Here is a 113,222-nt window from a genome sequence, read left to right as displayed (position 1 = left end):
CTCCTGAATCTCCTTCAACTTCGGCAGCTCGTTAAGCCGTTGGTGGGCGCTGATCGCGGACATGAGGTAGTGATCCCCACGACCTAGGGAGCGCCGTAGCTTAGCGAGGACGATGTCAATGTCCTCATCACCATTGGGGAGGACTGATTGCCAGAGTTTGTGGTCTTCTTGGCGTATCTGTGTTCCCCGCCGGGCTACTGGGTCATGAGGTGAGCTGACCGCGAAGTAGTGCTGGGGGCCGGCGGCTGCCTCTTTCAGGTGCGCCTCCACCATGGAAAAGCCAATCTCAAGCGTGAGTGGTAGCGCTTTGCCTGGGTAGAAAATGTCACTGCTCATGTTCGTTCACCCCCTTGCCCCTTCGATTAGGTGTTCTAACTCCAATAGTAGAACACAGAATCGAAGTACGCAAGGGGTAGGGCAATGTTTTTGTCCAGGTGGCGCATGTTCAGTGCTGGCAGACTGGCCGCGTTGGCGCTAGTCAGAGGGCTGTGGTGTGTGCAGCTGCGCACAGCACCCCTCTGGGGGCTAGGACTTTGTTTTAGTTCGCTTGTTCGTTAGGCCGCGCCATCCGATGAGTAGGAGGCCGGACATGATGGAGGCGACGATGATGAAGGACCAGTGGGGTGTTTCCCCGTGTCGTAGTGCCCAGATGCCTAGTCCGGTGATGGCGGTGGAGAGCCAGATGATGAGGCCGCCGGGAGCGATGGGGAGTGTGGGCTTTTTCGTTGCGTAGCAGATCGCGTGTCCGGTGATCCCGCCGAGGAGGAATGGCCAGAAGGTCCCCAGGACGTTGAGTGTGGTGAAGGGGGCGTCTGGGGTGTTGTGGGCCAGGCGGGCGAGGATGGCGATGGCATCCGCGAGGATGATGCGAGAGGGGGACACGGGGTTCTCCGGTTTCACGGTTGAGTCCAAGTTGTCCAGCTACCCGACCGGCTGCACCTTGCGCGGTGGTCGGGTTGGATTGGGAGTGGATGACGAGTTCGATGGCGCGTGCTTTGAGCTCGTCGGGGCACCTCTTAGGTTTTGGTGGATTCGGTGGGGATGTGCAGGTTTGCATTCTCCATTTGGCACGGGACATGACAAGGTCCTGTGCTTCCAACTCCTAGCGCGCGCACGCGCCACTCTCATGCGAGGCTGAGGAAAAGCTTCTCGAGCTCGTCCTGACTAGCGCTGTCTTGCCCATCGGGATGTGCAAGGCATTCTTTCAATGCGCTCGAAATAACGAGGAAGCCCGCGCGATCAAGTGCTTTGGATACAGCTGAAAGCTGTTGCACGACGTCTCGGCAGTGCGCATCTGTTTCCACCGCGGTGATGACTGCGGCGAGTTGTCCGTGGGCGCGGCGTAGGCGATTTACCACCTTGCGTTTAGCTTCCGGGTCGTATGTGGTCTGGGCTTCGTCAATCTTCTCGGTCATTGCTAGCTTCCGCTTTCAGTTTATGGAGGCAGGGGTCTTGACAGGAAGCATACCCCCATGGGTATAGTCTGGATACTAGAAGATACCCCCCGGGGTATGGATAGATGTAGAGACCAAGAGGAGTACAACATGTGCCGAGCAGTGAAGTGTCGCACCTGTGGGAAGACGACCTGGGCGGGCTGTGGGCAGCACGTGGAAACGGTGAAGAAGAGCGTGCCGGCCTCAGACTGGTGCAACGGCAAGCACTCACAGGCGCAGATCGACGCGGCGAAAGCTGGACGAGGAGGATTCTTTACCCGGTTCTTCGGCGGCTAAATCACGAAATCCGACTCGCCGACTTCGACGGGCAACTCACACACTGACCCCAGCTAGGCCATGACCATCCCCACAAATCACTAGAAAGGCCTCCATCATGTGCGCAAGAATCACCTGCTCTACCTGCGGTAAACCCACTTGGGCTGGCTGCGGACAACACATCGAGGATGCCCTCCACGGGGTTCCTGAAGCTGATCGCTGCACCTGCCCTTAACGATCTGCACTCGCTTAAGACACGAAAGGAACCAATCATGTTGCTGGAGCGTATCTATGACGAGGATCTCGCGCAGGCGAGCTACTTCATCGGCTGTCAGGCTAAGGGAGAAGCGATCGTTATCGACCCGCGTAGGGATCTCGACGACTACCTCAGCCTTGCGGAGAAGCATGGAATGAGAATCGTCGCGGCCACCGAAACCCACATTCACGCCGACTACCTTTCCGGTACCAGGGAACTAGCGGCGAAGACTGGGGCGCAGATGTACCTCTCTGATGAGGGGGGTCCCGACTGGACGTACGGTCCTGACATGGATGAAGCAGTGCGGATGAAGCACGGGCACCGCATTGAGCTCGGCAACATCACGATCGAAGCAGTTCACACACCCGGGCACACCCCAGAACACTTGTCCTTTCTGGTCACTGACGGCGCCCAGTCAAGCGAGCCTGGATTCATGCTCACCGGCGACTTCGTGTTTGTCGGAGATCTCGGTCGCCCTGATCTTCTCGACGAGGCGGCAGGATTTGTCGACACGCGTTTCCAAGGCGCGAAGGACCTCTTTGCCAGTCTCCGCGATCGCTTTCTGACGCTCCCTGACTATGTGCAGGTGCTACCAGCACATGGTTCTGGAAGTGCTTGTGGCAAGGCATTAGGTGCAATCCCGGCGTCGACCGTCGGCTATGAGCGCAATTTCTCATGGTGGAGCCGGTATCTCGAGAGCAATGACGAGCAAGGATTCGTTGATGAACTGCTCAGTGGACAGCCTGACGCGCACGCCTACTTCGGGCGCATGAAAATGGAAAACAAGATCGGTCCTGCAGTCATGGGGGAGGTGCCGGCGCTCGTCGAGTACACGGCGGAACAATTGACGGCAGAGCTCACTGCTGACGAGGTCATCTTTGTTGATACCCGCAACAACGTTGAGGTGCATGGCGGCACGGTGGCCCGTTCGTTGAACATCCCTGGCATAGATAAAGCTGCCAGCTATGGCGCATGGGTTTACGACCCACTGATCGAGCAGCGCCCACTAGTGCTTTTCGCCGCCGACCGGACCGAAGCAGAAGCGATGCGCGATCACCTCTTCCGCGTCGGTATCGACAGCGCACACGGATTCTTAACCACGCTAGATGGACTCGAATTGGTGAAGCCTCAACTGGTGCAGCCTGACGAGCTTGACAGCTTCGATCGGGTCTTGCTGCTTGATGTACGCAACCGGACTGAATTCTCGGAGGGGCATGTGCCGGGGGCTCGACAAATCTCCGGCGGGCGGGTGCTGTGGAAACTGGACTTGCTACCCGCCAAGGATGCGGGCACGATCGTCACTTACTGCCAAAGCGGTGTCCGCAATAGCGTAGCCGCGAGTGCGCTGCGCCGTGCAGGCTATGACATTGCGGAACTTGACGGCAGCTACGCGCGCTGGGCTGAGATGGGTAACCCGACTGAAGTCGGCGACTCTGTGTCCGTGTAACTGATGCCGCCTTCTATTTGTTCAGGAGTCCGAACATGGAACTGACACTCGTCATCGCGCTGGTTCTTGCGGTGCTCGTCGGAATTTCGCTCGGGCTCCTGGGCGGAGGCGGTTCAATCCTCGCTACACCCATCCTCACCTATGTCCTCGGGATGGAGCCACGACTTGCTATCGCATCGTCGATGTTCATCGTCGGTGTTACCAGTGCCGTCGGCCTGATTGCCCATGCGCGTGCTGGCCGTGTGCGCTGGAAAACTGGATTTGTCTTCGGGGTGGCGGGCATGGCTGGCGCGTTCGCAGGCGGATTGCTTGGCGACGCAATCCCAGGTCCGGTACTGATGATCATGTTCGCAACGATGATGATTGCGACTTCGACAGCGATGATCCGGGGCCGCAAAAAGCGCCCTGACGGCGCTCTCCCAAACAGTGGCGATGCGGCACGGCCGATCGCTCGCATACTGCTAACTGGACTGTTCGTTGGCCTAGCAACCGGACTGGTGGGGGCAGGCGGGGGATTTCTCATCGTGCCAGCCTTGAACCTTCTGGGTGGACTGCCGATGGCGGTCGCAGCCGCGACTTCGCTCTTTGTGATCGTTATGAACACCGCCTCTGGGCTCAGCGGGGCCCTGTTGACGGTGCCGATCGACTGGCCAATCGTGCTCGCCTTCACCGGAATCGCTGTCGCTGGTTCTCTCCTTGGTGCCAGGCTCGCCGGACGAATCCCTGAACGGGCGCTTCGACGAGGATTTGGGTTCTTTGTCTTGGCGATGGGTGCACTCGTTATGGCCCAAGAGATTCCAAACGCCTTGGCAAGTCTCGCGTGAACGAACTATCGAATCCTTGTGATCCCACTGGGCTGCTTTTCTTTTTTGACAAGACCCACGTTCTTCAAGCACTGCGGAGTCTCCTCGCCTGCTGGCTAGGTACTCCGCAGCTTTGCACAACCTGTTTTCATACCGACGAAAGGTCTGCATATGCGTCTTACTCTCACCTCGATCGTCTTCCCTTTGCAATCAAGTGCAGGTAGCGTAGAGGCTTCTGCCGTCGCCGTCATTCTCGACGTGAGAACTTCGGAGGAATATTCGCAAGGCCACCTCGAAGGTGCGAAGCTCCTTGACTTCAATGGTGGAGAGGTGGCCGCCGCCATCTCCAATCTGGATCCAAGCGCTGAATACCTGGTGTACTGCCGGTCTGGAAATCGATCCGGCCAAGCTATTGCACTCATGGAGCAGGCGGGGTTCACCGATCTCACGAATCTGGGTTCCATCGAGCAAGCTGCCGAGGCTACCGGGTTGGAAATCCTGCGCTGAACAGCATGAGCATCGGTTTAGCCGTTGAAGAATTTTGTCTCCTGTGCCTTGCAAACAATCCGGGACTTTCCGGTAGCACTCCTTCGGCATGGTCACTCGGTGCGAAGACGGCGACGGCGACTTCATTATGGGACTGTCCTGACTTAGGCCATTTTGGTGTGGCGCAGACCATCTTGACGTCTGGAACTGGGCATTTTGGCGGTGTGAGGGGCTGTTTGTCAGACTAAGCGGGTAGCAGTGGGGGTGGCAGTAGGCTGTGAATCATGCCACCGAAGATCCGCACCGTACCGACTGCGTCCGGTGCCACGGCTGTGCAGGTCATCTGGGGGTATCGGAATCGAAAACCCGTCCTTGATCACCTTGGCTCCGCCCACACTGATGAGGAACTTAGCCTCCTTCTCGCCCGCGCCCAACGCATGATCGACGGCGATCAAATAGGCCTCGACCTAGGACTAAACGACGAGGTCACCATGCCAGCCGGGACAGGCGCGGTGGATAATCCCGTACCCATTACCAGCGAACGCGCCAACCACCTCATCAACGCCATCCACGGCGCCTACCACCAGCTGGGACTACACGAGGCCACCGATCATGACCCAGTCTTCTACGACCTAGTCACCGCACGGATCATCCACCCCGGTTCGAAGTTCGAATCCATCGAAACCCTCGCCGAAATCGGTGTCGCCTCTGCCTCCTACCGCACCATCCAACGACGCCTACCCGTCTACGCCACCACCGCCTTCCGCGACCAGGTCACAAAGGCACTTGCCACCCATGCTGGGATCGGCCCAGGCGTGATGGTCCTCTACGATGTCACGACCTTGTACTTCGAAACAGACAAAGACGACGACCTTCGGAAACCAGGGTTTTCCAAGGAGCGTCGCCTGGAACCCCAAATCACCGTCGGGTTGTTGTCTGATGCCGCTGGGTTCCCCGTAGCGATCGGGGCGTTCGAGGGGAACAAAGCCGAAACCCAGACGATGTTGCCGATGATTGATCGGCTCAAGGATGCTTATCAGCTTGATGACATCACCATCGTCGCCGACGCCGGGATGTTCTCCGCCGGTAATAAACAAGCCGTCGTGGATGCCGGACTGCACTACATCCTCGGTACTCGGGAGCGTGACATTCCCTATCCGATCCAGGTGTGGAGGCAGGCCAATCCCGGGGCGTCCTACACCGACGGGCAAGTATGGAGGTTTGCTGACCGCACGGGCCGTGGACCCGATGGTATCCCGCATTCGGTGACCTACTACCAGTATTCCTGGGATCGGGCACGCCGGACCTTGAAAGGGATCGATGAGCAGGTAGCGAAAGCGCAGCGAGCTGTCGCAGGTCAAGTGCCGGTCAAACGCAACCGCTATGTGGACTTGAAAGCCCCGAATAAGCAGGTCAACCACACCTTAGCGGATAAACACCGCGCACTAGCTGGGGTCAAAGGCTATGAGACCTCACGGGTAGATCTGAATCCTGAGCAGGTCATCGGGGCGTATCGGCAGTTGTTCAAGATTGAGAAGGCGTTTCGGATGGCGAAGTCGGATCTGAAGGCCCGGCCGATCTTCCATCGGAAGAAGGATTCCATTGATGCGCACTTGACGATTGTGATGGCGGCGATGGCTGTGGGTCATGTGTTGGAGCAGCGCTCGGGGTTGTCGTTGAAGCGGCTGGTGAGAACGTTGAAGAAGTACCGATCGTTCACTATTGAGGTCGCCGGTCAGACTGTTTATGCGCAGTCCCCGGTTCCTGCTGAGGTTGAGGAGATCTTGGCTAAGCTTCCTCGTCTGTCTGACTAATTTGGCCTAAGTCAGGGAAGACGGCGACGGCGACTTCATTATGGGACTGTGCATTTTCTGGCGACGCTGTTTCCGAAGTGGGAAGTCCGCGCACCATTTTTGATGGTCGGGACTACCCCAAGTGCTAATTGAAACGACCTCCGTGGAAGCTCACTCTTTCAGCAAAGTCCTTGTTTCCCGTGCCTTTGCCGAAGGAGAAGGAAGCCGAACGCTGGGGCACTGGAGGAAATGCTCCGAAAGCCCCCACCGGCTTTGAACACGGAATGCCCGTGGTGTGCGAGCATTTCCGGGTTCCGTAGGGGCGTGCTTGGGGGCGCGGAGCGGCTGCAAGGCGAATGAACCGATGGCACATCCACGGGACTTTGCCTAGACGGCGTACCCGACTGCTGGTCCTTCGGTGTTTGGCCGCCAACCGAGGGACGGGGCGACGTGCTCGGCGAAGTTGCTCAGGATGGAGAGGTTGAGGTCGACACCCATCTGGTTGGGGATGGTGAGCATGAGGGTGTCGGCGGCTTGGACGGCTTCGTCGGCAAGCAGTTGTTCGATGAGTTTGTCGGGTTCATCGGCGTAGGTGCGGCCGAAGGTGGACTTGAGGCCGTCGATGATGCCGACGGAGTCGGAGTCTTCGGTGCGGCCGAACATCTGGCGTTCGCGGTCGTTGGTGATCGGGAAGATTGACCGGGAGACGGAGACGCGCGGGGTCCAGTCGTGGCCCGCATCTCTCCAGGCGTCGCGGTAGAGCTGGATTTGCTCGGCTTGGATTTCCGATAGTGATTGTCCGGTGGCTTCGGTGAGCAGCGTGGAGCTCATGAGGTTGACGCCGTCGCGGGCGGCTTGCTCGGCGGTGGGACGAGAGCCAGCGCCCCACCAGATGTGTTCACGCAGGCCAGGGGAGTGGGGGAACACGGGCAGGGGTGTTCCGGCCTGGAACATGCGGGGGTATTGGTCCTCGGCGGAGGCGGCGCGGGCCATGCCGTGGCCGTCGATGGCGGCGAGGAATTTCTCGAACTTCTCGCGTGCCATGTCGGCGCCCTTGGGGTCTTTGGCTCCGGTGTAGCCGAAGGATTCCCAGCCGCGGGCGGCGGGCTCGGGTGACCCACGGGAAACGCCGATGGCGAGGCGACCGTCGGAAAGCAAGTCCAGGGCGGCGGTTTCTTCGGCGAGGTAGAGGGGGTTTTCGTAACGCATGTCGATGACACCGGTGCCCACCTCGATGTGTTTGGTGGAACCGGCGATCGCGCCAAGCAGCGGCATGGGCGAGGCGCCCTGCGGGGCGAAGTGGTGGACGCGGAAGTAGGCGCCGTTGACGCCGATCTCATCGGCGGCCTGCGACAGCTCCAAGGCTTGTTTCAGCATGTCACCGGCACCGGGGCCAGCTTGGTTGCCGATGGCGTAGTGCCCGAAGCTCAAAAATCCGAACGATTTCATGATTGTCCTTAAACTAGTTGGGTGAGATGGTGAGCAGCCCGGCGGCCGGCGAGTCTGCCGGCGCGGGTTGCCCCGACGGTCGAGGCGTTGGAGCCGTATCCGACGAGCAGCACTCGGGGATCACGCGCTGGCGTGACCTCGTCTTTGAGCAGGATTCCTCCGCCGCGTTCCCGCAGCCTCAGTGGGGCGAGATGTCGCAGCGTGGGGCGGAAACCGGTGTTCCAGAAGATGGTGTCCACCTTCAACTGCGTCCCCGCCGGGAAGGGGTCCCATGATTCGGGTACCGCCAACTCTGTGCTTTGCGACGGCCCGAGGCCCTCCGCCTCGCCACTTTCCACCGGACCGAACACCACCCCTGTCGGGGTGATGTGGTCGAACATGCCGCGGGAGACCAGCGTGCCGGCGGCGACGCCGTCGAGGTAGTCCGGGATCTGGGGGATGCCGGTGGTGCGGACGACTGATGCTGGTGTGTGCCCGGCGAAGGTGCGCTCTCGCACTGCATTTTCTATGGCGAGGCCCCAGCCAGCGTCGAACTCCCGGGTGGTGAAGTTCGGCGGGCGACGGGTCGCCCACGTGGTAGTGGCGACGTCGGCAAGCTCAAGGAGGAATTGCACTGCTGAGAGGCCCCCGCCGACGACGAGGACGTGCTGGCCGGCGAAGTCTTCCTTCGCGCGGAAGTTCTGCGTGTGCAGCTGGGTTCCTTGGAATGTCGCGATGCCGGGAATGGTGGGGATGTAGGGACTGTCCCAGGTGCCGGTGGCGTTGAGGAGGATGTCGGTAGTGAAGCTTCCTTCTGGGAGGTGGACCTGCAAGGGCCCTTCGGTGGAGTTGGCAGTGACTGATTGGACTGGTGCGGGTCGCACGACGGCCAGTTCAAAGGCTTCTTCGTAGGTGCCGTAGTACTCGGCGACGAGCTGGGAGGCGGGAGTCTGCGGGTCTGGACGCCGCATGGGTAGCCCCGGGAGGTCGGCGATGCCGTGCGCTTTACCGAGGGTCAGTGAGTCCCACCGATGACGCCAGGCGCCACCGGGGCCCTCGTTTCCGTCGAGCACGATGAAGTCGGACCCCGGGTGCAGGCCGCGGCGCCGCAGTTCATGGGCTGCAGCCAGGCCAGCTTGCCCCGCGCCCACGACGGTGGCCGGGAAGTGGCGGTGGAACAGGTCCTTGGGGCTCATGAGCGCCATAATACTCGTTATTGATGATGTGTCAACAACCTTGGATGTGGCAGGCCCCGAGTGATGAAAAGCATGACCGATAAGAAAAGTGTCCCCCATCACACCAGAGTTCTTGTACGGTTGGGTTTATCGCCAAGGACTGCCAACGACAGAGGAGAATCCCACATGACTGAACAGACCTTCCGCGCCGCCGTCGTCGATGACTTCGGCCCTGAACTCGCTTTCCATGACCTGGACATGCCCAAGCCGGGACGTCACCAGGCGCTGGTAAAACTCCACGCTTCCGGCATCTGCCACACCGACCTCCACGCTGCCGAAGGCGACTGGCCGGTGAAGCCGCAACCGCCTTTTGTACCCGGCCATGAGGGTGTGGGCGAAGTCGTAGAACTGGGCGAGGGTGTGCACCCCGTCAAGGTTGGTGACATGGTTGGCAATGTCTGGCTCTGGTCAGCTTGTGGTCACTGTGAGCACTGTCGTACCGGCTGGGAAACCCTTTGCAACGAGGCCGAGTACGGCGGCTACACCGTCAACGGCTCCTTTGGTACCTACATGCTTGTGGATACCCGCTACTGCGCGATCATTCCCGAAGGCGCCGATCCGGTCGAGGTCGCCCCGATCCTCTGTGCTGGCGTTACCGTCTACAAGGGCCTGAAGATGACGGAGACCAAGCCCGGACAGTTCGTCGTCATTTCCGGCGTCGGCGGCCTGGGTCACATTGCGGTGCAATACGCCGTGGCCATGGGAATGCGCGTCATCGCGGTCGATATCGCCGATGACAAGCTAGAGCTGGCTAAACACCACGGTGCAGAGTTCACCGTCAACGCCAAGCATGCCGACCCGGCCGACGCAGTCCAGGAGTACACCGACGGCGGTGCGCAGGGCGTCCTCGTTACCGCCGTCCACCCGCAAGCCTTCGGTCAGGCCATCGGAATGGCGCGCAAGGGTGGCACCATCGTCTTCAACGGTCTGCCCCCGGGAGATTTCCCCGCGCCGATCTTTGAGATCGTGTTCAAGGCGCTCACCATCCGCGGTTCCCTCGTGGGTACTCGCCAGGATCTGGCGGAGGCGCTGGACTTCTACGCCCGTGGCTACATCAAGCCGACCGTCCATGAGTGCAAGCTCGAAGACGTCAACAGTGTTTTCGAGGACCTGCGCCACGGCAAGGTCGACGGACGCATGTCCATTCGCTACTAGTTGTTCCCGCTTCTCACGTCCAACCCCGCCGAGATCCTGCGCACCGCGCCAGGGCCGGCGGGGTTTTGCCCGCTAAACTTAAGCCGAGATTCTTATACGTTGCCGGAAGGAAGACCGTGGAATATACCCCTTACAGCCTGCTCGTTGACGTGGGTTGGATCTCCCTGCTGATGATCGTGGGCAACGTGCTACGCCGAAAGATCGGTCTCTTCCAGCGCCTGCTCATGCCAGCTTCCATCACTGCCGGACTGTTGGGTCTGGTCCTGGGGCCGCAGGTACTCGGATGGATCGGCTTTTCCTCGCAGATCGGCACCTATACCTCTATTCTCATCGCTTTCGTCTTCGCTTCGATGGCCTACTCCATGGATCTGACCGGCTCCGTGCGCAGTGGCGCAAAGAATATGTGGTCCTTCTCCACGGGCATGTTCATGGGCCAATGGGGCCTGTTCATTCTCTTGGGTGTCTACCTCTTCCAGCCATTCTTCAATACCGACGAGTGGTTCGGCATGATGCTGCCCGTCGGTTTCGTGGGCGGCTTCGGCACCGCTGCGGCGGTCGGCTCTTCCCTGGAAGAGGCCGGGGCGATGGTGGCCAGCTCGCTCGGCTTCATGTCGGCGACGGTGGGTACGCTATCCGCGATCGTCGGCGGGCTCATCTTCGCTAACTGGGGCATCCGGACCGGGCGGGCCTCGACCATGCCGAAGAAGCTGCCCTGGGACCTGCGTTCCGGTTATATCGACGACATCAAGGCGCGCCCCTCCATCGGCAAGGCGACAACGAACCCTTCAGCCATTGAGCCCTTGGCCCTGCACCTGGGTTTCATCTTGCTGACCGTCCTCATTGCATACCTGGTCAACGGTGGAATCACCAGCCTCTTCCCGAACGTCTCCATTCCGCTGTTCGCGATGTCCTTCGTTATCGGGCTGATCGGGCGGACCTTCCTCGGGGCTGTGGGGAGAAAGGACTACCTGGACAAAGAAACCGTCAGTTCCATGTCGGGAGCGGCCACTGACTACCTCATCGCTTTTGGCGTCGCCTCGATCGTGCCCGCCGCGATTGCCGATTACTGGGTTCCCCTCCTCATCCTCTTCCTGCTCGGCATCGCCTACTGTGCGTTCCTCTTCTTTGTCCTCTCGCCGGAATTTTTTGGCGAGAACTGGCTCGAACGCGGCATCTTTTCCTGGGGTTGGTCTACCGCGGCCGTCGCCACGGGTATCGCCTTGCTTAAGATCGTCGATCCGAAGCTGAAGTCCGGCACCCTCAATGAATACGGCGTGGCCTACGTTGGGTTCGCGCCCTTCGAAATCGGGATGACCATCCTTGCCCCAATCGCGGTTCTGGCGGGACTGACCGCCGGGTTTGGCTGGGCGTCGCTGCTGGTAGCGCTCGTGGTGCTGCTCGTTCCCATCGCTCGGAAGCAGACGCCGGGGAGGCAGCGGAAGGCGGCGGCAAAGGAAAACTGATCTCACCTTTGGCGCAGGACGTAGCGGGATGTGGGCCGCGAACCTAAAATTGAGCCTGCTGGACTCAAAAAAGTTGTCCTTGAGTGGAACAGACTCAACTCTTGAAGCGTTACTCATAGTAGAAACTGACTAAAGAGAAAGGAAACGCAGCATATGAGCTCGTTTAACCCCACAACTAAGACGCAAGAGGCCCTGCAAACCGCTCTGCAAGAAGCCTCTGCGAACGGCAACCCGGACATCCGTCCGGCTCACCTGCTGTCCGCTATTTTGGATCAACCGGATGGAATAGCCGCCCCGGTCCTCAAAGCCACCGGCGTGGATCCGGAGACGATTGCCCGCGAGGCACATGCCCTCGTCGGCTCCTACCCCAAAGCCCAGGGAAGTAACCTGGCCAACCCGAACTTCAACCGAGATGCCCTCAACGTCCTGACCGCTGCCCAGGAGTTGGCCGGCGAACTCGGCGATGAGTACGTCTCCACCGAGGTGTTGCTGGCAGCCATTGCCCGCGGTGATTCCGACGCCGCGAAACTGCTGACCAATCGCGGCGCCACCTACGACGCCATCAAGGAAGCCATCGCCACCGTGCGTGGTGGATCCAAGGTGACCAGCCAGGATCCGGAAGGGCAGTTCCAAGCGCTGGAGAAGTATTCCACCGATCTCACCGCCCGGGCTCGCGAGGGAAAGATCGATCCCGTGATCGGCCGTGACTCCGAGATCCGTCGCGTGGTGCAGGTTCTTAGCCGTCGTACCAAGAACAACCCGGTCCTCATCGGTGAGCCCGGCGTGGGCAAGACCGCCATCGTGGAAGGCCTCGCTCGACGCATCGTCACCGGAGATGTCCCGGAGTCGCTCAAGGGCAAGACGCTCATCTCGCTTGACCTGGGATCGCTGGTCGCCGGTGCCAAGTACCGCGGTGAGTTCGAGGAGCGCCTTAAGGCTGTCCTCGACGAGATTAAGAACTCCAATGGGCAGATCGTCACGTTCATCGATGAGCTCCACACCATCGTCGGCGCCGGTGCCAGCGGCGAGTCCGCCATGGATGCCGGAAACATGATTAAGCCGATGCTGGCTCGCGGCGAGCTCCGCCTCGTCGGTGCCACGACTCTCGATGAGTACCGCAAGTACATCGAGAAGGATGCCGCCCTGGAGCGCCGTTTCCAGCAGGTCTTCGTTGGTGAGCCTTCGGTGGAGGACACCATTGGCATCCTGCGCGGACTCAAGGAGCGTTATGAGGTCCACCACGGCGTCCGCATTCAGGATTCCGCACTGGTGGCCGCCGCCTCTCTCTCGGACCGTTACATCACCAACCGCTTCCTACCCGACAAGGCCATCGACCTCGTCGACGAGGCTGCTTCTCGCCTGCGCATGGAAATTGACTCCTCGCCGCAGGAGATCGACGAGCTCGAGCGCGTCGTCCGTCGCCTCGAGATTGAGGAGGTGGCTCTGGGCAAGGAGTCCGATGATGCCTCCAAGGATCGCCTGGAGAAGCTCCGTCAAGAGCTTGCCGACGAACGCGAGACTCTCGGCGAGCTCAAAGCTCGCTGGATGAACGAAAAGGGTTCCATCGACAAGGTTCGCGGGGCCAAGGAGGAACTGGAGAAGTTGCGCCAGGAATCCGAGATCGCCGAGCGCGACGGCGACTACGGCACCGTCGCGGAACTGCGCTACGGCCGCATCCCCGAGTTGGAGAAGGAAGTAGCGGAGGCCGAGGCCAACGTCGCCGAGGGCTCCAACAACGCCATGCTGTCCGAGGAGGTCACCCCCGACACCATCGCCGAGGTCGTCTCCGCCTGGACGGGAATCCCCGCCGGCAAGATGCTCCAAGGTGAGACTGAAAAGCTCCTCGCCATGGAGATGGTGCTGGGCAACCGCGTCGTCGGCCAGCAAGAGGCAGTGGAGGCCGTGTCCGATGCAGTCCGCCGTGCCCGCGCCGGTGTCGCCGACCCGAACCGACCAACCGGTTCCTTCCTCTTCCTCGGCCCCACTGGTGTGGGTAAGACGGAGCTGGCCAAGGCCCTCGCGGAGTTCCTTTTCGACGACGAGCGCGCTATGGTTCGCATCGACATGTCCGAGTACGGCGAGAAGCACGCCGTCGCCCGCCTCGTGGGAGCTCCCCCCGGATACGTCGGCTACGACGCCGGTGGACAGCTCACCGAGGCCGTCCGACGCCGCCCCTACACCGTCGTGCTTTTCGACGAAGTGGAGAAAGCACACCCGGACGTCTTCGACATCCTGCTGCAGGTGCTCGACGAAGGCCGCCTCACCGATGGCCAAGGCCGCACGGTGGACTTCCGCAACACGATCCTCATCCTCACCTCCAACCTGGGCGCAGGTGGAACCCGTGAGCAGATGATGGAAGCCGTGAAGCGTGCCTTCAAGCCGGAGTTCATCAACCGTCTTGATGATGTCGTAATCTTCGAGTCTCTGTCTCAGGAGCAGCTGACCCACATCGTGGATATTCAGATCCGTCAGCTGGCCGCTCGTCTGGCCAGCCGCCGCCTGACCCTCGATGTGTCCGACGCCGCCAAGCACTGGCTCGGCGACCGCGGCTACGACCCGGCCTACGGTGCTCGTCCGCTGCGCCGCCTCATCCAGCAGGCCATTGGCGACAAGCTGGCCAAGGAACTACTGGCCGGAGACATCCGCGACGGCGACACCGTCCACGTGGATGTTGCCGATGGTGGCGAACACCTGGACATCTCCAGCCGCTAGCAAACCGGTAGCTCCCCGCTCCTGCCCATCACCGGGCGGAGGTGGGGAGCTTTGGTGATTTCACGGCATTTTCAATCTGTGGCCAAATCCTGGCTGGTGGAGGCGTAGTAGTCACTAAGTTTGCGGTAGGGACGGGAGGCGAAGGCTAGGAGCACAACGACGAGCATGATGGCACCCGAGATGACAAACATCAGGGCCATGCCGCGGGTGCTGCCCTCGCCGAGGAGCCACCCAAAAACTTCTGAGCCGGGGCCGGCCATCCACGGGATGATGTAGGCCTGCGCGATGATGGCGACGACGATCGTCGATAAGGGGTTGGCTGCCATCTCAACGGCCATGGCGAGGCCGAACACTCGTCCTTGTTGGCGGAAGGGGACGACTCGTTGGAGGATCGTTTGTTCGGCGGCTTCGGCAGCAGGAATGGTGAGCATGAAGAGGAAGATGCCGCCTGCGTAGAGCCACCACCATTCGCGGAGGCCGAAGACCATTCCCAGGAGGGCGACGCCGACGTTGACTAGGAGCAGGGTGCGAACGGGGTTCTTGCCCAGGCCTACTCGGGAGACGATGGCGCCGCCGAAGATGAAGCCGAGGCTGGTGAGGCCGAGGACCAGGCCCCAAATTTGGGGGCTAAACATCTCGAGGCCGTAGGGGTCCATGAGGGCGGTGTAGACCCCGCCGACGAGGTTGTTGAAGCTAGAGAACAGGATCAGGGCGAGGAGGCCAGGAACGGCGAGGATGATTCTCCAGGATCCGCGGAGGTCGATCCCGGCGCTGACGGTAGTCTCGCTCGGACCGTCGGAAGTCGCTGCGGTTGAGGTGATGATGGCGTGTTCGGGGATCTTCACCGGGATGAGGTGAATGAGCGCAACCACGGTAAGGGCGAGCGCGATCCACATGGTGGTTTCCATGCCGAGGAATCCGATGGAGACGCCGGAGAGAATGGAGGTGGCGAAAAAGGCGGCTCCTTGCACGGCGCCGACGAGGCCGTTGGCTTTGTCGCGCTCGTCTTCCGGAACCATGAGGGTGACGGTGGTGGACAGGGCAATATTGCGCATGTGCTCGACGACGGCGCCGAACAAGACGAAGGCAGCAAAAAGGAGAAGTGCAGGGTCGCGGGCGTCGACCTGGCCCGGGGTGACGCCAGCAACCCACACCGCGGCAGCCGCAGCGAAGCAGACCAACGTGGCGACGGCGGCGAACATCATGACGCTCTTCTTGCGATTGTGGTCGACGATGGATCCGAAAAAGATGGAGCCGACCGCGATCAATCCCATGTACAGGCCGTTGAGCACGCCCGTGAGGCCGACATTCCCGGTTTCCAAGTACACCCAGAACGTCAAGGCGAACCAGAGGTAGCTGGTGGTGACGTTGGCGATAAGGGTGTTCACCAGGACGTGATGGAAGTTACTCACCTGAGGGAGGATACGGGAAGTACCGCACAAACTTCACCCAGAGACTTCCTGCCCGCGTTGAGTACTCGGCGTTTGAGCTAGCTCACACATACACTGATCTTCATGAGCATCATCGTCTCCACGACCGAACTGAACGACAACATCTATCACGGCCGCAAGCAGACAGTGCTCGCCGTCCTCTGGGGGCCGGACGAGGGGGAGGGCTACCGGCTGTACCGAAAGGGCCATTTGCCGACCGCACTGTTCTGTGACCCGACGGCCGCGCTCGCTGGCTTGCCGGGATCGGGTAGCGGGCGCAACCCTCTGCCGGATCCGCATCAGCTCCAGGCCTGGTTTACCAAATGGGGTTTGCAGGAGCACTCCCAAGTGGTGGTGTACGACGACGGTCGCGGCCCCTTGGCCGGACGAGCGTGGTGGACTCTGCGTTGGGCGGGAATGAAGAACGTACAAATCCTCGACGGTGGCCTGGCGGCGTGGGATGAGAAAACCTTCGATCTCGTGGGTGGCCCGGGTAACTTCGCCGCCAACGCTACTGCTGTGGTCAAACCCAATTCGATGCCGGTATCCACTCTTGAAGATGTGGTCAACCGGGAGGGCATTCTGGTGGACAATCGTGATCCGCTTCGCTTTGCTGGTCAGCGGGAGGTCCTGGATCTCAAGGCTGGGCACATCCCCGGTGCGGTGAATGTTCCGGTGCGTGACCTGCTCAACGAGGATCGCACGTTCCGTACTCCGGAGGAGATTCGTGAGCGTTTCGCGCTAGCCGGGGTAACCAGCGGGGAGGGAGTGATTGTGTACTCGGGTTCGGGGAACCACTCGGCGCTGGCGCTCGCAGCGATGGAATATGCGGGAATCGGCGGGGCTTCGCACTACGTCGGTGGTTGGTCGCAGTGGTCGGCGAACCCTCGTAACCCAGTTGAGCGCGGGGAATAGCGGGGAGCACATCTTCCCAGCATGTCGCACGTATTCAGGGTTGGGTGACAGCTAAGGTCAATGTCAATGGCCACCTACGCTTTCCTCTTCGCTGCAGTCGCGCTTCTCGCGGCTGCTGCGCTGTGGTATCTCGATTCGCTGCAGCGCCGCCGCCTTGAGCCGCCCGAAGAGTTCGCCGCGCCCGCGGAACCGGAGCAACTGCGCACTAATCTCAGTCTGCCGGGGGCTCTGCGCCGCGAGCGTAAGGCTTGGGCGGAGGAAAAGGGATTCGATTTCGCGCGGAGCGATGAGTATCTCAACGATGAGTGGTCGCGTGGGGTGGCATCGGCGGGAGCGGTGGCGAAGGACATCGTCAGTGGGCACGCCTACGGGCACGAACTGCTACTGATGGATCTCGGCGGGGTCAACGTCATGGCGATGCGTCGCGGATCGGCGTCGGACGTGGTGGTGGATATTCGCCGAGGCGAGGTGGATAGCGATTCAGAGGACCTCTTCGAAGCGATTCAAGTGGGGGATTTTCGGATCTTCGCTACGGATACCGGAGTAGCTCAGCGTCTCATCGATCAGCGGATCACCACGGCACTGGAGGTTATGCCGGGCACGGTGACGGCGGTGTGGATGGAAGCAGATTGGGTCCTAGCGCAGACCGACCGGGGCACTCATGCTGCGGACTGGGATGACATGCTCGCCCCGCTCGCCTTGCTTGCCGACGCCGCGCATGCCCTCCCGCCACGCGCCACCGCCACCCAGGTGCTCAACCTGGATGGGTTGGATCCCACGCGGCAGATGCCTGTCGCGGACGCGCCAGGGTTTACCCTCGTGGAGCAGTCGCGGCTGGTAGCTGAAGTGGAACCGGTCGTGCAACGACCGGAGGAACCGCTGACCTTGCCGACTCGGATGCAGCCGGTTGCGCGGGGCGTCGTCAAGCACAGTGATGTGGGGACGGACACGGTGAACCCGATTGGCGACGGGTCCGCGCCCACGCAGCGGGGGACGAGCATGCCGCGCGATCTGAGCCGGGGTTCGTCGATCTTTGATGATGGGGCCAACTAGTCTTAGACGCATGAGTCGACTCGAAGTTAATCCCATCGCCCTGGCAGAGCTCGCGGAACTGGTCAAGGAACTCGCCATCGTGCACGGAAAAGTCACGTTGTCCTCGGGCAAAGAGGCTGACTACTACGTGGATTTACGGCGGGCGACGCTGCATTATCGAGCTTCGGCGCTCATCGGACGGTTGTTGCGTGAGCTCACGGAGGATTGGGATTACGTGGCAGTCGGTGGGCTGACGCTGGGCGCTGACCCGGTGGCGACTGCGGTAATGCATTCCCCTGGCCGCGACATTAACGCGTTCGTTGTCCGCAAGGAGGCGAAGAAGCACGGCATGCAGCGGCGCGTCGAGGGGCCCGATGTGGTGAGGAAGAAGGTGCTGGTGGTGGAGGATACGACCACGACGGGCAATTCACCGCTCACCGCTGTCGCGGCGCTGCGGGAGATCGGCGCAGAGGTTGTCGGCGTCGCTACTGTCGTGGATCGGGCGACGGGCGCCGGTGACGTGATCAAGGCCGAGGGCCTGGAATACCGCTACCTTCTAGGCCTGGATGACCTTGGACTCGCCTAAAGGCCCCACCGAGTGGGGCGAGGGCCGTCACGGCGTCGGCCCCTGGGAGGGTGAGCTGCCGGACAGTCCGCTTTACGACGCCGCCCTCCTGGCGGAAGGCGACACCCGCAATGTCGTTGATGCGTACCGGTACTGGACGCGTGAGGCGATCGTGGCGGACATCGACGCCCGCCGGCACCCGCTGCACGTGGCGATCGAGAACTTCGAAAACGACGCCAACATCGGCACGGTCGTCCGCACCGCCAACGCCTTCGCGGTAGATACCGTCCATATCGTGGGTAGGCGACGGTGGAACCGCCGCGGCGCAATGGTCACCGACCGCTATCAACATCTCATGCACCACCCCGATGTGAGCTCGCTGTTGGAGTGGGCGGCTGGCGAGGGCATCACCGTCGTCGCGATCGATAACACCCCAGGTTCGGTGCCGCTGGAGACTGCGGAATTGCCCCGAAAATGTCTGCTCCTTTTTGGCCAGGAAGGGCCGGGAATCACTCCGGAGGCTGCCGAGGGCGCGCTGATGACCTGCTCCATTGCCCAATTCGGTTCGACGCGCTCCATCAACGCCGGGGTGGCCGCCGGCATCGCGATGCACAGCTGGATTCGGCAACACGCCGACCTTGGTGCGGCATGGTGACGCCGTGCGCCACAAGTGAATAGCATGGGGTAACGAGTCACCCTCAGGCCACGACAGGAGAGATGTGCAGGAACAATGGGCGCACCGCGCCGACCTAGCGGAATCCGCGATCAGTGAGAGGCACGCCTCCCGACTTTGGGGACTGCCCCGCACGAATCTCGCGGTGGTGAGCTGGCCTCCCACGACCAAGGAGCGCCTGTTCATCCGCTGGCACTACTGGTGGCAGGCCCACTACCTGGACTGCCTGGTCGATGCCGCACTCCGGCGACCCACCCGCGCCCGCCGCACCGAGATTCGCGACACCATCACCGGTGTGCGAGTGCGCAACCTGTCTAAGCTGACCAAAAACAACTTCTACGACGACAAAGCCTGGTTGGCGCTGGCCATGGAACGGGCCGGAAAAATCAAAGACGTCTCGCCCACTCGCGCCCTGCCCCCGCTGGAACACAACATCATCGCCGGAATAGATTCACTCACTGGTGTCCTCCCCTGGCGGACCGGAGAAACCTTCTACAACGTCCCCTCCAACGGCCCGGCCGCGATCATGATGGCACGCACCGGTCGGCTCGACCAAGCGCGCGAGATCACCGACTGGATGTTTGACAACCTCATTAACGAAGACGGACTCATGATGGACGGCCTACGCATGCGAATGCACGGCCCCGAAATCGTTTCCAACATTCACCCATATTGCCAGGGCGTGGCACTGGGAGCGTGCTTGGAAATTGCTCTTAAGCTGCGCGAGCGCGCCGGGTTTGAGCTCCACGAGGAAATCGGCGGCGTGCAGGATGCCGAACGAGCCGATGAAGCGATGATCTACCTCACCCGCATCCGGGGCCTCGTGCAAGCTGTAGCCGTCCATATGGCCACCCCGGCGGGTGTCATCGACTGGCCGACAGGCGATGGTGACGGGGGACTGTTCAAGGGCATCCTCATCCGCTACCTGGCCGATATCGCCGTCCGTCTGCCTTCCGACAGCCCCGCCAACCGGGCCGTGAAAAAGATCGCCACGCGCCTCGTGCTGGCTTCCGCCGAATCAGTATGGAACCGCCGCCTCGAAGTCGACGGGTTACCTGTCTTCGCCACCGACTGGACCGCCGACGCTCGCTTGCCTCACAATTACGGCCTTTCACCCGCCTCGATCCCCGAAGCCATGGGTGTCATTCGAATCGACGAGCGCGACCTCTCCGTCCAGCTCTCCGGTTGGATGCTGCTGGAGGCTGCCGCCCGCATCACTGGGGAGACTGAACCGCAGTAGGTTGAGGGGTTTAGCAGAGGCATAGTTTAGGATGACTAATGGAAGTCTTCTCTATTGCTCAGCTAGCACTTAGATTTCTGGTGATTGCTGTGAGGGTGCGGAAGGACATTGATTCGTGGTTTGGGTCCTCTGGGGGGCTCCCGGGCTGGTAGCGGTAGCTCTGGGGTACATAATTTTTTCGACGATCAACCTCTTTCGCCGCGCCGACAATCAGTCGGACGCCCCTTGGTGGTGTTTCCCCTTTTGGGCCTACATTTGTGCGGTCCCAGCCTACACACTTGCACCGTCTCCTGTACCTGCAGGAATGGACTGTAGCCAGCCCCCTGCGATTCAGTACTTTCCAGGTGAATCGCTCATCCACGCCTGGACTTTGGCACAGGTAGGGACTGGGATATCCCGGCTGGTCAATGTGTACACCGTGCAGTACCTACTTAACGCGGTTCTTTTTGCCCCTTTAGGGGCTTTTTTGGCACTTATGACTACGTGGAGTTTGAAACGAATTGGAGCGTCGGCCGCGCTAGTATCACTCAGCATCGAAGTCATCCAAGCAACAGAGTGGTTTGGGCTCGTTGAGTGCATGTTCCGCACTGCGCAACTAGACGATGTCATCCTCAATACAGCTGGTGCAGTGGGCGGAGCGGCAACGGTCCTTTGGTGGCTATCCCTGCGTGGGAAGCGGCGACCCATTTTGTAAGGCTGCGAAATAGGCGTCAGCGGAGGGGGCCAAGCGGAGGCTGGCGCCATCCTCGGCTGGCATTATCGGAATGGTCTGAGTGGAACCAAGGTCGGAGGAAGCTATCGTGCGTGCCATTCGCGTGACCTCTCGAGCCTCGGTGAGACTCAAGCTAGTCTCAGTCATCGAGTTCACTGTCCCCGCCAGGCGCATAAAGAGTGGCAGTTCCCAGAATGGATCTATTGTGCGGGCTTTGTTAGTGACGGCCTCCAGCACTACGTGCTGCCGATCTATTCGACTGAGGTCCGAGCTGTCGTCAACATATTTGCGTGCTCGTGCGTACTCCATTGCTTGAGTGCCATTTACATGATGACAGCCAGTCTCGGTAATGCTTGGGACAACCCTTTCTTCGATTTCCGTAGGTGACAGGCACAGGTCGATGCCGTCTAATTGGTCAACGAGGGTTACAACTGATTCCATGTTCATTACGACGTAGTCGTCGACGGGAATCTCTGTCATCTCCTCGATTTTGCCAGCCAAGCATCGCGCACCAGCGTCGATACCGTTCTCTGATGACGCTAAGGCGAATATTCCGTTGATCTTTTGCTCGCCGGACTCGTCGGTGCAGGGAGGCATAGATACCAATAAGTCGCGAGGGAAAGAAAGTAGATCCGCCCGGCCATCAATTATTCGGGCAAGCAGGATGGAATCGGTGCGCTGTCCCTCGATGGTGTTGCCGTCGCCATCTACGCCCAAAATGAGCAGCGTTTGTTGCTTGTCGACGTCGATGCTTCCTGCGTTCGCGGGCCCCTCGCTAGTACGCTGCGGAGCGGTACCGACGAAGACCCAAGATCCAAGACCGGCGAGGAACAAGATTGAAACCAAAAGCAGTCCGCCACAGCCAAGAGCGGCGCGACGTATGGCAGGGCGAGACGACATGTGGGGAACCTTCCCGAGAAACGTAGCTACAGTGTGAGGGTATCACTAGGGAATCAACGGGAAGTAGGCCACAATGACGATGGTTTCAGTCGTAGGTGCAGGTGGTCACGGGCGTGAGGTCTGGGGAGTTCTTCGCGCGATCGAAAGGGCAGGTGCGTCGGAGATTCAACCCCACGGTTTCTATGATGACCAAGCGCCAGACGCTCGCTTGCTTGACAGAATTAGTGGGACTTGGCTCGGAGAAGTGCGGGAGGTCGATAGTCCTTTCCTTATCGGCATCGGGGACTCGAGGGTCCGACGGACTGTAGCCCAAAAGGTCTCGGTGGAACCCGCGATTGCAGTCCACCCGGGTGCCTTCCTCGACGATGACGTACGCATCCAGCCTGGTGTAGTAATCTTCGCAGGCGCAACCGTAACCACTAATATCGACCTGGGCCTCCACACCCACATTGGGCGTGGTGCTGCGGTCGGGCACGATACCGTTGTGGAGGACTTCGTGACGGTGATGCCCTTAGCTTCAGTATCTGGCAATGTGCGTTTGGGGGCCGGGTGCACGATAGGCGCCGGAGCAGTCATACGGCAAGGAATCTCCGTTGGTGCTGAGGCGTTCGTGGGAGCAGGAGCGATCGTGGTCAAGGACGTGCCACCGGGAGTCACCGTGGTGGGGAATCCGGCGAGGCTACTCAACCGTTAGATCCGCGGAACTCCGGCATTGTCACGTGCCCTTCGGCGGAAATCCCGTCCCGGCGAAGCACTGTGGTTATAGTGCGCAGCAAGATTTGGAGATCACCGCCAAACGACAATCTGTCGACATAGTTAACGTCGAGATCGAACCTATCTTCCCAGTTCACCGCGTTGCGTCCAGAGACTTGGGCAAGACCGGTAATCCCGGGACGGACATGATGTCGTCGAGCCTGCTTCGCGGTATACAAAGGTACGTAGTGGCTGTAGAGCGGGCGGGGACCCACCAAAGACATGTCCCCCCGCACCACATTGAACAAACTAGGGAGCTCATCCAAGCTGGTGGACCGCATGAAAGCCCCGAGCTTGGTCAAGCGCTGCTCATCCGTGATCAATCCTCTTGCCGGATCGGGGTTCTTCATGCTGCGGAACTTCAACAGAGTAAAGGGATGATGATTGAGGCCGGGGCGCTCCTGAGCAAAAAGCACTGGTGATCCGAGGCTGAAACGAATAGTGGTGGCCAGTGCAATTTGGATTGGAAGGCTGATGACGAGTAGCGGGGTGGCGACCGCGAGGTCAAAAGCGCGTTTGCCACGGCGACGATAGAAACTCATGCTTATGCCATGACCTCGTTGATAGCCGCGATGACGCGATTCACATCGTCATCCGTCAGACCGGAACCGCTGGGAATGGTTACGCATTGCCTGAACAAACGCTCAGACTCGCCATTGAGAGTCGCCTCTAATCCGTGGAATACGGGTTGAAGATGCATTGGCTTCCACAAGTGACGGGCTTCGATCCTTTGGCTGGCGAGTTTTGCAATGAATGACTCGGGGGTTGCCGGGTGTTCGGCTGGTAGCTCGATGGTTGTCAGCCAGCAGTTCTCTACCTGGAAACCTTCGGTTCCAGACTCTCCTAGAAGTCGAACTCCTAGGGGCAACAATGACTCTTCATAGGTCCTGCGGATCTCTCTGCGGCGAGCAATCATGTCGTCTAGGCGAGACAACTGCGCACGGCCGAGGGCAGCGAGGATGTTGGATAGCCGATAGTTGTAACCCACATCGGTATGCTCATACCAAGGTACGGGCTGTCGGGCTTGAGTAGCCAGATAGCGAGCCCGATCGGCAACCTCGTCGCTGTTGGTGACGAGCATGCCACCGCCTGACGTCGTCATGATTTTGTTGCCATTGAAGCTGATGGCGGACCCCATGCCGAAAGAACCTGCCATCCGGCCGTCACACGAGGCGCCCATTGACTCCGCCGCATCAGCAATAAGCAAGACCCCACGACTGTTCAGCTCTTCTTCGAAATCCGGATAATCGCAGCAGCGACCCATGATGTCGACGGCTACCACGGCCGGAACCACGTGGCCGTCGGCCTGGAGGGAATCGACAGCCTCGATGAGCAAACCTGGGTCAATGTTGCCATCCGGCTTGGCGTCGACGAAGTGCGGTGTTGCGCCGGTATAGGCGATTGCGTTGGCTGTGGCGGCGAAAGTTAGAGTCGAGGTCGGCACGGTGGTGCCTTTCGTGGCGCCAGCCTGGATGAGCAGAAGGTGCAAGGCGGCTGTGCCGGAAGAAAGAGCAACGGCACGGCGGGCTCCGACGTAGGCGGCGACCTCTTCCTCGAATGCGTCGACTTCGGGGCCTAATGGCGCTATCCAATCAGATGAGACAGCCCGGGTAACGGCGTCGATTTCCACTTGACCGACATCGGCCTTCGAGAGAAAAATCTGGCGAAGACCTGAGGATTCGGATGAAGTCATTGGAATGCGGCCTCGTCTCTTGAGATGAACAATGGAGCCAGCTACGGCTTCAGCTAAGTCTAGTATCCTCACATTAGTAATCTCTAAGCGCAAAGATCCTCTTAATGCTCGACAGATAGTTTCTTAGGAAACTTGGAAGGGTAAGTAGTTGAACAGTGGGCCAAGGCAGCAGCCTCATGTGGTGATCGTTCTGAAGACCAACTCGGGGGGCTTCTGGATCCGCGTGCAGGTGGTTGAACTCTTGCGGAGGGGAGCAAAGGTCACTCTCATTATCCCGGCTGGTCCTGGTCGTCTCCGGAAGCGACTAGATGACCTAGATATTGCAGTGCTTGACTCACCCTTTGACTTCACTTTCCGACCGTCCAGGAGAACTGTGAGAGGGTTGTGGCAGCTACGTCGTCTCATTAGCTCGCTAAAGCCGACGGTAATCTTCTATCACCTATATGCCAGCGCTTTGGCAGCTCGAATCTCCTCGGTATTCACGGGAGTCCCCCGAGTTCACATGGTGGCGGGCCCACTGTATTTGGAGTCCCCAATTATTTCCAAAGTGGAGGGTGTGCTCCGGCGGATGGATAGTGTTCTGATTTCAGGAAGCAAGTTCACCTTCCAAGAGTATGAAAAACTCTGTGGACCACGCCCCTCCAGACATCTCACCATCCCCTATGGGGTTGACACTTCCGTGTTCCTTCCCAGTGCCTTGCCCAAGATAGACGTGCGTCGATCTTTGGGAATTGCACCAGAGGAGTTTGTTGCCATCATGGTGGCCTATACCTATGCGCCAAAAGACATCCTGGGCCAGGAGGTTGGCGTGAAGGGCCACGAGATCCTGCTTGAAGCATGGTCTCAATTCACCTCGGAGAATCCAGGACCTGCGAGATTGGTGATAGTGGGCTCCGGCTTCGACGAAACCGAAGAACTTCACCGACAGAAGCTCATAGCAAAAGGGGCGGAAAAGGTGGAATGGATCGACACTGTCGAAGATGTGCAGCCGTACTACCACGCCGCTGATGTGTCTGTAAGTTCGTCAATCTCCGAAAATCATGGCGCCGCTTTAGAGGCAGGCGCTTGTGGGTGCCCGCAGATCGTCTCCAACGCTGGCGGGTTGCCCGAAACCGTGCAGGTGACGTCAGGTTGGGTATACCCCATGACAGACGTGAATTTGTTGGTCGAATGCCTTAAGAGTGCTCTGGAGGAAAAGCGAAATGGGAAGCTGGAAAAGCGATCTCTAGCTGCCCGCGAGTTCATCGTGTCACGCTTCGACGCGCGTGAGTGTGCAGAAAGAGTGGCTGATGCCATTCTTCAACACTAATTAGTGGTCAACCCTGCTTCACCTTGGCTGTCGGAGACCATAGGGGACCTGGCTGAAGCATCGTCGCCCAAAAAAGCCGCTGTAGGCTTCCGCGAGGTGAGTACCGCCCCAACTCCGATGATGACCGCCACTAGCATCGTTGTAGATAAGGTCGCGACTTCGCCGCGCACTGCGTACATCATGGCTGACGTGAATGACACCGATAGCATGAGGGCTAGGGGGTACCTCTCGGCGGCGCGGAAGAGCGACATTGAAATTAGACCGATGGCCAGGGATAGGGCTATCACGGCGGCGAGTCCGCCATTCATATATGCCTCGCCAATGATAGAGAAGCCATAGCCCGCACCTTCGGCACCTCCGGCCCACGCGTAGACAATCCAGTTTGTGAGATTGCCATACTCGGTGGGGGGCTGACGGAATAGGGCTGCCCAGTATGACTCTATAGGGTAGAAGTTTCCCGCCGTCAGACCTTCAAGGATAAACGTATCAATGAAGAGATTTCCTGACTTAGGCCAAATTAGTCAGACAGACGAGGAAGCTTAGCCAAGATCTCCTCAACCTCAGCAGGAACCGGGGACTGCGCATAAACAGTCTGACCGGCGACCTCAATAGTGAACGATCGGTACTTCTTCAACGTTCTCACCAGCCGCTTCAACGACAACCCCGAGCGCTGCTCCAACACATGACCCACAGCCATCGCCGCCATCACAATCGTCAAGTGCGCATCAATGGAATCCTTCTTCCGATGGAAGATCGGCCGGGCCTTCAGATCCGACTTCGCCATCCGAAACGCCTTCTCAATCTTGAACAACTGCCGATACGCCCCGATGACCTGCTCAGGATTCAGATCTACCCGTGAGGTCTCATAGCCTTTGACCCCAGCTAGTGCGCGGTGTTTATCCGCTAAGGTGTGGTTGACCTGCTTATTCGGGGCTTTCAAGTCCACATAGCGGTTGCGTTTGACCGGCACTTGACCTGCGACAGCTCGCTGCGCTTTCGCTACCTGCTCATCGATCCCTTTCAAGGTCCGGCGTGCCCGATCCCAGGAATACTGGTAGTAGGTCACCGAATGCGGGATACCATCGGGTCCACGGCCCGTGCGGTCAGCAAACCTCCATACTTGCCCGTCGGTGTAGGACGCCCCGGGATTGGCCTGCCTCCACACCTGGATCGGATAGGGAATGTCACGCTCCCGAGTACCGAGGATGTAGTGCAGTCCGGCATCCACGACGGCTTGTTTATTACCGGCGGAGAACATCCCGGCGTCGGCGACGATGGTGATGTCATCAAGCTGATAAGCATCCTTGAGCCGATCAATCATCGGCAACATCGTCTGGGTTTCGGCTTTGTTCCCCTCGAACGCCCCGATCGCTACGGGGAACCCAGCGGCATCAGACAACAACCCGACGGTGATTTGGGGTTCCAGGCGACGCTCCTTGGAAAACCCTGGTTTCCGAAGGTCGTCGTCTTTGTCTGTTTCGAAGTACAAGGTCGTGACATCGTAGAGGACCATCACGCCTGGGCCGATCCCAGCATGGGTGGCAAGTGCCTTTGTGACCTGGTCGCGGAAGGCGGTGGTGGCGTAGACGGGTAGGCGTCGTTGGATGGTGCGGTAGGAGGCAGAGGCGACACCGATTTCGGCGAGGGTTTCGATGGATTCGAACTTCGAACCGGGGTGGATGATCCGTGCGGTGACTAGGTCGTAGAAGACTGGGTCATGATCGGTGGCCTCGTGTAGTCCCAGCTGGTGGTAGGCGCCGTGGATGGCGTTGATGAGGTGGTTGGCGCGTTCGCTGGTAATGGGTACGGGATTATCCACCGCGCCTGTCCCGGCTGGCATGGTGACCTCGTCGTTTAGTCCTAGGTCGAGGCCTATTTGATCGCCGTCGATCATGCGTTGGGCGCGGGCGAGAAGGAGGCTAAGTTCCTCATCAGTGTGGGCGGAGCCAAGGTGATCAAGGACGGGTTTTCGATTCCGATACCCCCAGATGACCTGCACAGCCGTGGCACCGGACGCAGTCGGTACGGTGCGGATCTTCGGTGGCATGATTCACAGCCTACTGCCACCCCCACTGCTACCCGCTTAGTCTGACAAACAGCCCCTCACACCGCCAAAATGCCCAGTTCCAGACGTCAAGATGGTCTGCGCCACACCAAAATGGCCTAAGTCAGGTGTCACGCTTCGACGCGCGTGAGTGTGCAGAAAGAGTGGCTGATGCCATTCTTCAACACTAATTAGTGGTCAACCCTGCTTCACCTTGGCTGTCGGAGACCATAGGGGACCTGGCTGAAGCATCGTCGCCCAAAAAAGCCGCTGTAGGCTTCCGCGAGGTGAGTACCGCCCCAACTCCGATGATGACCGCCACTAGCATCGTTGTAGATAAGGTCGCGACTTCGCCGCGCACTGCGTACATCATGGCTGACGTGAATGACACCGATAGCATGAGGGCTAGGGGGTACCTCTCGGCGGCGCGGAAGAGCGACATTGAAATTAGACCGATGGCCAGGGATAGGGCTATCACGGCGGCGAGTCCGCCATTCATATATGCCTCGCCAATGATAGAGAAGCCATAGCCCGCACCTTCGGCACCTCCGGCCCACGCGTAGACAATCCAGTTTGTGAGATTGCCATACTCGGTGGGGGGCTGACGGAATAGGGCTGCCCAGTATGACTCTATAGGGTAGAAGTTTCCCGCCGTCAGACCTTCAAGGATAAACGTATCAATGAAGAGATTTGAACCTTGTCCGAGGATAGTTGAAATTCCAAATTCTTCTTGCTCTGAGCGGAACACAAAGATTGCGGTGGCGCCAATCACTCCAACAATGCCAACGAAGGGGATCCAAAGACGGAAGCGGGAAGATTTTGCCGCCGTGATATGTATTAGAAGAGCAAAAATGACGAAGATGAAGTCACGCTCAAACGTTACTAGGCAATACATAGAGTATGTAAGTAGGTTTATCCATGTCGCAGGAGAGAAGCCTCGATCCTTCCAGGTCAAGATCGCGGCACTCCCCAAGGCCACTTGAATGAGCAGGTAATCGTAGTGGAACGCGCCGGCGGCCTCAATTGTGAGCAATTTGTCGGTAGCACCAGTAGAAAGAATCTGGAATGTCTTGAACGCTGCCCAAACCGAGACCAGGATATTAAGGGTGTCCAAGCCCCAATAAGTCCGTTCAACTCCTGAGTTTTTGGCCGTGGCCAATTTCGTTGGTAGGTGACGTGCCGGCAGCAGCCAACGCCAGAAGAGATACATTACGGCCCACGTAGTGAGGGCGGCGGCATACCACCAAGTAACTGTAGGGATGCGATCGACTACCGTTCCGACGTAAACATCGGCGTTCATCGTCCAGTTCAAAACCGGGCCCAGAGTGAAATAGGCAAAGAAGACTGCGATATAAGGCAAAGGATAACCACTGCGATTTCGCAAACTAATGGCAAGGAGGGCTAGCGCACAAATTGCTAGTTGTGGTGCGACCAACTGGAAGTTGGACAAGGTGCTAAGGAAGTATTCCACGAGCTAAGTCCTGTCTGGCTGGTGCTGCTGAGCTGGCTGGCCAGGGGGTCGACGGTGACGGGCGGTGGGTGGTGGGTTGTAGAAGAAGATGGCTCGCATAAGCAAGTGGATGACAGAACCGATCAAAGCCGCTAACCCGGCGCCTTCTAGATTGAATTTTGCTATCAAGATGAAGCTCGCGATCGTGACGGCAGTCAAAGCTACAAGGGAGCTGATCAACTGCATCCTGAATTGTCGACGAGTGGAAAGCCCTAAGTCAATCATCCAACTTACGGCTCCGGCCGCCCAGGCGGCTAAGAGGATGGTGAAAGTGAAGGGTTCGTTGTATTCATTACCGTATAACCAGCTCAGTAGCGGGCTTGCTATAAAGAACCCAGCCACGACGATGAAAGAACTTGCTAGGCTAGTCAGAGCCACCAGCTTGGTAATATCGGAACGAAGTGCTGGGTATCTGCAAGTCCGGTTTGTGGCAACGAGGCGGGGAAGCAGTAGCTGGGCCAGAGCTGCCACGACCGCCGTGCCAATGACAGTGAGATACGCGACCGCGCTGAAGATACCTACGGCGCCGACATCTACATAGCCGTTAAGCACGTAACGAGGCACATTGGCCATGAGAGATACAACCATTGCTGAGATTCCCAAGGGCCATGCGGTCTGGGCGATCTGCAGGATGGCGGGAAATGAGGCTCGGAAGGTGTCCACTCGGGGCGCTGGAAGAGAGACTAATAGGGCAGCGATTGAACCGAGCAGGGAAGACAGGATTGCCACATCGACGGAAGCATCGAGGAAGACCAGAAAGAAGGCCACCGATGCTGCACTGACCACGCCGTTGAGTCCGCTCTGAAATCCAATTCGGAGGAGACGACCGTTCTCCTGGAGTGGAGCGCAGAAAATGTCTGTGACCGAGTCGATCGACTTACAAAACACCACCGCCACGAAGATCGTTCCGATTGTGCCAGTGGCGAGGGCGTAGAAGAGGCAGACGACGATGGTGAGCGTCGAACCTGCCAGGCGGAGGACGAGAAAGTCTCCGAAGCTGCGTTCCGGGTCAACATCGGTGACGTAGACGGTGCGCAGGGCCATGCCGGTGAGCAAGCTGAAGGGGGCGCTAATTGCAAGCGCCAAAGAAAAGAGGCCGACCTCAATGATTCCGGCATATTGGGTTAACAATATGAGAATCAACCACTGCCCTAAGTTGTATAGGAGGGTGCCAGCGGCTGCCCCTGCTACTGGAAATAGCCCGCTTTTAGCACGGCTACTCATGTCTCACCAGCCCGTGCTCCTGCATAGAGGCGAGAGCAGCCTCTAGTTGCGCAATGCCATCGTGTGGGAGGTCGGCAAATTTGGCGGCCACATGTTGAACTGGGTCCGTGATTCTAGGATTGTTGGTGGCCAACCACAGAAGCCTGCTTGGCCCGCTTACAACGATGAGCTCACCAGCTGGCAGGGCCAGAGCCGCAATGGATTCATTACTGAGGGCGACCGCAGCGAAGGGTAGACCGCTCAGGTCAGGAATAGCAGCTTCTAATCCTTCAAGTGCGCTCGATCGCCTACGGCTTGTTCGCGGTTCATTGTTCGCGGGAGCGATATTGGTGACCTCACCTTCAATGGCAGGTTTTAGGATTTCCTTGCCTAAGGAAGCTTGCTCACGTCTCCATTCTCGGGAAAGGGAGCTGGTGCCCAAATGGAGGACCTGTTTCAAACCTCGTCCCCAGCGGCGGACGATGACTCTGGGCGTTTGAATCTCACGAGCCGACTCACCAAAGGCTGGCTGAGGAAGCAAAGCAGCCCGGGCGAGCCGCAGCTTTCTGCTGAGGGAAGACGCGTCGTTTATACGAGCCCACCACATTGTCAAACCACCGGGAGAGCTAACTCGCAATTGCCAAGCGCGTGCCACGGCATCAGACCTGGTGGGACTGTCGATGACACTGGATAGGGCGCCGGTTGCTCCGAGCTCCTGAGCAATTGACCACATTTCTACCAGGTGTGCAGGGTGAATGTCAGATAAGACGCCCTCCCGCTTGAGATGGTTTAGTCCTGGGTTTTCTGCCATGTTCCGCGCAGATTCGAGCAATAGAATGAGAGCATGTGCAGGCTTGTCCAAAGTAAAAAGACGGTGGCCGGCCAGCATCAGCCTTGTGCGATGCTTCCACAAGATCTCAAATGCATCTTGGTCCCCCAAGGTAATACCTGGATAGCGGACGTGTAAGTCAAAGGTGCACCTAAAACAAGCGGAGTCGGAGATGGTGAGTGCGTGAGTGAGCTCTGGATAGAGCGGTTCCTCGTTGGCTTGCCAGCCTTCACTCTTTAGTGCCTCGACCAATTCTAAAAGGCGCGCAGGATCGACCAGAATATCGACGTCGCCCATGCCACTTGGGCGACTAGGAAAGGCGAGTGCTGCTAGCGGGCCTTTGAAGTGAATCAACCGAATTTCCAACTGATTGGCAAGATATTCTACTGAAGCGTGTGCGAGCCTGATTCGATCAGCCAGAGGCACGATCACATTCTGCATTGGTCAGTCCCGACCGTGTGAGGCTTCTCTGTCCACGTCTACCTCTGGGGAGTCGCTGAACTCAGCGATGACTTTATTCGTAGAGACCACTGGCGAACGCTTCAACGGACGGGAGATGGTGTTGGTGACGGAAGAGTTGGCCTGGCGGCTGCGACGTTCCCGCTTATCTTCAGCCGCTTCGGTAGGAACTTCAGTGCTCATGAATGGAACGTCTTCGACGGCAGGTTGCTTGGCTTCACTGGTGGAGACGACGCTTTCGTAGCGGCTGGAATAACCGTAGCCGTATCCGTAGTAATGGTCCGAGCCATTAAGGATCTTGGCCATACGCTTGGTGTTCACCTGGTTAAGCACTGTACCCAGGATAGGAGCTCCGACGCTTTCAAGATGTCGAACGGCAGCATCGAGTTCGGACTTGCGAGTGTTACCGGAACGGACAACGACAATAGCGCCATCGGCGGAGGCGGCGAGGAGAGCGCCGTCGGTGACTTGCAACAGTGGCGGGGCGTCGATAATGACATATTGGTAGTCGTCCTTGAGGACGGCGAGGAGATCGCGCATGCGCTGTGACCCCAGCAGTTCTGAAGGGTTCGGGGGGATTTGACCGGCAGCAACGACGTGGAGGTGCTTGTCGGACGTGGATTGGACAGCTTCGTCGAGGAAGACATCGCCAGTGAGGATTCCAGAGAGGCCGACGGTCTCATCCAGCCCCAGGGAGGATGCAATTGTGGGGCGACGTAGGTCGGCGTCGACAAGCAGTACTTCGGTGCCACTGGCGGCGATGACCTGTGCCAGGCGAACAGCGACAGTTGACTTACCGTCCTTAGGTTGCGAACTGGTGATGACAATCGCACGAGGAGGATTGTCAATGCTGACAAATCGCAAGTTGGTGCGGAGTTTTCTAAGGGCCTCGCGGCTCATGAAGCTGCTCTTCTCGCCTTCTTTGGCCTCCTTGGAGTCACGTCCGACTAACTTATCGGCGGGCAGCGTCCCAAGTACGACCGAAGCCTGTGTGTCCTCAATATCGACGACAGTGCGGATGCGGGTGTCCATGCGGAAGCGCACGAAAGCGATCGTGTAGCCAATGATCAGACCTGCAAGAAAGCCCATAAGCAGGAATCGGCTGAGAATTGGGGACGCCGGGCTAGTGGGCAGGGCTGCTGAGGCCATGGGGACGACGCGGACCCCAGCAGTTGGGCCACCCTCCAATTGCTCAATTTCTATAGAGGCGGCGGACACGATGGCATCAGCCAAAGCGCGCGCTGATTCCGGAGTACCCCCCTCGGCGCGAACGTTGATTGCGACTGAGTCGGTTGGTGCGGTAACAGCGATTCGCTGAACCACCTCGTCGGGGCGACTGCGTAGGCCCAGATCTCTGATGGCGCGCTCTGCCGTTGTGCGAGAGGTAAAGACGGGGATAAATGAGCGAACCTTCTGTTTGGCCAACAAGGTGCCGGTGTAGGTCGAGTCGGTTCCGCCTTCCATGTTGATCGCAGTCACGTAGGCAGTGGCGTCCGCCACGTAAGTGGGCTTCTGGAGCAAGTAAATGCCATAAGCTCCTGCCGTGCCGATCAGGACGGAAAGGACGATGGTCAAAATATTCCGCAGCGTGATCTTGGCGAAATCGGAGGGGCTCATTCCGTGCTCCTGGGTAGAGATGATGGAAAATAAATGGGAATCATTGCCAACAATTTGGCAAGCTTGTGCCCCAGAGGGCTTGGCATCAAGTTTGCGGTCAAGCGTGGCGGAAGGGGCGTCGAGGCGTGTCGCGAGGAAAAACCTGATTGCTCCGTGTGTCCGAGCCGCCTAATGGAATAGATGTCGTAAGGACGATGAAAACAATATCATTACTATACTGGTCATATGCTATTCTCACCTACTCGCAGGCTGGGTTGAATTTAGTTTTTACCGCAAGGAAATTGAGGTGATAATCAATGGCTGGTCGGCATCGCCGGGCTCCGGTCAGTCATGAGGGGCGGAGGCCTAGGCGCGCCAAGGCTTCGAGTGTCGAAGAAATTGCCAATCAAGGTCCTGTCATTTTTGTTTGCACTGGAAACATTGCTCGCTCAGCTTTTGCGGAGCATCAGGCAGCGCGGCTTATGAATGCTCCGGAAAACTTTAGTTCTTTAGGTACCGCAGCGGCCTTAGGTAGGGGCATGCACCCCGCAATGAGTTCATTTCTCTCACCCGAGCCCCGACACGAGGCTCGGCAGGCAACAGCCAAGAGACTTCGGGAGGCCTCACTTATCCTTGGAATGGCCCAGCATCATGTGGATTGGATCCGTGAGGAAGTGCCGGACCTAACAGGCCGTACACTGCTGTTTTCCCGATGTGTCAAAGTCTTGGAGCTGGAGGCCCCGCAAGGGCCCCTGACTCCCGAAGGTATCGCCCACTATGTGACTGCGATCCCCCTTTTGCCCGTGTACTTGCGGGACATTAAGGATCCCATCAAGGGTGGGTACGAGGAATTCTCTAGCTGTGCCATCGAGATTGATCGCGGCCTAAGGACGATCTTGCCTTGGTTGTCGATCCCCTAAGTTTCCTTGAGTCGGAGAGGGGAGATTTGGGCAGTATTTCCCAAGTAAAGCAATTGAAAATTACTTATAAGGACAGGTAGCGGCGATGGTCAATTGGGAAAGTAAATACGATTACCGTTGACTTGGGTTGGCGAGTATACATTTACCTAATTCCATTTTTGAGATGCCGTTACGTTCGAAGCATGACCGTAGGAGGCGCCATGTGGTGTGGTGGCCGTTGAGGACGTGTCGGTCTCTCCCTGTGTGTTAGGTGTTTGTAGCTTGAGTGTTTTTGGAAAAGGTGCGGCGCTGACCCCCTCCCGTCCCCTGATTCTGCTGTGGGACGTCTTGAGCTGGGTGGGGGCTATATTCCTTTTGGCTCTGCTTCGGTATGACTTTGAGATCAGCAGTGAGCGCCTGCGGGCGATCGGCCTCTACGGTGCGGTTTCCATCGTCGCTTACCTCGCCTTTGGTGCACAGACTAAGGTGTTGCGCAGCCGATACCGAGTAGCCTCTTTTGAGGAGGCGTTGGCACTCGGCTTACTCACTTTCGCAGCGTCCACTGTGGGCTGGAGCGTGGCCGCACTGGTCTTTGGTCCCCTTAAAGCGCCACCGGTCATGGTTCTGGCGGTTCCGCCGATAGTAGTTGTACTCATTGTCGCCGGACGTGGCTTCTCTCGAGCACTTCGTGCGTTCGCGCGAGAATCCGATGATGGCAAGGAGCCGGTCATCATCATCGGTGCGGGAGATGCTGGTAACGAACTGGCCCGGGCCATGGCTATCAATGACCAAAGTCCCTACCGTGTGGTGGGTTTTCTTGACGATGACCCCACCAAGCGTCACCTTCGTCTCATGGGTCGGCCCGTATTGGGCCAGATCGTTGATCTGGAGAACGTTGCCGCACGGTATGAGGTAGACACCGCCATCTTGGCGATCTCTGTTCCGGGCAAGGAGCTCGTCTCTCGGCTTAGCCGGTATGCAAAAAGTGCGGAAGTTGAATTGCTCACTCTCCCACCGGTGGCAATTCGAAACTCTGGCAAGCGCGACCTCGTCGATAAGATCCGACGTTTGGAGGTCTCGGACTTTCTTGGACGTGCTCCAATTGACACCGATCTAGAGTCCGTAAAGGGCTATGTGCAGGGCAAGCGTGTGCTCATCACTGGAGCCGGTGGCTCCATTGGGTCAGAAATTGCGCGTCAAGTACACTCGCTCGGCCCTTCTCAGCTCTACCTCCTGGATCGCGACGAATCAGCTCTCTGTGCCGTGCAGCTCGACATCTACGGAAATGGTCTACTGGACACGGATGACATGGTTCTTTGCGACATCCGCGACATTGAGGCAGTTAATCAAGTCTTCGAGAAGTCGGATCCCGATGTCGTATTTCATGCGGCCGCGCTCAAGCACTTGCCGATGCTGCAGCGCTTTCCGGAGGAGGGTTGGAAAACCAACGTCTTGGGTACTCGCAACGTTCTTGACGCAGCCCTGAGGCAAAGAGTGGAGACATTCGTAAATATTTCCACTGATAAGGCTGCAGAACCTACTTCTGTCCTTGGTCGGACGAAGCAGATCGCCGAGCATCTTACGGCAGCCGCCGCGCAAAAGAGTGAAGATGGCCGGTATGTGTCCGTTCGATTTGGCAATGTCCTTGGCTCGCGCGGGTCTGTGCTGCACTCCTTTTCGAGTCAGATCGAACGTGGGGGACCAATTACGGTGACAGATCCTTCCGTCGAACGCTATTTCATGACGATCCCAGAGGCTTGTGCTTTGGTGATCCAGGCCGGATCTTTTGGGGCCCCAGGAGAAGTTCTCGTCCTTGACATGGGTGAGCCGGTCAAGATTGTGGATGTTGCCCAGCGCATGGTGGAGATGTCCGGTGAAGATATTGAGATTGTCTTCACTGGGTTACGTCCAGGAGAGAAGATGTCGGAAATACTTCTCAACTCAGATGAACTTAGTCGACGACCATTTCATCCATTGGTCAGCCATGTTTCTGTGCCCCCATGTGAGCCGGGCAGAGTGGGGGAACTTTTTGATGGTGTCATTTGGATCTCTGACCTGGGAAAAGTCGCGTGAGAGTAATTAATTCTCATACTTGCTGGCGCTAAGTGCTTTCCTTGTCAATTAGCTCTTCCGAAATTGTTTCGGCATTCAAGGAGGGGGCGGAACGGCTTCCCCCCAATAAGATGAAATATTTTGAACTATCTACTAACATACGCTGGGATGAACGACAAGCTCTCAGGCTTTTATGCGCGGACCCCAAGCAAAGCCTGGCAACGTCGCCCGTGGGCGTAAAGAATGGAAAACTTATGAGCAACGACAATCAGATCTCTCGCCGGACCCTCGTCAAGGGTGCGGCTTGGTCTGTTCCTGCTGTGATGGTCGCTACTGCCGCCCCTGCTGTGGCAGCTTCGCCCACCGTGCCGGAAATCGCGGGCACTGCTTGCCGGATCTACTTCGGAGATGGAAACATCAACGGCCAGCGCACTCAGATTTACCTCAACCCAGTGACCTCGGACGGTGCCATGAAGGCTGGCGATGTGATCACCTATAACTTCACTACGTCGCGCCCGATTAAGGTCCCTACAGGGACTACCAGTGCTAGCTGCAGCATTGCGCTGTCTCCACCTTCTGGAACTTCTACAACTTCTTTCACCGTCACGTTGACTGCACTCGCTGACAATGCGACGTCGTTAAGCACCTGTGGAATCGCCACCCCATCGATCAACTGGGATGACAGTATCGCTTCTACTTCGAACCCAATGATCCCGAAGACAGTCGTTTCCTTCACTTCAACCGGTACCCGTGATGGGAAACCCACTGGCGGCTCCGGGTCCCTGTCCTTCACCGTGCCGCAACGCTACCCGACCAGCGTTAACCAAAATGGCCGAACTCCTGTTTACTACAACTCACGCGGTGGCTTGCAGGAGACTTTCCCGGAAACCCGCTTCTCGGTCCGTGGAAATGTAGACAGGCTCAGGAACTGTGGTGTCAACGGAAGCGGCTCCTCGGTTGTTTACCCCGATGGCGCGTGTGTTGCTCTGCCGACTACTACTCCAAACGGAGTAGGGGCACTTCCGCCGCGCGCTTAGTAGTAGTTTCCTGTTATGTCCGTGGAACGCCCGGGCCCTCGCTATCTCGACTGTGCGGGACGAGTATTCCCAATTCTCCTCCCCTGGGGTTGGGGTCGGGCGGAAGTCGAACAATTCGAGGCTCTTTGGCGCTCTTGCCTGAGAGAGCCTGACGACACTCGGATGGCGTTGGAGTGCGCCTCTCGGGATGACGTTGGCCGGTATTCTTATGACATAAGCCGAAGCTTGGCCCTGCGTACGATCGAAAGCTACTGGGGTGAGCTTCTTTTGTTGCATGGCTGCGCTTTGGCGGACGAGGCTGGATCGGTCGTGGCATTTGTCGCACCGAGCGGCACAGGGAAGAGCACCCTCGTGAGGAGTTTAGGTGCACGGTATCGTTACGTCACTGACGAATTGGTCGCGATTGAACAAGACGGGACAATTCATCCCTTCCCTAAACCGATAAGCAAGGTAGTAGGCAGGGACCCCCTGGTGAAGGCTGATCTGCCACTAGAACGATTTGGTCTAACCCCCGCAGTGGGTGCGCTCTCGTTGAAAACGGTGGTGGTTTTGAATCGCGATCCTGATTGTGGTGAGCCACAGCTGCGAAAGTTGACCATCCCCGATGCACTTCGCTCAGTGGTGGGGCAGAGTTCCTCACTGTGGTCATCTCGATGGCAGGTTGATGCACTGGTCTCCGCTATAACATCCTTGGGTGAGCCACTCGAGTTGGTTTATTCCGAAGCGTCTTCCGTAGGGCCGTTGGTTGACGAACTATTTTCTGCAGATTGCCTACCAACTGAGGATCCAGCTTTGGCAACAATCTCCCCTGGTAGAGCGCCAAAACCAGGCGAGACAGGTCAGGCGAGTGGAGTGGTGGGTGTCGACGCGGGAGGGGAACTTTTGCTCCTGGTGAATGGAAGCCTCCTTACTCTGAGCCCAGAAGGTGCATGGGCGTGGAATCAATTTCATTCTCCGCGCAGAGAATCAGATCTTGTAGCAGAGTTGGTCAATTCTGGTCGGCTGAGCACGGAGGAGAGCCGTGGCTTCCAGGATCTCGTCGATGAACTGGTTCACACTGGAGTTCTTGATAGATGCCATGCCTGAACCCGAGTTAGCCTAAAAGTCGGGTCCGCTCTTTGGCGGCTTGGGAGATGTACATCCAGTGAAGGTATCTCCTCACGCAGGTTGGTTCGGCTGGTCGTTCAACTCCCTGGCGATGTCTTCGACGAACCTGTTGATGGCCTCTCGTCCAAAAACTGGGCCGCCAGCCAAGAGGCCATCGGCCCCGAGCAAGATTGCTGTTGGTACAGCAGGATCGATGTGAAATCCATCAAATACCTGACCCTGGCTATCGAAAAGATAGCCGCGGTGCCAGGCATCTGATCCTGTCTCATCCTTCCACTCAGCATCGGCTCTGCGCACCGCCGCAAGGACTCGAACGGTAGGGATCTTATTCCGCCAGGCAGGAATCCTGCGGAGTGTAGCCCCGCCAATCTCGGAACGGTGTTCTGCAACCACCAGCAGGATTGGTCCCTCGAATGAAAGCTGGCGCAATCCCACCGAGCGTCCGTTTTGCCATACCGGAAAATCGGGAGTGGGAAGGCGTAGGTAGTCAGCCTCCGGCGGAGCTTCGACACTTTCAGCGCGTTGAATGAGCACCAATGTAGCCAGGGCGAGGGCGACGACGAGTACTACTGGCCAAGCGGAAAGCAGGACGCTGACAGGTGCGTCGCCGACATGCATTGCTCCCATCAGAGACATAAACCCTAATCCGAGGAATAGGGAGTTTCTTAAGATAGTAACCTTGGTGACCTTCCGTGGAGGTCCGAAGCAAGGACAAACACCTGGAAGGCGACCAAGATACTGCCTCAGGATTGTCAGTAGATAGAACGCCAGCAAAATTATCACGATCACGGAAGCGGCTATTCCAAAGGAACCGGAAGCGAAGAGGAGTGCTGCTGCGAGGCCGATCTCGCCAAACGGATGCAATGCGGCTAGGACAGCTGTCAGGCGGGTTTCTGGGTATGCCATTGCGTGCATGTGGCGAGCACGTTCGCGGGCGCTGAACCTCAGCTTTCCAATGCCAGAGTAGAAAAGAACAGCGGACAGGATGATCGTTGCTGAAGTCAACACCAAGGACATACCCATGACTGCTCATTATTCCTCATCGACTGTCTTCGGCATCAAAGTGATGTACCGCTCAGGCACGATCGGACAAAAAGGGGCATACTGGTAGACGGAACACCGATCTCCGGGGACTCCCGGAAACGGTGATGTATTCGACAACCTGGAGGATCATCTATATGCCTATCGCAACCCCTGAGGTCTACAACGAGATGCTTGATCGGGCTAAGGCAGGCGGCTACGCCTTCCCGGCCATCAACTGCACCTCCTCCGAAACGATCAACGCCGCACTCAAGGGCTTCGCTGACGCCGAGTCTGACGGCATCATTCAGTTCTCTACTGGTGGCGCAGAGTTCGGTTCTGGTCTTAACGTCAAGAACAAGGTCGCCGGAGCTGTTGCCCTCGCCGCATTCGCACACGAGGCAGCCAAGCACTACGGGATCAACGTTGCACTGCACACCGACCACTGCCAGAAGGAAGTACTCGACGAGTACGTCCGCCCGTTGATCGCCATCTCGCAGGAGCGAGTCGATCGTGGCGAGCTTCCCCTGTTCCAGTCTCACATGTGGGATGGCTCCGCTGTCCCGATCGATGAGAACCTTGAGATTGCTCAGGAGCTGCTGGCTAAGGCAAAGGCTGCCAACATCATCCTTGAGGTCGAAATCGGCGTCGTCGGCGGCGAAGAGGATGGCGTCGAGGCTAAAGCCGGCGCTAACCTTTACACCTCCGCTGAGGACTTTGAGAAGACCATCGACGCCATCGGTACCGGCGACAAGGGCCGCTACCTCCTCGCCGCAACCTTCGGAAACGTCCACGGCGTGTACAAGCCGGGCAACGTGAAGCTGCGCCCCGAGGTCCTCCTCGAAGGCCAGCAGGTCGCTCGCAAGAAGCTCGGCGTGGGCGATGACGCGCTGCCGTTCGACTTCGTCTTCCACGGTGGCTCCGGCTCCGAGAAGGAAAAGATCGAAGAGGCCCTGCGGTACGGCGTCATCAAGATGAACGTGGACACTGACACCCAGTATGCGTTCACCCGTCCGATCGTGGGCCACATGTTTGACAATTACGACGGCGTGCTCAAGGTCGACGGCGAAGTAGGCAACAAGAAGGCCTACGACCCGCGCTCCTACATGAAGAAGGCTGAGCAGGGCATGGCCGATCGCATCATCGAGGCCTGCCAGGATCTGCACTCGGTGGGTAAGACCATCAGCAAGTAGGAGATCTCTATTTGCTTAACTGTGCCCGGTCATCGTCCCTTAGGGATGGTGGCCGGGTTCTACTGTTTTCAAACAGAGACTGCGATTCGAGCTTGCTGAAGAGTCAAGGACGCTGCCGTCAGATCTCGGATGACAACAAATTGACGTGCTATTTGGCCGCTTCGAGCGGCCCATCAAGTCCGCAGCGGTTTCTGGGTAAGTTGTGACTCATGGCCAAAGTTAGAATCAGCACGCTGGAACGCCTGCGTGTCCTAGAGACGTCGCTGGAGTCGCGGTTTTCGCGTGTTCGCAAGCGTTCTCTGAGTATTGTGCAGGCGGCGCTGGCGTCTGGGCTGGCCTTTTGGGTAGCCCGAGAGGTTTTTGGGCATCACAGTCCCTTCTTTGCTCCGATTACGGTCGTGATCATTTTGGGAATGGCCGGCGGGGAGCGGATCAAGAAGGCGATTGAGCTATCAATCGGCTGCACCATTGGAGTCGGTCTCGGAGATCTCCTGGTGCATTTCGTTGGCCCCGGGGTGTGGCAAATTTCAATTATCGTGGCGTTGTCGCTGCTCCTAGCGGCATTTCTCAGCGAGTCGCAGTTGCTGTCTAACCAGGTCGCGATTGGCGCAATTTTGATCAGTACGATTATGCCCCCGGGCACATCGGGTGGTGGGCCTGATCGTATGGTGGATGCGTTTATCGGATCGGTCATCGGGCTTGCCGCGGTCGCATTTTTGCCTTCGTCGCCCTTGAACTCGGGACGCAGGGAGGTTTCCAAGCTGCTGGCGATTGCATCTTCGGTATTCGATGATGTGGCCCAGGCATTGGACGAGGGTGATTCCGAGAGGCTGGATCAAGCGATTGAAGCAATCCAGAACACTCAAGACAGCATCAACAACATGTTGGAGGCTGCCAGGGGTGGTCGCGAAGTGTCCAACTTGTCGCCATTGATGTGGGGTAAGAGGCGCCGAGTGAGATCGCTAGAGCGAATTCTGCCAGCGGTGGAGCAAACGATGCGTAATGCGGGGGTATTGGCTCGGAGGGCTCGAGTGCTGTGCAGCGATGGGGACTCGGTCAGTATCCGGCTCATCAACGTCGTCGACGAGTTGGCGGATATTACTGCCTCACTGTCTGATGTGTTTGATGATCGGACTGAGGCGACTGAGGCGATTGAAGTGCCGGGTCTCGTGCGTCGTCTGCAGGTTCTGGCGGCGGGTGAAGATATGGGGGCTATCACCGTGAAGGGCGTGCTCTCTGAGTACGTCATCTTGGCTCAGGCCAGGTCGATCACTGTCGATTTGCTGGTGGTCTGTGGCTGGTCGCGGGAGTCAGCTTTGGCAGCTTTGGCAACCACATCGGCGACCCCGGCGTACCCTCACGAGCGCTGGCCCGGCATCTATGACGACTAAAGTCAGCGACTGTGGCTTGTTGTCTCAACAAGCTCTAGCTTGACCCATGCCATTACTTGTGGGGCGAGGGATTTCAGCAGCGTTGATTGCCCTGGGCACCATCAAAGTAGCGGGACTGTGGGGGACCGTCTAGCACTGAGCTTGGCTGCTTGACACCCCTTTCTGGGTGTCTTGGATGCAATTTTCCTGTGATCCATGACCCGCTTTTGTGTATATGTTGTGAGCTCTCTAAAAAGAAGGTTTGTCAAGCCCCGGGTTTTGTGGAGGGTCTGGAAATTGGAGAACTCAACCAGCAGCGGCCATAACCGCTAACTGTGAGTGAGCTTCATCAGGCGTGCGATACCCAATCTGGGAGTGAAGCCGAGCAGAGTTGTACCACCCGACCCACTGCGCTGTAGCAGCCATGACATCGATGAGGCCGTCCCAGTGGTGGCGGTCAATCAACTCGGCCTTGTACACCGAGTTCAATGCTTCGGCCATCGCATTGTCGTAGGAGTCGCCCCTGGATCCGACAGAGGCGACAACCTCACTATCGGCCAGGGTGTCGGTGTAGTGCACCGCCCGGTATTGCACGCCTCTATCGCTGTGGTGGACCAGCCCGGCGACCGACTCGCCCGCACGCCGACGGGCAGCTAACGCCATGGTCACCGCATCAGTAGCTAATGATTGCCGCAGGTGATTGGTGACCTGCCAGCCGACGATCTGTCGGGAGTAGACATCTAAGACAAACGCGGTATACACCCAGCCCAACGCAGTGGGAATGTAGGTGATGTCCGCGACCCACAACTGATTCGGTGCCAGTACCCCGAATACCCGGTCAACCAGATCTGTAGGACAGTCAGCAGCGTCAGCCGAGCGTGTGGATGGTTTCTTCCGCTTGCGACGCACACCATCGAGGCTGGCCTCACGCATGAGCCGTTCCACGGTGCAGCGGGCGACACGCCCGCAGCTGCCGTCACGGTTGATCGCGTGCCACATCTTCCGCACCCCGTAACAGGAGTAGTTCTCGGCGTGGATTCGACGAAGAGCAGCCACGATCTTCACATCACGGATGGCCCTGGCCGAGGTAGGTCGGGACTTGAAGGCGTAATAGGAGCTCGTCGCGATACGCGCGGGAGTACTAGCTAGTACCCGTACGATCGGCTCGACACCAAACTCCTTACGGTTGTCGTCAATGAAGGCGACGATTACCGGTGTGGGCGGTCGAGCTCCGCCGCGATAGACAAGCCGAAGCCCTCTTCAAGATCTCGTTGGCACGCCGGGATTCGGCGAGTTCGGCACGTAGCCGCCGGTTTTCTGCCTCTAGATCGAGGGACTCATCGACGGTGGTGGCACCAGATTTCTTGTGGGCGCTGACCCAGCTACGCAGGGTTTCACGGTTGAGTCCGAGTTGTTCAGCTACCCGACCGGCTGCACCGCGTGCGGTGACTGAGTCGGATTGGGCGTGGATGACGAGTTCGATGGCGCGTGCTTTGAGCTCGTCGGGGTACTTCTTAGGCATTGATAGATTCCTTGAGGATGTGCAGGTTTGCACCCTCCATTAAACACGGGACACAACACATTGTGGCTTATCTCCTTGTGTGGGTTGGGAACCTACACACAAACCATCTGACACCCTCCGCAGACGCAGCCGTCTCCGTTGACGATGGCTCGCATCGCCTTTGCTACCGACAAGGCGATTAATAATGCAAAGCTGGTCGTGACCTTGCAGGATGTTGATGGTAAGGAATGGTCTTTGTCAGGCGTGGAGTACCGGCTCTTCGGCCCTGACGAGGATCCATACCCGAACAACCACGTGGCTGTTTCTAGCGGTATCGCTGGCAACGTCGCAACTTATGATCTCGGTGATGTGCCGGCAGGTTCGAAGTTCACACCCTCGCAGAAGATTCCACTTTCGGAGGCGGAACTGAGTGAGCTGACCAAGCCGGCCGCCGATGGCACCTGGAGCAACGCCTTCAAGGTGAATGCTCGCTTAACCGGTGATCTTGCTCCGGAAGATTGCGAGAGTGGTGGTACCCCGCCGATTTCTACCTGTGTTGCTGCTGGTTTGACCGTTGGTCTGCCGCTTCTGCTGTTGATTCCGGTGGGTATGGCTGGTCAGCTTAATATTCCGGGCTTGGATCAGCTCAATGCTGATCTGCAGGCTCAGCTGCGTAATGCTAATACGCAGTTGCAGCAGCAGTTTGGTGTGTTTGATCCTAGCCAGGCTCAGTACATTAGCCAGATCAACGCTGAGATTGCTCGCTTTACGGCGGATAATCGCACGATCATTAATGGTGCTGCGATGGTTGCCCTTGGTTTGCTGGCTGCTGCGTACCTCTACGACAGCTGTGTTGGTGAGGATGGGACGTCGTCAACTTCTTCGCTGTCGTCGGGTTCTTCCGAGTAGTAACAGCTGAATAGCCGATGCCCGGTTCCCTTTAAGGGAACCGGGCATCACACTTTTCACACACCCTAGAGCGGTCGCACAATCTGCAGGTCACGCAAGTGGCGGTAGAAGGTAACGCGCTCGAGGGGGCGCTTGTGGCGGATGCCATCGACGGTGACGGCGAGGTCCGGGCCACCGGCCTGGACGGCTCGTCCGGTGGTGAGGGAGGGGGCGTCGAAAAGCTCTTGGGGGGTCCGGCGGAAGAGTCGGCGCGAGGCGGTGATGATGCGGACGGCGGCGATGCCGGGGGCGTCGGTCATGGGCACGAGGCGGGCGCCAATGTGGCCGTGGGCGCCGGATTCGTGGCGGACGAGGACGTGGTCGTCGACGATGATTTCGCCGGTGATCTCTCGTTCGTTCCAGTCGGTGATGGTGGCGGAGCCGGCGACGGCGATGCCGGCGTCGGTGCGGATGAGGGGAACGGGGTGGACGTCGCCAAGCAAAGCCATATCGAGCGAGGTAGACAGGCCCCAGTTCTGTGCGGCCGTCGAAGGGGCAACCGGCACGAAGCCCACTTCCGCCCAGAGGTAGTCGGCTCGCATCATGCGGGTGAGGACGGCGGAGAGGGCGGCGTCGGTGCCGGCGACGACCACCCGCAGACGCTGCGACAAAAACTCAGCCTGGGGCGCGATGGCCGGGGTGGTCAGGTGCTCCACATCGGGCTGTGCGGCGATCTCATCCAGCGAGGGGGTGGGGTCGACGGGGAGGGTCGCGGCGGCTGCTTCGTCGAGGAATCGCAGGTCCTGGCGGGAGGGGACGGCTGGGAGGTCATGGACGGTGACCCCGGGTGGAACGCTCAGGGGGATGTCGCCGCAGCGCAGGAGAAGCACTCGCATGAGCCAAAATACTACGCCAGGATGGGTGCCTTCTGGGGATAGGAGTAGAATTAACTACCGTCTGTGGCCAGTTATGGCCACCAATTCCCGAGAACCGAGCGGAAGTGACCCAAACTAATGGCTGCAATCGTGATTGTCGGTGCCCAATGGGGCGATGAAGGCAAGGGTAAAGCCACCGATATTCTGGGCGGGCTGGTTGACTACGTGGTCAAGCCCAATGGCGGAAACAACGCGGGTCACACCGTCGTTGTGGGCGGCGAGAAGTATGAGCTCAAGCTACTGCCGGCCGGTGTGCTCTCGGAGAATGCAGTTCCCATTTTGGGCAATGGTGTGGTGATTAACCTGGAGGCGTTGTTCCAGGAGATCGATGGTTTGGAGGCGCGCGGGGCGGATGCGTCCCGTCTGCGGATCTCGGCTAATGCCCACCTGGTTGCTCCCTATCATCAGGTGTTGGATCGGGTGCAGGAGCGTTTCTTGGGCAAGCGCGCGATCGGTACGACGGGCCGTGGCATTGGCCCGGCCTATGCCGACAAGGTGTCCCGGGTGGGCATCCGCGTGCAGGATATTTTCGATGAGTCGATCCTGCGCCAAAAGATCACGTCCGCGCTGGAGGTGAAGAATCAGACCCTGGTGAAGATGTATAACCGCAAGGCCATCGACGTCGAGGAGACGGTGCAGTACTTCCTGGGCTACGCGGAGCGCCTGCGTCCGATGATGATTGACGCGGAGTACGTGCTCAACCAGGCCCTGGATGAGGGCAAGAGTGTGCTCATGGAGGGCGGCCAGGCGACGATGTTGGACGTCGACCACGGCACCTATCCCTTTGTTACGTCCTCGAACCCCACGGCCGGTGGCGCGTGCGTGGGCTCGGGTGTGGGTCCGACGCGGATCACGGCGTCGCTGGGCATCATCAAGGCGTACACTACGCGCGTCGGCGCAGGCCCGTTCCCGACGGAGCTGTTTGATAAGTGGGGCGAGTACCTGCAGACCGTCGGCGGCGAGGTTGGCGTCAACACTGGTCGTAAGCGTCGCTGTGGGTGGTACGACTCGGTGATTGCCCGCTATGCCACCCGTGTCAACGGTTTCACGGATTACTTCCTCACCAAGCTTGACGTGCTCACCGGCATCGGCGAGATCCCGATTTGCGTGGCCTATGACGTCGATGGCGTGCGCCACGATGAGATGCCCTTGACGCAGTCGGAGTTCCATCATGCGGTGCCGATCTTTGAGACGATGCCTGCGTGGGATGAGGACATCACCGGCGCCACCACGTTCGAGGAGCTGCCGCAGAAGGCCCAGGATTATGTCCTGCGCCTGGAGGAGCTCTCCGGCTGCCGCATGTCCTACATCGGCGTCGGGCCGGGCCGCGATCAGACCATCGTGCGCCACGATGTGATGGAAAGCTGAGCACAGTGACTTCCGCGGATTTCCGCACCGCCCTGCTGCTGGGCTCCAGTGAAGCCGCCGAAGAGGTGGCAGCTGCTTTTCGACGCCTCGGGGTCGCCGTCATCTCCGCCACCGACGAAGAGCTGTCGGGAGAGGGTGGCATCGAGGAACTCGTCGCCACCTACGGCCCCGAGGTCATCGTCCCGATGACTGAGTCCGTCGACGTCGCCGCCCTCACAGAGGCCGAGGCCGCTGGGGTGATGGTGGTGCCGTCGGCGCGGGGCTGCGAACTCACCGTTACGCGTGACACGCTGCGGCGCACGGCCAATGAGGAACTGGGTTTGCCCACGACCGCGTACCGCTTCGTCTCCACGCGCGAGGACTTCCTCACGGCCTTCGCCGAGATGGGCCTGCCGTGTGTGGTCAAACCCGCGACGTTCACCGGCGGGCACGGCCACACGGTTGTGCGCACGCCGGAGCAGATCGAGGCGGCCTGGGCGGTGTCGGATCTGTCGGAGGGGCGCGTCATGATCGAGCGCTTCGTCAACTTCGATTACGAAGTCACGGTCCTCGCTGTGCGATCCATCGACCCGGCTACCGGCAAGCTGGCGACGTGGTTCTGCGAGCCGATCGGGCACCGCCACCAGGATGGCCGCTTGGCCGAGTCCTGGCAGCCGATGCCCATGAGCCCGCAGGCCTCGGATAATGCCCGCTCCATGGCTGCCCGCATCAGCAATGCCCTCGGCGGCCGCGGAGTCTGCGCGGTCGAAATGTTCGTCGCCGGCGACGAGGTGTATTTCTCCGGTGTCACGCCGCGGCCCCACGACGAGGGCGCGGTGACGCTCCTCTCGCAGCGGCTGTCGCAGTATGACCTGCACGCGCGCGCTATCTTGGGCCTGCCCATCGATGTGACGATGATTTCCCCCGGTGCCCTGGCGATGGTCTACGAGCCGCTTGTCGACGTCGCCCGGGTCCTCGCCGTCCCCGAGACCGACGTCCGGTTGCCTTCCGGGCGCCCCGGCATGGTCCTGGCTACCGCCGAGACCGTGCAAGAGGCCCGGGATAGGGCGTTGCTAGCTGGCCGCTAGGAGCATCCGCTGGTGGGCGATGCCCTCGTCGTCGAAGACCTCGCCGGTCGGCTCGAAGCCGAAGCCGCGGTAGAAGTCGACGAGCGGAAGCTGGGCGTCGAGCACGACGGGGAGGCCGGGGGCCTGCTCGCTGGCCAGGCGCAAGGACTGCTCCATCAGTTCGGCCGACAGGCCGGTGCCACGCACGGAAGGGTGCAGGCAGAAGCGGCCGAACTTCATGGCATCGGCGCCGTCGATAAGCGTGGGGAACAGGCGGGCCGTGCCGACGAGGGTCCGCGGGGTATCGCCGTTCTTCCACACCTGGAGGTGGAAGGTGTCGGGGGCGGCGTCGATATCGTCGATTTCGGCATACGGGCACTTTTGCTCGTTGACGAAGGTGTCGACGCGCAGCTTGTACATCTGGTGCACCTCGATCGGAGACATGTCCGCCAGGTGGCTTACTGCGAAGTAGATTGTCATGGCGCGCCAACTTACGCCAATTAGGCTCTCTTTGGCGAACTCAGATTGCCCTTTTGAGAGGCAGATCACCCTGCCCGGTCGGGCGTGATCGGGCAGAATCAGATCTCGTACTCCGGGTGGGCGTTGGTGACCATCTCGTTCCATTCCACGATCTTTTTACGCTCGCGGCCTTCTGCCTCGCCGAGCGCCCGCTCGGCCGCATCGAGGTTGTGCCAGCCATCCCACGTGGTCACGGCGATTCCGCGCCCCTTGAGCATGTCCAGGATTGCCTCGGGCTCCGGTTTAGCGGGCTCTGCTAGTTTGCCGGCGTTGAAGTCCTCCAACAAGATGGTGGTGGTGTCCTTGGCGTCCGACTTCGTGTTTCCGATCAGCCCGACCGGGCCGCGCTTAATCCAGCCGGTGGCGTATAGGCCGGGCACGGGTTCAGCGCTATCGAGATCGAGGACGCGGCCGCCGTCGTTGGGCATAACGGCACGCTCGGCGTCGAAAGGAACTCCAGAAACGGCCTCCGAGCGGTAACCGACGGCCCGGTAGACAGCCTGGGCCTCCCAATTGGTGTAGGTCCCGGTGCCGCGGACGTTGCCCGTGCCGTCCAACTCGGTGCGCTCGGTCTTTAGCCCCACGACTCGACCATCCTCGCCCAAGATCTCCACCGGGGACTCGAAGAAGTGCAGGTAAAGCTTGTGCTGAGAGCCCTTCGGCTCCCGGATGGCGTAGCCCTCGAGGGTCTGGCACACCAGGTCCACCGACTTGGAATCGCGGCGGGCCTGCTCGGAGGCGGCATCGTAATCGATGTCCTCGGGGTTGACGATGACCTCGACGTTTTCGGAATGATCGAGCTCTTTCAGCTCCAATGGCGTGAACTTAGCCTGGGCCGGGCCGCGGCGTCCGAAAACGTGGACCTCCTTGACGGCGCTGCGGTGCAGATTCTCGTACACGTTGTCGGGGATCTCGGTGACGTGCAGTTCATCGGCGGTCTTGGCCAGGATGCGGGCCACGTCAAGCGCCACATTGCCTACGCCGATGACGGCGACCTTCTCGGCCGTCAGGTCCCAGGTGCGGGAGAAGTCCGGGTTACCATCGTAGAATCCGACGAATTCGCCGGCGCCGTGGTATCCCTGCAGCTCGTGGCCTGGAATCGCCAGGTCACGGTCGCCAGTTGCTCCCGTAGAGAAGATGATGGCGTCGTAGAAATCGCGCATCTCCTCGACGGTGATGTCCTTGCCCACTTCAATGTTGCCGAGCAGCCGAATCTCCGGCTTGTCCAGGACGGCATGGAGGGACTTCACAATTCCCTTGATGCGCGGGTGATCGGGTGCCACGCCATAGCGGATGAGCCCGAAGGGGGCGGGCATCCGCTCGAAAAGATCGATGGCTACGTCCTGGCCGGACTTGACCAGCAGATCAGAGGCGTAGATGCCGGCCGGACCGGCGCCGACGACGGCGACACGCAAGGGACGAGACATGGTCAGAGGACATCCTTCACTGAAGAGGGGCTAAAAGGGCAATTCTCCGATCCATAGTACTGACCATTTACTCCGGTAGTTAGCAGCCCCTTCCTTGCCCAGCGCTGCGGGACCGGGGGGATGGGTAGGGGGAAGGTCTGCTGCCCAATTTGCGGAGGTTTGCAGAATTCGAGAGCTCCTAACAGGCGTGCTATTGCCCGATGGCTGCCCGCGTTTTTCTGGAACAGGCAGCCCGACGAGGACCTCTCAGGTTCTCGCCGGAATGGGCTTTGACATGCGGGGATGTGTTTATTCTGGGCCCGGTGGGGCGGGCGCGACTGGGAGGAAATTATCGCGGGGGAAAGCGAAGTGTCCGGTTATGTCGTGTTAAGTCTGAAAATTGATTCCGGGAACGAGTGTGTCACGGGCGACATTGGTTATAGAATGGCGACCGATCCCACACAAGCGGCTCAGGCTTGTTCTTTACCTGTGCCGCTCAGCGACAGAAAGGTTACGCATGTCTGACCCCCGATCAGCACTGCTCAGCGTCGTCAACCGAAATTTCGATGGTGTTGACATTGAAGGCCTCGCCGCCTCCCTCGGCCTGGGCGTCAAGCGCCTCGATGACGTGGAAGCGAAGATTGGCTCCGTCGTCGCCGCGGGCCTGCTGGATGATGGCCCGGTCCTGATCGTGGGCACCGGTGACCTCCACTTCGATAGCGAGGTGGCTGCCGCCTACGGCGTCCCCGTGCTGCTGCTCACAGATGCGCCTGGCCGTGCTGTGCAGTTGGCGGAGCGCCATGCCCAGGAACTCGATGCGGTTATCGCTGCAGCCGTCACGGAGGATGGCCTGCGCGATGTAGTCAAGCTGAAGAAAGCCCTCAATGTTGAGGTGAGCCCGGTCATGTCTGCGCCGGTCTTTGAGAATTGGCTGCTCAGCCGCGCCAAGGATGCCAAGGCGCACATCGTGTTGCCCGAGGGGGAAGATGACCGTATCCTCCTGGCGGCCGGCCAGCTGCTCGGCCGCGACATCGTGGAGATCACCATTCTCGGGGACCCGGCTGACATTAAGAACCGGGCAGGGGAGCTGGGAGTGGACCTGACCAAGGCCCACATCATCAACCACCTCACCTCGCCGCTGGCGGAGGAATTCGCCAACGACTTCGTTGAGCTGCGCAAGGCCAAGGGCGTGACCCTGGAAGAAGCCCGCGAGACGATGCAGGATATTTCCTACTTCGGCACGATGATGGTGCACAAGGGCCTGGCTGATGGCATGGTGTCCGGCGCCGCTCACACCACGGCGCACACCATTAAGCCTTCCTTCCAGATCATCAAGACCACCCCGGACGCATCCGTGGTGTCTTCCATCTTCCTCATGGTCATGCGCGGTCGACTGTGGGCCTTTGGTGACTGTGCGGTCAACCCGAACCCGACCGCCGAGCAGCTCGGCGAGATCGCGGTCGTCTCCGCGAAGACCGCTGCTGCCTTTGGCATTGATCCCCGCGTCGCCATCTTGTCCTACTCCACCGGCGCTTCTGGTTCCGGCCCGGACGTGGATCGCGCCATCGATGCCCTCGGCCACGCCAAGCGCATCGACCCCGCCCTTAAGGTGGATGGCCCGCTCCAGTTCGACGCGGCAGTTGACCCCGGGGTGGCAAAGAAGAAGATGCCCGACTCGGATGTCGCTGGCCACGCCAACGTCTTCGTGTTCCCCGACTTGGAGGCCGGCAACATTGGCTACAAGACGGCGCAGCGCACGGGCAGCGCCCTGGCCGTCGGCCCGATCCTGCAGGGCCTGAACAAGCCCGTCAACGATCTCTCGCGCGGCGCCACCGTCCCCGACATCGTCAATACCGTCGCCATCACCGCCATCCAGGCCGGAGGAAAGTAAATTGACTTACGCACTCGTTCTCAACTCCGGTTCTTCGTCGATCAAGTTCCAGATCCTCGACCCCTCCGCAGACGCTAGCGCCGAGCCGTTGGTTTCCGGTCTCGTTGAGCAGATCGGTGAGCCCCAAGGCACCATCGCTATCAAAATCCGCGGGGAAAAGGTCACCTCTGAGCTGCCGATCCCGGATCATTCCGCCGGTTTGGAGATGGCCTTCGCCATCCTCGCCGAACATGGCGTCGGCCCCCATGACGTGCACGTGTCTGCCGTTGGCCACCGCGTCGTCCACGGCGGCAAGGTTTTCTCCCACCCGGAGATCGTCACTGATGAAGTTGTGGACATGATCCAGGACCTCATCCCGCTGGCACCACTGCACAATCCCGCCAACATCGACGGCATCAAAGTGGCTCGGGAAATGCTGCCGGACATCCCGCACGTCGCGGTCTTTGATACGGGCTTCTTCGCGGACATGCCCCCGGCGGCCGCGCTCTATGCCATCAACGCCGAGGTTGCGGGCGCCCACGGCGTGCGCCGCTACGGTTTCCATGGCACCTCGCATGAGTTTGTTTCGCAGCAGGTCCCAGCCCTGTTGGGCAAGGACAGCAGCGAGGTCAACCAGATCACCCTGCACCTGGGCAACGGTGCCTCCTGCTCCGCGGTGAAGGGCGGTCACGCCATCGATACCTCGATGGGTATGACTCCACTCGCAGGCCTGGTCATGGGAACCCGCTCCGGCGACATCGACCCGGGTATCATCTTCCACCTCTACCGCACTGCGGGCCTGAGCATCGACGAGATTGATACGATGCTTAACCGTCAATCGGGCATCAAGGGCCTGTCGGGGGTCAATGACTTCCGCGCGCTGCGGGAGATGATTGATAACGGCGATACCGATGCCTGGTCTGCCTACAACATCTACATCCACCAGCTGCGCCGCTACATCGGCTCCTACATGATCGCCCTCGGCCGCGTCGACGCGATCACCTTTACCGCCGGCGTGGGCGAGAACGCCAAGTTCGTCCGCGAGGACGCGCTCGCCGGCCTGGAAATGTACGGCATCAAGATCGACCCGGAGCGCAACGATCTGCCCAACGATGGGGCCCGTCTTATTTCCACGGACGATTCGGCGATCAAGGTCTTCGTCGTCCCCACCAATGAGGAACTGGCCATCGCCCAGAAGGCCACCTTGTTGGCCAAGGGCTAAAAACCCTGCTTATCGACGCCCCCCTCCAGGAGGGGGGCGTCGATAAGCATTTTTTTAGAACCAGGTGACGGGGCGGACCTGGTTGGCCATGTCGACCAGGGTGTAGCGATGGATGGGGAAGGGCGCCTGGCGAGCCTGCAGGCGCAGCGTTTCCGCCAGCCCGCGGCGCAGGCCCCGCTGGGTGAAGTGGAACTCGAAGAGGTCGTTGGGGGAGGCGGCTGTATCCACTCCGGCGTTGCGTAGAAAGTTCAGGCCCGCCGACATGACGGCGATCTTGATCTGCAAAAAGCGCGGCTCGTTGGTGGGGATCTCCTCCAACCGGCGGGCGGCGCGGCGAATGCGCGACTCCGTCAGGGTGCCCGAAATGAGCTGCAAGATGGTGGTCAGCTGGGCCATGCGATGGTGGCGGGAGGCCTGCGGCACCTTATCCAGCGCGGCGACCGCCATCTCAATCTGGTTCTCGGCCATGAGCTGGCGAGCAAGGCCGAAGGCGGAGGACACGGTCGTGGAGTTGGTGACCCACACCAAGCCGTAGAGGCGCATGGCGGAAAAGCGCAGCATGGCGGGGTCCTGGGTCTCGTAGGACCAATTCTTGGTCAGCTGGGTGAGTTCCTCCCCGTCGAGGGTGTCCAACGTGCTTCCCAGGTAGGAGGCCGCCCGCGCGGTCTTTTCGGGGATGAGCTGGGAGTGGTGGAATCCTAGCTGCTGGAGGATCAACTCATCCACGGCGGCCAGCGCCAGCTTCGGCGCGGCCTCGCCGGGCAGAATGCGCAGGACTTCGGCGAAGTGGCGTTGGGCGCTGGAGTAGTCATCGAGGAGTAGGGCGGTTACACCCGCGTACCACTGGTAGCGCCAATCGTGGCCCAAACGTCCCTCCAACGAGGTCAACCACGTGCGGGCCTGGCCGGTAAACCCAAGGTCAAGCATGGCGCGGACGACACCGAGCGGGATTTCTGCCGACTGCTCGTATTCCGGGGTCTTCATCGCTTGGCGGAGGGTTTCCAGGGCCTCCTGCGGTTCGGTGTAGGAGGAGCCAGACAGCATGGCTGCACCCACGTCACTGCGGTCGATGAGGGGGGCGGGTAACGCGGCGACGACTTCGGGGGAGGTGATTCGCACCGTCCGATCGATGCCGTCGATGAGCTGGTCAGTGCGGAACACGAGGTGCTTGGTGCCAAACGTGGTTCTCTGCGGGGAAAACAGAGAATGCTGGGCGGGGAACTGTTCCCCGTCGCGCACCGCCAGGACCTCACGCAGCACCCCGTAGAGCTGGGTGGACATTTCTTTGACGGAATCGAAGCGGCGCTTCGGGTCGGGATGACAAGCACGTTCCAAGAAACGGTAGAAGCTCAAATACTTGCGGAAGGTGGGCACCTCCGTAGGGTTGGGCAACCCCGGCAAGTAGACGCCGTCTTCCTTCGGTAGGTGCACCGTCAGCGCCGCTAACGTCCGGCCGACGGTGTAGATGTCGCTGGCCACGCTCGGCCCCTCCGCGCCAACCTCAGGGGCTTGGAAGCCCTTCGTGCCGTAGATGAATCCAAAGGCCCCGATGCCCGAGACCGCGCCCAAGTCAATGAGTTTGACTTGGTCCTCGGTGACGATGATGTTGTCCGGCTTGAGATCGTTATAGACCACTCCGCGCGAGTGCAAATAGTCAAGGGCGGGCAGGACCTCGAGGATGTAGGCGATAGCCAGGTCAATGGGAAGGACGTGGGACTCTTGGTCGTTTCGGCGGCTGCGCAGCGAAGGTCCGCCCACGAACTCCATGACGATGAAGCCGCTGGGCACCCGCGGGTCGTCGATAAAGTTAAAAATCTTCACGATGCCGGGGTGCGTAATGTCCGCCAAAAACTCCCGCTCCGCGATCGCGGCACCCTGTTCATCAGCAGACTTGGTTGACTGCAGCCCCTTGAGAACCACGTGACGGCCCGACACGTGATGATCATTGGCCAGGTAGATCCAGCCCATGCCGCCATAGGCGATGACGCCCAGAATCTCGTACTGCCCGGCGACCATATCACCGGGGTGCAGCTGCGGCTCCGGGATCCCTTTCTTTTCTACCGCCTCGGTCGGATCAATGAGTGCGTCTTCCGGGTCTGAGGGGCGTACAAACGGCAGGTTAACCATGCCGTCGGCGACGGTGCGGCCGGTTCGTTCCGCTCCGCGTCGCTCACGGAAGGTCGAGAGCGCTAGCTGACGAGCCCTGGCGGAAGTATCGTCGCGCTTCGACAGCTCCTTGCTCGGGGCGGCGGGGCTGTGGTCTCGCAGATTGTCCAGGTCGGCGAGGAGGGCGGAAATGTCACCCATCGACTCGTCATAATTCCCCCAGTCATCGTCCAACTCCTCATCGTCCTCGGCGAAGGGGTCGAAGGCGACGGCCTGGGTGCCGGTCGGAGAATCGTCGAGATCGATCAGCTCCTCGTGGACGACACCAGTGGTCGGGGTTTCGTCCTGCGGGAAGGCGGATGAGGGCGGCTGCTGGGTGCTCATTATTCCTCTGGGGCTTTCTCGGCGGAGTCTTCCGGGCGATAATTCAGCGGAGGCGGACCGGCAGTGGCGTTGTAGGCCGCGAACCAGCGGTTATACATATCCCACCACGTCCCGTCCCGGAATAATCGCTCGATAGTTGAGTTAACTTGCCTAGTCAGCGGCACCGAATCATAAAGCCTATCGGGCAGTGGCATAGCGACCGCATAGGATTCAGAGGCCAGCGTGCTGCCGACGATCGTCGTGTACGGGTCCTGCGCAGCGATACCGGAGAGGATCGTGTCATCCGACAAAATAGCGTCGGCTTGGTGTTGCTGGAGAGCGACGAGGCAGTCCGCCCAGCTTCGGGTTTTGAGAATCCGTGATTGCGGTGCATTAAGCCGGGCCTTTTCCAATGCGGTGGAACCATCGGTGACGCACACCGTCCGGCCCGGCAGCTGATCCACTCCCTTGATGTCCGAGTTCTTGATCACCAGCAGGCGCGAGTCGGTGGTGAGGTAGGGGGTGGAAAACAGGACCTGTTCCTGACGCAGGCGCGTCACCGTCATCGTGCGGATAACGATGTCTACCTCGTGGTTTTCGAGCGCCTCCGCCCGCGAGGCGGACTCGATGAAACGGAAATCAACCCGGTCTGGGTCGCCGAAAATATCCCGGGAGATCTCCCGGGCGAGGTCCACCTCGAAGCCCCGGAGCTCACCGGTGACGGAATCACGATATGACAGCAAATTTTGTGACTGGTCAACCCCGACGATGATGCGACCCCGATGGACGATCCGGGGAATACGCTCGAGTGGGTCGAGATCGTCTGGGCGGAAGGAGCCGATGATGTCGTTCGTGTTGATCTCCTGCGGCGGCTGCTCACCCGGGTTCTCCACGGTGGCTCCGGCCGGTAGGGGCGGGCCGTAGGCGTGCGCGGCGGGGCGATCTTCATCATCGGGCGTGGCCGTGGGATGCAGAGATTCGAAGTTGAGCGAGGTGCAGGCGGACGCGGCGAGGCTGACACTCAATAGCGCGGCCAGGGAGGCCATGATCCGGCGGGTGGGCATCACAGGTACTCCTGCAAGCGGGGGCGGATGCCGATCCACACTGCAGCGATCGCTGCTAGCGAGAGAATGAGGATCGCGGTGGCCACGAGCTGAGTGGCGGCCAGGCCATCATTAATAAAGGCGCGCATGGAAGAGCGGGCATCGGCGATGAGTCGGGAGAGGGCGGCGTCGAGGCGATCATAGGAACCCGCCGAGGTGGCCGGTTCACCCGGGGTGGCCAAGTTCGTCGTGGCCTGGCGCATAGCCTCCTGGTAATCGCCGTCAACCATCGCGTTGGTGAAGCGAATGTGGGCAGCTTCCCAATCCGCCAAGGCGCTACGGGCCTCGGTGATGAGGGTGAGGTTGCGATCTTCGGCGCTGCGGGGGTTGTGGCCCTCGGCCTGCTCGAAGTCATCCAGCGCACTAGTGACCGCCGACGTGGAGGACTCGAATTGGGTGGTGGAGTCGGCGACGGATTGCCGACGGACCAGCGCCAACGTTTCCGAGGTCCGAGCCTGCTGCGCCTGAATGCGCGAGGCCGTCAGCGAGTCCCACGGCATGGACGCCTCCGCGAAGCCGCGCGTTCCCGCTTGCCACGTGCTGAAATTGGACACGCTCACCCACAAGATCGCCACGATCATCAGTCCCGTTGCGGCGAGGAAGCCCTTATTCAGCCGGCGCCGCGTCATCCGCCACAACGCCCATTGGGAGATAACGAGGAATACCACGGCCGCGAGCAGACCCGAGAGCGGAACCCACTGTGGCTGGGTGAGATTGTTTTGCTGCTCCCGGACCTCACGGCTGGTCAGCGCAAAGAGCTCGGCGGCGGCCGGAAGAATATCCTCGCGCATCAAGCCCGAGGCTTCAGCCATGTACGCCACGCCGACCGGGTTGCCCACGCGGTTGTTCGTCCGAGCTGTCTCGATGAGGCCGGTGTAGATGGGGATTTGGCGTTCGATACTGGCAATGAGTTCGAGTGCGCGGCGGTCCTCGAATCCAATACCCGCTGAGGATTCCGCCGCCGAGACCATGGCCCGGTCGATGGCGGCGTTGTAGCGATTGCGTGTGCCCGCCGGTTCCACACCAGCCTGCACAAAACCCGTCGTGGCGATGGTATCCGCGAGGGACAGCGAGGTGTACAGGTTATGCGCCGAGTAGCTCATCGGCTCCGTCGTAGTGAGCAAAACATCAAGCGATTGCTGGCGGTCTGCCGACGACTGCGACATCGAATACCCGGCGGCAAAAATTGACATGGACAGCAGCAACGCGATGCTGAGCATTTTGCCGGGCGTGGTCACCAGGTATGAAAACACCCGTCGTAGCCACAACCATGGCACCGAAAACGTATCCATCAACCGGCTGGAGATGGAACGGCGGCGGAACTCCTCATCGGAGCTGACCTGGTCCAGCCAGTGGTCCTGGGTGTCTTCGGGGACGTCTGCCCCGTCGTCGTCGATAAGCACGGCGCGCCGGGCCGAGAGTGCATTGGACATCGCCCGTAGCCTGGTGCGGCGATACTTGAGGGGCCCGGATCGGGTGGGTTTCTCGGGGGCACTGTCCACGGCGGTATGTGCAGGCTCGCCAGAGTCCTTCGCGCCGGTCATTGGCTCATGATAACCCCGAATTGTGTCCGATGTCATGTACTCGAGAGGTGTCTATTGTCGTTTTTATGGAAGGTGATGGAAACGGCTGGGCCGTCGGCCCCGGAGGAGTACGCGTGTGGGGCCGTTTCGGGGCGGCCGGGTTGATGCTCTTGGCTGGTTCCGGGGAGCAGCGGCAGGTGCTCTTGCAGCACCGCGCCCAATGGACCAACCAGGGTGGTACCTGGGCGTTGCCGGGCGGGGCACGGGATTCCCACGAAACCACCATCGAGGCAGCTTTGCGCGAGGCTGTGGAAGAAACCTCCCTCGAACCCAGCCTCGTCGAGGTGCTGCACGCCGAGGTGACCGCGGGGCCGTCCCCTGGTGCCAAATGGACCTACACCACCGTCATCGCGCGGACGGTGACGGGCAAGCCGCTGCGGGTCACTCCCAACGAGGAATCCCTCGAACTACGGTGGGTGCCATTGCGCGCACTGGACGAGTTGCCGCTCATGCCCGCCTTCGCAAGCGCACTCCCGGGGCTTCTACAGGTCATTCACAGGCTTTCTCCCTGAATCCTATGGCAAGGTGTACACCATGATTCAGCTTGAAGGTCTGACCAAGCACTATGGCCAGGTCCGCGCCGTCGATGTTCTCACATTCACGGTCGAACCCGGGGTAGTCACCGGCTTCCTCGGCCCCAACGGTGCTGGCAAATCCACCACCATGCGAATGATCCTGGGGCTGGACAACCCCACCTCCGGCACCGCGCTTATCGACGGCCGCCCCTTCCGCGACTTTCGCCGCCCCCTCAAGCAGGTGGGCGCCTTGCTGGACGCCAAAGCCGTCCATCCCAACCGCTCCGCGGCCAACCACCTGAAGTGGATGGCGCAGTCCAACGGTATTCCCAAGCGCCGGGTCGACGAGGTGCTCGGCCTCGTCGGGCTCAGCGACGTTGCTTCTAAGAAAGCCGGCGGCTTTTCCCTTGGTATGGGCCAGCGTCTCGGACTGGCCGGGGCTTTGCTGGGCGATCCCCGGGTCCTCATCCTCGATGAGCCCGTCAACGGCCTCGACCCGGAAGGAATTCGCTGGGTCCGCGGCCTGCTCAAGGCGCTAGCCGCCGAGGGCCGCACCATCCTCATTAGCTCGCATTTGCTCTCTGAGATGGCCCTGACCGCCGACCGCCTCGTCGTCATCGGCCGGGGCCGCCTCGTCGCCGATACCACCACCCACCAGTTCATCCGCGAGCACTCGGCCGCCGTCGTCCAGGTCCGCACCGAGCGGCAGGAGTCCTTCGCCGCCCGCCTCGCGGAGCTCGGGTTTTCTTCCACCACCACGACTGATCCCGACGGCCGTCCCGTCCTCGAGGTCCCCAACCGCAGTACCGACGAAATCGGCGCGCTGGCCTTCGCCGAGGGCTTTGCCGTCCGCGAGCTGGCGCTGCGCCAAGCCAGCCTGGAGGATGCCTTCATGGACTCCACCAACGACTCGGTTCAGTACCAGGCCAGCTCCCAGGAGGCCAAGTAACACATGTTCATCAACACCCTTGCTTCCGAATGGACCAAGCTGCGCACCACCCGCTCTTTCTGGTGGACCACCGCCCTTTTCGTCCTCATGTCCGTCGGCTGGGCTGGCGTCATGGGGTACACCGCGATGGAAGCCGACGGCGGGTTCCCCACCATCTGGGCCTCGTCAACCGCCTCGGCCGCCTATCTGCTGGGCTTCTGTGTCCTCATGATCCAAGCGATCATGATCATCACCACCGAATACCGCTACCAAGTCCAATCGGTGACGTACCTGGGCACGCCCCGACGCTGGACCGTCGCCCTAGCAAAGCTGCTGCTCTACGCCGCCATCGCCGCGATCTTGACCTTCCTGGTCATCGTCGCTGGCTTCCTGCTTGCCGACGCCCTCGCCCCCGCCTCCGCCGCCGCCCTCTTCGAGCCGTTCAAGGATGAGTCCGCCCTCCTCATCATGTGGACCTACCCGGCCGCCGCCGCGGCCGTGGTCATGTTCTCCCAGGGCATGGCGCTGCTTCTTCGCCAAACGGCCGGCACCGTGGCCCTCATGCTCGTGTGGTTCATGGGGTTAGAGGGCATCGTGCGCCTCATCCCTAATTGGGGCAATGACATTGCCCGCTTCCTGCCCTTTGAAAACCTCAACGCCTTCATCATGGACATCCCACTCCAGGATGCGCCATGGGGGGTCCACGGTTCGGGCGTCTATTTCTTCGCCTGGGCCGTCGCGCTCTGGGTCTTGGGCGTGTTTGCCTTGCAGCGGCGGGATGCCTGACGGGGCGGGGTGCCAAAATTCTCTAGAATCAAACGTATTACCTAGCGTTTTCCCAGCTCGCGGCTGAACGCGATTCGTATTCTAGAGAATTTTGGCACTCCCGACGTCCTCATCGCGACCCGAGCATCGTATGGCTGACGATGATCACCACCGGCAGCGCCAGATAACCAACCGCCAGGAACCCGGCCGCGACGGAATACCCGCCCGAGGCGATGCGCCCCGAGAACTCCGCTAAGGAGAACAACATGGCGCGCAGCGGCTTGAGGAAGAACACGAGCAGGCAGCATCCCAGGTTGAAGGCCACGTGGACTAACGCCGCCTGAATGGCGAAAGAACCCATCGAGCCCGGCACAGCTAACGCCGTTAACAGTGCCGTGAGGGTCGTCCCGACATTGGCGCCGAGCGTGATGGCCAGAATTTCTCGCTGGCGAAGGGAGCGAGTGACGGCGAAGGGGAGCAAAGAAGAGATGACCACCGACGAGGCTTGAGTCAGCGCGGTTGCCGCGGCGCCAGATACCAAGCCCAGCGCGTCGGAGGCGCCTGAGGATCGTTCCATTAGAGTGCGGGTCTTCGCGGCCATGAGAGTCGCCAGCAGCGAGCTGAGCACGCGCATGCTCACCATAATGGTCACGGTGCCAACCAAGACGCTGATCACGGGAGCCACGCCGGGCGGAAAGAGCTCGCCCAGCCAACCTCGGAATCCGATCCGATTAATCACCGGCGAGATGACTTCCAGGACAAAATTTCCAGTGGTGGTGGGTTGGGAGCCCTTGCCGAGGAGAAGCTCGGAAAGCCACGTGCTAAAGGACCTCAAGGGATGGAAAAGCAGTTCCAAAACGAAGGCCAGCAGGACAAACACGAGGTTGAACCAATTGTGCAAGGAGGCGGAGGCAAAGGCCCGCTGGAAGCTTCTCCGATCACCAACGAAACTGAAGGACACCAGCAGGGGAGTGATGGTGGTGCCAATGTTGGCGCCCAGGATGATAGGGATAGCGACGGGGACGGAGACTCCGCCGGTGCCCACCGCGGCCACGGTCAGCGCCGTCACCGTCGTGGAGGATTGCAGCGCGGCTGTGGCCACGATGCCGATGAGCAGGCCGATGATGGGGTTGGTGGCCAGGTTGAATAGTCGGCCGACGGTGCCGGCGCCGACACCGGACGCGCCGTCAAGAATGAGGTAAACCGCGACAACCATGACCGCGATGGTGGCGATGACGCCGCACCACCGGACGGAAACACCGAGCCTAGATAGGGCGACGAAGTCGCGGTCGGCGGGGATCATCCTCGGGTTCACAAAGTGATGAGTGCCGGGAAGGGTGGGGGAATGCGGGCGCGGTTGCTCGGGGGTCACCAGAACCTCCCCGCCCATGTCCACCAGTTTTGCTCAGCCATTTCTCATCAAACCTATCACCGCAGTTTCTCAATTCAGAGTGGACTAAGGTGTGCGGGGTGACAAAGCACGGTGAGCATTCGCATCAGGGTAGGCAGCAACTCGGAGTCCCCCTGCTCCTGAGTTTGGCGTTGCTGTCAGCGTCGGCGCCGTTCTCCATTGACATGTACCTGCCCGCACTGCCGGGGATCGCCGCGGATCTGGGCACCACCCCGGCGATGGTGCAGTTGACGCTGTCTGGCTTCCTGGCGGGGTTGGCCGTCGGCCAGCTCATCATCGGGCCTATTTCGGATGCGGTTGGCCGGCGCAAGCTCATGCTGGGTGGGGCGGCTGTTGCGTTGGTGGCAGCGATCATCGCGGCGGTGGCTCCGAGCATCACGGTTCTCATCGTGGCGCGACTCGTGCAGGGCGTGGGGTCGGGCGCCTGCGTGGTTCTCTCCCGTGCCGTGATCCCGGATCTGGCTAAAGGCCCGGCGGCAGCCCGCGCTTTCTCACTGCTCATGTCCATCCAGGGGGTGGCGCCCATCCTCGCCCCGGTTGCCGGTGGCCTGTTGTTGGAGCCGATCGGCTGGCGGGGCCTGTTCTTCGTGCTGGCCGGAATCGCGGTGGCACAGTTGCTCGTGGTGGTATTTGCTATCCGAGAGTCCAAGCCGCCGGAGGAGCGCAGCCCGGCTACGGTCCGGGGGATTGTGGGCAACTACGCCTACGTCATCCGCAACGCTGGCTATCGAGGGTACTTGGTGTCTTTCGCCTTCGGATTCTCGGCGCTGTTTTGCTACATCGCCGCGTCCCCGTTCTTGTTTCAAGAGCAATTGGGCTTCAGCGCTCAGTCGTATGCGTTGCTCTTCGCCATCAACGGTGGGGGGATCATCGCGGGCAATGTCATCAATGGGCGACTGGTCGGCCGCGTGAACACCCAGCTCATCCTCTTCATTGCGCTCGCGATTCTCATCAGTGCGAGCGCGTTGCTTCTGCTGGTGGTCACCCTCAAGCCGCTGACCCCGCTGATCGTGGGTTTGTTGTTTATTTCCGTGGCGCAGGTCGGCGTTATCATGGGCAATTCGACGGCGTTGGGCACGGGGCTCGTGCGTGCGCGGGCGGGGTCAGCGTCTGCTCTCATGGGGTTCGCCCAGTTCGGTCTTGCCGGTTCGATGAGCCCGCTGATGGGGCTGGGGGAAAATCCGGGACTGAACATGGCCATTGGCATGCTGGTGTGTTCGCTGATTGCCCTCGGCGGGGTGGTTTACGCCGGGAGAAACACTACTGCAGGGCCGACGTCAGTTTCATGACGTTGTCGATGTAGCGGCGGAAGAAGCCGCGCTGGTTCCAATCCTCCAGGGTGAGGAGGCGGGAGACAGCGAGGTAGGCGCTGGCGAGCTCGTTGAGGTCGTCGATGAGGTCGCCGTGGGTGATCATGAGCGTCGACTCGTAGTTAAGGCCGAAACTGCGCATGTCCATGTTGGAGGATCCGAGAGTACCCAGCGCTTCGCCCTCTTCGTCCGGGTCGGCGAGGATGAACTTCGAGTGCAGGACGTAGGGCTCGGGGAAGAGATGGATGTGGACGCCAGCTTCGAGAAGGGCTTGGTAGTAAGAGGACTGGGCGTGGTGAACCACGAATTGGTCGGATTTTTCCGATACCAGCAGGTCGACGTGCACCCCGCGGTAGCAGGCGGTGGTGACGGCTTCGAGGACTGATTCATCGGGGATGAAGTAGGGGGAGCACAGCACGAGGCGCTTTTGGGCGAGGTGGATGATCGAGGTGAACATTCGCAGCACCGGCTCGGTGGTGTAGCCCGGGCCAGAAGGGACCAGTTGGACGACGTTGGAAGCGGGGTCGTCGTCGATGCCGGGTTGGTCATGTTCGTGCTCAAGGGGGGTGACTTCGAGGAGTTCTCCGGTCTCGGAGTACCAGTCGACAGCGAAGACGAAGGCCATGGAGGAGACGATCGGCCCGGTGAGTTGGGCCATGACATCGATCCATTGGCGGTCGGGCTGTTGCTTTTTGCGCACGCGGTAGTAGCGCTCGATCATGTTGGTGGAGCCGATGAAGCCGAGCTGGTCGTCGATAATGAGCATTTTTCGGTGATTGCGCAGGTCGGGACGGCGGAAGCGGCCGCGCCACGGCTTGAGCGGGAGCATGAGTTGCCATTCGACGCCGATGGCGCTCAGCCGCTTCCCCAGGGAGAGGTAGCGGGGGTATTTCCACGATCCGACCTGGTCGAAGAGCATCCGGACTTTTACTCCGCGCTGCACCGCGCGTTCGAGGGAGCGGAAGAAGACGTCGGTCGTGTCGTCCCAGGCGGTGATATAGATTTCGACGTGGACGTGGTCGGTGGCGGTGTCCACGGCCTCGGCCATTTGCCGCAGGGTGTGGTTGTAGTCGGTGTGCAAACCTTCGTTGTGTCCGACGACGGCGGGGAGGTTGGTCAGGCGTCGATTGAGACGGACGACGGATTGCACTTCCTCGGACAGGTCGACGTACTGGGGGAAGTCGGGGGTATCGGCCTGGATGTCCTCGATCATCGCGTTCGCTTCCTGCTGGATGCGGTGGCGGCGACGGTTGATATAGGGCGAGCCCATGAGGAGGAAGAGCGGCAACCCGATGAAGGGCAGCAACAAAATGGCTAGCAGCCAGGCGGTGGAGGAACTGGGCCTTCGACCTTCGGGGACGAAACCGATGGCGAGGATCTTGATGGAGTAGTCAATGATCAGGCCGATCATCTGCCAAGTGCTCAGATCGAAGGCGATGTTCATCTAGCGGACCTCGTCGTAGTCGGCAGCAGGGACGTAGTCCACCACGACGGGGGCGTGGTCGGAGGCGCCCTTGCCAGCGCGTTCCTCGATGTCTACGAATCCGGCCCGCGCTTGCCTGGCCAGGGTTGGGGTGGCCAGCTGGAAGTCGATCCGCATGCCTTCGCCCTTCTGGAAGCGCAGGCTTTTGTAGTCCCAGTAGGTGAAACGCTCCTCGGTGAGGGGGCGGGTGACCTCGGTGAGACCGGCGTCGATAAGCCCATCGAAGGCTTGGCGTTCCGGCTCGGTGACATGGGTTTTTCCTTCGAAGAAGGCGGGGTCCCACACGTCGACGTCGAGGGGGGCGACGTTGAAGTCGCCGAGGTAGACGGCGCTGTGCTCGGGGTCCGCGCGCAGCGAGTCCGCGATATGGAACTTAAGGTTGTAGAGCCAGCGGAGTTTGTAGTCGTAGTGTGGGTCGGCGATTTCGCGTCCGTTGGGGACGTACAGGCTCCACACCTTCACGCCGTTGCACGTCGCACCGATGGCGCGCGCCTCCACGGCTTGCGGTTGAGCAGGGTCTTTGTCGAATCCGGGTTGTCCGGGGAATTGCTTATCGACGTCCGTCAGCCCCACCCGCGAAGCAATCGCCACACCATTCCATTGGCTCAGGCCCATGTGGGCTACTTCGTAGCCGGCTTCCTCGAAGGCGAGGTAGGGGAACTTGTCGTCTGAACACTTGGTTTCCTGCATCGCCAGGATGTCAACATCGTGGCGGTGAAGGAACTCCACGATCCTCTCCGCGCGGGTTCGCACGGAGTTGACATTCCAATTGACGATTCGCATGTAGTACAGACTACCTGTGAGTTAGCTCCGCGCTGCGGTGGCGATGGTGCTCGACGAAGCCCAGTTTCTGGTACAACGCACGCCCCGCCGTGTTGGAGGCGATGACTTGGAGGTAGGCGCGATCAGCGCCGTTGGCCGCGCCCCAACGCAACATTTCGATGCCGAGGCGGGTGCCGAGGCCGCGGCGTCGATAAGCAACGGCCACCTCGACGGCCGAGTAACCAAGCCAGAGGCTTCCGTCGCCCGAGGACGTGAGGGTGCCGCGGGTGATCGCGACGGTCTCACCATTGGGGGTGAGCAGGCGGCCGAAGCCCATCTGGCCGTCGATCTGCTCGCGCAGGAGCTCGAGCGCGCGGACGGGCAGGGCCTGGCCGCGGAAGTGGTAGAGGGCCAGCCAGTCGTCATCGGGCTGGTCTTCGATGAGGAAGCTCAGTTCCGGCGCGGCCTCCGGCTCAGGGACTTCCGCCAAAGGCCTGGTCATGACTATGATTTCCGGGCCCAAAGTCCAGCCGGAGGCGGTGAGTTTCTCCGCCGGGGCCCCGATGCGCTCGGGAATGAGCAGGCGAACGGGCAGGTAGTGGCGATCATAGAAGGCGGTGATCTCATCGAGGGGGACGGCCTCAAACCCTGCCGAGGGGCCAAGTGGGACCGCCGAATTGGAACGTTCCGTGATGCCATCGCCGGCGCGCATGAGCCACTGCCCGTTGGTGGTCCACGTGTGCTCGGTACCGGGGAAGGCCTTCGCGGTAGCCACCTCGACCGCGCGGATGTCGGAGTTGCGGATCGTACGCGGGGAGAGCTTCTTCAGCACCTTCACCTGCTCCGGCAAGATCTTCAGGGACTCCGCCGTACTCGGCAAGCCACCGACCGCCTGCGGGCGCACCACGAGCGGATCGACGCTGAGGACGTGGCCGATGACGTCGCTGAGATGGCCGGGTGTGTCCGGCAGCTGGCGGCGAACGACGACCCGGTCGCCCACCTGCGCCTCGTCGGAGCGGAAGATGCCCATTAGTGCCCGAAAGGATCGTCGTCGACGCCCGGCATCCACGTCAGGCCGGCCTGATTCCATCCGTTGGCCTTGATGGCCTTTTTGGCCTGGCGCTTGTAGCGGCCGATGAGGACGTCGGTGTAGACGAATCCGTCGAGGTGGCCGACCTCGTGCTGCAGGCAGCGGGCGAAGAATCCGGTTCCGTCGACGGTGATCTGGTTGCCCTCGGCATCGAGTCCGGTGACGGTCGCCTCCTGCGCGCGCGGAGTGGGGTAGCCCTCGCCCGGCAGGGAGAGGCACCCTTCGTCGTCGCTGCCGTCGTCGGCGGGCATGGTCTCCGGGATGGCGGAGGTGCTCAGCACCGGATTAATCACGCAGCCGGTGTGCATAACACCCTCGTCGTCGGGGCAGTTATAGACGAACATGCGCTTGCCCACCCCGACCTGATTGGCGGCCAAGCCGACGCCGTTGGCTACGTCCATCGTCTCGAACATGTCCTTGATCAGTGTCTGCATCTCCTCGGAGGCGATGTCGGCGGGATCGATAGGCGTGGTCGGCTGATGGAGCACGGGGTCGCCGTGGATAACAATGGGGCGCACAGTCATGCTCTACAGTTTAGGCATGTCCGAGCTCTCCGATTCCGACGCCCGCCTCTTGGCGTTCGAGGAACGCGCGCCCCGCTCGGCCGGCTTAAAGGAAGAGGCAATCCGGGCGCAGCTGGGCATGAGCCCCGTCCGCTATTATCAGCGCCTCAACCTGCTTATCGACGTCCCCGCGGCCATGTCCGCCCACCCCGTCCTGCTGTCCCGCCTACGGCGGGTCCGCGACAGGCGCGCCGGTGAGCGAGCGCTGCTCAACGAAAAGCTAGAGTGACTACTGTGACGAATGTGAATCAGGACAATCAGGACCATGCTACTTCTGGCACCACCGGCTTGCCGCTACGCGGCCTCGCGATGGTGCTCATCGCCGTCGCCGTCATCCTCGGCCTCTGGGGCGTGTACGCCATGACGCAAAACTCCAGCTCCTCTGACCAGGCGACTTCTTCCGAGACCTCCGCTGCTGCTCCGCAGTCCACCGTCGCGGCGCCCGCCCCGGCGTCGGCTCCGGAGTCGACCCCGAAGGAAACCACTTCCGCCCCGGCCCCCGCGCCAGGAGCGAGCGATGCCCCCGCCCGCCTCAACGTACTCAACAACTCCACCGTCCCGAACCTGGCCAAGGACGTCGCCGACTCCCTCCGTGGCCAAGGCTTCGACATCGGCGAAGTAGGAAACGTCTCCGACATCATCCACCCGGAGAACACCGTCTACTTCCAACCCGGCAACGCCGACGCCGAGCGCCGCGCCCGAGAGCTGGCCGACCGCGTCGGGGGAGTAGCCAAGGAATACAATCAGGCTCTACCCGATGGCACCAACGGCGCCAACGACATCACCCTCGTCCTGGTCAACCAGGTCGCGCTGTAACTTAAAGGAGCCATGGCGATGGCGATCGAACCGATTCAGTTCCACGGCTCACCCCAGCCCACTTTGGGCATTGAATGGGAGATCGCCCTCGTCGACCCCGCCACCCGGGACCTCGCGCCCAAAGCCGCGGAGGTCATCGCGGCTGTCAACGCCGCCCACCCTGAGGTGCACCTGGAAAAGGAATTCCTCCAAAACACCGTCGAGCTGGTCACGGGGATCCACCCGACGAGTCCGGCGGCTATCGACGAGCTAGCTCAGGGCCTGGCCTGTGTTAAAGAGGCCGCCGACTCCCTCGGTCTGCGCTTGTGGGCCTCCGGTTCGCACCCATTTTCCGATTTCCGTCAGAACCCCGTCTCGGAGAAAAATGCCTACACCGAGATCATCGAGCGCACCCGCTTCTGGGGCTCGCAGATGCTCATCTGGGGCATCCATGTCCACGTCGGCATCTCCTCCGCCGACCGAGTGTGGCCCATCATCAACGCAATGATGACCAAGTACCCCCACCTGCTCGCCCTGACGGCCTCGTCCCCGGGGTGGGACGGCATCGACACTGGCTACGCCTCCAACCGGACCATGCTCTACCAGCAGCTCCCCACCGCCGGCCTGCCGTACCAGTTCCAGACCTGGGAAGAGTGGGAATCCTACATGCACGACCAGGGCATCTCCGGCGTCATCAACCACACCGGCTCCATGCACTTCGATATCCGCCCGGCCGCCAAGTGGGGCACCATCGAGGTCCGCGTCGCCGACGCCACGTCCAACCTGCGTGAACTCTCCGCCGTCGTCGCCCTCACCCACTGCCTCGTCGTCCATTACGACCGCATGATCGACCGCGGCGAGGAACTCCCCATCCTCCAGCCCTGGCACGTCGCCGAAAACAAATGGCGCGCCGCCCGCTACGGCATGGAAGCCCAGATCATCACCTCTCGAGACACCGATGAACGCTGGGTCACCCAAGAACTCGCCGAACTCACCGATGAACTCGGCCCGCTGGCCCGCGAACTCGGCTGCTACGACGAGCTGCAATTGGTAGTGGAAATCCTCGAACGAGGCGCCGGCTACCAGCGCCAACGCCGTGCTTTCCACAATGCTGGCTCCTGGACCCCCGTCATCGACCTCACCTGCGATGAGATGGAAGAGCTGAAACCCCTTGAACACTAACCTGGTCCTCGTTCACCCCGCCGGCCTCATGCCCGATACCTTCACCGGCATCGTGCAGGAACTGCCCGCCGATGTGAAACCCTGGCTGCCTAATCTCGCCGTAGGCAGCATCAATGACCAATGCCGCACGCTCGAGGACTACCTCGACCGCCACGAACTCCGCAGCGTCATCCTCTTCGGCCACGGCACCGGCGCGCTCGTCGCCGCCCAACTCGCCCTGGCCCAACCCAACCGGGTCAGCCGGTTGCTGCTTTCCGACGCCCCCTTGCGCACCGACGAGAAAACCATCAACGCCCAGATGAAGGCCCTTCGCCTCATCCCGCGTTTCCTCCTGCGACGCCGCGGCATCGACAAGGATGAAGCGATGGAGTCGTTGGAATCTCTGCGCGATTTCGACCTCATCGGCCAGTTGGGAATCCTCGGGATCCCCCTCACCATCTTCAGCTCGGCCAACACTCCGGACACTTTTCAAAGCGCGAAGGTGATCCGCGTGCCCGAGGGCCGCTGGTACGAATCAAACCCGGCGTTAGTCGTCCGGGAGCTGCTCGCCTAGCTACTCATCGATGGAGTAGACGAGCCACTGAAAGAGATAGACGGCGATCATAGAGCCATCGCACGGTATCTGGCTTCATGCCATAAACCTCGGCAACTCCAGAGCACACTCCCGCTATCTGCTTATTTCGCGGTGTGCGATAGAACTGCTTTGGCATTCGAGGACCCTACCGCCTGCGCAGGGACTTCTCAGCGGGGGCGTCGTTACGCGACATCGTTTCGGGCTTGCCGTACAGGCCTTCGCGGCGGGAGACGCGGCCGAGGCGCTGGGCGGTGACTGGTGAGGTGATCCCGGCGAAGAGCACGAGCAAAATGAGCACGCCCAGGTCCCCGCGCTCGGCCATGCCGAACTCGGGGGAGCCGGAGACGCGCAGCAGTGCCCCCAAGATCACCAGGATGAGGCCGGTGGTCTGCGGCTTCGTGATGGCGTGGACCCGCGACATCGTGTCTTTGAAGCGGACGACGCCGACTGCGGCGGAGAACACGAACAAGGCGCCGGTGATGATCAGGACTAATGACGCGATGTCGGCAACCAGTGAATAGGTCATGGGTTAGGCACCATCCCTCTTGCGGAAGCGGGCAACGGAGACGGAGGCGATGAAGCCCAGTAGGGCGACGACGAGCATGGCGTTGGCGACCGTGGTGTCCAAGGTCCAACAAATGTAAGTGGCCAAGGCGCATTGGAGCATGGCGATGAAGCCATCGAGGCCGAGGACGCGATCGAGGGAGTTGGGGCCGACGAGGATGCGCCAGGTCATCATGAGGAAAGAGATGCTGATGATGACGGCGGCGACCAGGAGGAAGGCGTTGTAAATGGAGGGGTCCATGGTTGCTAGCTCCTCTCGAAGATGTGGATCATGCGGCGTTCCAGGCTGGCGATGCTATCGATCTCGCGCTGCAGGGCAGCTGGGGTGCCTGCGTCGAGAAGGTGCACGGTCCACATCCGGTTGGCGATGTCGATATCGCTGACTGAGCCGCCCGGCTGCAGGTTGTACAAGGCGGTGGCAAACGTCATGACCAGCTCGGAGGAGACGCGCATGGGAACCTGCACGATGGCGGTCTTTGGTGGGTCGGACGGTCGCAGCGCCAGCCAGGCGACGCGGAAGGACGCGATGAATAGGTCCCAGATCCAGACGAAGAAGTAGCTGATAAAGGTGCCCCAGCGGATACTCAGCCCGGCGATGGGCATAGCGGGCAGCGGTAGCGCCAGCACGACGACGAGGCCGACGAGGAAGCCGCCAATGACGTTCGCCCAGCTGATCTGGCCCATGAGCAGGCACCACATCAGAGTGATCCAGACAACGAACCACGGGCGCCAGCGGCGCTTGAGTCCGGCGATCATGGCTGGGCCTCCTCAGTGGCTGGAGTAGATGAGATGACCGGTATCGGCTCGGGTAACCCATGCTCGCGGTTACGCAAATCATCGGAGCCATCATCGAGCCGCTGCTGGTTAAGGGTGCGGGAAGGGTTAGAGAAGTCTGTCCCCAGCACCGCGGTGCGGTAGATGGAGATGTCCTGGGCCGATTCGGCGGCGCGATCGGTGACCCCGGCGATCGGTCCGGCGAGGACCGATACGGCGAGGGACGCGGCGATGAGTGTGGTGGTGGAGGCGACCATGCCGACTGGCATGCGGCCGACGTCGTCACGCTCTCCGAACTCCACCTCATCGGTGACCTCGGAGAGGGGGGACGGGCGGGCCGTCGCCACGTTGCCTTCGGGGGCATCTTTGCGGTCTCGCCAGAAGCCCTTCGACCACACCATGACCATGACGTAGAGGGTGAGTAGGGAGGTGATGACCGCGCCCGCGATGAGGACCCACGCCTGCCAGCTGCCCTGGTTGGCGCCGGCTTCGATGAGGATGATTTTGCCCAGGAAGCCGGAGAACGGCGGGATGCCGCCCAGGTTGAGCGCCGGGATGAGATAGAGAATCGCGATGACCGGGGCGGTGTAAGCGAGGGAGCCGAGGCGCCGCAGCGAGGATGTTCCGGCCTGGCGCTCGATGAGGCCGACGACGAGGAACAGCGCGGTTTGCACGAGAATGTGGTGGATGGCGTAGAAGATCGCGCCCGAGAGGCCTTGCGCGGAGCCGAGGGCGATGCCGAATATCATGTAGCCGATGTGGCTGACCAGGGTAAATGACAGCAACCGTTTGATGTCGTTCTGGGCCATGGCGCCGAGGATGCCCACGATCATCGTCGCCAGCGCCACCCACATGAACATCCCATCGAGGGAGCCATCGGTGAACACCACCGAGCGCATGCGGATGATCGAGTACACGCCGACCTTGGTCAGCAATCCGGCGAACACGGCCGTGACCAGCGAGGGGGCGGTGGGGTAGGAGTCGGGCAACCAGGCGTCGAGCGGGAAGACCGCGGCCTTAATGCCGAAGGCGACGAGTAGGACACCGAAGATGGCGGCGCGCGTGCCCGAGGGGATCTCGTCCATGCGCATCCCGATCTGCGCGAGGTTGATGGTGCCCACGGCGGCGTACACCATGGCCAGGCCGAAGAGGAAAATCATCGACGACACCATGGACACCATGACGTAGGAAACTCCCGCGCGCACTCGCGACGCCGAGGCGCCGAGGGTGAGCAGCACGTAGGAGGCGACGAGGAAGACCTCGAAGCCCACGTAGAGGTTGAAGAGGTCGCCGGCGAGGAAAGACATGTTCACGCCCATGCTCAGCAGCATGTACGTGGGCAGGAACACCGCGACAGGCTCGTCCTTGCCGCCATCGCGCACACCCTGGCTGATCGCGTACCACATGACGCAGAACAGGACCATGGAGGAGACGGTGAGCATGACCGTCGAGAGGCGATCGGCGACGAGGGTGATGCCGACGGGCGCGTCCCAGCCACCAAGCTGCACCGTCTGGATGCCCTCGATGTCAACGACCACGACCATCGACGCCGTCAGCGCAATGAGCACCAGCAACGTGCCCAGCGCGATCACCCGCTGGATATTGGGGTGGCGCCCGGCCAACAACGCCAGGGCCGCAGCCACGGCCGGCAGGATCACTGGCAGCGGAATGAGGAAAGGCATCAAGGGCAGCAAGAAATCAACGTAGGGGAGGAAAAACTCAGACATCTTCGCCCGCCTTCACTGGTGCCTCGAAGGACTTCGGCCCGAAACTATCGCCCTCGCTGGTCAGGCGGCCTGTCTCTGGGTCATCGGAAGCATCGTGGTCCGGGGCCGCGCTCGCCGTCGCGGGACGGGCGGCGATGGCGGCATCCTCGACGTCATCTTCAATAACATCCGCCGTGCGGTAACGGTACTGGCGGTACGCCAGCGTCAGGATGAAGGCCGTCATCGCCATCGAAATAACAATCGCGGTGAGGATCATCGCCTGCGCGAGCGGGTCGGCGATCTTCTCGCCATACTCCGCGCTCTCGCGCCCCATAATCGGCGGCGACCCCGCCTGTCCGCCCGCCTGCAGCAGGAGCAGATTCGCCCCATTGCCGATGAGCATGAGGCCCAACATCATCTTCGTCATCGCGCGATCAAGCACCAGGTACACGCCGGCGGAAATCAGTGTTCCGGCAGCTAGCAGCAGAAACAGGTTGGCTACCATTTACTTCTCTCCCTTCGTGACTGTGCTTATCGACGCCGTCCGTTGTCGCCTCTCGGCCGCCCGCGCCATCGAGCGCGCGCGGTCGCGCGCCCTCTGCTTGCGCATCTCCTCCTCCAAGTCGAGCTGACCGCCCAAAGAATTGAGAATGTGCATGATCAACCCGACGACGATGAGGTACACGCCCGTATCGAATATCAGCGCCGACGGCAGCGACATATTGCCAATGAGCGGCAGATCCACCGAGTCATACGCCGAGGTCAGCGGCGGGTAGCCCAAGAACATGGGCCAAATTGCTGCGATTGACGCGATGACCAACCCCGAGCCGAGGATACGACCCGCATCGACGGGCAGCGCCTCTTCCAATTCGGCGCGCCCGCCCGCGAGGTAACGCAACGTGAACGCCAGGGCCGCGACGAGTCCTCCGGCGAAACCCCCGCCCGGCGCGTTATGCCCGGCGAAGAAGAAGTACAGTGACAGCGCAATCATCGAGGGAAACAGCACGCGCGTGGCCACATCGACCATGAGGGAGCGGTTTTGCTGTTTTTCGGTCTCAACTCCTGCGGCCAGCCAGCGGCGGCCCGTGACGGAGAGGGTCGGACGTCGAGAAGCTCTGGTAAAGGATCTGGTGCGGTAGATGAGCGAGGCCACGCCCGTGGCCGCGATGACCAGCACCGAAATCTCGCCGAACGTATCCCACGCACGAATATCCACCAGCAACACGTTGACCGCGTTGGCACCGTGGCCGATCTCCTGCGCGAGGTCCGGCACATATGCCGAAATCGGCTCCTGGTTGCGGGCGTTGATGGCGAACATGGTCACCAACGTCACCGACAGGCCCACCGCCACCGACAGCCACGCGCGCAGACGATTGGCCTGGGGGGACTGCTTCCACTCCGTCGTCGACGGCAGCTTGCGCAGCACCAGCATGAACACGACCATGATGATCGTCTCCACCAGCGTCTGCGTCAGCGCGAGATCCGGCGCCCCCTGCAACGCAAAAATGAAGGCGATGGAGTAGCCCGTCACGCCGACAAAAATAACCCCTGACAGGCGGTTATCCATCCGCGTCGCTGCAATCGCCGCGACAATAATGATCAACGACGCCAGCGCCTGCCACGGCGAATCCCACAGTTCCATGCGGACATCGCTGCGCTCGCCGATAATAAGTGCCGTCACCGGCAGCACAATGAGCACGCCGAAGATGATGGCCAAGTTGGCCACTAGCGAACCGCGCTGTGTCGACGCCGTCAAGCGCAGGGAAATGCGGCGGAACATGTCGAGCACGGCGTCATAAGCCGAATCGGCACTGCCCAACGCCGGCACCTCCGGCTGCGCCTTGGCGACGACCGCCCGCTGCCAATGCATAATCGCACCGGCCGCGATGATGAGCGCCGACAACAGCAGCGGCAATGTAAACCCGTGCCACAGGGCCAGATACGTGGGGCTCTCACCCGGCATCAGCAGAGTGACGTTATCCAGGTGCATCGTGATGACATTCGACAACGGCTTGGGAAAGAGGCCAAAGAACACGGTCAGGGCCGTGAGCACCAGCGGTGCCAACCACAACCGTGGGCCGATGGTGTGCATTTTCTCCACCGCCTCCGAACGGCCACCGCCGCTGACATGGGACGACTTCTTCGTTGCGAAAGCCCCGTGGAGGAAATGCAGCGCGTACGCCATCGTCAGCGTCGACCCCACGACAATCGCCACGAGCATGAGGTTGCGGGGCATTCCCACGAGCAACTGCTCATGCATGACCGCCTCCAGCACTGACTCCTTGGCCACGAAGCCAAACATCGGCGGAATACCCGCCATCGATGCCGCCGAGACGATGGCCAGCAGTGCGACGAGCGGCTGCCTGCGCCCCAACCCCGACAACTCCCGAATATCGCGAGTACCCGTCGAGTGATCAATCGCACCGACGATCATGAACAGCGAGGCCTTAAACAGCGAATGCGCAAATGTCAGCGCGAGGCCCGCCATCATCGCCTCCCGCGAACCAACCGCCACCACCGCGGTAATAAAGCCCAACTGGGAGACCGTGCCATAAGCGAGGATGAGCTTGAGATCCTTCTGCCGCAGCGCCATCCACCCAGCCATGAGCATGGTGAACAACCCCAAGGGGATGACCACCAAATGCCACGTATCCACCACATGGAAGTCCGGCGCCAGGCGCGCGACCAGATAAATACCCGCCTTGACCATGGCAGCGGAGTGCAGATACGCCGACACCGGAGTCGGAGCCGCCATCGCGCCGGGCAACCAGAAATGCATCGGCGCGATAGCCGACTTCGACAATGCACCGGCCAGGATGAGAATGACGGCCACCGTGATGTGCGGGGTTAAGGCTAGTTCGGTGAACTGGGGAATCTCTGACAGGCGCCAAATGCCCGTCAGTCGCCCGAGCATGATGATGCCCACCAGCATGGCCAGGCCGCCCAACGTGGTCACCATCAACGCTTGCCCGGCCGACCGCCGGGAGGAGGCCCGCTCGCCGTAATAGCCGACGAGCAAGAAAGACAGCACCGACGTGATCTCCCAGAAGATGTACATCAATAGGAAGTTGTCCGAGGTGACCAAGCCAAACATCGCCATCGCGAAGGCAACCATCTGGCCACCAAACACCGACAGCCGGGGCGGATTCGAATCGAAATAGCCCCAACAATAAAACAGCACCAGCGCACCGACGCCCAAGATGATGAGGCTAAACAGCCCCGCCAGGGAATCCAGCCGCATTTCGATGTTCAGGTGCGCGGTGGGCATCCACTCGATGTTGGTGGTCAGCGCGCCATCATCGAGGAAAGTGCCGTTGGTAAACAGCGACAGCACCCAGAAGAACCCGGCCGCGGGAACGAGGGCGAGCAGGGCGAATGCTGATCTGCCCATGAGTCGGATGAGAGCTGGCGCCACAATGGCAGCGACGGTGAGTGCTCCGAGAAGTAGCAGCACGGTACTTGGTGTTCCCCTTCACAGCGTGGGCGTACAAGACGATCGGGGCAACGCAGTTTGTGGACACCCCGTGCGTGCTGCCCCCAGCGGCAGGTCAAATCTCGTCTTTGAAATCACTGAGAAACACCCAAGATCAAGGCGACGTCCGTCAACAGCGCGGCCAACTCTGGATAGTGTACCTGTTGACTGTTATATAGGTATCGGCTGCATTGCCTCTGGCGGAGGGGTTGGTTCCAGCGGCACCCTGCCAAAATTCTCTAGAATGTGAAATCCGATTCGCCACGACCTGGGGAAACGCATGGTCATATGATTCATTCTAGAGAATTTTGGCAGCCACCCCGTCCTCGCGACGCCCTGATCCCGACCTGAACTAAATTCACCGCCACGCCAACCCGGCGCTCTCCCACCGGCCGTTAACGAATGGCAAATTACGCATGGATAGCAGCCGGTACAGTTCCCGAATCCCCTCGATGGCGCTGCCGTCGGGGAAGTTGAACTTGTTCGCCCGGAAGATCGTGATGCCCACGTTGCTCAAGGAGTGCTGGCGGTGCAAATCGTTGAACACCGCCTCCTCTCGGTCAGTGCCAAACTCGCCGAGGTACTTGCCCTGGCCGTCGTATTCCACGGCGAAGCTGATTTCGGGCCAGAAGAAGTCGAAGCGCCCGAGCATCGCTCCCGAGCGGTGAAAGATCTTCGCTTGCTGGTGGGGCGCGGGTAGGCCGGCGTCGAACAAATAGGACTTGAGCATGGACTCGCGGGGGCTGTCGGAGAAGGGCGTGGCTTGCCGGGCCACCTGTCGCAACACCTTGATCCCGCTGAGGGGACCGAGCCCGGTGACGAAGCTGGCCAGCTCATCGGAGGAAAACAGCCCCCGCCTCAAGCCCTGGTCTAACGCCTGGACTCCCAGGTGGCGGCGGTGCCAGCGGGCGAGGTCGAGTCCGGAGAGGAGGGGATCGGTGGCCCGGGCCAGGCCGAAACGATTGCGCACCCACACCGTCCTTTCCTGCAGGGCGGGCGGGTGATGGCGCGGGCGCAGGCCGCTCATCGGACGCGAGCTGTGGTAGTTCGGCAGGGATAGCTCGATGGGTTCGGAGGATATCCACTGCGGTAGCGGGTAGTCGTGGAGGGCGGCGGCGGAGAGTCCGGCGATGACAGACGTCGGCCGCGCCCCCGCCCACGCCATCGCCCGGGCGCGCACCATGTCCTCCCGCGGGAGCCGGAAGTAGTCGGCCCGGCTGATGTAGGTGGCGGGCGCTAGCTTGAGGTAGTCGCCGGAAGACGCTACTTTCTGGCGCACACCACGTGGACTCGACCGCAGTGAGATGAGTGGCCCCCCGACCTCGTTCATGCTTCAGCACTTTAAGCGCTGGAGCATGAACGTGCTGGGTTAGCCGTAGATGCGCTGGGCGCCGGAGGAGAGTGCGGCGGCGATGGAGGCGGCCGGAGTGGGGCCGAAGCCCATGGCCCAGGCGGTGCGCCGGTCGGCGGTTTGGTGGGCGACCTTGACGAAGGTGGCGGTGGCCTCGAAGAGCTCGACCTGGTGGAAGGCGTGGATCTCGACGTGGCGGCCGGCGTCGGCGAGCAGGTGGGTGCAGGCGGAGGCGGTGCCCATGGTGTCGATGGTGTGCCCGGCGGTGAACGGCGGCTCGGTCTTGGACAGGAACGTCAGCTCGGCGGTGAAGTGCTGAGTGCCGCCGCGGCCCGGGATGGAATCGAGACGGTTGATGCGGATGTCGGCGTGCGGGGCGTAGATGGCGCTGAACAGCGACCAGGTCATGCCGGAGGCTTCTTCGCGCAGTTCCCGGGGAAGATGGCTGCCAAAACGAGTATGGAAGGGATCTTCGACCTGGGTGGCCTGGGTGCGGGGTTCCTGGGTGGTGTGCTTAAACATGTCGATCCTTTTCGGGGCTCTTCGAGAGGAAGGGGGATGGACCGACTCTTCTTGGTGCGGGTGGAATAACGACTACTGCCCCATACGCGGGGAGTCAGTCCCTATGCCGCGTTGGGGTTGGTAGCCTTCGCTACTCGCTGAAGAGCAAGGAATTTGTAAGTCACACTGCGACAGTAACGCCTGTCACAAAATCGCGCAACCCCTAGCCGCCGAACTCCATTAAAAAGGTGGCTTCGGCGAGGGCGATGTGCTCGATTTCGGTGGGGTCGACTGACTCGTCGGGAGAGTGGATGGTGGTCAGCGGCTCTTCGACGCCGTAGAGGGCGATTTCCGCATCGGGGAAGGTTTCCTGCAGGGCCAGGGTCAGCGGGATGGAGCCGCCGGTGCCAATGGTTGCCGCTTTGTCCGTTTCGTAGGCGCGGGCGAGGCACCTGCGCAGAAGTCCGAGGGCGGGTCCGGCGGTGTCGGTGCTAAACGGCTGGTTGATGTCGTCGATGTCGACGGTCAGGTGCGCGCCCCAGGGCACGTGGGCGTGCAGGTGCGCGTTCAACTTCGATGCGACGTCGGCGGCATCCATTCCCGGGGGAACGCGCAGGTTGAGCTTTGCCTGGGCGGTGGCGGGCACGGCGTTGACGGCCTCGGCGACGGGGGTGGAGGTGAAGCCGGTGATGGTGATTGCGGGGCGGGCCCACACCATGTCGGCGGGGGCGTCGTCACGCGTGCCCATGATGTCGACTCCGTCGAGGATGCCCGCATCAGCGCGGAAGGTGGCGGCCTCGTAGGGTTCACCCTCCCATTTTGTGTGCGTATCGACGCCGTCGATCACCGTCCGGCCGGCATCGTCACGCAAGCTGTCGAGCAGGCGGACCAGCGCCGCCACGGCGTCGGGCGCCGCCCCGCCGAAGCCGCCGGAATGTAGCGGTGCGCGGAGGGTGTCGACGGTAACGGTGACCTGCGCGCCGCCGCGCAGGGAAGTGGTCAAGGTCGGCGTGCCGACGGCCGCGTTGCCCGTATCGGCGATCATGATCGCGTCGGCGCGGAACAGCTCCGGTTGGGTGCGCAGGAGGTGGTCGAGGCCCTCGCCGCCGCGCTCCTCGGAACCTTCCACGAGGACGATGAGGCCAAGGCGAGTGCCGCCAGCGGCGGTGACGGCGCGCAGGGCTGCCAGGTGCATGGCGAGGTTGCCCTTGCAGTCCGCCGCACCGCGGGCGTACCAGCGGCCGTCGCGCTCGGTGAGGGTAAAGGGATCGGAGGTCCACTTTGTGGGATCGCCGGCGGGGACGACGTCGTAGTGGGAGTACAGCAGGACCGTCGGCATGCCCTCGCCGGGCTCTTGGCGGCCGATGACGGCGGTGGAACCGTCGGCGGTGAGGTGGGTGGTGACGGTGAGGCCGGCGTCGATAAGCGCCTGACGTGTCCACTCGGCGGCCGCGGCATTGTCCTGCTCGTGGCCCGGCTCGTTGTGGACGGAGTTGAAGGAACACAGGGCGGAGAGGTCGCTAAAGATTTGCTCGCGCTGGCCGTGGATGTGGGTGCGAAGGTGGGATACGTCAGTCATGGAGACCACCCTAACGTGAAATACTTTGCACTCGGCGGCTGAGAGTGCTAAAAACGGACCTAGCACTTGAATAGACTGAGTGCCAGAAAACATGATGACTTCAGGGGTTGAGGTTGGTTCACACTCGCCGACCGTGCCGTCGCGGGCGCCTTTTGAAGTGCAGACGTGAGTGTCGTCCTAAATAACATCAAGGAGCACAATCACATGGCAAAGATCATCGCCTTTGACGAAGAAGCACGCCGCGGCCTCGAGCGTGGACTGAACACGCTGGCCGACGCCGTTAAGGTCACCCTCGGCCCCAAGGGTCGCAACGTTGTTCTCGAGCGTGGCTGGGGCGCCCCGGTCATCACCAATGATGGTGTCTCCATCGCGCGGGAAATCGAGCTGGAAGACCCTTACGAGAAGATTGGCGCTGAGCTGGTCAAGGAGGTCGCCAAGAAGACCGACGACGTCGCTGGCGACGGCACCACCACCGCTACCGTCCTGGCCCAGGCACTCGTGCGCGAAGGTCTGCGCAACGTAGCCGCCGGCTCCAACCCGATGGGCATTAAGCGCGGCATTGAAAAGGCCACCGCTAAGGTGACCGAATCCCTGCTCGCTTCCGCCAAGGAGGTCGAGACCGAGGAAGAGATCGCCGCTACCGCTGGCATCTCCGCCGCCGACCCGGCCATCGGCGCCCAGATCGCTAAGGCCATGTACGCCGTGGGCAACGGCCACGTGAATAAGGACTCCGTCATCACCGTCGAGGAGTCCAACACCTTCGGCGTGGAGCTCGAGGTCACCGAGGGTATGCGCTTCGATAAGGGCTACATCTCCGGATACATGGCCACCGACCTGGAGCGCGGCGAGGCTGTGCTCGAGGATCCGTACATCCTGCTCGTCTCCTCCAAGATCTCCAACATCAAGGACCTCCTGCCCCTGCTGGAGAAGGTCATGCAGTCCGGCAAGCCGCTGCTCATCATTGCCGAGGACGTCGAGGGCGAAGCCCTCTCCACCCTCGTGGTGAACAAGATCCGCGGCACCTTCAAGTCCGTCGCCGTCAAGGCTCCGGGCTTCGGCGACCGCCGCAAGGCTCAGCTGCAGGACATCGCCATCCTCACCGGTGGCCAGGTCATCGCTGAAGAGGTTGGCCTCACCCTCGAGAACGCCGACCTGCCGCTGCTGGGCTCCGCCCGCAAGGTCGTCGTGACCAAGGACGACACCACCATCGTCCAGGGTGCCGGTTCCCCCGAGCAGATCGAAGGCCGCGTCAAGCAGATCCGCGCCGAGATCGACAACTCCGACTCCGACTACGACCGCGAGAAGCTGCAGGAGCGCCTGGCCAAGCTGGCCGGCGGTGTCGCAGTGCTCAAGGTCGGCGCTGCCACCGAGGTCGAGCTCAAGGAGCGCAAGCACCGCATCGAAGATGCTGTGCGTAACGCCAAGGCTGCCGTCGACGAGGGCATCGTCGCTGGCGGTGGCGTCGCCCTCCTGCAGGCATCCCACGTGCTTGACGACGACCTCGGCCTCACCGGCGACGAGGCCACCGGCGTCAAGATCGTCCGCGAGGCCCTCTCTTCCCCGCTGAAGCAGATCGCCATCAACGCGGGCCTCGAGGCCGGCGTTGTCGCTGACAAGGTGGCTGGCCTGCCCGCCGGCCAGGGCCTCAACGCCGCAACCGGCGAGTACGTCGACCTCATGGCCGCTGGCATCAACGACCCGGTTAAGGTCACCCGCTCTGCACTGCAGAACGCCGCCTCCATTGCCGCCCTGTTCCTCACCACCGAGGCAGTTGTGGCTAACAAGCCGGAGCCGGCTGGCGCTGGTATGCCGGACGGCGCTGGCGACGCCATGGGTGGCATGGGCTTCTAACCCAGCCTCGCCCGCAGTAGCCTGCGGGGCGACATCCTAGTCCAGGATGTTGCCCCACGGGCTACTTTTTGTTTTTAGGGAAAAAGCACTAGTGCCGTAGGTCAGTGGGGCGGGCAACCTTTGATAGTTTCCCAATTATGTGCGGTGGTAGTTGCGCTGCTTTGATGCCTTACTGTCGGAGGGGTCAGGTTTACTGGTAAGCCCCCGGATGGGGGTAAATAAGCTGTGGCGTTGGCGATGGAACCGAGGAATCTTATCGCCGAGGCCTGAGGTAGCGTTACGAGCCGAGGGCAAACGTGGTCTTTTGTTAATCTGTTATGAAATGTTTCTGCAGGTCAGGGTCGTGGCCAGGGGAAATGCTTGCGGGGGCAGGCTAACGAGACGGGAATGTGACGTCCGGCGGCGGCGAAAATAGTCCCAGATAGCGCTTGACGAACCTGCAAATTGTGAAAGAATGATCCCCGTGACGCCCTGAGGTGTCAGTAAGAGTCAATTCGCACCGGCTTCTGGCTGGTTCCTCTCAAGGAGACATACATAATGGATCTCGATTTCATCCAGGAGAACCTGGGCAACTTCGCTACCTTCGGCAAGAACGTCGGCAAGGCCTTCCAGGAGATCCCGGCTCTGCTTAAGGGTATCGTCGAGTTCTTCGACAACTTTGGCACCCTGAGCTCCAATGCGGAGTTCACCTCCTCCAAGGATGCCTAAGAGCACTTAAGCTCTTCCCGGATTTGCAAATCCTGCCAATCCACTAAGTACTTTCCCACTTTTCATACTCCCAAGGAGAATCCCCATGGCAATTGCCGCAGCAGCACCGAAGCCGCTCGAGCCCACCGACATCTTTGATTCCTGGATCGGCCTGTCCTCCGGCTTCGAGGTCGACGGCGAGAAGTACCCGACCATCGTTTCCTACGTCTTCGGCTTCCTGAAGAACGCTGGCGAATGGGCCGGCGCCGTCAACTCCCTCATCGGCCTGATCAACTAGTTTTCAGCCGCTGGGACTTGACCCAGAGTTTTTCTTAAGGCTCCGACCCGCAACGGGTCGGAGCCTTTTGCTGTGTCCTACCTAAGGGAAGTGAGATGCTACGTTTCGCCGCACGTCAAGGGAAGTGACGGTCTAGGATTAGAAGCATGGCTGACCACAAGGACGACGATCTCCCCGTCATTGACCTCGCAAAAACCGAGGGTTACGTCGTGGATGATTCCGACGAAGATGATCCGGTGCTCCTTCGCCCCGATGGAACTGCAATTGAAACCTGGCGCGAGAACTATCCGTATGACGAACGGGTGTCGCGGGCTGAGTATGAAAAGACTAAGCGTTCCTTACAGATCGAGCTGTTGAAGTGGCAGAACTGGACCAAGGACACTGGTCAGCGGCACATCATTCTCTTTGAGGGTAGGGACGCCGCCGGTAAGGGCGGCACGATCAAGCGTTTCAACGAGCACCTCAACCCCCGCGGTGCCCGCACGGTAGCCCTGGAGAAGCCTTCGCCGCGTGAATCAACGTCGTGGTACTTCCAGCGTTATATCTCGCATTTCCCGGCGGCCGGTGAGATCGTCTTTTTTGACCGCTCCTGGTACAACCGCTCCGGTGTGGAGCGCGTGATGGGTTTCTGTACGGAGTCTCAGCACGCGGAGTTCCTGCGGGAGGTGCCCATGCTGGAGAACATGCTCCTGGGTTCGGGGATCTCGGTGACCAAGTTCTGGTTCTCGGTGACGCGGAAAGAGCAGCGCACGCGCTTTGCCATCCGCCAGGTGGACCCGGTGCGTCAATGGAAGCTCTCGCCCATGGACCTGGCCTCGCTGGATAAGTGGGATGATTACACCCGCGCCAAGGAAGAGCAGTTCCGCTACACGGATACGGACGAATCCCCGTGGGTGACCATCAAGTCGAATGACAAGAAGCGCGCCCGCATCAACGCGATGCGCTACATCTTGTCCAAGTTCGAGTACACCAACAAGGATCACGAGCTGGTGGGGGAGCCCGACCCGCTCATCGTCCTGCGCGGGCGGGATCAGATCGGCGACTAACTTCGGTTAGGTCTGCTTCCAGGGTTCGATCGGGTTGCCCTGCCACAGGGAATTGGCGGGGACCCGGTCGCCGCGCATGACGAGGGAGCCGGGTCCGACGGTCGCGGCGTCGCCAAGCATGGCGGCCGGGAGGGCGACGGAGTGCGAGGCGAGGGTGGCGCCCGCCCCGAGGGAAACGACGTCAAGGCTCATGACTCGGTCCTGGAACAGGTGCGTTTGCACGACGGTGCCCGGGCCGACGGTCGCACCACTGCCAACGTGGCAAAGGTCAGTCTCGGGGAACCAGTAGGACTCGATCCAGGCCCCGCGCCCGACCTTCACGCCCAGAGCACGCAGCGCCATATTGAGCTCACCGGTGCCGAGGTTGGGAATGAGGAACCAGGGGCCGGCGACGGTTTCAACGAAGGTGTCCTGTAACTCATTGAGCCAGACGAATTCGGACCACAGGGGATGATCGCCGGGGCGGTGACGGCCGACGCAGCCCCACTTGACCGCCACGGTGATGCCCATGGCGAGGAAACCCGCGGACATGAGGACGAGGCCGCCTAGCAGCCACGTTGCCCACAGCCCGGCGCGGTCGAGCAGCACGAGGAACGTGCCCATCACTCCGGCGAGCAGCATCGCCGAGGTCATCGGCGCCAGGAGGCGCATAGTTTCGACGACCCCGCGGAGGACTTTGACCTTTGTCCCTGGGCGGTAGGTGAGGGCATCCCCACCGTCGGCGGCGACAGTCACCCGCCGCATGCGCTCCGGCGGGGAACCCCACCAGTTGGAATTGGCTTTGGCTTTGCGGGGCGTGGAGGACAACACTGCCACCAGGGAGTTTTTGGCCAACTTACGGCCCGGACCCGCAATGCCAGAGTTGCCGACGAAGCTGCGCTTGCCCACGCGGGTCTCGCCGGTGAGCATCCAGCCGCCGCCGAGTTCGTAGCCGCCGATCATGGTGTCGTCGGCGAGGAAGGCGCCGTCGCGGACTTCGGTAAGCGAGGGGATCATCACCGCAGTGGAGATTTCGACATCCTTACCGATCGTCGCGCCCAACGACCGCAACCAGAGCGGGGTGAGCTGGCTGGCGTAGAGGGGGAACAGGTAGGTGCGGGCATCATCCATGAGGCGTTCGATGCTCCACAGGCGCCATCCCTGGAGGGAGCGAACCGGGGTCACCCCGGGGGTCAGCCCGAGGGAGAGCACGCGGACCCCCAGCCAGGTGGTGGCCAGGTAGAAAGCAAACACGACTAGGGCGCCGAGCGGGGCGAACAACACCGCGCCGATCAGGGGATTGCCGGCGGTCACCTCCACGAGAACCAGCACCAGGGCGGCGCCAAGGGCGATGGCCACCATGGGCATGAGGCTGAGCAGGATCGAGGTCAACCCGTAAATGGGCACCCAGCGGGATCGCCGGGGCGGGTGTTCGTCGGGGAAGCGGTGCTTCGAGCGGCCTACCTTGACCGCCGGGGAGCCGGACCAGCGCGAACCCTTCTTGATGGTCTTCGTGCCGGTGACGGTGGAGCCGGCCTCGACGTGGGCGTCTTCGCCGATGACCGTCCCCGGCAGCAGTGTCGACCGGGTGCCGATGCGGGCCTCCGAATGCACCTCGATGGCGCCGACGCGCAAGACATCGCCGTCCACCCAGTAGCCGCTGAGGTCGACTTCCGGTTCAATCGAGACGTGGTCACCGAGTGTGAGCAGGCCGGTCACAGGCGGGAGGGAGTGCAAATCGACGCCACGACCCATCGTCACGCCGAGGGCGCGGGCATAGTAATTCACCCAGGTGGCGCCAGCGATGGAGCGGGAGCCGGAGGCGTCTGCCCAGCGTTCGGCAGCCCAGATACGCAGATGAGTGGACCCGCCGCGGGCGTATTCTCCGGGCTCGATGCCGGAGGTGAGTAGGCGGGCGCCGAAACCTCCGATGGGTAGGCGCCCGAGGGGGGTCGCGAAGACGACGAGCAGGGCGATGACCAGCCACCACGGCGTGTGCCGCGCCCACTCCACGCCCGCGAGCGCGGCGAGGTTGGAGCCCAACAGTAACCAGGCCAGCCAGGTCGTAGCCTGGAGTGTCATCGTTACCACCTGCACGGCGACCTGTATGGCACGCGTATCGACGCCCACCGGGACGACGGTGCGTGGCTCGGCAGGGGAGGCGTCGGAAAGCGAGACTCCGGAGGAGTCAGCGATACCTTCCACGGTCAGCGCCAGCGCGCCGAGGCGCGGATGGTCGTAGAGATCGCGGACCGCGACGGTGGGCACCCGCTCGCGGATGCGGCCGACGAGAGTGGCCGCGGCGAGCGAGGTGCCGCCGAGGGAGAAGAAATCGGCATCGGCGTCCGAGACGGAGGTACCCAGGACATCGACCCACAGCTCCGCGAGCCACTCCTCCGTGGGGCTGAGGTTGCTTGCCTCCACGCCGACGCCGGGCAGCGGCCAGGGGAGCGCGGCCTTGTCAACTTTGCCGGAGGTGCGGATGGGAAGCTCCTCCAGCACGCAGATCCGTGGGACGAGGGCGGCGGGCATGGACTCGGCAAGGCGCTCGTGGGCGGCATCGTGATCGAAGCCGAGGTCTGCTTGCTCCAAGGACACGTAGGCGACGAGGACTTTTTGATCAGCTCCGGTGGTCTGGACGGCGACGGCCGAGTTGTAGACGTTGGGGAGCGCCGAGACATTCGCCTCCAACTCCCCGAGCTCAATGCGGCGGCCGCCGATCTTCACCTGATCATCAACCCGCCCGACGAAGTAGAGGCCATCCTCTTCTAAGCGGACCTGATCCCCCGAGCGATAGGCGCGGGCCCAGCCGACAGACGGCATGGGGGCGTACTTTTCCCGGTCCTTCTCCGGATCGAGGTAGCGGGCCAAACCGACGCCTCCGATAACGAGCTCGCCGACCTCACCGACCCGGACCGGTTGCTCATTCGCATCAACCACGATGAGGTTCCACCCCGCCAGCGGCAGACCAATGGACACCGGCTGACCGGGATGCAGCTGGGTGCCGCAGGCAACGACGGTCGCTTCGGTGGGGCCATAGGTATTCCACAACTCGCGGTCCGGGGTGGCCAGGCGATCAACCAGCTCCTGAGAGCAAGCCTCACCGCCGACGATAAGCAGGCGGATGTTGTCTAGCGCCTCGGCGGGCCACAAACCAGCGAGGGTAGGAACGGTGGAAACTACCGTGATGTCGCGGCGGATAAGCCACGGCCCGAGGTCCATTCCTGAGCGCACGAGCGAACGGGGGGCGGGCACCAGGCAGGCGCCGTGCCCCCAGGCCAGCCACATTTCCTCACAGCTCGCGTCGAAAGCCACTGACAGGCCCGCGAGAACGCGATCCTCCGGGCCCAGGGGCCCTCCAGGAGAATCGACGAGGAACATCTGCGCTTCGGCGTCGACAAACGCGGCCGCCGAACGATGGGTGACGGCCACACCCTTGGGCTTACCCGTGGAACCGGAGGTGAAAATGATCCAGGCGATGTCATCGAGCATCGGGCGACGCTTATCGCCACCCGCGCGCGGCTTGAGCATGCGAAAACCCTCATCCGTGAACACTCCATTGATGCCCGCCTCGCCGAAGACCATCTCGGCGCGCTCGTCGGGATCGTCGGCATCAACTGGTACGTAGGCGGCACCGGCGGCGATGGTGGAGAGGATCGCCAGGTAGAGATCCCGGTTGCCGGACCGCATGCGGATACCGATCCGATCACCGCGCCGGATGCCATTGCGATGCAACTCAGTGGCCCAGGCGTCGACGGACTCCATGAGCTCGGAGTACGTGAGGATCTCGCCGTCATCCAATGCGGCGGCTTCCGGGTGGGCAGCGGCCGTCGCAGCGAGGATTTCATACAGCGTCCGTTTGGCAGGTGCTTCCCCCGCGCGCAGATACTGGCGCGGCACATTATGGATGCTCACGGTGCGCTACGCCCCCTTGGGTTCCGCGGCGCTAGCAGTATCATCGAGCTCCGTGCTCAACACCGCAACAGTGAGGTTGCGCAGGTGTTTGAGCTGCTTCTTCGAGGACTCATCGAGCGCAGTGTTCTCCGCTTGCGTGACTAGTATCGCGAGCTGCGTTTGCGCCTTCGTGCCCTTCTTGGTCGACGAGACGATCTGGCGGCGGCGATCCTTCGGGTCGCGTTCGCGCTTGGCCCACCCACGGGACTCGAGCGAATCAATGAGGCGAACCATGTCGGAAGCGTCAATGGCTAGGGTCTCCGACAGTGCGGACTGGGATGCCGCCGCCCGGTCGACCAAGCAGGCCAGCACCCAGTACTCGCGCAGCGACGTCGACTGCGTGTTTAAGGCCGCCTCCACCTCATCGCGGGTGCGACGACGGAGTCGCTCCAACTGGAAACTGGGGGACTCGAGTAGAGAAACGGGAACCAAATCCGAGCCCTGGGTGGAATCAACCTTCTGCGCCATACTTCTGATAGTAAGCGCAAATGATGGAAAAGCTAAACCGTGGGTGCTTGCCCACTAAATAACCAGGGGTTACTCCATGGGCAAGCCAGCCTCGCGCCACGCATCCGTCCCGCCCAGCACATTGATCGGTGCGAGGCCCTTGGCCAATTCCAAGTACTCACTCGCCTGCAACGAACGGCCACCGGACTTGCAGATGACGTAGATGTCACGGTCGATATCAATCTCGGATACCCGGGCAGTGAACTCGGACAGGGGGATGTGCGTGGCACCTGCTGCGTGATCGACGCTGAACTCGTCTGCTTCGCGGACGTCGACAAGCTGGACTCCGGCGGGGACCTCGTGGACCGAGACGTTCTTCATGCTGGACCTCTCTGTGGGGAATGTGGGGACGAGTTTAGCGGCCACCCGAATCAGCGGGAAGTAACTGCGATATGAGTTCACCCATTAATCGAATAGCCGACGAAAGCCACTCGATTAATCGGTGAACTCATATCGCACTCTTCACTGGTGGACCGGGTGTGGCATAGCCTTAGTGGCATGGAGCAACCCCTGGATGATCAGCAGCTGCGGCGTTTGAGCGGCATCATCGCGTGGCGGCTTACCCTCGCGGCGGCGGTGCTGGGGACAGTGGGCGGAGCTTTCCTCTACTTCCGGCTCGGCTTCGGCATGATCCCCATGACGTTAGCCCTGCTCATGGTCCCCCTGATCGTCGTACTTGTGCTCGCTTGGGTCCTGCGCATCCCGGCCAACCGAGTGCCCCGGCCGATGACCTGGCTGGGTGGGGTGGGAACAGTGGTCGGGGTGGCGTGGCTCATCATTAGCCCCGGGCACATCCCAGCCATCCTCGTGTTCGCCCTGGGAGTGTGGCTGTTCGTCGTCGGGCTGATTGCGTCTGTGGCGGTGGGGACCGTTGGCAGCAGAAAGCGCCGCCCCAGTGCCGAAGACTCCAGCGAGCCTTCAGCCTGAAACGGCGCCGTTAAGCAGTCTTACTTGTAGCGAGCAACGGCCTCGGCGAGGATCTTCTCGGCTTCCTCGCGGGAGCCCCAGCCGGAGCCGGTGACTTCCTTGTTCGGCTCAAGGTCCTTGTAGTGGACGAAGAAGTGCTCGATCTCATCAAGGGTGAAGGAGGAGACATCCTCGAGCTCTTGGAAGTGGTCGAAGCGCGGGTCGTCGATGACGCAGAGAAGCTTGTCGTCGCCACCGGCCTCGTCGGTCATTTTGAACACGCCGACGATGCGGGCCTTGACCACGACGCCGGGGAATACGGGCTCGGGCAGGATGACGAGGGCATCCAAGGGATCTCCGTCTTCACCGAGGGTGTGCTCGATGAAGCCGTAGTCGGCCGGGTAGGCCATGGGGGTGAACAGGTAGCGGTCGAGGAAGACGCGGCCGGTCTCGTGGTCGACTTCGTACTTGTTGCGTGAACCCTTGGGGATCTCGATGGTCACTTCAACGCCCATGTGATGGCTCCTTGAATAGCTGGGTGGCAGATGTTGCCCCACATTCTACCGCCCGTAGTAGCCGGGTCGGTGGCCGTGTCAGTGGGAGGCATTAGTCTGTTGGGAATGAGCGGAAAAAAGGTGTGGTGGTCCGTGACCGCTGGCGTGGTGGCGGTCGCGGTGGCGGGTGTTGCGGGCGTCGGTGTGGTGACGCAGCGCTATTACGGTGACCTCACGCATGCTCCTGCCTTGGCGGCCCCGGCGCCGTCGCAGATCCTGAGCCCCGCGCGAGCAGAGGGGGAGGTGGATAATGCGGCGTTGGCCGCGCGTATCGACGACCTGTTGGCATCCGAGGTGGGCGCCGACCTGGGCACCCTGCACGGGCGGGTCACCGACACGGTGACCGGGGAGGTGGTGTGGCAGCAAGACGCTGATACGGCGCTGCAGCCGGCGAGTGCCACGAAGATTCTTACCGCGGCGGCGGCGGTCCTCGAGTTGGGTCCGGATGATGTCATCACCACGGAGGTCATCCAGAGTGCTGACAAAAAGTCCGTGACCATTCGGGCCGTCGGGGATGTCTGGCTGACGGCCAAGCAGATGGATGAGCTGGCGAAGCAGATCGGGGAGGCGGAGCAGGTGTTCGTGGATACCTCCGCCTGGTCGGGTGAAGCGCTCATGCCGGGGTGGGATCCGGCGGACATCGATGCCGGGTATATCGCCCCGTTGGAACCCGCGATGCTCAACGGTGCCCGGATTGGGCAGACGGAGGGTGATGTCCCGCGTTCGCATACCCCGGCGTTGGATGTGGCGAAGGCTGTGGCGGATCGAATCGGGGCGAGCACCGTCGGGTTGGGCCCGGTTCCGGAGGACGGGACGGTTGTCGCCCGGACAAGTTCGCCGCCGCTGATCGAGCGGCTGACGGAGATGATGCTGCATTCGGACAACGTCATGGCGGAGGCGGTGGGCCACGAGGTGGCCCTGCACCGGGGGCAGGCAGGCACGGCGCAGGGGGCGACGCAGGCGACGCTGGACGTGCTGAGCGCGCGAAACATCGACCTCACTGGGGTGTCCTTGGCGGATAATTCCGGGTTGTCCACGCTCAACCTCATTCCGCCGCGCGTCCTCGATGAGGTGCTTGTCGACGCCGCGACGAACCCCGAGCTGCGGCCCCTGCTGGCCACCCTGCCGGTGGCAGGTGGGGAGGGTACCCTGTCGGATCGCTACCTCGACCAGTCGGGCCGCGGGTGGGTGCGCGCGAAGACGGGCACGTTGACTAATACGTCGGCGCTCGCGGGGATCGTCACGGCGGATTCGGGTCGCGTCTACTCCTTCGCTTTGTTGTCCAACGGCTCGGAAATCCTCGCCGCGCGCCGGGCGCTGGACACGGTGGCCTCGACTATTCGGGATTCTTAACGTGGACTATCCGCGGCACAGCCCCCACTTTCTTGCTTGTCGACGCGCTGTCCGTCCCCACCTCACCGCCGGTCCCGTCACGGTGGGCCTGTCGGGAGGGGCGGATTCCCTCGCCTTGGTCGCCGCCGCGGTCGCCGAGGGGCAGGAAGTCTTGGCGGTGGTGGTGGATCACCAGCTGCAGCCGGGGTCGGGGGACGTGGCGCGCCGGGCCGTCGCGCAGGCTGAGAAGCTGGGGGCGCGTGCGCAGCTGCGCACAGTGACGGTGCCGGCGGGGAACCTTGAAGCCCAGGCCCGCCACGTGCGCTACCAGGCGTTGAGCGAACCGGGCAATGACGTGTGGGTCGCGCACACCCTCGATGACCAGGCCGAGACCTTTCTCTTGGGGGCGCTGCGCGGGAACCCGACCGGGATGAGCCCGCACTCAGGCCGCATCGTGCGCCCCTTCCTCAGCATTCGGCGCGCCGACACCGTGGGCGCGTGCGCGGAACTGGGGTTGGAGCCCTGGCACGACCCCCACAATGCGGACCCAGCTTTTAGGCGGGTGGCGCTGCGCCAGGAAATCCTGCCCGCCCTCCATCGCCTCATCGGGGGAGACGCCTCCGAGGCCCTGGCACAAGCGGCGGAACGCAGCGCCGCAGATAATGAGCTGCTCAGCGAACTGGCGGGGGCGCCGACCGACGACTGCGCTGAACTTGCCGCTCAACCGGGACCGCTGCGACGCCGCCGCTTGGCGGCGTGGCTGCGGGAGCGCGGAGTGGGAGTGACGGGGGCGTCGATAAGCATGGTGGAGGCGCTGTGCATTGACTGGCATGGCCAGGGCGGGGTCGCCGTGGGCCAGCGCAACGGAAGAAGGTTGGAAGTGCGGCGGTCTAATGGCAGACTGTCACTATCCGAGCAGGCCTAGGAAAGGTGCCATGAGCATGCACGACAAGAAGGACTTCCACGTCCCCGCTAACCGCTACGGCGACGACGTCGAGGCGGTGTTGATCAGCGAAGACGACCTCTCCAATCGGATCGCCGAACTCGCCGCGAAGGTATCGGAGACCTATCGGGACACCGAGGAAGACCTCATCTTGGTGTGCGTGCTCAAGGGCGCAGTCTTTTTCCTCACCGACTTCGCCCGCGCGCTCGACATCCCCGCGCAGGTCGAATTCATGGCCGTGTCTTCCTACGGCAACTCCACCACCTCTTCCGGTGTGGTGCGCATCCTCAAAGACCTCGACCGCGAGATTCAGGGCCGCAACGTCCTCATCGTCGAGGACATTATTGATTCCGGGCTCACCCTGTCGTGGCTCATGCGTAACCTCCGCGCCCGGCAGCCCAAGTCCCTCGAAGTGATCACGCTGCTGCGCAAGCCCGACGTGGTCAAGGCTGACATTGACCTTTTCGACGTCGGCTTCGACATCCCCAACGAGTTCGTCATCGGTTACGGCCTCGACTACGCCGAGCGCTACCGCGACCTTCCCTACGTGGGCACCCTGCACCCGGACGTCTACTCCGGGAGCTAGCGCGGGAACAAAAGGGCCATCCGGCCCGTTGTGGAGTCAGTGAAGCTACCGCACCCGAAAGGCATTGGTCGCGAGAGGCACCTAAGCTCTGCGCGACTGCATACATGAAGAACAAGAGAATTCTCCAGATCGGCCTGCTCGCCGCAGTCGTCCTGATCTCCCTGTACGTGTTCACCCTTTTCACGGACGACACTCGTAACTACCAGCAGGTAGATACCTCCGTGGCCATGGCGCAGCTGAATGACAACAACGCCAAGGAGGTGCAGATCGATGACCGCGAGCAGCGCGTGCGCATCGAACTGCGCAACCCGATCACGTATGAGGAACGTGAGGGCGTCGACGAGATCATGGCCCAGTACCCGGCCCGCACTGCGCCGGAAGTATTCGACGCGGTGAAGAACTCCGGTGCTGACAAGTACACGACGAGGGTCACCCAAGACAGCTTCCTGGGCAGCATGCTCGGATTCCTGCTGCCCATGCTCATTCTCTTCGGCCTGCTGTTCTTCTTCTTTACCCGCATGCAAACCGGCGGCATGTTTGGTTTCGGCGGCTCCAAGGCCAAGGAACTGACCAAGGACATGCCCACCAACACCTTCGCCGACGTCGCTGGTGCTGACGAAGCGGTCGACGAGCTGGTGGAAATCAAGGACTTCCTCCAGGACCCGGCCCGCTACCACGCCCTCGGCGCGAAGATTCCCCGCGGCGTGCTGCTCTACGGACCGCCCGGCACGGGCAAGACCCTCCTCGCGCGCGCCGTCGCCGGTGAAGCCGGGGTGCCGTTCTACTCCATCTCCGGTTCGGATTTCGTGGAAATGTTTGTCGGCGTCGGTGCCTCCCGCGTGCGCGACCTGTTCAAGCAGGCCAAGGAGAACAGCCCCTGCATCATCTTCGTCGATGAGATCGACGCCGTCGGACGCCAGCGCGGCTCCGGCATGGGTGGCGGACACGACGAGCGCGAACAAACGCTCAACCAGCTCCTCGTCGAGATGGATGGCTTCGGCGACCGCGAAGGTGTCATCCTCATGGCGGCGACCAACCGCCCCGACATCCTCGACCCCGCCCTGCTGCGCCCCGGCCGCTTTGACCGGCAGATCCCCGTCACCGCGCCCGACCTCGCCGGGCGCGAAATGATCCTCAACGTCCACGCCAAGGGCAAGCCCCTCGGCCCGGACGCTGACCTCAATGCCCTGGCCAAGCGCACCGCCGGCATGTCCGGCGCCGACCTGGCCAACGTCCTTAACGAGGCCGCCCTCCTCACCGCCCGCATCGGCGGCAACGTCATCACTGCCGACGCCCTCGAAGAGGCCACCGACCGCGTCATCGGCGGCCCCCGCCGCGAAGGCAAGGTCATCTCCGAGAAGGAAAAGAAGGTCACCGCCTACCACGAGGGCGGGCACACCCTCGCCGCGTGGGCGCTCAAGGACATCGAGCGCGTGTACAAGGTGACCATCCTCGCCCGCGGCCGCACCGGCGGCCACGCCATGACCGCCGCCGAGGACGACAAGGGCATGTACAACCGCGATGAGCTCTTCGCCCGCCTCGTTTTCGCCATGGGCGGCCGCGCCGCGGAGGAGCTCGTCTTCGGCGAGCCCACCACCGGTGCCTCCGCCGATATCGAGCAGGCCACCAAGATCGCCCGCGCCATGCTCACCGAATACGGCATGTCGCCCACCCTCGGCGTGGTCAAATACGGTCAAGAGCAGGGCGATCCCTTCTCCGGCCGCGGGGGCGGCGGCACGCTGGAGGTGTCCCCCGCCATCGCCGCGAAGATCGACGAGGAGACCCACCGCCTCCTCGACGCCGCCCACGAGCAGGCGTACACCATCCTCCGCGACAACCGCGAGTACCTCGACCGCCTCGCAGAGAAACTCCTGGAGAAGGAAACGTTGCGACGCCCCGACCTCGAGGTCCTCTTCGAGGGCATCGAGCCGCGCGCGGCCCACGACATCTTCCCCGGCGAGAACGATCGCTTCCCCCGCCAGGCCGACCGCGAGCCCGTCAAAACCCCCGTTGAGATGGCCATCGAGCGCGGCGAAGAACCGCCGAAGCGCTTCTCCCTGCTGGAGATGTCGAAGGAAGCCCGCGCTAAGCGTCAGGCCGAGCTCGCTGCGGCGCCCCCGGTTCCCGCCGGTCCCTCGGCTCCCGCCGAGGGCCGTCACCACCGCGAGGGCAACCCGGGATCAGTCCCGGATTCTGCCTCGGAAACGAAGGCCCGCTACGGCGGAACCCCGCCGCCCGCGGACTGGTCCGCGCCGGGCTGGCCGCCGAAGTCCAACCCCTACTCCTCCGCCAGCGAGGAGCACCCGGGCATGAAGAACTACGGGCCGGTGGCTCCTGAGGCAGCCGAGACCGATCGGAAGGATCCCCCGACCGAGGTCATCGGGTTCCGCCTGCCGGACCACGAGCAGCCAGAGAACCGGAAAGCTAGTGAAGATACTGCCGTGATCGAAAAGCCCGCCGCCGACGCAGCAGACGCAGCAGACCCTGTGGAACCTAAGGACGACTAAATGACTGAATTCGATCAGGCTCGCGCCGAGGCCGCAGTCCGGGAATTGCTCATCGCCGTCGGCGAAGACCCCGACCGCGAGGGACTGCGGGAAACGCCGGCCCGCGTGGCGCGCTCCTACCGGGAGATTTTTGCCGGGCTGCACACCGACCCGACCGAGGTGTTGACGAAGACTTTCGCGGAGGATCACCAGGAGCTCGTCCTCGTCCGCGACATCCCGATCTATTCCACGTGCGAGCATCACCTCGTGCCCTTCTACGGCACAGCCCACATCGGCTACATCCCGGGCAAGTCCGGCCAGGTCACGGGCCTGTCCAAGCTGGCTCGCCTGGCGGACATGTACGCCAAGCGTCCGCAGGTGCAGGAACGGCTGACTTCGCAGATTGCCGATGCCCTCGTGGACAAGCTCGGCGCGCAGGCCGCGATAGTGGTCATCGAATGTGAGCACCTGTGCATGGCGATGCGCGGCATCCGCAAGCCCGGGGCGACGACCACGACCTCGGCGGTGCGCGGCGGATTCAAAACCAATGCCGCGTCCCGCGCCGAGGTGCTCAGCCTCATCCGTAGTTAGGGTGGGTGGCATGCGCGTTGCAGACCTCACCGTGCCGGGGCGGTGCTTAGTCATGGGCATTGTCAATGTCACCGAGGACTCGTTTTCCGATGGCGGCCAGTGGCTCGACATTGACCGCGCCATTGCCCACGGGCGGGAGCTGGTGGCGCAGGGCGCGGACATGATCGACGTCGGCGGCGAATCGACCCGCCCCGGTGCCACGCGCGTGGACCCCCGGCTGGAGGCGGAGCGCGTCGCCCCGGTTATCGCGGCTCTCTCCCAGGAGGGCATCGCCACGTCGGTGGATACGATGCGCGCCTCGGTGGCTTCCGTAGCCGCGGAGGCCGGGGCGTGCCTCATCAACGATGTTTCCGGTGGCTTGGCTGATCCGGATATGTACCGCGTCATGGCCGATACCGCCCTGCCCGTCTGCCTCATGCATTGGCGCACCTTGCGCTTCGGCGACGCCGCTGGCACGGCTGACCACGGTGGCGATGTCGTCCGCGACGTCCGCGAACGACTCGACCAGTTGGTGGGCAATGCCTTGGATGCTGGGGTCGCCCGAGACAACATCGTCCTCGACCCGGGGTTGGGTTTCGCGAAATCCCGCGAGGACAATTGGGCGCTGCTCCACGCCCTCCCGAGCTTCATCGGCGGCGAGTTCCCCGTGCTCGTCGGCGCTTCCCGCAAGCGTTTCCTGGCGGCGGTCCGCGACGACCGCGGGTTCGCAGGCGCGCCCGCCGATGCCGATCCCGCCACCGCCGCCGTCACCGCCATTTCCGCGCAGATGGGAGCCTGGGGCGTGCGGGTGCACAACGTCCCGGTCTCCCGCGATGCGGTGGACGTGGCCGCCCTGTGGCGCTCCGGAGGTGGCTCTCGTGGCTGATCGCATCGAACTCCGCGGCCTGGAATGCTTCGGCTACCACGGGGTATTCCCGGAGGAAAAGCGCGAGGGGCAGCTGTTCATCGTCGACATCACCTGCTGGTTGGACACCGCGCAGGCGGCCGCGACCGATGATCTTCGCCTGACTGTCAACTACGCCGAGCTGGCCGAGCTGGCCATTTCGGTGGTCTCGGGGCCCTCGCGCGATCTCATTGAGACGGTCGCGGCGCTCATCGCCGACGACGCCCTCGCGCGGTTCGACCTGCTCCACGCCGTCGAGGTGACGATCCACAAGCCCTCCGCGCCCATCCCGCACACGTTTAGCGATGTCGCCGTTGTTGCCCGCCGCTCGCGCCGCACCCGCGCCGAGTTTAGGAACGCCTGATGCGCGCCGTTCTGTCCATCGGGTCCAACATGGAGGATCGCCGCGCGCTGCTGGGCACCGTCGTTGATGACTTCCGCGCCGACATCGTCGCCGCGTCACCGATCTTCTCCACGCCGCCGTGGGGCGTCGAGGATCAGGACGAGTTCCTCAATGCGGTTCTGCTTATCGACGTCCCCGGCACCCCCCTTCAGCTGCTTCGTCGCGGTCAGGCCCTGGAGGAGGCCGCCGCCCGGCGGCGGATTCGACACTGGGGTCCGCGCACCCTCGACGTCGACATCGTGCAGGTCGTGGAGGACGGTAAGGAAGTGCTATCCGACGACCCGGTGCTCACCCTCCCTCACCCTTTCGCCCACGAGCGCGCCTTCGTCCTCGTCCCCTGGCTCGCGGCTGACCCTGTAGCGGTCCTGCGCGGGCGTCCCGTCGCGGAGTGGGTGGCCGGGCTCGATCCGGCCGACGCCGCCGCTATCAAGGAAGTGGGGTCGCTGCTATGACCCGCACCCCTATCATTGGGCTCGTCGCCGCCGGCGGCTTCAGTGCCGCCGTCGTAGCTATCTTGACCTGGGGATTCTACGGTTCCATGATGGCCATCCCTGTCACGGTATCGGTGACGTTGTGGGCACTGACCGCCTTGTGTGTGTTCCTCGCATGGAAGGTCCGCTCCCGCCTGGATGAGGGCCGGATTGGCCAGGACCGTAGTCAACTCAACCCCGTCATGGCCGCACAATTTTTGGTGCTGGCCAAGGCTTCCGCGTGGACCGGGGCGATCATCGGGGGCGGATACGTTGGTATGGCGTCCTACATCCTGCCGCGCATCGGCGAACTCGTGGCCGCCGCCGAAGACCTGCCCGGAGTCCTCGCCTCGGCACTAGGCGGGATCGCGTTGTCCGCCGCGGGCCTCTATCTCGAACGACACTGCGAAACGCCGCCACCCTCCGATGGAGAGTTGGTTGGTTAGAGTGGAGCCCATGAATGACCAGAATGCTTGGAAGGGCACCGACCGCGGTCAGCTGTTGCTGATCGCGCTCATCGTTGTCGCCTTCGTTGCCAGCCTGGTCATGCTGTTTACCGATAACACCGGTGCCCTCAAGCTCGCCCTTATCGCCGCCCTCTGGGCAGCCCTGCTCGGTTCTTTTCTGGTCTATCGCTCGCGCCAGGCAGTGGATGCCAAAGACGCCGAGCTGGAACATCAACGGGAATTGGCGCATTCGCGCGTGCTAGCCGGGGAGGGTACTCCCTCCCAGGAGTTGGAACTGCTCCACGAGATGCGTGCCCGCGAATCCGAAGTCCTGGCTGATATCCAACGCGAGCTCAAGGCTCTGCGCGCCCAATTGGAAGAACTTTCCGGGAGGGAGTTCGGCTACGAACCCGCCTCGCTGCGAGCCGAGGCCCGCCGGATCCTCGAGTTGGAGGAGGCGGCAGCAGTCGCCGCCACTCCCGAGCCGGAACCTGAGCCGGAGCCCTACGAGTCCCCGCTTCCTGACTTCAGCCACGTGCACACCGGCCCTCCTTCCTCTGACGCCGTTGCCGGGCGCCTTGGGCAGCAAGAGACCCCATCCCGACCCATTCCCAACCCCTTGGCGGAGCTCATCGCCGAAAACCAGCGCCGGGAGCAAGAGCAGACCCGAGCCTTTAGCACTGGATCTTTCGAGGCCGTTTCCTGGGATCAGGGTGGAGTGCACCGAAGCGAGGTGGAGCCGCCGGAAGAAGAACCGGTCACCCCGACCTACGTCGGACGGCATGGGGCTGGCTTCAACTTCGCAGCGGAGGAGCCCGAGGTGGCGGAGGTGCCAGAGCCTGTCGCTCCTGAACCTGAGCCCCCGGTGGTCGAAGCTCCGGTGGTCGAAGAAGGTCGGCGCGGGCGCCGCCGGCGGGACGAACAAGGCGGCGTGTCCGTTGCGGAGCTTTTGGCGCGGGCCAAGGCCAGCGAGGAAAATTAACCACCAAGGAGAACTCATGCAGGCACCCCGTATGCGGGTGGGCGTGTACGTCGATACTGAGCATCACGAGCGTGAGCGGCTGGCTCGGCTTCCGGACCTGATGGACAGCGCGGGCCATTATCTTCATTGGCCCGTGGAAGGCTCACTGCCGTGGGAGGACATGGACCTCATCCTTCTTGTGGTCCGGGACAGCTCCTTGGAAGAGGCAGTGGATACCCTCGAGCCGCACGTTCGACGGGGCCAGATCGTCGTGCACACTTGCCTTGCCCAGGGCGTGCAGGTCCTCGATCCCCTCGAGGTCAAGGGCGCGGTCGTCATTTCCGCTGGCAGGCTCAGCGACGATCATTGGGCCGTGACCACGGTGGATGAGATGGGCTTTTCCGTCGCGGAGCTGTTGTTCGCGGAGCTAGGACTTCGTACCATTCATGTGGCGGATAACGACCGTATCAAGATTGCCGCCGCGATGACCTACGCGGACGCTATTCGCAGTCTGCGTCATGATGCCGTCGACATGGTGGCCAACGTCGTGGGCAATGAAGAAAAAGCCGAAGAAATCATCAACTCTGAATTTCTCTTCGCCAACCCGCCCACCGTCATGGGCCCGGGCGGCCTGTATGAACAGTGGAAATCCATCTCGGACCCCGGGTTTGCCCGGATTTTCCGCGATACGCTGCGCCGACTGGGCGAGCTAACCCAAAAAGAAGACGTAGAACTGTGGGCGATCGGCCGGGAAGGGCTGTCATGAGTTTCGAATTTGGGCAGGCCCAGGAGTTTTCCACTGAGCGCATTTCGATCTTCGCGCGGGCCATGCGAAAAACGGGGCGCCCGGTCGTGTTGGTTCCCCTGGGGGTGGGGCTCCACGCCGGTCACATTGCGCTTATCCGTGCTGCCCGGCGCCTTCCCCGCGCCGTCGTCATCGTGGCGTGGGCGGGAACGGAGGTTCCGGAGGAGCTTAAGTCCGAGCAGGTCGACGCCGTCTGGCGCTACACCGTGGCGGAGCTGTGGCCCAAGGGCCTGCGCACCGTCATTCAGCCGGTCGATCATCACCTGGAGCCGGTAAGCGATCTTGCCCGGGTGCTTACCCAGCAGATCGCCGAGCTCAACATCGTCGGCCCGAGCGATGTCTTCGTCGGGGAAAAGGACTACGAGCAGATCCGTGCCCTGCAGTCGGCGGTCACCGATCTGCATCTGCCGGTCACGGTCCATGGCGTGCCGACGGTGCGCATGCCCGACGGCATTGCGCTCTCTCTCCGCAACACCCAAGTTGATGAGGCGGCGCGGGAACAAGCCCTGGCGCTGTCCGCAGCGTTGACGGCGGGTGCCCACGCCGCCGAACACGGAGCGGATGCGGTGCTTTCCGCCGCCCGCTCGGTGTTGGACACGGCCGGAATCGAACCGGAGTACCTCGCGGTCCGGGGCCTCGAACTCGGCGAAGCGGAGGAGACCGGAGATGCCCGTCTCCTCGTCGCCGCCACCGTCGGGGGCGTGCGCCTCATCGATAACGTGGGCCTGCCCCTGGGCGTGGGGTTCCGCAACCTGGGGCAGGACGCCTAGCGCAGCAGCGCGGCGAAATCCTCGACCCCGGCGATACCGGCGATCTCCCCGGACTGGAGGGGGAGCTGGACCACGGGGACGTCGTTAAGCGAAAGGGCCCGCAGGGCCTGCTCCTCCAACGCATGTCGATGGGCGAGGAAATCGCCCTCGTCGACCGGCGAGCGTCGGTTGACGATGCACCCGCCGACGCGGACGCCGGAGGACCGCAGCTCCTCGCAGAACTCGTGGGTTTCCTGGACGGGGAGGCGCTCGGCGGTGAGCACGATGAAGAAGACACACTGATCGGGGTCGGTGAGGACGGTCCGCAGGTTCTCAAAACGCGCGCGGCGTTTGAGCAGCAGCGAACGCAACTGTTGGTTACGCCGATCCACGGGATTGAGCGCGCCGGTGACAATGTGATCGCGACCCGTCGGCGCCAACCCGCGGGCCACGGACGACAGGTGCTCGGACTTGGCTCGCCGATCAAGGAGGCCATCGGTCCACGCCGCCATGAGCTCGGGTAACGCCATGAGTCGGGACGTGTGCCCGGAGGGGGCGGTGTCGAAGACCACGTGATCGTAGTTATCGGCCTCGGTGTCCACCAAGGAGGCGATCCGCTCCAGGATCGCCGCCTCATGCGTGCCGGGGGATTGGGCGGCCAGCTGCAGGTGCTTTTTCACCTCACCGTGGAGGTGCTCCGGCATCATTCCCCGGATGGTGTGGCCCACATCCTTGAGGTGTTGGGCCGTCGTCGCCGCCGGGTCCAGCTCGATGACGTCGAGGTTCTCCCGCACCGTCGTGATGCGATCGCCGATGCGTCGCTCCCACAAGTGCCCCAGGTTGTGCGCCGGATCGGTGGAGACGAGCAGGACCTTCTTGCCGGACTGCGCGAGCGCGGTGGCGGTGGCCGAGGCGACGGTCGTCTTACCCACGCCCCCCTTCCCGCCGAAGAAGATGATGCGGGTGGAGTCAGTGAGATCTAGCAGCATTGAATGTTCTCCAGGGGTGAGTGCTCCATGTTCATCCGGCGGTGCCAGTCATGGAAGTCCTCGTAGATGATCGGCAGCATCTCCAGCGTGTAGTAGCTGGCGGGGTTCGGGACGCCGAGGGCCTCGGACATGACAAGCATCATGAACAGGTCATCTTCCTGCTGCTGGGCCTTGATAAACATCGCCCGGTACGGGCCCGCGTAGTACTCGTTGAGCCCGTCCGTGAATGCCTTCAGCTTGTCCCGAAACACTTGCCTAGCCCTTCTGCGATACCGACACGGGCAGTGGGGCGTCGGTGTCTTCGTCGCTCCACACCACCGGCTCCTCGTTGCGGGCCCGGTTCATGGCGGAGAACGCCTCGATGGTCACCCAGATGGCGCAGATGATGATGACGATGTCGAGGAACAGGAGCAGCCAGTTCTGCGCATCGTAGAAGCCGCGGACCTGGACGATTGCCGCCCACAGGGACACCACGAGCACGAACACCAGCGGAATGAGGACCGGCCACGTCGGGCGGCGCAGGCGCGTGAGGATGACGCAGACGATGGACAGCGTCAGAGCTGCCATCAGCTGGTTGGTGGTACCGAACAGCGGCCAGATGAGCATGCCGCCGGATCCGTCGCCACCCGCCGAGAAGGTCAGACCCAAGGCAACGACGATGACGATGAGGGTGGCCACCACGCCGGTGATCTTCACACCGACGATCTCGCCGATTTCCTGGACCACGAAGCGCTGCAGGCGAACGCCGGTATCCATGGTGGTGGCGGCGAAGAGGACCGCCATCGTGGCGAGGATGGTCGCGGAAAGGGAGTTGGGGATACCCAGGCCCTCGTTGATGAGGTTGCCGCCGCCTTCGACGAAGGCGTTGACGCCACCCTTGTTGAAGGCGGTGTAGATGGCTTCCCAATCCTGGATGGTCTTGAAACCAGCGGTGGTGGCGATGATCGTGCCGAGGGAGAGCAGGCCCTCGCCGATGGCGCCGAAGTAGCCGACGAAGCGGGCGTCGGTTTCCTTATCCAGCTGCTTGGCGGAAGTGCCGGAGGCGACGATGCCGTGGAAGCCGGAGATCGCACCGCAGGCGATAGTGACGAACAGCAGCGGCCAGATCGGCGGGGTGCCGGTAGGCAGGTTCGCGTTGACGGCCGGGGCGACGATGTTGGGAGCGGTGAAGATGAACGCGGCGTAGAGAATGCCCAGGCCGACGAACAGCTGCAGGCCGTTGATGTAGTCGCGCGGCTGGAGCAGCACCCACACCGGCAGGAGGGAGGCGATGCCGCCGTAGATGAAGAGGACGACGATCCAGAACGCGTTCGGGCTCAGGCCCAGGACGGAATCCGGCAGGGAGATGGGGTAGCGGTCGCCGACGATCATGAGGGTGTAGAGCACGACGACGCCAACGACGGAGACGAGCGGCAGGTTCCACTTGAAACGGTAGATGGCCTGGCCGATGAACAGGGCGACGATGATCGCGCCCCACGTCGGGATGACAGCGCTCGGGGTGGAGACTAGCAGGTTGGAAATGACCACTGCGAAGGCCGCGACGACCATGAGCAGCAGCAGGAAGATGACCACCAGGAAGAGGTTGCGGCCGCGGGCGCCGATGTATCGGCCCGACAAGGTGCCAATGGATTGGCCCTTGTGGCGCTGGGAGGCCCACAGGGCACCCAAGTCGTGCATGCCGGCGATGAAGACAGTGCCGATGGTCACCCACAGGAAAGCGGGCAGCCAGCCCCAAATAACAGCAACGGCCGGGCCGACGATGGGGGCGGCACCGGCCACGGAGGTGAAGTGGTGTCCCCACAGCACGAACTTGTTGGTGGGGACGTAATCCACACCATCGGTCATGGTGTGCGCGGGCGTCTTATAGCCATCAGACAGCTGGTACACCTTTTTCCCGAGGAATCGGGAGTAAAGGAAGTAACCAGCCAGCATCATGCCGACGCCGATGAAGACAAGGATGAGTGAGTTCATCTGGTTCCTCGGTTGTAGTGAAAAGGCCGCGGAACTGTCAGAGACGGCGCCGCCCGCCAGGTTTTGTCAAGGTCACTGCTAACCTTCTCACATAAAGTGGCATGGGTCACCCGGGGGGTGGTAGTTGGGATGCCAATCACTTAACTTCCCTGGGTAACTCCCCCTTAAGGGTGGCGTGATGCGCGCCTGGGGGTAGAGAAAATTCTGAAACAAGGCTCCACAGCGGCATGCTGTGGAGCCTTGCGAAGGAGTGCTGGTTAAGCCTTTGCTACGCCGATCTGGCCGCCGTCGGCCTTCCACACCTGCGCCACGGCGGGGCGCGGCGCCGAGCTGCCACCATCCGGCCAGTGAGAAGAAGGCTTTTCGACGGTCGCGTCATCCGTCTCACCGGGATGCTGGACGTTGACGATCACCCGGTTTTTCTCCACGATCGGCCCGCAGGTCTCGGCCGCAAACGGCACGGTGAGGAAGCATTTCACCTCGCCGCGGTTGTTGCCCTCGACGGCCATGGCGTAGAGCCCGTCGTTAGAACCGAGGGCGTTGCCGTCGGTGGAGATCCACAGGTTGCCGAACTCATCAAAGGCCAGGTTGTCTGGGCAGGAGATCGGAGAGACCTTGGCCTTGTCGAAGCCGCCGAAGTAGGTGTACGCCTCGTCCGGATCGCCGCAGACGAGCACGAGGTTCCAGGTGAACTTCTCGCCCGCGTGATCGTCATCGATCTCCATGACGAGGCCGTTCTTGTTTTCCTTGACCGGGGCGTACTCCCGGACGTCTTCCTTCGACTTCTCCGCCGCACCGCGGTACTTGTTGTTGGTCAGCGCCATGTAGACCTTGCCGGTGGTGGGGGAGATCTCCACGTCCTCAGGCCGGTCCATCTTCGTCGCGCCGACGGCATCGGCGGCCTCGCGGGTGAAGATGGCCACCTCCTCGCCGCTGAACCCATCGACGTGGGATTCCGCCTGGCCAGTGGCATCAACCGTCATCAGCTTGGCCCAGCGGCCCACACCATCAAAAGCCCCATCGGACGGCAGCTCACCGGAGCCGTCGATCTCGCTCTGCGGGGAGTTGCCCTCCATGATCGCAACGTAGAGGGTGCCCTCGTCGAGGATGGTCATGTTGTGCGCCTTATCGCCCTCCTTCATCTGCTTGGAAGAGACGAACTTGTACAGGTACTCAAAGCGGGCATCATCGCCGGAGTAACAGACGATCGTGCCGTCATCGGTGATATGGATGTTGCCAGCCTCATGCTTGAATCGGCCGTTGGCCATGTGCTTGACCGGGGTGGAGGTGGGATCGAAAGGATCGATCTCCACGAGGTAGCCGAAGCGGTTGAACTCGTTGGGCTCCTTGGCTAGATCAAAACGGGAATCGAAGCGCTCCCACTTGCGATCCGACTCGCCCTCGGAGGCACCGAAGCGGTCGACGGAGGTGCGGGTCCGCTCATCGCTGACACCGTCGGCGTTGGCGAAGTAGATGTCGAAGTTCTCTTCGCCGGAAAGCATCGTGCCCCACGGAGTCAGCCCGCCGGCGCAGTTGTTGAAGGTGCCCAGAACCTTGGTGCCAGTAGAATCGGCCGAGGTTTTCACGTAGCCAGAGCCAGCGCCCGGGCCGACGAGGCGGAACTCCGTCGTGCCGGTGATCCGGCGGTTGAGGGGGCCGAACTCGCGCTTGAGTTCCCCGGTCTCGCCGACCTTGGACACCTCGAGGATGGTGTGGCCGTGGCTAGCGATGCCGATGCGCGCCTGCTCCTCCGTCGGATTCTCCGGGTCATAGTTCGGGAACATCTGCGGCTCGGTGGTGTACTCGTGCGAGCAGACATACACCAGTCGGTTGGGGTCCGAGGGGTGTTCAAACAAGCCGGCAAAGTCATTGTTGAAGCCGAACTGCTGCTCGGCAGCCGCGAGGGTTTGATTGTTGATGTCGAACTCCGGGGCACCCTCAATGACCGGGTCACCCCAGGCGATAAGCACGGACTGTTCGTAGCCGGTGGGGACGGTGACCTTGTCATCCTCGTTGGGGGCGACGACATCGAACTGCAATCCCTTGCCGGACTGATGCTCGCCGCTGGATGTCGCGGAGGAGGTGGACGATGCCCCGCTTGCGGCGTTTTCGTTGGCGGGGGAGCAGGCAGCGAGGGCAGCACCGCCGCCGACGGTGAGCACGGTGAGTCCGCCGGCCTTCAGTGCTGAGCGGCGGGAAATGAGGTCACCGAAGTAGGGGTTGTCGGTCGGGTTCTCGCATGCGCCGAAGCACGCATTGCCGCACTTGTAGGTGCAGGTCAGGGAGCTGCGGGAGCTGGTGAACTTGCTGGAAAGAAGGTTGAGGCCCTTCAACATCGTGGTGCCCTCCAAGGCTTAAACCGAAAATGAGACGGACTGAACGTTAGGGAGAGCAGGTGTCCAGGCGACCATATTGAGGTGAAGAGTCAGTGAACTCCGACACTATTAAATAAGTACGGCTAAAGCCGGGTAAAATCGCCTCCACGTCCCGAAGGGGACGACACCCAGCACACTGAAGGAGTGACCTGACCTCATGTTTGTTAATGCTCAACCCACCTCCCGCGACCGCCATCTCACGCCTGAGCATGAGGAGACCATCAAGGCCACTCTGTCGCTCGTCGGCGAAAACATCACCACCATTGCCCAAACCTTCTACCGCACCATGTTTGCCAAGCACCCCGAGCTGCTGGCCAACACCTTCAACCGCGGAAACCAGAAGTCCGGCGAACAACAGAAGGCACTGGCTGCCTCCGTGGTGACGTTCGCCAGCATGCTGGTCGACCCCACTGCCCCGGACCCCGTGGACCTGCTGGCCCGGATTGGGCACAAGCACGTGTCCTTGGGAATCACGCGGGACCAGTACCAGATCGTCCACGACAATCTCTTCTCCGCGATCGTCGAGGTGCTCGGCGCGGACGTCGTCACCGCAGAGGTGGCCGAGGCGTGGGACGAGGTCTACTGGATCATGGCGGAGGTGCTCATCTCCTTCGAGGAAGCCCTCTATGCCTCGGATGGCGTCGCGCCGGGCGACGTCTTCCGCGACGTCACCGTCACCGTGAAGGAGGAGCTCAGCCCCACAGTCACCTCCTACACCCTGCGTGGTGATCTCACCGAGCACCGTCCCGGCCAGTACACTTCCATCGGGGTTGTGCTTGACGACGGTGCGCGTCAGTTGCGGCAGTATTCCATCATCGGTGGCACCGCCACCGAATACACGATCGCCGTTGAGACCGACGGCGAGGTGTCAACCTTCCTGCGCGAGCGCATCGAGGTTGGCGACACCATTCAGGCCACCCTCGCTGCCGGCGACTTGGTGCTCGAGGATTCCGACGTCCCCGTCGTCCTCATCTCCTCCGGCATTGGCTCCACCCCGATGGTGGGCATGCTCGCCCACCTCGCCGAGACCGGCTCCGACCGTCCGACGCTGTACCTTCACGCAGATGCCTCCGAGCAGGAGGATGCTCAACGTGCCCAGGCCCTGGATCTAGTAGCAAAGCTTCCGCGCGCAGCGGCGGAGATTGCTTACCGCGCGGAGGGGGAACGGGTGGACGTCGATACGCATGACCTTGCTGGTGCTGATGTCTACCTCTGTGGTGGCAACGACTTCCTCCAGGCGGTGCGCGGCGACTTGCTGGAGTTGCCCGCCGACAAAGCCCCCAAGTCGGTGCGCTTTGAGCTGTTCTCGCCGAATGACTGGCTGCTGGGCTAGTCCTGTTTGGGCGGCCGGCCACGCCGCGGCAGGTCGCCCACCCTGCGGGGAAGGCGACCTGCCCGGCGGAGGCTATCGCGCAGCATGACCTCAATCTGAGCGTTCACGCTGCGCGCCTCGTCGTTTGCCCAGCGCGCAATGGCCTCGTGGACCGCCGGGTCCACGCGTAGGGGAATGTTCTTCCGTGCCATCGCGGAAAACCTAGGAGTACAAGCTGCCGGTGTTGATGATGGGCTGGGCGTTGGAATCCGAGCACAGCACGACTAGGAGGTTCGACACCATTGCGGCGCGGCGCTCGGGGTCGAGCTCGACGATGTCCTTTTCCTCCAGCTGGTCGAGGGCAGCTTCGACCATGGTGACGGCACCCTCGACGATGGTCTCGCGGGCATCAACAATCGCGCTGGCCTGCTGGCGCTGCAGCATCGCCTGGGCGATCTCCGGGGCATAGGACAGGGCGGAGATCCGGGCCTCGAGGATCTCCAACCCGGCCACCTTCACGCGAGCCGCGACCTCATCCGCGAGCTCCTGCGACACCAGATCCGTGGAACCTGACAGTGAGGGATTGTGCGAGGTGCCGCCATCATAAGGGTGCGACGTCGCGACATGGCGCAGAGCTGACTCGGCCTGGGAGTGAATGAACTCATCCATGTCCTCCACCGAGAACGTCGCCTTCGCGGTATCGGCGACCTGCCACACGATGATGGCGCCGATGACTACCGGGTTTCCGCCTGAGTCATTGACCTTGATGGTGTTCGTTTCAAAGTTACGAACTCGTACGCTCAACTTGGTCGAGTTGGCCAGCGGGGGAATGAGCGACAGGCCGGTGCGTCGGTTGGTGCCCAGGTAGCGGCCAAAGAACTGGACTACCCGTGTACGGCCGGGCGAGATGATCTTGACCATCCCGAACATCACCAGCGAAATGATGAAGATGGGCACCGAAAGAATCAGGAGACCGATTCCACCGTTGCCTGCGTCGGCGAGCATGATCGCCCGAACGAACATGGCGATGCCGCCAATGAATAGTAGGGCGGCGATGATGATGGTGGCTCCGGCGAGGCCGGGACCGCCCGTCCATCCGTCCTGCTCAGTGACGTTAACTTTCACCCCGTCGTGGCCGACGGGGCGGTCAGCCACTTCGGCCTCGGGAACGTTGGTGTTCGTTGTCGATGGCGACATGGTGGTGAGTCCTTTCTTGCCTGGGGTGGACAATTAATCTGATATCAGAATACATAATGTGATATCAGATAACAAGGGCGGCTAACCTTCCTGATCGGATGACGAGCTTTGTGGAGCTGACGAACGCACAAAGTGCCTCCCGCGCAGTGTTCTGTATCGGTGACCTCGATGGACTAGTCTTGGGTGTCGTGACTGAGCAGAAGAAGCCCCAGGTAAAAAAGGCCGAGACCGGTAACGATCTCCCCGAGCAGCTGCGCATCCGCCGCGAGAAGCGCGCGCGCCTCATGGAGTCCGGCATCGATCCTTACCCCGTTGTCGTTGACCGCACTATCTCTTTGCGTGATCTGCGGGAGAAGTTCGTCGTCGTGGCGGAAGGGGAGGACGTCGAAAGCCAAGAAGGCGTTACCTACTTGCAGGCCGGCGAGGAGACGGACGCCGAGGTGGCCGTCACCGGCCGCCTGATCTTTATGCGCAACACCGGCAAGCTGTGCTTTGCCACCCTGCAGGACGGCGACGGCACCCAGGTGCAGGCCATGTTGTCCCTGGCCATCGTCGGCGAGGAGTCCCTCGCCGCCTGGAAGTCCGACGCCGACTTGGGCGATTTCGTCTCGGTCCGCGGGCACATCATTGCTTCTCGACGCGGCGAGCTATCCGTCATGGCCGCCTCCTGGCAGATGGCCTCGAAGTCGTTGCGTCCCCTTCCCGTCTCTTTCGCAGAGATGAGCGAGGACACTCGGGTGCGTCACCGTTACACCGACCTCATCATGCGGGAGCAGGCGCGCAACAACGCCCTGACCCGCATTAAGGTCATGCGAGCGTTGCGCCATCACCTGGAGGACGAGGGCTTCCTTGAGGTGGAAACCCCGATGCTGCAGACCTTGCATGGTGGTGCGGCGGCGCGCCCGTTCCAGACGCATTCCAATGCCCTGGACATTGACCTCTACCTGCGTATTGCTCCCGAGCTCTTTCTTAAGCGCTGCGTGGTCGGCGGCATTGACCGGGTGTTTGAGGTTAACCGCAACTTCCGCAACGAGGGTGTGGATTCTTCCCACAGCCCGGAGTTCGCGATGCTGGAGACCTACCAGGCGTGGGGTGATTACAACGATGGCGCGCGCACCATCCGCGAGCTCGTGCAGGCTGTCGCCATGGAGGTGTTCGGCTCCACCACGGTGACCCTGGCCGACGGCAGCGAGTACGACCTGAGCGGGGAGTGGACGACCATTGAGATGTACCCCTCGCTCAACGAGGCGCTGGCGCGGAAGTTCCCCGGCCAGCCGGAGGTCACCATCGACTCCAGCGTGGAGGAATTGAAGGCAATCGCCGAGGTCATCGGGCTCGACGTTCCCGCTAAGGGCGGCTGGGGGCACGGCAAGCTCGTCGAGGAGATCTGGGAGGTGCTGTGTGAAGATCAGCTGCACGGCCCGATCTTTGTCAAGGACTTCCCGGTTGAGACCTCACCCCTGACCCGTCAGCACCGGTCCAAGCCGGGCGTGACCGAGAAGTGGGACCTGTACATTCGCGGCTTCGAGCTGGCCACCGGCTACTCCGAGCTGGTGGACCCGGTTATCCAGCGCGAGCGCTTCGAGGATCAGGCCCGCCTGGCCGCTGGCGGCGACGACGAGGCTATGGTCCTGGACGAGGACTTCCTCCGCGCCATGGAGCAGGGCATGCCCCCGACCGCTGGTTGCGGCATGGGTATCGACCGGCTGCTCATGGCCCTGACCGGCCTGGGTATTCGGGAGACGGTGCTCTTCCCGATCGTGAAGCCGGAACAAAAGTAGGTCAGCCTAGAGGGCGGTGAAGGCGCCGTCCTTGAAGGTGAAGCCGCTACCGTCGTAGATCCCCGTGAAGGTGCCATCGGCGGACTGGGTGAAGCGGAAACCGAACAGGTCAACGCTCTCGCCCGCCGCGAGGCGCTCGCCGCCGATACCCATCGTGTGGGGGCCGGAGGTAAATCCCTCGTGGAACCCGATCTCCGGGTTGTAGGCGACGATGTTGGATTCCACCGTGGTGTTGAACCACGGGACCTCGGGCGGGTTTTGGTAGTTAGCGCCGCAGCGTTCGAAGCGTGGCGGATGATTGTCCGCAGGGTTGGGGGCCCCGTGGACTTCCTTGAAGGTGCATTGCAGGGTGTCATCAGCCGAGGTGACCATCCACCAGGTGACGTAGTTGTTGTCCACAACGGTGAACTCGCTCGGGGAGCGCTCGGCGGTGTAGGCCGGCTGTTCCGGCGCGATGGCGCGCGTCGTTCCGGTAGAGCTGGGTGTGGCGGAGGTGGTGCTGGCCTCGGTGCTCGTGGCGTCATCGCGGGCATCGCCGATGGTGCATCCGCTGAGGAGCAAACCGGCGGCGAGGAGTCCCGCGAGGGCGGGGCGGCGCGAGAGCATGGCGGTGGGGACCTCCGACGGATAGTTCAGACCTTGGCTGAAGAGTACTTGGCCAGTGCAAAGGATTGTCGACGGCTGGCGTGGGTGTCGAACCTCCAACGGCTTATTCCCCCTGATGGGGGTAGTTGCCCTGAAGGGGATGCGGGCCAGCGCTGGGAGCTTGCTGTGTGAGATAGCTCCGGGGGAGTGGTCGGCGACACGGGGCGACGTGGTTTAACCTGGTGGACGCTTCGGCGCCCTCAGGAAGCATTCAGGAATTCGCTTAGCTGCAGTTAAGGAAAGCTCGGAGTCACTTAGCCTGACATCAGTGCTTTTAAGCCCCTTCTTACTTGACTGACTCTGACCCTGAGGAGCCCGCCGTGACAGGCACCCCCACAACCCCCACATCGACGCCGATATCGCAGGGCCGCCGCATCCTCGCGCTCGACGTCCTGCGCGGCATCGCCATCCTGGGCACGCTGCTCACCAACATCTGGATTTTCTCCGGCTCCGTCCCGGAAGTCGTCGAGGTCGACGGATTCTTCGGATCCTTCAACCGCGCCGCTGGCACGGTGCTCAACCTCGTTACCGACGGCAAGTTCATCGGACTGCTCACCATCATGTTCGGCATTGGGCTGGAGATCCAACGCCAATCCGCCATCCGCCGCGGGGACCCCTGGCCGGGCCGCTACCCCTGGCGGGCGCTTGTACTCATTCTCGACGGCCTGCTCAACTACATCTTCATCTTCGAGTTCGACGTCCTCATGGGTTACGGTCTCACCGCCCTCGTCGTCGCCGCCGTCATGGCGCGCAGCCCCCGCGCACAGAAGATCTGGATGTACATCGGGCTCGGCGCCCACCTCTTCTTTATCGCCCTGTCCTTCTCTGGGACGTGGATCCTGGGCAAGCTCATGCCCGACTTCGCTGACGCTGGCGAACGAGGCTCCGACATCGTCGAGCCTGGTCGCGACGTCTTCCTCAGCCCCAGCAATACTGACTCCTACTGGGACATGGTCGTCGGCCGCCTCACCGACTTCCTTGGCGGGCGAGGGGAAATCCCCATCATGTTCGTCATGGGGCTGGGGCTCTTCCTCGTTGGCGCGCATCTCTATCGCGCCGGGCTCTTCCTGCCCGAATCCGTTCGCCTGCGCCGCATCGTCATGGCCATCGGCTTCGGCATCGGTATCCCGCTGGACTGGACCTTGCGGTTGACCGAGGTTGGCGCTGGTTACGCCACCCGATACGGCACCTCTCCGCTGGTGGCCTTCGGCGTGCTGGCCGCGGTTGCGGCCTTCTATGCCAACCGGGACAAGCTTGGACTGTCCGGAAAGTGGCTCTCACTAGTGGGCCGAATGGCGCTGACCTGCTACATCCTGCAGAACCTCATCGCCTCCATCATCTTCTACGACTGGGGCTTCGGAGTCGCCGCCAAAATCCAGGGGCAGTGGTACACCCTGGCCACGCTGGGTATCTACGTGGGAATCAGCGCTTTCCTCATCGCGCTCTCGGCGGTGTGGTTGCACTACTTTAGCCGGGGACCGGTGGAATTGCTGTGGCACCGGGGCGTGGACGTGATCGCTGACGCGGCGGATGCCGCGAAGGCGCGGCGACGCGGGCGTCGAGAAGCAGTGACGAACGTGGGTTAACCCTCTGGAACGGGGGAGAAGGCTAGGTTTGCGTTCACGTCAACAAAGCGCTATCCTGGCCCTCTTTCCCTAGATTCATTTTGAGAGGACCCAACGTGAGTTCCCGGAACGCCTCCCGACCTGACAAGCTACCCGCAGATGTCAAGGTCATCCTCACCGTGCTGGTTACCTCCGCATTGGTGATGTTCCTTAATGAGACCATCCTGTCGGTGGCGCTGCCATCGATCATGGCCGACTTTAACATTCAGGCCACGATGGCCCAGTGGCTGACCACCGGTTTCCTGCTCACCATGGCCGTGGTCATCCCGACCACCGGCTGGGTGCTGCAGCGTTTTAGCACCAAGCAGGTATTCCTCGCGGCCGTGACCAGCTTCCTCGTGGGTACGGTCATCGCGGCGATCGCGCCCAGCTTCGGAATTCTGCTCACCGGACGCATCATTCAAGCTGCGGGCACCGCGCTGATCATGCCCCTGCTGATGACGGTCGCGCTGACCGTCGTGCCCGCCAACCGCCGCGGCTCGATCATGGGCATCATCTCCATCGTCATGTCCGTCGCTCCGGCGCTCGGCCCCACAGTCTCTGGTTTCATCCTCAACCGCTTCACCTGGCACTGGCTGTTCTGGATGGTCGTGCCGCTCATTTCGCTCGCGCTGATTCTGGGCGCCTACTTCATCCGCAACGTCGGCGAGACCACCGCAGCACCCCTCGATCCGCTTTCGGTCGTCCTCGCTGCGTTGGCGTTCGGCGGCCTGGTCTACGCGCTCAGCTCCCTGGGTACTCACCCGCAGATGGCCCTCACCCTCGGAGCGGTTGGTGTGGTGGCCTTGGCCATTTTCGTCTGGCGCCAGCTCAAGCTGGAGACCCCGCTGCTCAACCTCAGCCCCTTCACCATCCGCAACTACACCGTCTCCGTCGTCGTTGCGCTGCTGGTCATGGGTACCTTGCTCGGCGTGGTGATGGTCCTGCCGATCTACCTCCAGACCGCCCTCGGTGTCTCCGCCCTGGTAACCGGCCTGCTGGTCATGCCGGGTGGCCTGGCCTCCGGGCTCCTCGCGCCCTTCGTCGGACGCCTCTACGACCGCGTCGGCCCGCGCCCGCTCGTCATTCCCGGTGCGCTGCTGCTGACGGCGGGCGTGTGGGCGATGACCCGGCTGGACATCAACTCCACCACCACCGAAGTCGTCACCATGCACCTGACATTCTCCCTCGGACTGTCACTGCTGATGACCCCGCTGATGACTACTGCGTTGGGCTCGCTGCCCGCGCACCTCTACGGACACGGCACCGCCATCCTCAACACCCTGCAGCAACTGGCGGGCGCCGCCGGCACCGCCGTGCTCATCGCCGCCCTCTCCTTTGGCACGCAAGCGGCGATCAGCGGCGGGGCTGACCTCGCCCAGGCCACTGCCGACGGCGCGCATACCGCCTTCGTCGGCGGCGGCATCTTCGCCATCCTCGTCCTCATCGCCAGCCCCTTCGTGGCCAAGGTGGCGGAGGACCAGGACAACGCTGTCACCAGCGACTAAATCGCCGACCAGCCGCCATCGTTAGGTAAGATCGCTCCGTTGACGCTCGCTGCGTCATCGGACAGCAGCCACACGATGGCGGCTGCCTGCTGCTCCGCAGTGCTCATCGACGGCACGTTCCCCCGGTAGCCTGCCAATCG

Annotated in this window: 107 protein-coding genes, 1 pseudogene and 1 other annotated feature (2 of these 109 cut by a window edge); of the genes and pseudogenes, 57 read left to right on the top strand and 51 right to left on the bottom strand. The window is 61.7% G+C overall.

The features are described 5' to 3' along the window. The 3 genes from CATRI_RS12000 to CATRI_RS11990 form a co-directional block, all read right to left on the bottom strand. Positions 1-336: the 5' end (the start) of an HNH endonuclease signature motif containing protein gene (locus CATRI_RS12000; protein WP_290217894.1), read on the bottom strand. The gene continues 1,026 nt to the left of window position 1, outside the view; 336 of the gene's 1,362 nt are visible here — the first part of the coding sequence; the start codon lies at positions 334-336; its stop codon lies off the left edge, out of view. 189 nt (positions 337-525) lie between these two features. Next, positions 526-882, bottom strand: coding sequence for a DUF3054 domain-containing protein (locus CATRI_RS11995; RefSeq protein ID WP_290217892.1), 357 nt, complete (start codon positions 880-882; stop codon positions 526-528). Between the two features lie 242 nt (positions 883-1,124). Next, positions 1,125-1,415 carry a metal-sensitive transcriptional regulator gene (locus tag CATRI_RS11990; protein WP_290217890.1) on the bottom strand — a complete coding sequence of 97 codons (291 nt, stop codon included), beginning with the start codon at positions 1,413-1,415 and terminating at the stop codon, positions 1,125-1,127. 129 nt (positions 1,416-1,544) lie between these two features. On the opposite strand from CATRI_RS11990, the gene CATRI_RS11985 reads away from it, so the two are divergent. From CATRI_RS11985 to CATRI_RS13665, 7 genes and pseudogenes are all read left to right on the top strand, one after another. Next, on the top strand, positions 1,545-1,730 hold the full coding sequence (locus CATRI_RS11985) for a DUF8730 family Cys-rich protein (RefSeq protein WP_290217888.1): 186 nt from the start codon (positions 1,545-1,547) through the stop codon (positions 1,728-1,730). A 97-nt stretch (positions 1,731-1,827) separates the two neighbouring features. Beyond that, positions 1,828-1,944, top strand: coding sequence for a DUF8730 family Cys-rich protein (locus CATRI_RS13670; protein WP_494337460.1), 117 nt, complete (start codon positions 1,828-1,830; stop codon positions 1,942-1,944). Between the two features lie 37 nt (positions 1,945-1,981). After that, positions 1,982-3,412, top strand: a complete 1,431-nt coding sequence (locus tag CATRI_RS11980) for an MBL fold metallo-hydrolase (RefSeq protein WP_290217886.1) — start codon at positions 1,982-1,984, stop codon at positions 3,410-3,412. Positions 3,413-3,447: 35 nt separating this feature from the next. Beyond that, a complete protein-coding gene (locus CATRI_RS11975; protein ID WP_290217884.1) occupies positions 3,448-4,236 on the top strand; it encodes a sulfite exporter TauE/SafE family protein in 789 nt (262 codons plus the stop codon). Between the two features lie 150 nt (positions 4,237-4,386). Continuing rightward, on the top strand, positions 4,387-4,722 hold the full coding sequence (locus CATRI_RS11970; protein ID WP_290217882.1) for a rhodanese-like domain-containing protein: 336 nt from the start codon (positions 4,387-4,389) through the stop codon (positions 4,720-4,722). Positions 4,723-4,985: 263 nt separating this feature from the next. Then, complete coding sequence (locus CATRI_RS11965; RefSeq protein ID WP_290216554.1) at positions 4,986-6,515, top strand: IS1634 family transposase; 1,530 nt, start codon at positions 4,986-4,988, stop codon at positions 6,513-6,515. 118 nt (positions 6,516-6,633) lie between these two features. After that, positions 6,634-6,771, top strand: a pseudogene (locus CATRI_RS13665) (hypothetical protein); the annotation flags it as partial. A 110-nt stretch (positions 6,772-6,881) separates the two neighbouring features. Here the strand turns inward: CATRI_RS13665 and CATRI_RS11960 are convergent. After that, complete coding sequence (locus CATRI_RS11960; RefSeq protein ID WP_290217880.1) at positions 6,882-7,943, bottom strand: LLM class flavin-dependent oxidoreductase; 1,062 nt, start codon at positions 7,941-7,943, stop codon at positions 6,882-6,884. 8 nt (positions 7,944-7,951) lie between these two features. Continuing rightward, a complete protein-coding gene (locus tag CATRI_RS11955; protein WP_290217879.1) occupies positions 7,952-9,118 on the bottom strand; it encodes an NAD(P)-binding domain-containing protein in 1,167 nt (388 codons plus the stop codon). Between the two features lie 165 nt (positions 9,119-9,283). Here CATRI_RS11955 and CATRI_RS11950 point away from each other — a divergent pair, with 165 nt between their 5' ends. From CATRI_RS11950 to clpB, 3 genes are all read left to right on the top strand, one after another. Beyond that, positions 9,284-10,312, top strand: coding sequence for a zinc-dependent alcohol dehydrogenase (locus CATRI_RS11950; RefSeq protein WP_290217877.1), 1,029 nt, complete (start codon positions 9,284-9,286; stop codon positions 10,310-10,312). Positions 10,313-10,428: 116 nt separating this feature from the next. After that, on the top strand, positions 10,429-11,775 hold the full coding sequence (locus tag CATRI_RS11945) for a sodium/glutamate symporter (RefSeq protein ID WP_290217874.1): 1,347 nt from the start codon (positions 10,429-10,431) through the stop codon (positions 11,773-11,775). 153 nt (positions 11,776-11,928) lie between these two features. Continuing rightward, positions 11,929-14,487 carry an ATP-dependent chaperone ClpB gene (clpB, locus tag CATRI_RS11940; protein ID WP_290217873.1) on the top strand — a complete coding sequence of 853 codons (2,559 nt, stop codon included), beginning with the start codon at positions 11,929-11,931 and terminating at the stop codon, positions 14,485-14,487. Positions 14,488-14,558: 71 nt separating this feature from the next. On the opposite strand, the gene CATRI_RS11935 is transcribed toward clpB, so the two are convergent. Next, positions 14,559-15,899 carry an MFS transporter gene (locus CATRI_RS11935; RefSeq protein WP_290217871.1) on the bottom strand — a complete coding sequence of 447 codons (1,341 nt, stop codon included), beginning with the start codon at positions 15,897-15,899 and terminating at the stop codon, positions 14,559-14,561. 102 nt (positions 15,900-16,001) lie between these two features. Here CATRI_RS11935 and CATRI_RS11930 point away from each other — a divergent pair, with 102 nt between their 5' ends. From CATRI_RS11930 to CATRI_RS13595, 6 genes are all read left to right on the top strand, one after another. Further along, a complete protein-coding gene (locus CATRI_RS11930; protein WP_290217870.1) occupies positions 16,002-16,832 on the top strand; it encodes a sulfurtransferase in 831 nt (276 codons plus the stop codon). A 66-nt stretch (positions 16,833-16,898) separates the two neighbouring features. Further along, on the top strand, positions 16,899-17,885 hold the full coding sequence (locus CATRI_RS11925; RefSeq protein WP_290217868.1) for a TtfA family protein: 987 nt from the start codon (positions 16,899-16,901) through the stop codon (positions 17,883-17,885). Between the two features lie 10 nt (positions 17,886-17,895). Beyond that, positions 17,896-18,450, top strand: a complete 555-nt coding sequence (gene pyrE / locus CATRI_RS11920) for an orotate phosphoribosyltransferase (RefSeq protein ID WP_290217866.1) — start codon at positions 17,896-17,898, stop codon at positions 18,448-18,450. After that, entirely contained in the window at positions 18,431-19,084 is a 654-nt protein-coding gene (locus CATRI_RS11915; protein WP_290217864.1) for a TrmH family RNA methyltransferase, read from the top strand. The genes pyrE and CATRI_RS11915 overlap by 20 nt, the downstream gene beginning before the upstream one ends. Before the next feature lie 64 nt (positions 19,085-19,148). Beyond that, a complete protein-coding gene (locus CATRI_RS11910) occupies positions 19,149-20,342 on the top strand; it encodes a glycoside hydrolase family 76 protein (RefSeq protein WP_290217862.1) in 1,194 nt (397 codons plus the stop codon). Between the two features lie 115 nt (positions 20,343-20,457). Continuing rightward, entirely contained in the window at positions 20,458-21,036 is a 579-nt protein-coding gene (locus CATRI_RS13595) for a VanZ family protein (RefSeq protein WP_353959725.1), read from the top strand. On the opposite strand, the gene CATRI_RS11905 is transcribed toward CATRI_RS13595, so the two are convergent. Further along, positions 21,001-21,954 (bottom strand): LCP family protein, encoded by a 954-nt coding sequence (locus CATRI_RS11905; protein ID WP_290217860.1) that lies wholly within the window; start codon positions 21,952-21,954, stop codon positions 21,001-21,003. The genes CATRI_RS13595 and CATRI_RS11905 overlap by 36 nt on opposite strands. Before the next feature lie 73 nt (positions 21,955-22,027). On the opposite strand from CATRI_RS11905, the gene CATRI_RS13590 reads away from it, so the two are divergent. Continuing rightward, on the top strand, positions 22,028-22,648 hold the full coding sequence (locus CATRI_RS13590) for an acetyltransferase (RefSeq protein WP_353959724.1): 621 nt from the start codon (positions 22,028-22,030) through the stop codon (positions 22,646-22,648). Here CATRI_RS13590 and CATRI_RS11895 read toward each other — a convergent pair. Next, complete coding sequence (locus CATRI_RS11895) at positions 22,638-23,249, bottom strand: sugar transferase (protein ID WP_290217856.1); 612 nt, start codon at positions 23,247-23,249, stop codon at positions 22,638-22,640. The two genes, CATRI_RS13590 and CATRI_RS11895, sit on opposite strands and share 11 nt — an antisense overlap. 2 nt (positions 23,250-23,251) lie before the next feature. Beyond that, a complete protein-coding gene (locus CATRI_RS11890) occupies positions 23,252-24,400 on the bottom strand; it encodes a DegT/DnrJ/EryC1/StrS family aminotransferase (RefSeq protein ID WP_290217854.1) in 1,149 nt (382 codons plus the stop codon). 178 nt (positions 24,401-24,578) lie between these two features. Between CATRI_RS11890 and CATRI_RS11885 the strand changes: the two genes are divergently transcribed. Then, positions 24,579-25,709 (top strand): glycosyltransferase family 4 protein, encoded by a 1,131-nt coding sequence (locus CATRI_RS11885; RefSeq protein WP_353959723.1) that lies wholly within the window; start codon positions 24,579-24,581, stop codon positions 25,707-25,709. Here CATRI_RS11885 and wzy (CATRI_RS13585) read toward each other — a convergent pair. The 6 genes from wzy (CATRI_RS13585) to CATRI_RS11860 form a co-directional block, all read right to left on the bottom strand. Further along, entirely contained in the window at positions 25,706-26,152 is a 447-nt protein-coding gene (gene wzy / locus CATRI_RS13585; RefSeq protein WP_353959749.1) for an O-antigen polysaccharide polymerase Wzy, read from the bottom strand. The two genes, CATRI_RS11885 and wzy (CATRI_RS13585), sit on opposite strands and share 4 nt — an antisense overlap. 74 nt (positions 26,153-26,226) lie before the next feature. Then, positions 26,227-27,756 carry an IS1634 family transposase gene (locus CATRI_RS11880; RefSeq protein WP_290216554.1) on the bottom strand — a complete coding sequence of 510 codons (1,530 nt, stop codon included), beginning with the start codon at positions 27,754-27,756 and terminating at the stop codon, positions 26,227-26,229. A gap of 184 nt (positions 27,757-27,940) precedes the next feature. After that, positions 27,941-29,224 (bottom strand): O-antigen polysaccharide polymerase Wzy, encoded by a 1,284-nt coding sequence (wzy, locus tag CATRI_RS11875; RefSeq protein WP_290217851.1) that lies wholly within the window; start codon positions 29,222-29,224, stop codon positions 27,941-27,943. A 3-nt stretch (positions 29,225-29,227) separates the two neighbouring features. Next, entirely contained in the window at positions 29,228-30,487 is a 1,260-nt protein-coding gene (locus CATRI_RS11870; RefSeq protein WP_290217850.1) for a lipopolysaccharide biosynthesis protein, read from the bottom strand. Continuing rightward, positions 30,480-31,721: a nucleotidyltransferase family protein gene (locus tag CATRI_RS11865; RefSeq protein WP_290217848.1), complete on the bottom strand. Its 1,242-nt coding sequence runs from the start codon at positions 31,719-31,721 to the stop codon at positions 30,480-30,482. The genes CATRI_RS11870 and CATRI_RS11865 overlap by 8 nt, the downstream gene beginning before the upstream one ends. An 18-nt stretch (positions 31,722-31,739) precedes the next feature. Further along, on the bottom strand, positions 31,740-33,371 hold the full coding sequence (locus CATRI_RS11860; RefSeq protein WP_290217846.1) for a tyrosine-protein kinase domain-containing protein: 1,632 nt from the start codon (positions 33,369-33,371) through the stop codon (positions 31,740-31,742). A gap of 296 nt (positions 33,372-33,667) precedes the next feature. Here CATRI_RS11860 and CATRI_RS13580 point away from each other — a divergent pair, with 296 nt between their 5' ends. The 3 genes from CATRI_RS13580 to CATRI_RS11850 all read left to right on the top strand — a co-directional run bounded on the left by CATRI_RS13580 (position 33,668) and on the right by CATRI_RS11850 (position 37,338). Then, positions 33,668-34,270, top strand: coding sequence for an arsenate reductase/protein-tyrosine-phosphatase family protein (locus CATRI_RS13580; RefSeq protein WP_353959722.1), 603 nt, complete (start codon positions 33,668-33,670; stop codon positions 34,268-34,270). Between the two features lie 261 nt (positions 34,271-34,531). Further along, entirely contained in the window at positions 34,532-36,322 is a 1,791-nt protein-coding gene (locus tag CATRI_RS11855) for a nucleoside-diphosphate sugar epimerase/dehydratase (protein ID WP_290217844.1), read from the top strand. 233 nt (positions 36,323-36,555) lie between these two features. Then, entirely contained in the window at positions 36,556-37,338 is a 783-nt protein-coding gene (locus tag CATRI_RS11850; RefSeq protein ID WP_290217842.1) for a hypothetical protein, read from the top strand. A gap of 1,158 nt (positions 37,339-38,496) precedes the next feature. Here CATRI_RS11850 and CATRI_RS11845 read toward each other — a convergent pair. Continuing rightward, a complete protein-coding gene (locus CATRI_RS11845; protein WP_290217841.1) occupies positions 38,497-39,468 on the bottom strand; it encodes a MauE/DoxX family redox-associated membrane protein in 972 nt (323 codons plus the stop codon). 155 nt (positions 39,469-39,623) lie between these two features. Here CATRI_RS11845 and fbaA point away from each other — a divergent pair, with 155 nt between their 5' ends. Both fbaA and CATRI_RS11835 read left to right on the top strand, forming a co-directional pair. Then, on the top strand, positions 39,624-40,658 hold the full coding sequence (fbaA, locus tag CATRI_RS11840; RefSeq protein WP_290217839.1) for a class II fructose-bisphosphate aldolase: 1,035 nt from the start codon (positions 39,624-39,626) through the stop codon (positions 40,656-40,658). Between the two features lie 209 nt (positions 40,659-40,867). Beyond that, on the top strand, positions 40,868-42,049 hold the full coding sequence (locus CATRI_RS11835; protein ID WP_290217836.1) for an FUSC family protein: 1,182 nt from the start codon (positions 40,868-40,870) through the stop codon (positions 42,047-42,049). Positions 42,050-42,334: 285 nt separating this feature from the next. On the opposite strand, the gene CATRI_RS11830 is transcribed toward CATRI_RS11835, so the two are convergent. Both CATRI_RS11830 and CATRI_RS11825 read right to left on the bottom strand, forming a co-directional pair. Next, positions 42,335-43,189, bottom strand: coding sequence for an IS3 family transposase (locus tag CATRI_RS11830; RefSeq protein WP_290221175.1), 855 nt, complete (start codon positions 43,187-43,189; stop codon positions 42,335-42,337). After that, positions 43,163-43,278, bottom strand: a sequence feature (AL1L pseudoknot). It overlaps the preceding gene by 27 nt. Beyond that, complete coding sequence (locus tag CATRI_RS11825) at positions 43,221-43,550, bottom strand: transposase (protein WP_290217834.1); 330 nt, start codon at positions 43,548-43,550, stop codon at positions 43,221-43,223. (Overlaps the previous feature by 58 nt.) Positions 43,551-43,694: 144 nt before the next feature. Here CATRI_RS11825 and CATRI_RS11820 point away from each other — a divergent pair, with 144 nt between their 5' ends. Continuing rightward, the gene (locus tag CATRI_RS11820) at positions 43,695-44,438 is read left to right on the top strand and encodes a hypothetical protein (protein ID WP_290217832.1); all 744 of its coding nucleotides are present in this window, start codon (positions 43,695-43,697) and stop codon (positions 44,436-44,438) included. A 65-nt stretch (positions 44,439-44,503) separates the two neighbouring features. On the opposite strand, the gene CATRI_RS11815 is transcribed toward CATRI_RS11820, so the two are convergent. Further along, the gene (locus tag CATRI_RS11815; RefSeq protein WP_290217830.1) at positions 44,504-45,313 is read right to left on the bottom strand and encodes a hypothetical protein; all 810 of its coding nucleotides are present in this window, start codon (positions 45,311-45,313) and stop codon (positions 44,504-44,506) included. A gap of 117 nt (positions 45,314-45,430) precedes the next feature. On the opposite strand from CATRI_RS11815, the gene CATRI_RS11810 reads away from it, so the two are divergent. Next, positions 45,431-46,720, top strand: a complete 1,290-nt coding sequence (locus CATRI_RS11810; protein ID WP_290217828.1) for an adenylosuccinate synthase — start codon at positions 45,431-45,433, stop codon at positions 46,718-46,720. Further along, a complete protein-coding gene (locus CATRI_RS11805; protein WP_435384208.1) occupies positions 46,717-47,787 on the top strand; it encodes an ATP-grasp domain-containing protein in 1,071 nt (356 codons plus the stop codon). The genes CATRI_RS11810 and CATRI_RS11805 overlap by 4 nt, the downstream gene beginning before the upstream one ends. On the opposite strand, the gene CATRI_RS11800 is transcribed toward CATRI_RS11805, so the two are convergent. Both CATRI_RS11800 and CATRI_RS11795 read right to left on the bottom strand, forming a co-directional pair. Beyond that, a complete protein-coding gene (locus CATRI_RS11800; protein ID WP_290217824.1) occupies positions 47,773-48,246 on the bottom strand; it encodes a GNAT family N-acetyltransferase in 474 nt (157 codons plus the stop codon). The genes CATRI_RS11805 and CATRI_RS11800 overlap by 15 nt on opposite strands. A gap of 98 nt (positions 48,247-48,344) precedes the next feature. Beyond that, positions 48,345-49,712, bottom strand: coding sequence for an FAD-dependent oxidoreductase (locus CATRI_RS11795; RefSeq protein WP_290217822.1), 1,368 nt, complete (start codon positions 49,710-49,712; stop codon positions 48,345-48,347). Positions 49,713-50,208: 496 nt separating this feature from the next. Between CATRI_RS11795 and pta the strand changes: the two genes are divergently transcribed. Next, a complete protein-coding gene (gene pta, locus CATRI_RS11790; RefSeq protein ID WP_290217820.1) occupies positions 50,209-51,582 on the top strand; it encodes a phosphate acetyltransferase in 1,374 nt (457 codons plus the stop codon). 1 nt (position 51,583) lies between these two features. Next, positions 51,584-52,783 carry an acetate kinase gene (locus CATRI_RS11785; RefSeq protein WP_290217818.1) on the top strand — a complete coding sequence of 400 codons (1,200 nt, stop codon included), beginning with the start codon at positions 51,584-51,586 and terminating at the stop codon, positions 52,781-52,783. Between the two features lie 54 nt (positions 52,784-52,837). On the opposite strand, the gene CATRI_RS11780 is transcribed toward CATRI_RS11785, so the two are convergent. Genes CATRI_RS11780 through CATRI_RS11770 form a run of 3 tightly spaced genes read right to left on the bottom strand, consistent with a single transcriptional unit; the run spans position 52,838 to position 57,899 of the window. After that, positions 52,838-55,273 carry a serine/threonine protein kinase gene (locus CATRI_RS11780; RefSeq protein WP_290217815.1) on the bottom strand — a complete coding sequence of 812 codons (2,436 nt, stop codon included), beginning with the start codon at positions 55,271-55,273 and terminating at the stop codon, positions 52,838-52,840. After that, the gene (locus tag CATRI_RS11775; RefSeq protein ID WP_290217813.1) at positions 55,273-56,316 is read right to left on the bottom strand and encodes a glutamate ABC transporter substrate-binding protein; all 1,044 of its coding nucleotides are present in this window, start codon (positions 56,314-56,316) and stop codon (positions 55,273-55,275) included. The genes CATRI_RS11780 and CATRI_RS11775 overlap by 1 nt, the downstream gene beginning before the upstream one ends. After that, entirely contained in the window at positions 56,316-57,899 is a 1,584-nt protein-coding gene (locus CATRI_RS11770) for a GlnX family signal transduction membrane protein (protein WP_290217811.1), read from the bottom strand. The genes CATRI_RS11775 and CATRI_RS11770 overlap by 1 nt, the downstream gene beginning before the upstream one ends. Before the next feature lie 65 nt (positions 57,900-57,964). Between CATRI_RS11770 and CATRI_RS11765 the strand changes: the two genes are divergently transcribed. Genes CATRI_RS11765 through CATRI_RS11755 form a run of 3 tightly spaced genes read left to right on the top strand, consistent with a single transcriptional unit; the run spans position 57,965 to position 60,167 of the window. Continuing rightward, a complete protein-coding gene (locus tag CATRI_RS11765) occupies positions 57,965-58,450 on the top strand; it encodes an NUDIX domain-containing protein (RefSeq protein ID WP_290217809.1) in 486 nt (161 codons plus the stop codon). A gap of 22 nt (positions 58,451-58,472) precedes the next feature. Continuing rightward, on the top strand, positions 58,473-59,402 hold the full coding sequence (locus CATRI_RS11760) for an ABC transporter ATP-binding protein (RefSeq protein ID WP_290217808.1): 930 nt from the start codon (positions 58,473-58,475) through the stop codon (positions 59,400-59,402). A gap of 3 nt (positions 59,403-59,405) precedes the next feature. After that, complete coding sequence (locus CATRI_RS11755) at positions 59,406-60,167, top strand: multidrug ABC transporter permease (RefSeq protein ID WP_290217805.1); 762 nt, start codon at positions 59,406-59,408, stop codon at positions 60,165-60,167. Between the two features lie 109 nt (positions 60,168-60,276). Here the strand turns inward: CATRI_RS11755 and CATRI_RS11750 are convergent, their stop codons facing one another. Next, a complete protein-coding gene (locus tag CATRI_RS11750) occupies positions 60,277-61,536 on the bottom strand; it encodes a Na/Pi cotransporter family protein (RefSeq protein WP_290217803.1) in 1,260 nt (419 codons plus the stop codon). Positions 61,537-61,616: 80 nt separating this feature from the next. Between CATRI_RS11750 and CATRI_RS11745 the strand changes: the two genes are divergently transcribed. Next, a complete protein-coding gene (locus CATRI_RS11745) occupies positions 61,617-62,846 on the top strand; it encodes a multidrug effflux MFS transporter (protein ID WP_290217801.1) in 1,230 nt (409 codons plus the stop codon). On the opposite strand, the gene cls is transcribed toward CATRI_RS11745, so the two are convergent. From cls to CATRI_RS11725, 4 genes are read right to left on the bottom strand one after another with little or no spacing between them, the layout of a single operon-like run. After that, a complete protein-coding gene (gene cls, locus CATRI_RS11740; protein WP_290217799.1) occupies positions 62,818-64,311 on the bottom strand; it encodes a cardiolipin synthase in 1,494 nt (497 codons plus the stop codon). The two genes, CATRI_RS11745 and cls, sit on opposite strands and share 29 nt — an antisense overlap. Continuing rightward, a complete protein-coding gene (locus tag CATRI_RS11735; protein WP_290217797.1) occupies positions 64,312-65,133 on the bottom strand; it encodes an exodeoxyribonuclease III in 822 nt (273 codons plus the stop codon). Between the two features lie 10 nt (positions 65,134-65,143). Next, positions 65,144-66,142 carry an N-acetylglutamate synthase, CG3035 family gene (locus CATRI_RS11730; protein ID WP_435384207.1) on the bottom strand — a complete coding sequence of 333 codons (999 nt, stop codon included), beginning with the start codon at positions 66,140-66,142 and terminating at the stop codon, positions 65,144-65,146. Next, positions 66,142-66,726, bottom strand: a complete 585-nt coding sequence (locus CATRI_RS11725; RefSeq protein ID WP_290217793.1) for a peptide deformylase — start codon at positions 66,724-66,726, stop codon at positions 66,142-66,144. Before CATRI_RS11725 ends, CATRI_RS11730 begins: the two co-directional genes overlap by 1 nt. Here CATRI_RS11725 and CATRI_RS11720 point away from each other — a divergent pair. The 4 genes from CATRI_RS11720 to CATRI_RS11705 are packed head-to-tail and all read left to right on the top strand — an operon-like array spanning position 66,725 to position 69,295. Continuing rightward, positions 66,725-66,994, top strand: a complete 270-nt coding sequence (locus tag CATRI_RS11720) for a DUF3263 domain-containing protein (RefSeq protein ID WP_290217791.1) — start codon at positions 66,725-66,727, stop codon at positions 66,992-66,994. The two genes, CATRI_RS11725 and CATRI_RS11720, sit on opposite strands and share 2 nt — an antisense overlap. 5 nt (positions 66,995-66,999) lie before the next feature. Then, entirely contained in the window at positions 67,000-67,581 is a 582-nt protein-coding gene (locus CATRI_RS11715) for a LytR C-terminal domain-containing protein (RefSeq protein ID WP_290217789.1), read from the top strand. 18 nt (positions 67,582-67,599) lie between these two features. Beyond that, positions 67,600-68,742: a glutamate--cysteine ligase gene (locus tag CATRI_RS11710; RefSeq protein WP_290217787.1), complete on the top strand. Its 1,143-nt coding sequence runs from the start codon at positions 67,600-67,602 to the stop codon at positions 68,740-68,742. Continuing rightward, positions 68,732-69,295, top strand: coding sequence for an alpha/beta fold hydrolase (locus CATRI_RS11705; RefSeq protein ID WP_290217784.1), 564 nt, complete (start codon positions 68,732-68,734; stop codon positions 69,293-69,295). Before CATRI_RS11710 ends, CATRI_RS11705 begins: the two co-directional genes overlap by 11 nt. A 4-nt stretch (positions 69,296-69,299) precedes the next feature. Here the strand turns inward: CATRI_RS11705 and CATRI_RS11700 are convergent, their stop codons facing one another. From CATRI_RS11700 to CATRI_RS11655, 10 genes are all read right to left on the bottom strand, one after another. Then, positions 69,300-69,452, bottom strand: coding sequence for a PspC domain-containing protein (locus tag CATRI_RS11700; protein WP_290217782.1), 153 nt, complete (start codon positions 69,450-69,452; stop codon positions 69,300-69,302). Positions 69,453-69,461: 9 nt separating this feature from the next. Then, positions 69,462-69,842, bottom strand: coding sequence for a monovalent cation/H(+) antiporter subunit G (gene mnhG, locus CATRI_RS11695; protein ID WP_290217780.1), 381 nt, complete (start codon positions 69,840-69,842; stop codon positions 69,462-69,464). A gap of 3 nt (positions 69,843-69,845) precedes the next feature. Further along, positions 69,846-70,121, bottom strand: a complete 276-nt coding sequence (locus tag CATRI_RS11690; RefSeq protein WP_047253877.1) for a monovalent cation/H+ antiporter complex subunit F — start codon at positions 70,119-70,121, stop codon at positions 69,846-69,848. A gap of 5 nt (positions 70,122-70,126) precedes the next feature. Continuing rightward, positions 70,127-70,636, bottom strand: a complete 510-nt coding sequence (locus tag CATRI_RS11685) for a Na+/H+ antiporter subunit E (protein ID WP_290217776.1) — start codon at positions 70,634-70,636, stop codon at positions 70,127-70,129. After that, positions 70,633-72,381, bottom strand: coding sequence for a Na+/H+ antiporter subunit D (locus CATRI_RS11680; RefSeq protein ID WP_290217774.1), 1,749 nt, complete (start codon positions 72,379-72,381; stop codon positions 70,633-70,635). The genes CATRI_RS11685 and CATRI_RS11680 overlap by 4 nt, the downstream gene beginning before the upstream one ends. Next, positions 72,374-72,865, bottom strand: coding sequence for a Na(+)/H(+) antiporter subunit C (locus tag CATRI_RS11675; protein ID WP_290217772.1), 492 nt, complete (start codon positions 72,863-72,865; stop codon positions 72,374-72,376). Before CATRI_RS11675 ends, CATRI_RS11680 begins: the two co-directional genes overlap by 8 nt. Further along, positions 72,866-75,814, bottom strand: coding sequence for a Na+/H+ antiporter subunit A (locus tag CATRI_RS11670; RefSeq protein ID WP_290217771.1), 2,949 nt, complete (start codon positions 75,812-75,814; stop codon positions 72,866-72,868). It abuts the gene before it with no gap. Between the two features lie 376 nt (positions 75,815-76,190). Further along, positions 76,191-77,111 carry a hypothetical protein gene (locus CATRI_RS11665; protein ID WP_290217769.1) on the bottom strand — a complete coding sequence of 307 codons (921 nt, stop codon included), beginning with the start codon at positions 77,109-77,111 and terminating at the stop codon, positions 76,191-76,193. A gap of 90 nt (positions 77,112-77,201) precedes the next feature. Beyond that, positions 77,202-77,705, bottom strand: a complete 504-nt coding sequence (locus tag CATRI_RS11660) for an acetyl-CoA acetyltransferase (protein ID WP_290217767.1) — start codon at positions 77,703-77,705, stop codon at positions 77,202-77,204. Positions 77,706-77,907: 202 nt separating this feature from the next. Next, positions 77,908-79,263 carry a dipeptidase gene (locus tag CATRI_RS11655; RefSeq protein WP_290217765.1) on the bottom strand — a complete coding sequence of 452 codons (1,356 nt, stop codon included), beginning with the start codon at positions 79,261-79,263 and terminating at the stop codon, positions 77,908-77,910. 204 nt (positions 79,264-79,467) lie between these two features. On the opposite strand from CATRI_RS11655, the gene groL reads away from it, so the two are divergent. The 4 genes from groL (at position 79,468) to ppk2 (ending at position 83,145) form a co-directional block, all read left to right on the top strand. Further along, positions 79,468-81,114 carry a chaperonin GroEL gene (groL, locus tag CATRI_RS11650; RefSeq protein WP_290217763.1) on the top strand — a complete coding sequence of 549 codons (1,647 nt, stop codon included), beginning with the start codon at positions 79,468-79,470 and terminating at the stop codon, positions 81,112-81,114. A gap of 537 nt (positions 81,115-81,651) precedes the next feature. Further along, positions 81,652-81,822, top strand: a complete 171-nt coding sequence (locus CATRI_RS11645; protein ID WP_290217761.1) for a PorH family porin — start codon at positions 81,652-81,654, stop codon at positions 81,820-81,822. Between the two features lie 85 nt (positions 81,823-81,907). Beyond that, the gene (locus CATRI_RS11640; protein ID WP_290217759.1) at positions 81,908-82,099 is read left to right on the top strand and encodes a PorA family porin; all 192 of its coding nucleotides are present in this window, start codon (positions 81,908-81,910) and stop codon (positions 82,097-82,099) included. Between the two features lie 146 nt (positions 82,100-82,245). Further along, entirely contained in the window at positions 82,246-83,145 is a 900-nt protein-coding gene (gene ppk2, locus CATRI_RS11635) for a polyphosphate kinase 2 (RefSeq protein WP_290217757.1), read from the top strand. Positions 83,146-83,151: 6 nt separating this feature from the next. Here ppk2 and CATRI_RS11630 read toward each other — a convergent pair whose 3' ends face one another. From CATRI_RS11630 to CATRI_RS11620, 3 genes are all read right to left on the bottom strand, one after another. Beyond that, positions 83,152-87,039, bottom strand: coding sequence for a Pls/PosA family non-ribosomal peptide synthetase (locus CATRI_RS11630; RefSeq protein WP_290217755.1), 3,888 nt, complete (start codon positions 87,037-87,039; stop codon positions 83,152-83,154). Positions 87,040-87,045: 6 nt separating this feature from the next. Next, positions 87,046-87,546 (bottom strand): MarR family winged helix-turn-helix transcriptional regulator, encoded by a 501-nt coding sequence (locus CATRI_RS11625; protein ID WP_290217753.1) that lies wholly within the window; start codon positions 87,544-87,546, stop codon positions 87,046-87,048. Between the two features lie 69 nt (positions 87,547-87,615). Next, on the bottom strand, positions 87,616-87,906 hold the full coding sequence (locus tag CATRI_RS11620; protein WP_290217751.1) for a rhodanese-like domain-containing protein: 291 nt from the start codon (positions 87,904-87,906) through the stop codon (positions 87,616-87,618). A 177-nt stretch (positions 87,907-88,083) separates the two neighbouring features. Between CATRI_RS11620 and CATRI_RS11615 the strand changes: the two genes are divergently transcribed. Continuing rightward, complete coding sequence (locus CATRI_RS11615) at positions 88,084-88,512, top strand: hypothetical protein (RefSeq protein WP_290217749.1); 429 nt, start codon at positions 88,084-88,086, stop codon at positions 88,510-88,512. Positions 88,513-88,532: 20 nt separating this feature from the next. On the opposite strand, the gene CATRI_RS11610 is transcribed toward CATRI_RS11615, so the two are convergent. Further along, complete coding sequence (locus CATRI_RS11610; protein WP_290217747.1) at positions 88,533-89,006, bottom strand: inorganic diphosphatase; 474 nt, start codon at positions 89,004-89,006, stop codon at positions 88,533-88,535. Between the two features lie 105 nt (positions 89,007-89,111). On the opposite strand from CATRI_RS11610, the gene dacB reads away from it, so the two are divergent. The 12 genes from dacB (at position 89,112) to CATRI_RS11550 (ending at position 99,721) form a co-directional block, all read left to right on the top strand. Beyond that, complete coding sequence (gene dacB / locus CATRI_RS11605; protein WP_290217745.1) at positions 89,112-90,398, top strand: D-alanyl-D-alanine carboxypeptidase/D-alanyl-D-alanine endopeptidase; 1,287 nt, start codon at positions 89,112-89,114, stop codon at positions 90,396-90,398. A gap of 1 nt (position 90,399) precedes the next feature. Further along, a complete protein-coding gene (tilS, locus tag CATRI_RS11600) occupies positions 90,400-91,302 on the top strand; it encodes a tRNA lysidine(34) synthetase TilS (RefSeq protein WP_290217743.1) in 903 nt (300 codons plus the stop codon). A 16-nt stretch (positions 91,303-91,318) separates the two neighbouring features. Beyond that, positions 91,319-91,906: a hypoxanthine phosphoribosyltransferase gene (gene hpt / locus CATRI_RS11595; RefSeq protein WP_290221172.1), complete on the top strand. Its 588-nt coding sequence runs from the start codon at positions 91,319-91,321 to the stop codon at positions 91,904-91,906. Between the two features lie 104 nt (positions 91,907-92,010). Further along, positions 92,011-94,413 carry an ATP-dependent zinc metalloprotease FtsH gene (gene ftsH / locus CATRI_RS11590; RefSeq protein ID WP_290217741.1) on the top strand — a complete coding sequence of 801 codons (2,403 nt, stop codon included), beginning with the start codon at positions 92,011-92,013 and terminating at the stop codon, positions 94,411-94,413. Further along, positions 94,414-94,983, top strand: a complete 570-nt coding sequence (gene folE, locus CATRI_RS11585; protein ID WP_290217739.1) for a GTP cyclohydrolase I FolE — start codon at positions 94,414-94,416, stop codon at positions 94,981-94,983. It begins immediately after the preceding gene. A gap of 10 nt (positions 94,984-94,993) precedes the next feature. Next, a complete protein-coding gene (gene folP / locus CATRI_RS11580) occupies positions 94,994-95,848 on the top strand; it encodes a dihydropteroate synthase (RefSeq protein WP_290217737.1) in 855 nt (284 codons plus the stop codon). After that, positions 95,841-96,230 (top strand): dihydroneopterin aldolase, encoded by a 390-nt coding sequence (gene folB / locus CATRI_RS11575; protein ID WP_290217735.1) that lies wholly within the window; start codon positions 95,841-95,843, stop codon positions 96,228-96,230. The genes folP and folB overlap by 8 nt, the downstream gene beginning before the upstream one ends. Continuing rightward, the gene (gene folK / locus CATRI_RS11570) at positions 96,230-96,721 is read left to right on the top strand and encodes a 2-amino-4-hydroxy-6-hydroxymethyldihydropteridine diphosphokinase (protein WP_290217733.1); all 492 of its coding nucleotides are present in this window, start codon (positions 96,230-96,232) and stop codon (positions 96,719-96,721) included. The genes folB and folK overlap by 1 nt, the downstream gene beginning before the upstream one ends. After that, positions 96,718-97,185 carry a DUF3180 domain-containing protein gene (locus CATRI_RS11565; RefSeq protein ID WP_290217731.1) on the top strand — a complete coding sequence of 156 codons (468 nt, stop codon included), beginning with the start codon at positions 96,718-96,720 and terminating at the stop codon, positions 97,183-97,185. The genes folK and CATRI_RS11565 overlap by 4 nt, the downstream gene beginning before the upstream one ends. A 10-nt stretch (positions 97,186-97,195) precedes the next feature. Further along, the gene (locus tag CATRI_RS11560; RefSeq protein WP_290217729.1) at positions 97,196-98,167 is read left to right on the top strand and encodes a DUF6779 domain-containing protein; all 972 of its coding nucleotides are present in this window, start codon (positions 97,196-97,198) and stop codon (positions 98,165-98,167) included. Between the two features lie 16 nt (positions 98,168-98,183). After that, on the top strand, positions 98,184-98,912 hold the full coding sequence (locus CATRI_RS11555; protein WP_290217726.1) for a 6PGD fold domain-containing protein: 729 nt from the start codon (positions 98,184-98,186) through the stop codon (positions 98,910-98,912). Next, complete coding sequence (locus tag CATRI_RS11550; RefSeq protein ID WP_290217724.1) at positions 98,909-99,721, top strand: pantoate--beta-alanine ligase; 813 nt, start codon at positions 98,909-98,911, stop codon at positions 99,719-99,721. Before CATRI_RS11555 ends, CATRI_RS11550 begins: the two co-directional genes overlap by 4 nt. On the opposite strand, the gene CATRI_RS11545 is transcribed toward CATRI_RS11550, so the two are convergent. The 4 genes from CATRI_RS11545 to CATRI_RS11530 all read right to left on the bottom strand — a co-directional run bounded on the left by CATRI_RS11545 (position 99,718) and on the right by CATRI_RS11530 (position 104,996). Beyond that, entirely contained in the window at positions 99,718-100,689 is a 972-nt protein-coding gene (locus CATRI_RS11545; RefSeq protein WP_290217722.1) for an ArsA family ATPase, read from the bottom strand. The genes CATRI_RS11550 and CATRI_RS11545 overlap by 4 nt on opposite strands. Then, a complete protein-coding gene (locus CATRI_RS11540) occupies positions 100,680-100,940 on the bottom strand; it encodes a cory-CC-star protein (RefSeq protein ID WP_494337459.1) in 261 nt (86 codons plus the stop codon). The genes CATRI_RS11545 and CATRI_RS11540 overlap by 10 nt, the downstream gene beginning before the upstream one ends. A gap of 4 nt (positions 100,941-100,944) precedes the next feature. After that, positions 100,945-102,660 carry a carbon starvation CstA family protein gene (locus CATRI_RS11535; RefSeq protein ID WP_290217720.1) on the bottom strand — a complete coding sequence of 572 codons (1,716 nt, stop codon included), beginning with the start codon at positions 102,658-102,660 and terminating at the stop codon, positions 100,945-100,947. 257 nt (positions 102,661-102,917) lie between these two features. Next, entirely contained in the window at positions 102,918-104,996 is a 2,079-nt protein-coding gene (locus tag CATRI_RS11530; protein WP_290217718.1) for a PhoX family protein, read from the bottom strand. A 196-nt stretch (positions 104,997-105,192) separates the two neighbouring features. On the opposite strand from CATRI_RS11530, the gene CATRI_RS11525 reads away from it, so the two are divergent. Then, positions 105,193-106,368 carry a globin domain-containing protein gene (locus CATRI_RS11525; RefSeq protein ID WP_290217716.1) on the top strand — a complete coding sequence of 392 codons (1,176 nt, stop codon included), beginning with the start codon at positions 105,193-105,195 and terminating at the stop codon, positions 106,366-106,368. On the opposite strand, the gene CATRI_RS11520 is transcribed toward CATRI_RS11525, so the two are convergent. Further along, positions 106,365-106,559, bottom strand: coding sequence for a type II toxin-antitoxin system antitoxin (locus CATRI_RS11520; protein ID WP_290217714.1), 195 nt, complete (start codon positions 106,557-106,559; stop codon positions 106,365-106,367). The genes CATRI_RS11525 and CATRI_RS11520 overlap by 4 nt on opposite strands. Positions 106,560-106,569: 10 nt before the next feature. Continuing rightward, a complete protein-coding gene (locus CATRI_RS11515) occupies positions 106,570-107,544 on the bottom strand; it encodes an SPFH domain-containing protein (protein WP_290217711.1) in 975 nt (324 codons plus the stop codon). A 188-nt stretch (positions 107,545-107,732) separates the two neighbouring features. Here CATRI_RS11515 and lysS point away from each other — a divergent pair, with 188 nt between their 5' ends. Continuing rightward, entirely contained in the window at positions 107,733-109,325 is a 1,593-nt protein-coding gene (gene lysS, locus CATRI_RS11510) for a lysine--tRNA ligase (protein ID WP_435384169.1), read from the top strand. Positions 109,326-109,331: 6 nt separating this feature from the next. On the opposite strand, the gene CATRI_RS11505 is transcribed toward lysS, so the two are convergent. Further along, positions 109,332-109,931, bottom strand: a complete 600-nt coding sequence (locus CATRI_RS11505) for a hypothetical protein (protein WP_290217709.1) — start codon at positions 109,929-109,931, stop codon at positions 109,332-109,334. A 359-nt stretch (positions 109,932-110,290) separates the two neighbouring features. Between CATRI_RS11505 and CATRI_RS11500 the strand changes: the two genes are divergently transcribed. Both CATRI_RS11500 and CATRI_RS11495 read left to right on the top strand, forming a co-directional pair. Further along, the gene (locus tag CATRI_RS11500; protein WP_290217707.1) at positions 110,291-111,556 is read left to right on the top strand and encodes a DUF418 domain-containing protein; all 1,266 of its coding nucleotides are present in this window, start codon (positions 110,291-110,293) and stop codon (positions 111,554-111,556) included. Positions 111,557-111,651: 95 nt separating this feature from the next. Beyond that, entirely contained in the window at positions 111,652-113,082 is a 1,431-nt protein-coding gene (locus tag CATRI_RS11495) for an MDR family MFS transporter (RefSeq protein ID WP_290217705.1), read from the top strand. Here CATRI_RS11495 and CATRI_RS11490 read toward each other — a convergent pair. Beyond that, positions 113,079-113,222, bottom strand: the end of a protein-coding gene (locus tag CATRI_RS11490) for an SDR family NAD(P)-dependent oxidoreductase (protein ID WP_290217702.1). The gene runs 882 nt beyond the window's last position; 144 of the gene's 1,026 nt are visible here — the last part of the coding sequence; its start codon lies off the right edge, out of view — the gene reads right to left on this strand; it ends in the stop codon at positions 113,079-113,081. The genes CATRI_RS11495 and CATRI_RS11490 overlap by 4 nt on opposite strands.

The organism is Corynebacterium atrinae (assembly GCF_030408455.1).
GTDB classification, from domain to species: domain Bacteria; phylum Actinomycetota; class Actinomycetes; order Mycobacteriales; family Mycobacteriaceae; genus Corynebacterium; species Corynebacterium atrinae.
The sequence above is the reverse complement of the archived record's forward strand: the minus strand, read 5'-3'. Positions and strand labels throughout refer to the sequence as shown.

Excerpts from the sequence above, each read along its gene's own strand:
- CATRI_RS11990 (WP_290217890.1), bottom strand. The coding sequence starts at position 1,415 with ATGACCGAGAAGATTGACGAAGCCCAGACCACATACGACCCGGAAGCT.
- CATRI_RS11985 (WP_290217888.1), top strand. The coding sequence starts at position 1,545 with ATGTGCCGAGCAGTGAAGTGTCGCACCTGTGGGAAGACGACCTGGGCG.
- CATRI_RS13670 (WP_494337460.1), top strand. The coding sequence starts at position 1,828 with ATGTGCGCAAGAATCACCTGCTCTACCTGCGGTAAACCCACTTGGGCT.
- CATRI_RS11980 (WP_290217886.1), top strand. The coding sequence starts at position 1,982 with ATGTTGCTGGAGCGTATCTATGACGAGGATCTCGCGCAGGCGAGCTAC.
- CATRI_RS11975 (WP_290217884.1), top strand. The coding sequence starts at position 3,448 with ATGGAACTGACACTCGTCATCGCGCTGGTTCTTGCGGTGCTCGTCGGA.
- CATRI_RS11970 (WP_290217882.1), top strand. The coding sequence starts at position 4,387 with ATGCGTCTTACTCTCACCTCGATCGTCTTCCCTTTGCAATCAAGTGCA.
- CATRI_RS11965 (WP_290216554.1), top strand. The coding sequence starts at position 4,986 with ATGCCACCGAAGATCCGCACCGTACCGACTGCGTCCGGTGCCACGGCT.
- CATRI_RS11960 (WP_290217880.1), bottom strand. The coding sequence starts at position 7,943 with ATGAAATCGTTCGGATTTTTGAGCTTCGGGCACTACGCCATCGGCAAC.
- CATRI_RS11955 (WP_290217879.1), bottom strand. The coding sequence starts at position 9,118 with ATGAGCCCCAAGGACCTGTTCCACCGCCACTTCCCGGCCACCGTCGTG.
- CATRI_RS11950 (WP_290217877.1), top strand. The coding sequence starts at position 9,284 with ATGACTGAACAGACCTTCCGCGCCGCCGTCGTCGATGACTTCGGCCCT.
- clpB (WP_290217873.1), top strand. The coding sequence starts at position 11,929 with ATGAGCTCGTTTAACCCCACAACTAAGACGCAAGAGGCCCTGCAAACC.
- CATRI_RS11930 (WP_290217870.1), top strand. The coding sequence starts at position 16,002 with ATGAGCATCATCGTCTCCACGACCGAACTGAACGACAACATCTATCAC.
- CATRI_RS11925 (WP_290217868.1), top strand. The coding sequence starts at position 16,899 with ATGGCCACCTACGCTTTCCTCTTCGCTGCAGTCGCGCTTCTCGCGGCT.
- pyrE (WP_290217866.1), top strand. The coding sequence starts at position 17,896 with ATGAGTCGACTCGAAGTTAATCCCATCGCCCTGGCAGAGCTCGCGGAA.
- CATRI_RS11915 (WP_290217864.1), top strand. The coding sequence starts at position 18,431 with ATGACCTTGGACTCGCCTAAAGGCCCCACCGAGTGGGGCGAGGGCCGT.
- CATRI_RS11905 (WP_290217860.1), bottom strand. The coding sequence starts at position 21,954 with ATGTCGTCTCGCCCTGCCATACGTCGCGCCGCTCTTGGCTGTGGCGGA.
- CATRI_RS13590 (WP_353959724.1), top strand. The coding sequence starts at position 22,028 with ATGACGATGGTTTCAGTCGTAGGTGCAGGTGGTCACGGGCGTGAGGTC.
- CATRI_RS11895 (WP_290217856.1), bottom strand. The coding sequence starts at position 23,249 with ATGAGTTTCTATCGTCGCCGTGGCAAACGCGCTTTTGACCTCGCGGTC.
- CATRI_RS11890 (WP_290217854.1), bottom strand. The coding sequence starts at position 24,400 with ATGACTTCATCCGAATCCTCAGGTCTTCGCCAGATTTTTCTCTCGAAG.
- CATRI_RS11880 (WP_290216554.1), bottom strand. The coding sequence starts at position 27,756 with ATGCCACCGAAGATCCGCACCGTACCGACTGCGTCCGGTGCCACGGCT.
- CATRI_RS11870 (WP_290217850.1), bottom strand. The coding sequence starts at position 30,487 with ATGAGTAGCCGTGCTAAAAGCGGGCTATTTCCAGTAGCAGGGGCAGCC.
- CATRI_RS11860 (WP_290217846.1), bottom strand. The coding sequence starts at position 33,371 with ATGAGCCCCTCCGATTTCGCCAAGATCACGCTGCGGAATATTTTGACC.
- CATRI_RS13580 (WP_353959722.1), top strand. The coding sequence starts at position 33,668 with ATGGCTGGTCGGCATCGCCGGGCTCCGGTCAGTCATGAGGGGCGGAGG.
- CATRI_RS11850 (WP_290217842.1), top strand. The coding sequence starts at position 36,556 with ATGAGCAACGACAATCAGATCTCTCGCCGGACCCTCGTCAAGGGTGCG.
- CATRI_RS11845 (WP_290217841.1), bottom strand. The coding sequence starts at position 39,468 with ATGGGTATGTCCTTGGTGTTGACTTCAGCAACGATCATCCTGTCCGCT.
- fbaA (WP_290217839.1), top strand. The coding sequence starts at position 39,624 with ATGCCTATCGCAACCCCTGAGGTCTACAACGAGATGCTTGATCGGGCT.
- CATRI_RS11835 (WP_290217836.1), top strand. The coding sequence starts at position 40,868 with ATGGCCAAAGTTAGAATCAGCACGCTGGAACGCCTGCGTGTCCTAGAG.
- CATRI_RS11825 (WP_290217834.1), bottom strand. The coding sequence starts at position 43,550 with ATGCCTAAGAAGTACCCCGACGAGCTCAAAGCACGCGCCATCGAACTC.
- CATRI_RS11820 (WP_290217832.1), top strand. The coding sequence starts at position 43,695 with ATGGCTCGCATCGCCTTTGCTACCGACAAGGCGATTAATAATGCAAAG.
- CATRI_RS11815 (WP_290217830.1), bottom strand. The coding sequence starts at position 45,313 with ATGCGAGTGCTTCTCCTGCGCTGCGGCGACATCCCCCTGAGCGTTCCA.
- CATRI_RS11810 (WP_290217828.1), top strand. The coding sequence starts at position 45,431 with ATGGCTGCAATCGTGATTGTCGGTGCCCAATGGGGCGATGAAGGCAAG.
- CATRI_RS11800 (WP_290217824.1), bottom strand. The coding sequence starts at position 48,246 with ATGACAATCTACTTCGCAGTAAGCCACCTGGCGGACATGTCTCCGATC.
- CATRI_RS11795 (WP_290217822.1), bottom strand. The coding sequence starts at position 49,712 with ATGTCTCGTCCCTTGCGTGTCGCCGTCGTCGGCGCCGGTCCGGCCGGC.
- pta (WP_290217820.1), top strand. The coding sequence starts at position 50,209 with ATGTCTGACCCCCGATCAGCACTGCTCAGCGTCGTCAACCGAAATTTC.
- CATRI_RS11780 (WP_290217815.1), bottom strand. The coding sequence starts at position 55,273 with ATGAGCACCCAGCAGCCGCCCTCATCCGCCTTCCCGCAGGACGAAACC.
- CATRI_RS11775 (WP_290217813.1), bottom strand. The coding sequence starts at position 56,316 with ATGCCCACCCGCCGGATCATGGCCTCCCTGGCCGCGCTATTGAGTGTC.
- CATRI_RS11770 (WP_290217811.1), bottom strand. The coding sequence starts at position 57,899 with ATGACCGGCGCGAAGGACTCTGGCGAGCCTGCACATACCGCCGTGGAC.
- CATRI_RS11765 (WP_290217809.1), top strand. The coding sequence starts at position 57,965 with ATGGAAGGTGATGGAAACGGCTGGGCCGTCGGCCCCGGAGGAGTACGC.
- CATRI_RS11760 (WP_290217808.1), top strand. The coding sequence starts at position 58,473 with ATGATTCAGCTTGAAGGTCTGACCAAGCACTATGGCCAGGTCCGCGCC.
- CATRI_RS11755 (WP_290217805.1), top strand. The coding sequence starts at position 59,406 with ATGTTCATCAACACCCTTGCTTCCGAATGGACCAAGCTGCGCACCACC.
- CATRI_RS11750 (WP_290217803.1), bottom strand. The coding sequence starts at position 61,536 with ATGGGCGGGGAGGTTCTGGTGACCCCCGAGCAACCGCGCCCGCATTCC.
- cls (WP_290217799.1), bottom strand. The coding sequence starts at position 64,311 with ATGAACATCGCCTTCGATCTGAGCACTTGGCAGATGATCGGCCTGATC.
- CATRI_RS11735 (WP_290217797.1), bottom strand. The coding sequence starts at position 65,133 with ATGCGAATCGTCAATTGGAATGTCAACTCCGTGCGAACCCGCGCGGAG.
- CATRI_RS11730 (WP_435384207.1), bottom strand. The coding sequence starts at position 66,142 with ATGGGCATCTTCCGCTCCGACGAGGCGCAGGTGGGCGACCGGGTCGTC.
- CATRI_RS11720 (WP_290217791.1), top strand. The coding sequence starts at position 66,725 with ATGCTCTACAGTTTAGGCATGTCCGAGCTCTCCGATTCCGACGCCCGC.
- CATRI_RS11725 (WP_290217793.1), bottom strand. The coding sequence starts at position 66,726 with ATGACTGTGCGCCCCATTGTTATCCACGGCGACCCCGTGCTCCATCAG.
- CATRI_RS11710 (WP_290217787.1), top strand. The coding sequence starts at position 67,600 with ATGGCGATCGAACCGATTCAGTTCCACGGCTCACCCCAGCCCACTTTG.
- CATRI_RS11700 (WP_290217782.1), bottom strand. The coding sequence starts at position 69,452 with ATGCCAAAGCAGTTCTATCGCACACCGCGAAATAAGCAGATAGCGGGA.
- mnhG (WP_290217780.1), bottom strand. The coding sequence starts at position 69,842 with ATGACCTATTCACTGGTTGCCGACATCGCGTCATTAGTCCTGATCATC.
- CATRI_RS11690 (WP_047253877.1), bottom strand. The coding sequence starts at position 70,121 with ATGGACCCCTCCATTTACAACGCCTTCCTCCTGGTCGCCGCCGTCATC.
- CATRI_RS11685 (WP_290217776.1), bottom strand. The coding sequence starts at position 70,636 with ATGATCGCCGGACTCAAGCGCCGCTGGCGCCCGTGGTTCGTTGTCTGG.
- CATRI_RS11680 (WP_290217774.1), bottom strand. The coding sequence starts at position 72,381 with ATGTCTGAGTTTTTCCTCCCCTACGTTGATTTCTTGCTGCCCTTGATG.
- CATRI_RS11675 (WP_290217772.1), bottom strand. The coding sequence starts at position 72,865 with ATGGTAGCCAACCTGTTTCTGCTGCTAGCTGCCGGAACACTGATTTCC.
- CATRI_RS11660 (WP_290217767.1), bottom strand. The coding sequence starts at position 77,705 with ATGTTTAAGCACACCACCCAGGAACCCCGCACCCAGGCCACCCAGGTC.
- CATRI_RS11655 (WP_290217765.1), bottom strand. The coding sequence starts at position 79,263 with ATGACTGACGTATCCCACCTTCGCACCCACATCCACGGCCAGCGCGAG.
- groL (WP_290217763.1), top strand. The coding sequence starts at position 79,468 with ATGGCAAAGATCATCGCCTTTGACGAAGAAGCACGCCGCGGCCTCGAG.
- CATRI_RS11645 (WP_290217761.1), top strand. The coding sequence starts at position 81,652 with ATGGATCTCGATTTCATCCAGGAGAACCTGGGCAACTTCGCTACCTTC.
- CATRI_RS11640 (WP_290217759.1), top strand. The coding sequence starts at position 81,908 with ATGGCAATTGCCGCAGCAGCACCGAAGCCGCTCGAGCCCACCGACATC.
- ppk2 (WP_290217757.1), top strand. The coding sequence starts at position 82,246 with ATGGCTGACCACAAGGACGACGATCTCCCCGTCATTGACCTCGCAAAA.
- CATRI_RS11625 (WP_290217753.1), bottom strand. The coding sequence starts at position 87,546 with ATGGCGCAGAAGGTTGATTCCACCCAGGGCTCGGATTTGGTTCCCGTT.
- CATRI_RS11620 (WP_290217751.1), bottom strand. The coding sequence starts at position 87,906 with ATGAAGAACGTCTCGGTCCACGAGGTCCCCGCCGGAGTCCAGCTTGTC.
- CATRI_RS11615 (WP_290217749.1), top strand. The coding sequence starts at position 88,084 with ATGGAGCAACCCCTGGATGATCAGCAGCTGCGGCGTTTGAGCGGCATC.
- CATRI_RS11610 (WP_290217747.1), bottom strand. The coding sequence starts at position 89,006 with ATGGGCGTTGAAGTGACCATCGAGATCCCCAAGGGTTCACGCAACAAG.
- dacB (WP_290217745.1), top strand. The coding sequence starts at position 89,112 with ATGAGCGGAAAAAAGGTGTGGTGGTCCGTGACCGCTGGCGTGGTGGCG.
- hpt (WP_290221172.1), top strand. The coding sequence starts at position 91,319 with ATGCACGACAAGAAGGACTTCCACGTCCCCGCTAACCGCTACGGCGAC.
- ftsH (WP_290217741.1), top strand. The coding sequence starts at position 92,011 with ATGAAGAACAAGAGAATTCTCCAGATCGGCCTGCTCGCCGCAGTCGTC.
- folE (WP_290217739.1), top strand. The coding sequence starts at position 94,414 with ATGACTGAATTCGATCAGGCTCGCGCCGAGGCCGCAGTCCGGGAATTG.
- folP (WP_290217737.1), top strand. The coding sequence starts at position 94,994 with ATGCGCGTTGCAGACCTCACCGTGCCGGGGCGGTGCTTAGTCATGGGC.
- folK (WP_290217733.1), top strand. The coding sequence starts at position 96,230 with ATGCGCGCCGTTCTGTCCATCGGGTCCAACATGGAGGATCGCCGCGCG.
- CATRI_RS11565 (WP_290217731.1), top strand. The coding sequence starts at position 96,718 with ATGACCCGCACCCCTATCATTGGGCTCGTCGCCGCCGGCGGCTTCAGT.
- CATRI_RS11560 (WP_290217729.1), top strand. The coding sequence starts at position 97,196 with ATGAATGACCAGAATGCTTGGAAGGGCACCGACCGCGGTCAGCTGTTG.
- CATRI_RS11555 (WP_290217726.1), top strand. The coding sequence starts at position 98,184 with ATGCAGGCACCCCGTATGCGGGTGGGCGTGTACGTCGATACTGAGCAT.
- CATRI_RS11550 (WP_290217724.1), top strand. The coding sequence starts at position 98,909 with ATGAGTTTCGAATTTGGGCAGGCCCAGGAGTTTTCCACTGAGCGCATT.
- CATRI_RS11545 (WP_290217722.1), bottom strand. The coding sequence starts at position 100,689 with ATGCTGCTAGATCTCACTGACTCCACCCGCATCATCTTCTTCGGCGGG.
- CATRI_RS11535 (WP_290217720.1), bottom strand. The coding sequence starts at position 102,660 with ATGAACTCACTCATCCTTGTCTTCATCGGCGTCGGCATGATGCTGGCT.
- CATRI_RS11530 (WP_290217718.1), bottom strand. The coding sequence starts at position 104,996 with ATGTTGAAGGGCCTCAACCTTCTTTCCAGCAAGTTCACCAGCTCCCGC.
- CATRI_RS11525 (WP_290217716.1), top strand. The coding sequence starts at position 105,193 with ATGTTTGTTAATGCTCAACCCACCTCCCGCGACCGCCATCTCACGCCT.
- CATRI_RS11520 (WP_290217714.1), bottom strand. The coding sequence starts at position 106,559 with ATGGCACGGAAGAACATTCCCCTACGCGTGGACCCGGCGGTCCACGAG.
- CATRI_RS11515 (WP_290217711.1), bottom strand. The coding sequence starts at position 107,544 with ATGTCGCCATCGACAACGAACACCAACGTTCCCGAGGCCGAAGTGGCT.
- CATRI_RS11505 (WP_290217709.1), bottom strand. The coding sequence starts at position 109,931 with ATGCTCTCGCGCCGCCCCGCCCTCGCGGGACTCCTCGCCGCCGGTTTG.